The sequence below is a fragment of the Aquirufa sp. OSTEICH-129A genome (assembly GCF_054558355.1).
In genome coordinates this window covers 235,542-350,884 of sequence record NZ_JBPXKC010000001.1, presented here as the reverse complement: position 1 = coordinate 350,884, position 115,343 = coordinate 235,542, and the positions used below count along the sequence as shown (strand labels likewise).

At 36.5% G+C, this 115,343-nt stretch carries 101 protein-coding genes, 1 tRNA gene and 1 other RNA gene (2 of these 103 cut by a window edge); 45 read left to right on the top strand and 58 right to left on the bottom strand.

Annotated features, from left to right (window positions below):
• The 7 genes from SKC36_RS01560 to SKC36_RS01530 all read right to left on the bottom strand — a co-directional run.
• Positions 1-298, bottom strand: partial view of a 30S ribosomal protein S16 gene (locus SKC36_RS01560; RefSeq protein ID WP_459464183.1) — the 5' portion only. The gene continues 359 nt to the left of window position 1, outside the view; 298 of the gene's 657 nt are visible here — the first part of the coding sequence; it begins with the start codon at positions 296-298; its stop codon lies beyond the left edge, outside the window.
• Between the two features lie 93 nt (positions 299-391).
• Positions 392-748: RNase P RNA component class A (gene rnpB, locus SKC36_RS01555), an RNA gene on the bottom strand.
• Positions 749-768: 20 nt separating this feature from the next.
• Positions 769-2,049 (bottom strand): DUF4403 family protein, encoded by a 1,281-nt coding sequence (locus SKC36_RS01550; RefSeq protein ID WP_459464181.1) that lies wholly within the window; start codon positions 2,047-2,049, stop codon positions 769-771.
• A complete protein-coding gene (locus tag SKC36_RS01545; RefSeq protein WP_459464179.1) occupies positions 2,046-3,857 on the bottom strand; it encodes a hypothetical protein in 1,812 nt (603 codons plus the stop codon). Before SKC36_RS01545 ends, SKC36_RS01550 begins: the two co-directional genes overlap by 4 nt.
• On the bottom strand, positions 3,857-4,603 hold the full coding sequence (gene fabG, locus SKC36_RS01540; protein ID WP_459452780.1) for a 3-oxoacyl-[acyl-carrier-protein] reductase: 747 nt from the start codon (positions 4,601-4,603) through the stop codon (positions 3,857-3,859). The genes SKC36_RS01545 and fabG overlap by 1 nt, the downstream gene beginning before the upstream one ends.
• A 13-nt stretch (positions 4,604-4,616) precedes the next feature.
• The gene (locus SKC36_RS01535; protein ID WP_459464177.1) at positions 4,617-7,166 is read right to left on the bottom strand and encodes an ATP-dependent Clp protease ATP-binding subunit; all 2,550 of its coding nucleotides are present in this window, start codon (positions 7,164-7,166) and stop codon (positions 4,617-4,619) included.
• A gap of 44 nt (positions 7,167-7,210) precedes the next feature.
• Complete coding sequence (locus tag SKC36_RS01530) at positions 7,211-7,822, bottom strand: WbqC family protein (protein ID WP_459464174.1); 612 nt, start codon at positions 7,820-7,822, stop codon at positions 7,211-7,213.
• 63 nt (positions 7,823-7,885) lie between these two features.
• Between SKC36_RS01530 and SKC36_RS01525 the strand changes: the two genes are divergently transcribed.
• A complete protein-coding gene (locus tag SKC36_RS01525; RefSeq protein ID WP_459464172.1) occupies positions 7,886-8,758 on the top strand; it encodes a lysophospholipid acyltransferase family protein in 873 nt (290 codons plus the stop codon).
• Here SKC36_RS01525 and SKC36_RS01520 read toward each other — a convergent pair.
• Genes SKC36_RS01520 through SKC36_RS01500 form a run of 5 tightly spaced genes read right to left on the bottom strand, consistent with a single transcriptional unit; the run spans position 8,755 to position 12,835 of the window.
• Positions 8,755-9,381 carry an L-threonylcarbamoyladenylate synthase gene (locus SKC36_RS01520; RefSeq protein WP_459464169.1) on the bottom strand — a complete coding sequence of 209 codons (627 nt, stop codon included), beginning with the start codon at positions 9,379-9,381 and terminating at the stop codon, positions 8,755-8,757. The two genes, SKC36_RS01525 and SKC36_RS01520, sit on opposite strands and share 4 nt — an antisense overlap.
• On the bottom strand, positions 9,362-10,312 hold the full coding sequence (locus tag SKC36_RS01515) for a YihY/virulence factor BrkB family protein (protein ID WP_459464167.1): 951 nt from the start codon (positions 10,310-10,312) through the stop codon (positions 9,362-9,364). Before SKC36_RS01515 ends, SKC36_RS01520 begins: the two co-directional genes overlap by 20 nt.
• Position 10,313: 1 nt before the next feature.
• On the bottom strand, positions 10,314-10,718 hold the full coding sequence (locus SKC36_RS01510; RefSeq protein ID WP_459452774.1) for an acyl-CoA thioesterase: 405 nt from the start codon (positions 10,716-10,718) through the stop codon (positions 10,314-10,316).
• 1 nt (position 10,719) lies between these two features.
• Entirely contained in the window at positions 10,720-11,754 is a 1,035-nt protein-coding gene (gene mltG / locus SKC36_RS01505) for an endolytic transglycosylase MltG (RefSeq protein WP_459464165.1), read from the bottom strand.
• Between the two features lies 1 nt (position 11,755).
• Positions 11,756-12,835 (bottom strand): Ldh family oxidoreductase, encoded by a 1,080-nt coding sequence (locus SKC36_RS01500; protein ID WP_459464163.1) that lies wholly within the window; start codon positions 12,833-12,835, stop codon positions 11,756-11,758.
• Positions 12,836-12,943: 108 nt separating this feature from the next.
• On the opposite strand from SKC36_RS01500, the gene SKC36_RS01495 reads away from it, so the two are divergent.
• The 3 genes from SKC36_RS01495 to SKC36_RS01485 are packed head-to-tail and all read left to right on the top strand — an operon-like array spanning position 12,944 to position 17,677.
• On the top strand, positions 12,944-14,533 hold the full coding sequence (locus SKC36_RS01495; protein WP_459464161.1) for an FMN-binding glutamate synthase family protein: 1,590 nt from the start codon (positions 12,944-12,946) through the stop codon (positions 14,531-14,533).
• Positions 14,534-14,556: 23 nt separating this feature from the next.
• Positions 14,557-16,437, top strand: a complete 1,881-nt coding sequence (locus tag SKC36_RS01490) for an ABC-F family ATP-binding cassette domain-containing protein (RefSeq protein ID WP_459464159.1) — start codon at positions 14,557-14,559, stop codon at positions 16,435-16,437.
• Positions 16,438-16,441: 4 nt separating this feature from the next.
• Positions 16,442-17,677 carry a type IX secretion system plug protein gene (locus SKC36_RS01485; protein WP_459464157.1) on the top strand — a complete coding sequence of 412 codons (1,236 nt, stop codon included), beginning with the start codon at positions 16,442-16,444 and terminating at the stop codon, positions 17,675-17,677.
• A gap of 1 nt (position 17,678) precedes the next feature.
• Here SKC36_RS01485 and ychF read toward each other — a convergent pair whose 3' ends face one another.
• Positions 17,679-18,782 (bottom strand): redox-regulated ATPase YchF, encoded by a 1,104-nt coding sequence (gene ychF, locus SKC36_RS01480; RefSeq protein WP_459452768.1) that lies wholly within the window; start codon positions 18,780-18,782, stop codon positions 17,679-17,681.
• 91 nt (positions 18,783-18,873) lie between these two features.
• Positions 18,874-19,191 (bottom strand): DUF3276 family protein, encoded by a 318-nt coding sequence (locus tag SKC36_RS01475; protein WP_166227941.1) that lies wholly within the window; start codon positions 19,189-19,191, stop codon positions 18,874-18,876.
• A 176-nt stretch (positions 19,192-19,367) separates the two neighbouring features.
• Here SKC36_RS01475 and SKC36_RS01470 point away from each other — a divergent pair, with 176 nt between their 5' ends.
• Together SKC36_RS01470 and SKC36_RS01465 are read left to right on the top strand one after the other, a co-directional pair.
• Positions 19,368-19,967, top strand: coding sequence for a septal ring lytic transglycosylase RlpA family protein (locus tag SKC36_RS01470; protein ID WP_459464155.1), 600 nt, complete (start codon positions 19,368-19,370; stop codon positions 19,965-19,967).
• Positions 19,933-20,817, top strand: coding sequence for a DUF58 domain-containing protein (locus SKC36_RS01465; protein WP_459464153.1), 885 nt, complete (start codon positions 19,933-19,935; stop codon positions 20,815-20,817). The genes SKC36_RS01470 and SKC36_RS01465 overlap by 35 nt, the downstream gene beginning before the upstream one ends.
• Here the strand turns inward: SKC36_RS01465 and SKC36_RS01460 are convergent.
• Positions 20,810-22,261, bottom strand: coding sequence for a DUF4369 domain-containing protein (locus SKC36_RS01460; RefSeq protein ID WP_459464151.1), 1,452 nt, complete (start codon positions 22,259-22,261; stop codon positions 20,810-20,812). The two genes, SKC36_RS01465 and SKC36_RS01460, sit on opposite strands and share 8 nt — an antisense overlap.
• Positions 22,262-22,302: 41 nt before the next feature.
• Between SKC36_RS01460 and SKC36_RS01455 the strand changes: the two genes are divergently transcribed.
• Positions 22,303-23,079: a YdcF family protein gene (locus SKC36_RS01455; RefSeq protein ID WP_459464149.1), complete on the top strand. Its 777-nt coding sequence runs from the start codon at positions 22,303-22,305 to the stop codon at positions 23,077-23,079.
• On the opposite strand, the gene pfkA is transcribed toward SKC36_RS01455, so the two are convergent.
• A complete protein-coding gene (gene pfkA, locus SKC36_RS01450; RefSeq protein ID WP_166374160.1) occupies positions 23,076-24,050 on the bottom strand; it encodes a 6-phosphofructokinase in 975 nt (324 codons plus the stop codon). The two genes, SKC36_RS01455 and pfkA, sit on opposite strands and share 4 nt — an antisense overlap.
• 177 nt (positions 24,051-24,227) lie before the next feature.
• Here pfkA and SKC36_RS01445 point away from each other — a divergent pair, with 177 nt between their 5' ends.
• Positions 24,228-25,298: a M42 family metallopeptidase gene (locus SKC36_RS01445; protein ID WP_459464147.1), complete on the top strand. Its 1,071-nt coding sequence runs from the start codon at positions 24,228-24,230 to the stop codon at positions 25,296-25,298.
• Between the two features lie 123 nt (positions 25,299-25,421).
• Here SKC36_RS01445 and SKC36_RS01440 read toward each other — a convergent pair whose 3' ends face one another.
• The 8 genes from SKC36_RS01440 to rhaT form a co-directional block, all read right to left on the bottom strand.
• Positions 25,422-27,569: a S9 family peptidase gene (locus SKC36_RS01440; protein ID WP_459464146.1), complete on the bottom strand. Its 2,148-nt coding sequence runs from the start codon at positions 27,567-27,569 to the stop codon at positions 25,422-25,424.
• A gap of 12 nt (positions 27,570-27,581) precedes the next feature.
• A complete protein-coding gene (locus SKC36_RS01435; protein WP_459464144.1) occupies positions 27,582-28,079 on the bottom strand; it encodes a YdcF family protein in 498 nt (165 codons plus the stop codon).
• A 49-nt stretch (positions 28,080-28,128) separates the two neighbouring features.
• Entirely contained in the window at positions 28,129-29,202 is a 1,074-nt protein-coding gene (gene leuB / locus SKC36_RS01430) for a 3-isopropylmalate dehydrogenase (RefSeq protein ID WP_459452761.1), read from the bottom strand.
• An 18-nt stretch (positions 29,203-29,220) separates the two neighbouring features.
• Positions 29,221-30,714: an alpha-isopropylmalate synthase regulatory domain-containing protein gene (locus SKC36_RS01425; protein WP_459464732.1), complete on the bottom strand. Its 1,494-nt coding sequence runs from the start codon at positions 30,712-30,714 to the stop codon at positions 29,221-29,223.
• 25 nt (positions 30,715-30,739) lie between these two features.
• Positions 30,740-31,330: a 3-isopropylmalate dehydratase small subunit gene (gene leuD / locus SKC36_RS01420; protein ID WP_459452760.1), complete on the bottom strand. Its 591-nt coding sequence runs from the start codon at positions 31,328-31,330 to the stop codon at positions 30,740-30,742.
• A 19-nt stretch (positions 31,331-31,349) separates the two neighbouring features.
• Positions 31,350-32,753, bottom strand: a complete 1,404-nt coding sequence (gene leuC / locus SKC36_RS01415) for a 3-isopropylmalate dehydratase large subunit (protein ID WP_459452759.1) — start codon at positions 32,751-32,753, stop codon at positions 31,350-31,352.
• Positions 32,754-32,873: 120 nt separating this feature from the next.
• A complete protein-coding gene (locus tag SKC36_RS01410) occupies positions 32,874-33,905 on the bottom strand; it encodes a GntR family transcriptional regulator (protein ID WP_459452758.1) in 1,032 nt (343 codons plus the stop codon).
• Entirely contained in the window at positions 33,906-34,955 is a 1,050-nt protein-coding gene (gene rhaT, locus SKC36_RS01405; RefSeq protein WP_459464142.1) for an L-rhamnose/proton symporter RhaT, read from the bottom strand. It lies immediately after the preceding gene.
• A gap of 213 nt (positions 34,956-35,168) precedes the next feature.
• On the opposite strand from rhaT, the gene SKC36_RS01400 reads away from it, so the two are divergent.
• Positions 35,169-37,274 (top strand): outer membrane protein assembly factor BamB family protein, encoded by a 2,106-nt coding sequence (locus tag SKC36_RS01400; RefSeq protein ID WP_459464140.1) that lies wholly within the window; start codon positions 35,169-35,171, stop codon positions 37,272-37,274.
• 10 nt (positions 37,275-37,284) lie between these two features.
• On the opposite strand, the gene SKC36_RS01395 is transcribed toward SKC36_RS01400, so the two are convergent.
• Together SKC36_RS01395 and SKC36_RS01390 are read right to left on the bottom strand one after the other, a co-directional pair.
• Complete coding sequence (locus SKC36_RS01395; protein ID WP_459464137.1) at positions 37,285-38,604, bottom strand: FAD-binding protein; 1,320 nt, start codon at positions 38,602-38,604, stop codon at positions 37,285-37,287.
• A gap of 119 nt (positions 38,605-38,723) precedes the next feature.
• A tRNA-Ile gene (locus SKC36_RS01390) sits at positions 38,724-38,797 on the bottom strand.
• A gap of 116 nt (positions 38,798-38,913) precedes the next feature.
• On the opposite strand from SKC36_RS01390, the gene SKC36_RS01385 reads away from it, so the two are divergent.
• Genes SKC36_RS01385 through SKC36_RS01360 form a run of 6 tightly spaced genes read left to right on the top strand, consistent with a single transcriptional unit; the run spans position 38,914 to position 44,764 of the window.
• The gene (locus tag SKC36_RS01385) at positions 38,914-39,627 is read left to right on the top strand and encodes a DUF1003 domain-containing protein (RefSeq protein WP_459464135.1); all 714 of its coding nucleotides are present in this window, start codon (positions 38,914-38,916) and stop codon (positions 39,625-39,627) included.
• Positions 39,628-39,630: 3 nt separating this feature from the next.
• The gene (locus tag SKC36_RS01380; protein WP_459464133.1) at positions 39,631-40,875 is read left to right on the top strand and encodes an HD domain-containing protein; all 1,245 of its coding nucleotides are present in this window, start codon (positions 39,631-39,633) and stop codon (positions 40,873-40,875) included.
• A 46-nt stretch (positions 40,876-40,921) separates the two neighbouring features.
• Positions 40,922-41,944, top strand: coding sequence for a UDP-3-O-(3-hydroxymyristoyl)glucosamine N-acyltransferase (gene lpxD / locus SKC36_RS01375; protein ID WP_459452752.1), 1,023 nt, complete (start codon positions 40,922-40,924; stop codon positions 41,942-41,944).
• Positions 41,945-41,961: 17 nt separating this feature from the next.
• Positions 41,962-43,356, top strand: a complete 1,395-nt coding sequence (locus tag SKC36_RS01370) for a bifunctional UDP-3-O-[3-hydroxymyristoyl] N-acetylglucosamine deacetylase/3-hydroxyacyl-ACP dehydratase (RefSeq protein WP_459452751.1) — start codon at positions 41,962-41,964, stop codon at positions 43,354-43,356.
• An 8-nt stretch (positions 43,357-43,364) separates the two neighbouring features.
• The gene (gene lpxA, locus SKC36_RS01365; protein WP_459452750.1) at positions 43,365-44,135 is read left to right on the top strand and encodes an acyl-ACP--UDP-N-acetylglucosamine O-acyltransferase; all 771 of its coding nucleotides are present in this window, start codon (positions 43,365-43,367) and stop codon (positions 44,133-44,135) included.
• 11 nt (positions 44,136-44,146) lie between these two features.
• Positions 44,147-44,764, top strand: a complete 618-nt coding sequence (locus SKC36_RS01360; RefSeq protein WP_459452749.1) for an ABC transporter ATP-binding protein — start codon at positions 44,147-44,149, stop codon at positions 44,762-44,764.
• Here SKC36_RS01360 and SKC36_RS01355 read toward each other — a convergent pair.
• The 11 genes from SKC36_RS01355 to SKC36_RS01305 form a co-directional block, all read right to left on the bottom strand.
• A complete protein-coding gene (locus SKC36_RS01355; RefSeq protein WP_459452748.1) occupies positions 44,750-45,475 on the bottom strand; it encodes an ABC transporter permease subunit in 726 nt (241 codons plus the stop codon). The two genes, SKC36_RS01360 and SKC36_RS01355, sit on opposite strands and share 15 nt — an antisense overlap.
• Before the next feature lie 5 nt (positions 45,476-45,480).
• Positions 45,481-46,026 carry a DUF4199 domain-containing protein gene (locus tag SKC36_RS01350; RefSeq protein WP_459464132.1) on the bottom strand — a complete coding sequence of 182 codons (546 nt, stop codon included), beginning with the start codon at positions 46,024-46,026 and terminating at the stop codon, positions 45,481-45,483.
• A 4-nt stretch (positions 46,027-46,030) separates the two neighbouring features.
• A complete protein-coding gene (locus SKC36_RS01345) occupies positions 46,031-46,531 on the bottom strand; it encodes a hypothetical protein (RefSeq protein WP_459464130.1) in 501 nt (166 codons plus the stop codon).
• Positions 46,532-46,553: 22 nt separating this feature from the next.
• Positions 46,554-47,837, bottom strand: a complete 1,284-nt coding sequence (locus SKC36_RS01340; protein ID WP_459464128.1) for a dihydroorotase — start codon at positions 47,835-47,837, stop codon at positions 46,554-46,556.
• Positions 47,838-47,881: 44 nt separating this feature from the next.
• The gene (gcvH, locus tag SKC36_RS01335; protein WP_459452744.1) at positions 47,882-48,262 is read right to left on the bottom strand and encodes a glycine cleavage system protein GcvH; all 381 of its coding nucleotides are present in this window, start codon (positions 48,260-48,262) and stop codon (positions 47,882-47,884) included.
• Positions 48,263-48,337: 75 nt separating this feature from the next.
• Entirely contained in the window at positions 48,338-55,411 is a 7,074-nt protein-coding gene (gene sov / locus SKC36_RS01330; protein WP_459464126.1) for a T9SS outer membrane translocon Sov/SprA, read from the bottom strand.
• A gap of 77 nt (positions 55,412-55,488) precedes the next feature.
• Entirely contained in the window at positions 55,489-56,076 is a 588-nt protein-coding gene (gene ruvA / locus SKC36_RS01325; RefSeq protein WP_459452742.1) for a Holliday junction branch migration protein RuvA, read from the bottom strand.
• 2 nt (positions 56,077-56,078) lie between these two features.
• Complete coding sequence (locus SKC36_RS01320) at positions 56,079-57,509, bottom strand: lytic transglycosylase domain-containing protein (RefSeq protein ID WP_459464123.1); 1,431 nt, start codon at positions 57,507-57,509, stop codon at positions 56,079-56,081.
• 4 nt (positions 57,510-57,513) lie between these two features.
• On the bottom strand, positions 57,514-58,929 hold the full coding sequence (gene gatA, locus SKC36_RS01315; protein WP_459464121.1) for an Asp-tRNA(Asn)/Glu-tRNA(Gln) amidotransferase subunit GatA: 1,416 nt from the start codon (positions 58,927-58,929) through the stop codon (positions 57,514-57,516).
• Positions 58,930-59,007: 78 nt separating this feature from the next.
• Complete coding sequence (gene tatA / locus SKC36_RS01310; protein WP_109322843.1) at positions 59,008-59,214, bottom strand: twin-arginine translocase TatA/TatE family subunit; 207 nt, start codon at positions 59,212-59,214, stop codon at positions 59,008-59,010.
• A gap of 71 nt (positions 59,215-59,285) precedes the next feature.
• Entirely contained in the window at positions 59,286-59,723 is a 438-nt protein-coding gene (locus SKC36_RS01305) for a YkvA family protein (RefSeq protein WP_459464119.1), read from the bottom strand.
• Positions 59,724-59,861: 138 nt separating this feature from the next.
• Here SKC36_RS01305 and mdh point away from each other — a divergent pair, with 138 nt between their 5' ends.
• The gene (gene mdh / locus SKC36_RS01300; protein WP_459464117.1) at positions 59,862-60,797 is read left to right on the top strand and encodes a malate dehydrogenase; all 936 of its coding nucleotides are present in this window, start codon (positions 59,862-59,864) and stop codon (positions 60,795-60,797) included.
• Between the two features lie 49 nt (positions 60,798-60,846).
• Here the strand turns inward: mdh and SKC36_RS01295 are convergent, their stop codons facing one another.
• Entirely contained in the window at positions 60,847-62,091 is a 1,245-nt protein-coding gene (locus SKC36_RS01295) for an ABC transporter permease (RefSeq protein WP_459452737.1), read from the bottom strand.
• Between the two features lie 146 nt (positions 62,092-62,237).
• Between SKC36_RS01295 and SKC36_RS01290 the strand changes: the two genes are divergently transcribed.
• Both SKC36_RS01290 and SKC36_RS01285 read left to right on the top strand, forming a co-directional pair.
• Positions 62,238-65,198: an FAD-binding and (Fe-S)-binding domain-containing protein gene (locus tag SKC36_RS01290; RefSeq protein WP_459464115.1), complete on the top strand. Its 2,961-nt coding sequence runs from the start codon at positions 62,238-62,240 to the stop codon at positions 65,196-65,198.
• Positions 65,195-65,491, top strand: a complete 297-nt coding sequence (locus SKC36_RS01285; RefSeq protein WP_459464113.1) for a DUF4286 family protein — start codon at positions 65,195-65,197, stop codon at positions 65,489-65,491. The genes SKC36_RS01290 and SKC36_RS01285 overlap by 4 nt, the downstream gene beginning before the upstream one ends.
• Here SKC36_RS01285 and SKC36_RS01280 read toward each other — a convergent pair.
• Positions 65,486-66,190 carry a uracil-DNA glycosylase gene (locus SKC36_RS01280; protein WP_459464111.1) on the bottom strand — a complete coding sequence of 235 codons (705 nt, stop codon included), beginning with the start codon at positions 66,188-66,190 and terminating at the stop codon, positions 65,486-65,488. The two genes, SKC36_RS01285 and SKC36_RS01280, sit on opposite strands and share 6 nt — an antisense overlap.
• A gap of 4 nt (positions 66,191-66,194) precedes the next feature.
• Between SKC36_RS01280 and apaG the strand changes: the two genes are divergently transcribed.
• Together apaG and SKC36_RS01270 are read left to right on the top strand one after the other, a co-directional pair.
• Positions 66,195-66,581, top strand: a complete 387-nt coding sequence (apaG, locus tag SKC36_RS01275) for a Co2+/Mg2+ efflux protein ApaG (protein ID WP_459452733.1) — start codon at positions 66,195-66,197, stop codon at positions 66,579-66,581.
• A complete protein-coding gene (locus tag SKC36_RS01270) occupies positions 66,581-67,027 on the top strand; it encodes a hypothetical protein (protein WP_459452732.1) in 447 nt (148 codons plus the stop codon). The genes apaG and SKC36_RS01270 overlap by 1 nt, the downstream gene beginning before the upstream one ends.
• A 51-nt stretch (positions 67,028-67,078) precedes the next feature.
• On the opposite strand, the gene SKC36_RS01265 is transcribed toward SKC36_RS01270, so the two are convergent.
• Together SKC36_RS01265 and SKC36_RS01260 are read right to left on the bottom strand one after the other, a co-directional pair.
• Positions 67,079-68,875, bottom strand: a complete 1,797-nt coding sequence (locus tag SKC36_RS01265; protein WP_459452731.1) for a DEAD/DEAH box helicase — start codon at positions 68,873-68,875, stop codon at positions 67,079-67,081.
• 171 nt (positions 68,876-69,046) lie between these two features.
• A complete protein-coding gene (locus tag SKC36_RS01260) occupies positions 69,047-70,297 on the bottom strand; it encodes a hypothetical protein (protein ID WP_459464109.1) in 1,251 nt (416 codons plus the stop codon).
• A gap of 120 nt (positions 70,298-70,417) precedes the next feature.
• On the opposite strand from SKC36_RS01260, the gene hisB reads away from it, so the two are divergent.
• Complete coding sequence (gene hisB, locus SKC36_RS01255) at positions 70,418-71,530, top strand: bifunctional histidinol-phosphatase/imidazoleglycerol-phosphate dehydratase HisB (protein ID WP_459464107.1); 1,113 nt, start codon at positions 70,418-70,420, stop codon at positions 71,528-71,530.
• Positions 71,531-71,677: 147 nt separating this feature from the next.
• Here the strand turns inward: hisB and radC are convergent, their stop codons facing one another.
• Positions 71,678-72,379 (bottom strand): RadC family protein, encoded by a 702-nt coding sequence (radC, locus tag SKC36_RS01250; protein WP_459464105.1) that lies wholly within the window; start codon positions 72,377-72,379, stop codon positions 71,678-71,680.
• Positions 72,380-72,463: 84 nt separating this feature from the next.
• Positions 72,464-72,721 carry a 30S ribosomal protein S20 gene (rpsT, locus tag SKC36_RS01245; protein ID WP_109322831.1) on the bottom strand — a complete coding sequence of 86 codons (258 nt, stop codon included), beginning with the start codon at positions 72,719-72,721 and terminating at the stop codon, positions 72,464-72,466.
• Between the two features lie 54 nt (positions 72,722-72,775).
• On the opposite strand from rpsT, the gene SKC36_RS01240 reads away from it, so the two are divergent.
• On the top strand, positions 72,776-73,672 hold the full coding sequence (locus SKC36_RS01240) for a zinc dependent phospholipase C family protein (RefSeq protein ID WP_459464103.1): 897 nt from the start codon (positions 72,776-72,778) through the stop codon (positions 73,670-73,672).
• A 19-nt stretch (positions 73,673-73,691) separates the two neighbouring features.
• A complete protein-coding gene (locus tag SKC36_RS01235; protein ID WP_459464102.1) occupies positions 73,692-74,873 on the top strand; it encodes a class I SAM-dependent rRNA methyltransferase in 1,182 nt (393 codons plus the stop codon).
• A gap of 55 nt (positions 74,874-74,928) precedes the next feature.
• Here SKC36_RS01235 and lepB read toward each other — a convergent pair whose 3' ends face one another.
• From lepB to SKC36_RS01205, 6 genes are read right to left on the bottom strand one after another with little or no spacing between them, the layout of a single operon-like run.
• A complete protein-coding gene (lepB, locus tag SKC36_RS01230) occupies positions 74,929-76,074 on the bottom strand; it encodes a signal peptidase I (protein ID WP_459464100.1) in 1,146 nt (381 codons plus the stop codon).
• A 1-nt stretch (position 76,075) separates the two neighbouring features.
• Positions 76,076-76,858: a phytanoyl-CoA dioxygenase family protein gene (locus tag SKC36_RS01225; RefSeq protein ID WP_459464098.1), complete on the bottom strand. Its 783-nt coding sequence runs from the start codon at positions 76,856-76,858 to the stop codon at positions 76,076-76,078.
• A gap of 1 nt (position 76,859) precedes the next feature.
• Positions 76,860-77,579 (bottom strand): 4-hydroxy-tetrahydrodipicolinate reductase, encoded by a 720-nt coding sequence (gene dapB / locus SKC36_RS01220; RefSeq protein ID WP_459464096.1) that lies wholly within the window; start codon positions 77,577-77,579, stop codon positions 76,860-76,862.
• A gap of 4 nt (positions 77,580-77,583) precedes the next feature.
• Positions 77,584-78,243, bottom strand: a complete 660-nt coding sequence (locus tag SKC36_RS01215) for a DUF5683 domain-containing protein (RefSeq protein WP_459464094.1) — start codon at positions 78,241-78,243, stop codon at positions 77,584-77,586.
• A 7-nt stretch (positions 78,244-78,250) separates the two neighbouring features.
• Complete coding sequence (locus SKC36_RS01210) at positions 78,251-79,171, bottom strand: ParB/RepB/Spo0J family partition protein (RefSeq protein WP_459464092.1); 921 nt, start codon at positions 79,169-79,171, stop codon at positions 78,251-78,253.
• Positions 79,172-79,184: 13 nt separating this feature from the next.
• Complete coding sequence (locus SKC36_RS01205) at positions 79,185-79,964, bottom strand: ParA family protein (RefSeq protein WP_459464090.1); 780 nt, start codon at positions 79,962-79,964, stop codon at positions 79,185-79,187.
• 164 nt (positions 79,965-80,128) lie between these two features.
• Here SKC36_RS01205 and SKC36_RS01200 point away from each other — a divergent pair, with 164 nt between their 5' ends.
• Both SKC36_RS01200 and SKC36_RS01195 read left to right on the top strand, forming a co-directional pair.
• Positions 80,129-81,718: a peptide MFS transporter gene (locus SKC36_RS01200; RefSeq protein WP_459452719.1), complete on the top strand. Its 1,590-nt coding sequence runs from the start codon at positions 80,129-80,131 to the stop codon at positions 81,716-81,718.
• Between the two features lie 4 nt (positions 81,719-81,722).
• Positions 81,723-82,421, top strand: coding sequence for a VIT1/CCC1 transporter family protein (locus SKC36_RS01195; RefSeq protein WP_459452718.1), 699 nt, complete (start codon positions 81,723-81,725; stop codon positions 82,419-82,421).
• Here the strand turns inward: SKC36_RS01195 and ggt are convergent.
• Positions 82,418-84,109 carry a gamma-glutamyltransferase gene (ggt, locus tag SKC36_RS01190; RefSeq protein ID WP_459452717.1) on the bottom strand — a complete coding sequence of 564 codons (1,692 nt, stop codon included), beginning with the start codon at positions 84,107-84,109 and terminating at the stop codon, positions 82,418-82,420. The two genes, SKC36_RS01195 and ggt, sit on opposite strands and share 4 nt — an antisense overlap.
• 122 nt (positions 84,110-84,231) lie before the next feature.
• Here ggt and SKC36_RS01185 point away from each other — a divergent pair, with 122 nt between their 5' ends.
• Together SKC36_RS01185 and SKC36_RS01180 are read left to right on the top strand one after the other, a co-directional pair.
• Entirely contained in the window at positions 84,232-85,485 is a 1,254-nt protein-coding gene (locus SKC36_RS01185; RefSeq protein ID WP_459452716.1) for an aminotransferase class I/II-fold pyridoxal phosphate-dependent enzyme, read from the top strand.
• Positions 85,486-85,641: 156 nt separating this feature from the next.
• A complete protein-coding gene (locus SKC36_RS01180) occupies positions 85,642-85,821 on the top strand; it encodes a histone H1 (RefSeq protein WP_459452715.1) in 180 nt (59 codons plus the stop codon).
• A gap of 55 nt (positions 85,822-85,876) precedes the next feature.
• On the opposite strand, the gene SKC36_RS01175 is transcribed toward SKC36_RS01180, so the two are convergent.
• Positions 85,877-86,281 (bottom strand): MaoC family dehydratase, encoded by a 405-nt coding sequence (locus SKC36_RS01175; protein ID WP_459452714.1) that lies wholly within the window; start codon positions 86,279-86,281, stop codon positions 85,877-85,879.
• A 63-nt stretch (positions 86,282-86,344) separates the two neighbouring features.
• On the opposite strand from SKC36_RS01175, the gene SKC36_RS01170 reads away from it, so the two are divergent.
• Together SKC36_RS01170 and dnaA are read left to right on the top strand one after the other, a co-directional pair.
• Positions 86,345-87,196, top strand: coding sequence for a diacylglycerol/lipid kinase family protein (locus SKC36_RS01170; RefSeq protein WP_459452713.1), 852 nt, complete (start codon positions 86,345-86,347; stop codon positions 87,194-87,196).
• 430 nt (positions 87,197-87,626) lie between these two features.
• Complete coding sequence (dnaA, locus tag SKC36_RS01165; protein ID WP_459452712.1) at positions 87,627-89,045, top strand: chromosomal replication initiator protein DnaA; 1,419 nt, start codon at positions 87,627-87,629, stop codon at positions 89,043-89,045.
• 50 nt (positions 89,046-89,095) lie between these two features.
• On the opposite strand, the gene recA is transcribed toward dnaA, so the two are convergent.
• Positions 89,096-90,157: a recombinase RecA gene (gene recA / locus SKC36_RS01160; RefSeq protein WP_459452711.1), complete on the bottom strand. Its 1,062-nt coding sequence runs from the start codon at positions 90,155-90,157 to the stop codon at positions 89,096-89,098.
• Between the two features lie 141 nt (positions 90,158-90,298).
• Between recA and SKC36_RS01155 the strand changes: the two genes are divergently transcribed.
• On the top strand, positions 90,299-91,114 hold the full coding sequence (locus SKC36_RS01155) for a DUF3108 domain-containing protein (protein ID WP_459464088.1): 816 nt from the start codon (positions 90,299-90,301) through the stop codon (positions 91,112-91,114).
• Here the strand turns inward: SKC36_RS01155 and SKC36_RS01150 are convergent.
• Positions 91,106-92,401, bottom strand: a complete 1,296-nt coding sequence (locus SKC36_RS01150) for a cryptochrome/photolyase family protein (protein ID WP_459464086.1) — start codon at positions 92,399-92,401, stop codon at positions 91,106-91,108. The two genes, SKC36_RS01155 and SKC36_RS01150, sit on opposite strands and share 9 nt — an antisense overlap.
• Before the next feature lie 182 nt (positions 92,402-92,583).
• On the opposite strand from SKC36_RS01150, the gene queA reads away from it, so the two are divergent.
• The 6 genes from queA to SKC36_RS01120 all read left to right on the top strand — a co-directional run bounded on the left by queA (position 92,584) and on the right by SKC36_RS01120 (position 101,324).
• On the top strand, positions 92,584-93,636 hold the full coding sequence (gene queA / locus SKC36_RS01145) for a tRNA preQ1(34) S-adenosylmethionine ribosyltransferase-isomerase QueA (protein WP_459452708.1): 1,053 nt from the start codon (positions 92,584-92,586) through the stop codon (positions 93,634-93,636).
• A gap of 18 nt (positions 93,637-93,654) precedes the next feature.
• On the top strand, positions 93,655-94,350 hold the full coding sequence (locus SKC36_RS01140; protein ID WP_459464083.1) for a 2-C-methyl-D-erythritol 4-phosphate cytidylyltransferase: 696 nt from the start codon (positions 93,655-93,657) through the stop codon (positions 94,348-94,350).
• Entirely contained in the window at positions 94,347-96,719 is a 2,373-nt protein-coding gene (locus SKC36_RS01135) for an efflux RND transporter permease subunit (protein WP_459464081.1), read from the top strand. Before SKC36_RS01140 ends, SKC36_RS01135 begins: the two co-directional genes overlap by 4 nt.
• Before the next feature lies 1 nt (position 96,720).
• Complete coding sequence (locus SKC36_RS01130) at positions 96,721-97,905, top strand: MFS transporter (protein ID WP_459452705.1); 1,185 nt, start codon at positions 96,721-96,723, stop codon at positions 97,903-97,905.
• 298 nt (positions 97,906-98,203) lie between these two features.
• A complete protein-coding gene (locus SKC36_RS01125; protein WP_459452703.1) occupies positions 98,204-99,826 on the top strand; it encodes an NADP-dependent glyceraldehyde-3-phosphate dehydrogenase in 1,623 nt (540 codons plus the stop codon).
• A 106-nt stretch (positions 99,827-99,932) separates the two neighbouring features.
• Positions 99,933-101,324 carry a Gfo/Idh/MocA family protein gene (locus SKC36_RS01120; protein ID WP_459464079.1) on the top strand — a complete coding sequence of 464 codons (1,392 nt, stop codon included), beginning with the start codon at positions 99,933-99,935 and terminating at the stop codon, positions 101,322-101,324.
• A gap of 282 nt (positions 101,325-101,606) precedes the next feature.
• Here SKC36_RS01120 and SKC36_RS01115 read toward each other — a convergent pair whose 3' ends face one another.
• Positions 101,607-103,220, bottom strand: coding sequence for an ABC-F family ATP-binding cassette domain-containing protein (locus SKC36_RS01115; protein ID WP_459452701.1), 1,614 nt, complete (start codon positions 103,218-103,220; stop codon positions 101,607-101,609).
• A 145-nt stretch (positions 103,221-103,365) separates the two neighbouring features.
• Between SKC36_RS01115 and SKC36_RS01110 the strand changes: the two genes are divergently transcribed.
• Positions 103,366-104,049, top strand: coding sequence for a DUF3822 family protein (locus tag SKC36_RS01110; RefSeq protein WP_459464078.1), 684 nt, complete (start codon positions 103,366-103,368; stop codon positions 104,047-104,049).
• Positions 104,039-104,509, top strand: coding sequence for a pantetheine-phosphate adenylyltransferase (gene coaD, locus SKC36_RS01105; protein ID WP_406751925.1), 471 nt, complete (start codon positions 104,039-104,041; stop codon positions 104,507-104,509). Before SKC36_RS01110 ends, coaD begins: the two co-directional genes overlap by 11 nt.
• Here coaD and SKC36_RS01100 read toward each other — a convergent pair.
• A complete protein-coding gene (locus SKC36_RS01100) occupies positions 104,479-105,174 on the bottom strand; it encodes an NUDIX hydrolase (RefSeq protein WP_459452697.1) in 696 nt (231 codons plus the stop codon). The two genes, coaD and SKC36_RS01100, sit on opposite strands and share 31 nt — an antisense overlap.
• Before the next feature lie 100 nt (positions 105,175-105,274).
• Between SKC36_RS01100 and pyrE the strand changes: the two genes are divergently transcribed.
• Positions 105,275-105,913 carry an orotate phosphoribosyltransferase gene (pyrE, locus tag SKC36_RS01095; RefSeq protein ID WP_459452695.1) on the top strand — a complete coding sequence of 213 codons (639 nt, stop codon included), beginning with the start codon at positions 105,275-105,277 and terminating at the stop codon, positions 105,911-105,913.
• Between the two features lies 1 nt (position 105,914).
• On the opposite strand, the gene dprA is transcribed toward pyrE, so the two are convergent.
• Together dprA and SKC36_RS01085 are read right to left on the bottom strand one after the other, a co-directional pair.
• Positions 105,915-107,015, bottom strand: a complete 1,101-nt coding sequence (gene dprA / locus SKC36_RS01090; RefSeq protein ID WP_459452693.1) for a DNA-processing protein DprA — start codon at positions 107,013-107,015, stop codon at positions 105,915-105,917.
• Between the two features lie 37 nt (positions 107,016-107,052).
• Positions 107,053-107,382: a MerR family transcriptional regulator gene (locus tag SKC36_RS01085; RefSeq protein ID WP_459452691.1), complete on the bottom strand. Its 330-nt coding sequence runs from the start codon at positions 107,380-107,382 to the stop codon at positions 107,053-107,055.
• A gap of 126 nt (positions 107,383-107,508) precedes the next feature.
• On the opposite strand from SKC36_RS01085, the gene alaS reads away from it, so the two are divergent.
• Genes alaS through SKC36_RS01065 form a run of 4 tightly spaced genes read left to right on the top strand, consistent with a single transcriptional unit; the run spans position 107,509 to position 113,184 of the window.
• On the top strand, positions 107,509-110,145 hold the full coding sequence (gene alaS, locus SKC36_RS01080) for an alanine--tRNA ligase (protein ID WP_459464076.1): 2,637 nt from the start codon (positions 107,509-107,511) through the stop codon (positions 110,143-110,145).
• An 8-nt stretch (positions 110,146-110,153) separates the two neighbouring features.
• On the top strand, positions 110,154-111,128 hold the full coding sequence (locus SKC36_RS01075) for an aminodeoxychorismate synthase component I (RefSeq protein ID WP_459464074.1): 975 nt from the start codon (positions 110,154-110,156) through the stop codon (positions 111,126-111,128).
• Positions 111,129-111,131: 3 nt separating this feature from the next.
• Positions 111,132-111,731 carry an aminotransferase class IV gene (locus tag SKC36_RS01070; RefSeq protein WP_459464072.1) on the top strand — a complete coding sequence of 200 codons (600 nt, stop codon included), beginning with the start codon at positions 111,132-111,134 and terminating at the stop codon, positions 111,729-111,731.
• Positions 111,732-111,750: 19 nt separating this feature from the next.
• Positions 111,751-113,184 carry an ATP-dependent DNA helicase gene (locus tag SKC36_RS01065; protein WP_459452682.1) on the top strand — a complete coding sequence of 478 codons (1,434 nt, stop codon included), beginning with the start codon at positions 111,751-111,753 and terminating at the stop codon, positions 113,182-113,184.
• A 1-nt stretch (position 113,185) separates the two neighbouring features.
• On the opposite strand, the gene SKC36_RS01060 is transcribed toward SKC36_RS01065, so the two are convergent.
• Complete coding sequence (locus SKC36_RS01060; protein WP_459452680.1) at positions 113,186-113,650, bottom strand: MarR family winged helix-turn-helix transcriptional regulator; 465 nt, start codon at positions 113,648-113,650, stop codon at positions 113,186-113,188.
• Positions 113,651-113,792: 142 nt separating this feature from the next.
• Between SKC36_RS01060 and SKC36_RS01055 the strand changes: the two genes are divergently transcribed.
• Complete coding sequence (locus SKC36_RS01055; protein ID WP_459452678.1) at positions 113,793-114,830, top strand: HlyD family secretion protein; 1,038 nt, start codon at positions 113,793-113,795, stop codon at positions 114,828-114,830.
• A gap of 4 nt (positions 114,831-114,834) precedes the next feature.
• Positions 114,835-115,343, top strand: the start of a protein-coding gene (locus SKC36_RS01050) for a DHA2 family efflux MFS transporter permease subunit (protein WP_459452676.1). 1,075 nt of this gene lie beyond the right edge of the window; only the first 509 of its 1,584 coding nucleotides appear in the window; the start codon lies at positions 114,835-114,837; its stop codon lies off the right edge, out of view.

Sequence of the window (115,343 nt, the reverse complement as noted above, 5' to 3'; positions counted from 1 at the left end):
CTGCTTGCTCTTGAGTGATAGCACCTTTGATCACTCCTACTTGTAAGTGTTTTTTGTATAAAATACCACGGTAAGACAAAATCGCTTTCGCTGTATCCGTTGGTTGAGCTCCATTCATCACCCATTTAAGTGCTTGTGCATCGTTCAAGACGATAGTAGCAGGATTTGAATTTGGGTTATACGTACCAATTTTTTCAATAAAACGACCGTCGCGAGGTGCACGTGCATCTGCTACAACTAAGTCAAAAATTGCCAATTTCTTGCGTCCACGACGCGCTAGTCTGATTTTAACAGCCATTATGTGTTGGGTTATGAGGGATCTCGTCCCTCGAGTTTATAAAAATGTTTGCGAAATTAATGATTTTGGAGAGAAATTCCAAGCAAAAGAAAAAGAGAAAATAAATCTATAAGCCGAATTCTGTAAGCTGTAAAGCCTTCTTATCATTTATCTTGGATGAATATCACTATTCACCTCTAGCAATCTACCCGCTGACATCGGACGAGCAACCCTTTTGTCTTTCGACAGCCAGCCTATTTGATCTTGCAACTCGTGAGGTTTACCTATGCCTATTTTGTCACCAAAATAGCGGTGAGCTCTTACCTCGCCTTTTCACCCTTACCTCGAAAGGCGGTTATTTTCTGTGGCACTATCTGTAAGACTATTAAAATCTTCCTTCCTGTTAGGAAGCACGATGCTCTTTGTTGTTCGGACTTTCCTCTTTAAAAAAGCGATAAGACGATTTATTTTCTCTGTGACAAAGGTAGTACTTATTTCCTAATCAACCATTTACCTTGGATTTCCCCCATCACATTCAATACCGCTTGATTCCATTGTAAACTATCCAAACGAATTTGCATGGTAGCATTCTCCATTCCATTTTTCATCCATTGAGAACGATCAATAAATAACATTGGATCAATATTAAATTGATTTAAATTTCTTTCTAAACGCTTAAGAACTTGTTTTTTGAACATATTAGAAGGGAAACTCAAACCTTGTAAATCTTTGGAAACCAATCGAATACTCAATTTATTTCCTTCCACTAAAACAGGTATAAAATCGAAACTAAATGAACTAGCTTTACCTTTATAGCCTAAAATAGTACAATGAATCCATCGTGTATCGTTCGTTTGCAGGGTCAAGGTAAAATCTGTTTGCTTCATGCCTTTTCTCCATTGACTTTCAACCAATGCCCGTAAATATTCCCAGCTTAATTGTACAGAAAAAGGGGCCGCAGATTCTGGTACGCTTGGTACCTGAGAAATCAATTTAATTGAATTCTTTTGAAGTACCCGACTGTCAAATACATTCGTAAAAACCAAAGAAGAATTCACCCATGCTGACCCACGAATACTTTGATTACCCAATACCCATTTATCCAAAGCTATTTGACTAACAGAAGGATGCAAAACAAAATCAGCTACAGGCATACTATGAATGGCTGTATTTAACATTTTCTCTAAATTAGCCGTTTGTAGTGATTGGTTAATTTGTTTAGTTATTTGGTTAGTCAGTTGTTCTTGTTTACTAGCTAATAAACGATCAATGACGGATGCTACATTAACACCAAAACCTGCCACACGTAAACTGGGTTTTTCCTTCCATTGATAGGAATATTGAATTTGCTGGAGAGCAAGTGAAGACAAGGGTTTAGTAACTACATCAGCTTGTACTGACAAATCCATTTGACCATTTACTTTACCAGCTGAAAAACCTGCCAAACTTGGCTCAGCGATAAAGCCTATCGGCAACTTAAGGAAAAGGGTTCTATCATTATTTCCTTGAATTTTAGGAGTTCCTAATAAATTAATCTGTAGAGGAAATCCCACCAATGTCGCATCAGTGCTTGATTGGAGTAAAGTTTTACCTGCTTGCCATTTCATCCATTTTTGCAATGTATCATAAGAAAATTCAAAATCAACCTGAGTAAATGCAGGTTTAATTGGATCAAATTTATCTTTATAAACAGCAGGCTTGGAGGGTAAAAGCACTTCTCTACGACATGAAAAGCCTAAAAACAATAATCCTACAATTAAAAAATACCTCATATTTGATTTAATCTTTTCCGAATAATCCATTCGACACTAATAAGTACCACCATCAATAAACCAAAATAGGGCCATTCCCATAAATTAATTTCTTTTAAGCTAACTTCCCCAGCCAAAACTTTATTACCCAATGTTAACTTTTTTATTTCAGATGATTCTATCAATTTAATTCCTTCCCTGTGAGATAACATTTGAAAATTGGCATTATTCCGACCAATTACAGACTCTCCATCTACCTTAATCACATTAAATTCACCAGAAAAATCTATTTCTTTACCCTGATACGTTATTTTGACCTGATATTGATACTTTCCTGGCTTATCGGGTGAATATGGAAACACTTGATGAATTTGAGATAAAGTTCGTTGAAACTGAACACTAGATTTCCCATTGGATAGCTTAAATTGAACAGGGTATTTTAAACCTTCATTTTGCTCAGGATTTAATTGGCGTATTTCAAATCCTAATTCTTCGCCTAAGGTAATTTGAGATTTGTCGAGGTCCAAGGAAACTAAATCATCTGCCTTACGCAAAAAACTCATTTTAAATAATTCCAATAAAGTAGAATCTAGTACAGCATAAGAACCCAAATTTTTAACCTCTGCCATCTGCTCTTTCCATAAATCCACAATAGCACTTGAAAAACTCGTTCTTATAGCTGAATGCTTTTGCCAAGAACTTGGAAAATATAAACCCATTTTGGTATAATCTTCCATAGGTGGCAAATTCTTGTTCAGCTCCTTAGGAATATTTAAGTACCAAACTGACTTATCTTGAGGAATTTCTTTGGGTAAAATACCATAAAATACATAATTGTCAGCCTTAGGTAAATTGGATATAGTTGAATTAAAATTCCAATGTAAATTAATTTTAGCCTCATGAGCTATTCGATTTATGACGCCCAAATTTGGATTCGGAGCTAGGGCAAAAGCTTCCACTTTAGCACGATAATCTTGTACAATCCAAGTAAAACTTTGGTCCAGAGAATCATCATTTTCTACTTTTATTCGAATCGTATGTTTACCAATTGTTGAATTAGATAAGACTAAATCAACTTCTTGAAATTCCTCCCAGCTCCCTCCGGTAGCTTTGATATTTTGATACAATTTTGAATCTACAAATACCTGAATGGCTGGTGATCTATCCCCCATTTTTAAATTAGACCAAACGGAGATAGGCACATGAATCTTCTCTCCCACCACGGAATAAAGCGTTTTATTAGGTACACTGAAACCTATTTTTTGTTGGGTAATGATTTGACCAAATGGAATTAGGTACATGGAAACCCCACGATGCAGAGAAGTTTCTAAATCCCTCAATTGACCATCCGTGATAAAAAAAACATCTTTTACTTGGTATCCTTTAGAATCTTTTCTAATCAAATCCTGCACCTTAGCCCAAGAGGAGTTTTGACCATTAGGCTTAATTTGACTAGCACTAGATGACTGACTCAAGTTAATCAATTTCAATTCACTATCCTTTGGATTAATTAATTCAATATCCTCTTCAACTTGCTTGATAAAACTAGTAAAATTGGCTTGATCCATGGATTTGGAATCGTCTACAAGCAAAAGTGTTTTATTGGGAAGCAATGTAGATTCTTCTATGGTAAGCTTCCAAGGAATAAAACATAACATGGTTCCAACCAAAAAAAGACCTCGTAAAATGGATTGAAAAACGATTAAACCAGTTTTTTCATTTTTTCTATTTTGAAACCAATAATACCATATACCCAATAAAAAAGCTAAGCTCAATCCCACCCAAAGGGGAACTGAGCTTAGCCATAAATTCAAGAGAATTGGATGCATTAGGTTAAAAGGCCCCCATCAACTTGCAATACTTGACCCGTCACATAGGAAGATAGCTCCGAACCTAAGAATAAACATACATTGGCAACTTCCTCTGCTTGACCACCTCGTTTTAATGGGATAAATTTAGTCCATTCTTCTACCGTTGCTTCATTTAATTCACCTGTCATTTCAGTTTCTATAAAACCAGGTGCGATGGCATTACAACGAATATTTCTAGAACCTAATTCCAAAGCTACTGACTTGGTAAAACCAATAATACCAGCTTTAGAGGCTGAATAATTTGCTTGACCGGCATTACCTTTTATACCAACAATAGATGTTAAATTAATAATAGATCCTGACTTAGCCTTCATCATGGGTTTAATGACGGCTTTTGTCAAATTGAAAACAGATTTAAGATTTACCCGAATTACCTCATCCCACTGTTCTTCACTCATGCGCATCAACAAACCATCACGCGTAATACCTGCATTGTTTATTAATACATCAATGGAACCAAAATCTTCTAATACAGAATTTACTAATTCCTCAGATTCAGCATACTGCGAAGCATCAGAACGATACCCTTTGGCACGAATTCCAAATGCGGCTAATTCTTTTTCAAGCGCCTCTCCTTTTTCTACTGAGGATAAATAAGTAAAGGCTACATTAGCACCAGATTTAGCAAATGAGGTAGCAATGGCACGACCAATACCTCTTGATGCTCCAGTAACTAGTACAACCTTGTTTTCAACTAATTTCATATAATAATTTATTCTAAATATTGGTTTTTCTTGTTAATACAATTTCCGTTGCACCCTCTTCAAAATCAGCCTCTATGATCTCATTTTCTGCCAATGGGCCTTTTAAAATCTCTTCGGCAAGCGGATCCTCCAAGTATTTTTGAATTGCCCGGTTCAAAGGTCTAGCCCCGTATTGAGGATCATATCCTTTATCAGCAATGAAATCTTTGGCTTTGTCGGTCAAAGTTACCGTATATCCCAAATTGCTCAAACGAGTTTTCAATTTAATTAACATCAAATCAATAATTTGATGCAAATCGGCTCTTTCAAGAGAATTGAATACGATAATATCGTCTAGACGATTGATAAACTCAGGTGCAAAAGCTTTCTTTAGGGCATTTTGAATCGTTGATTTCGCATGTTCCTCAATGTTATCCATTCTAGATTTAGTTGAAAAACCAATTCCTGAGCCAAAATCTTTCAAATCGCGAGCACCAATATTGGATGTCATGATGATGATGGTATTTCTGAAATCAACTCTTCTACCCAAACCATCTGTTAAAATACCGTCGTCTAATACCTGCAATAACAAGTTGAAAACATCTGGATGTGCTTTTTCAATTTCATCCAATAGCACAACTGAATAAGGCTTTCTACGTATTTTTTCAGTCAATTGACCACCCTCTTCATATCCCACATAGCCCGGAGGCGCTCCCACTAAACGAGAAACACTAAATTTCTCCATGTATTCACTCATGTCAATACGCACTAAGGCATCTTCTTTGTCAAATAAATAAGAAGCCAAAACCTTCGCCATTTCCGTTTTTCCTACTCCCGTAGGCCCCAAGAAAATGAAGGATCCAATTGGTTTTTTAGGATCTTTTAAACCCACACGCGTACGTTGAATGGCTTTCACCAATTTCTTAATGGCATCACCTTGTCCAATTACATGTTTAGACATTTCTTGCTCCATCAACAACAGCTTCTCACCCTCTTTAGCCGCCACACGATTCACAGGAATACCTGTCATCTGAGCAATAACCTCAGCTACATGTTCTTCAGTTACTGTGAACTTTTGTTTCTTAGATTCTTCCTCCCAAATGTTTTTGGCTTGCTCCAATTGATCGATTAATTTCTTCTCGCGATCACGCAATTGAGCTGCTTCTTCATACTTTTGAGACTTAACCACCTGATTTTTCTCCTTCTTGACAATCTCAATTTGGGATTCTAAGGCTACAATATCGGCTGGTACATTAATGTTAGAAATATGTACTCGCGCACCTACCTCATCCATCACGTCAATTGCCTTATCTGGCAAGAAACGATCTGATACATATCGATCAGATAATTTAACAGCAGAAACAATGGATTCTGGCGTATAAATCACATGGTGATGTTCTTCATACTTATCCTTAATGTTATGTAAAATTTCAATGGTTTCATCTACTGTAGTTGCATCTACCATCACTGTTTGGAAACGACGAGCAAGTGCACCATCCTTTTCAATGTATTGACGGTATTCATCTAAGGTTGTGGCCCCAATAACTTGAATATCACCCCGAGCCAAAGCTGGCTTAAACATATTGGATGCATCCAATGACCCTGAGGCACCACCTGCACCCACAATCGTATGCAACTCGTCAATGAATAAAATGACATCTGTAGACTTCTCCAACTCATTCATGACAGCTTTCATACGCTCTTCAAACTGCCCACGGTATTTAGTTCCTGCCACTAAAGAGGCTAAATCAAGCGTTACTACACGCTTACCAAATAATACCCGAGAAACTTTTTTCTGAATAATTCGCAAAGCTAATCCTTCCGCAATGGCAGTTTTACCTACCCCTGGTTCACCAATTAAGATGGGATTATTTTTCTTTCTACGAGATAAAATTTGGGCCACACGCTCAATTTCTTTTTCACGTCCGACAATAGGATCTAACTTTCCATTCTCAGCAATTTTGGTTAAATCCCGACCAAAATTATCTAAAACTGGTGTTTTGCTTTTTTCAGTACTTTTTGTACTTGATGATGCTGAACCAGAACCAGAGGAACCACTTGAACCAGAAGAATACAAACGACTATCATCATCATTGTCATCCGTATCGGAACTTGCTTTAGGTGAATTTTCTTGACCAGCTCCATTTTGAAACTCTACCATTTCTTTGATTAAATCATAGTAAACCTGGTACTTCTCCAAAATTTGTGTGGCTACATTATCTTCGTCGCGCAAAATTGCCATCAACAAATGATCCGTTCCTACTAAATTGGTTTTGAAATACTTCGCTTCTAAATACGTAAGACGTAATACCTTTTCCGCTTGCTTGGTTAAAGGGATATTCAACATATTTTGTTTATCGAAGGAAGAACGACTGGTCGAAGCCGTGGAATGTTCAATACTCTGCCTTAACTGATCTAAGGACACTCCTGACTTCAACAGTAAATCAATCCCTGGACCTTCCCCATCACGAATCATTCCTAGCATTAGGTGCTCTGTCCCAATGTAATCATGTCCTAAACGTAAGGCCTCTTCTCTTGCTAGAGAAATCACTTCTTTCACTTTATTTGAAAACTTAGCCTCCATATAATTTATTTTTATGCCGAGAACAAGAACACCGTTCTATTTGTTCATTTTTTGTTCAATTGATTTAAAATCAAATTAGCATCTCTGCCTTGGTTCATTAACAAATCCAACACGGATAAGTTTGGTTGAAATGTATTTCCGAAACACTGTGGATATACTATTTCGTTGTAAAGCTTTCTTTCTCGCCAATCTTGTTTGGCTTTTATACAATTCCAAAATACATCTTTATCTTCTATTTCAAACGATTTTGTTAAAGAAAAATTCATTTTTTTACCCAGAATCTTAGCAAACAATTCGATGTATTCGATATTTAAATCTACTAAAAAATTTAATTTCTTTTCAAAAATAGAACGGATATAGGGCTCAAAATATTCAAAATAAGGGGCTTTCCCATAAGCTGCTTGAATTGCACCTTGATGAATTCTAACCCAATTTTGTCCATAATCAATCTTAACCTCCTTCATTAACAACTTACCAGCATGAAGGTGTTGTACGGGAACCGTTAATGTCTCAATTCCATTAGCACCTAAAATCAAGGCTCTATTGCGATACGTTTGTTTTTGAAAATGTTCGTGGACTTCGAATTGGACTTGCTCTTGGGAAAGAAGTAATGATAAGTATTCTATGCTGGGTAAATAGTGGATCTCAATACGCATTCCCAAAAATTAATCGGATATTTGCAAAATTAATAGAATATAGCCAATAAGTTCTGAAATCAAATGATGTTTTTCTTTAGGTTACTAGGGCAATTACCCTTATTTATACTTTACGGTTTAGCCGATGCATTAAAATGGGTCTTTTATGCGCTAATTTCTTATCGAAAAAAGGTCATTATCGGAAATTTGAGTAAATCTTTTCCTGAAAAATCAGAAAAGGAAATTAAGAAAATTGCCTTCCAATTTTATGGCTATTTAAGCGATAACCTATTGGAATTTTTCAAAGGCGTTTCGCTATCCAAAAAGCAAGTTTTAGAACGTGTTGAATTAAATAATCATGATTTAGTTCAGAGCTATATCGATAAAGGAATACCCGTCATATTAGTCGCAGGGCATCAAGGAAATTGGGAATGGGCCATTCACCGTTTGGCATTAACCAATGTGGTAAATGATGTTGTATACCAAAAGCTAAATAATCCAACTTTTAATGAATTTAGTAAGGAAGTTCGTCAAAGGTTTGGCAATATTGTTTTGATGGAGAAACGGGAGTCCGTAATTCTAACAAGAGATAGAAAAATGATTCCTCGTACTATTTGTTTAGCTGCTGACCAAGCACCCCAAAAGCCCGAATCAGCATACTGGACTACTTTTTTAAATCAAGACACAGCCTTTTTTACAGGGATGGAGCGTTTTGCAAGGGAATATCAATATCCCGTGATTTTTGCTGAATTGATCCGTGAAAAAAGAGGTTATTATTCAATGACCTATGAATTATTGGCAGAGCCTGGTTTTAATAATTTGCCCTATGGTGAAATTTTAGAAAGATTTGCTAGAAGATTGGAGAAATCCATTGTAAAATACCCAGACCAATATCTTTGGTCACACCGCCGATGGAAACATCAAAAACCTGAGCATATATCCATCAAATGGAATTAATGGAAATCTGAGCAATCCCCTGCCCCTTCTCGAATCACTTCTATTTCATCTTCGTGGAGGTCTATCACACTTGAGGCAATTAATCCTCCAAAATCTCCATCTAAAACCAAATCGACCTTATTTTTATACGCATCAAAAATCAGACTTGGATCTGTATAATCTTCAATATCCAATCCTTCTTGTGGTAGTGTGGTGGTCAATATGGGATGTCCTAAAGCCTTTACAATCTCCAAGATGGGTAAGTAATTAGGAATACGAATACCAACCGTTTTTTTACCCTGAACCAACACAGCAGGTACTTTAGCACTCGCTGGTAAAACAAAGGTGTAAGGTCCAGGTAAATACCTTTTCAATATTTTAAAGGCAAAATCACTTACTTTGGCAAAATTGGCTATGGAACTTAGATCAGCACAAATAAAGGAAAAACGATTTTTGTTGGGTTTAATTTGCTTGATTTCACAAATCCGAGCTATAGCTTGAGCTGATTGAATCGAACAACCTAAAGCATACATGGTATCGGTTGGGTAAATGATTACGCCATTTTTATTCAACACTTGCACGACTTGTTCAATCAATGCTTGCGAATTATTCTTCTCGTAAATTTTAACTAATTGAGCTTCCATTTTTTAGTCGAGAAGGTGGATAAAAGAAATCATTCGGCTCCTGCTCATTATCTTCAATTTTCACTTGATCAATACTGGCATTTATTTCAAATCCCACTAATAAAATCAAAGCGAAAAAATATAGCCATACCATCAAAGCAATCAAAGAACCAATAGACCCATAAACCTTATTATAACTGGCAAAATTGACTAAATAATAAGAAAAAATATTGGTAATACTGATGGTTAAAATCGAAGCGGTAATAGACCCGGCATTGAAAAATTTCCATCTTTTATGAATGGCTGGAGCATAAAAATAAATGATGGAAATGGTGAGAAAAAAGACTGAAAATATGACAAAATAGGTCAGGATTTTAATGAAATAAAAAGTAAAGTCATAGTTGATTAAACCTTTATTTGCCAGACTATGGACAATTAAGTTACCCACAATAAACACTAAGAAGGCTGTTATTAATACAAAAGTTAACAGGAAGTTTAGTGCCACGGCAATGACTCTTTCTTTAATATAACCTCGATTTTCATTGGTTTTATAGGTTAAATTAAAGGATCGAATTAATGCCATAATTCCGCTTGTAGAGGCATATATTGCTAAAATAAAACCAAAAGACAGGACTCCTCCCCTTTTATTGCTGACTAATTCAACGATTAATTCAGACAAATCCTTTAACATACTTTTGGGTATTGATCCTTTTAAAAAACCTATCATCTTGACATCTAAATGCTCAATAGGTAAATAGGCCAATAATGAAAAAAGAAAAATGATGGTTGGAAAAAAAGCCAATGTAAAATTATAAGCTACTGCCGCAGCACGCACATCGATATCAAATTGAAATATTTTCTGATATAGAATACTTAGAATTCTGGCCAAGACATAATGCTCCTCCAATTCTTTCCAAATAATTTTAAGTTCACGGAGTATGCTCTTTTTCATATTAAAAATATGGCTTCAGCACATCTAATAAATAATCAGGTGCTTTTACCATTTTTTGTCGTACCATATCCATGAAAACCAGCGTTGTTTTGCCCTCATGAATTAATTCCTGTTTGGAATTTAAAATGCGATAAGAAAATTGAATCCTAACTTGGGGTAATGATATTAATGTGCATTCAATGGTCAATAACTCATCATAGTATGCTGGAGCTAAAAATTTAGAATAATTTTCATACACTGGTAAGCCAATTTGTTGGTCTTCTAAATCTTTATAACTCACACCTAAACTACGCAATGTCTCTACACGCGCTATTTCAAACAATCGAGCGTAGTTACCATAGTAAACATATCCCATTTGATCTGTATCGGCATAACAAACTCGATAAGTTACGGCGTGGCTATACATATTATTTTATTTTCAAGGCATCTAAGGCATTTTGATACCTTTTCGCATTTTGCATATGCTCTTCGTAAGTTGCTGCAAATGAATGATATCCAGAGAAATCTTCTTTGGCACAAAAATACAAATAGGAATGTTTTTCCAAGCTTAATACCTTATCAATCACTTGAGGTGAGGGAATAGAGATTGGGCCAGGAGGCAATCCTGTCAGGCGGTAAGTGTTATACGGAGAACTTATTGCCGTATACTTTCCCGTAACACGTTTGATGGAAAAATCTTTCCAAGCAAATACAATGGTTGGATCTGCTTGCAAAGGCATACCCGTTTTCAATCGATTCCAATAAACCCCTGCTATTCTGGACTGCTCATCTGATTTTTTGCTTTCACCTTCTACAATGGAAGCTAAAATTCCAGCCTCAATTGGGCTTAAAGCTAATTTTTGAGCTTTTGAAATTCGATCTGCTGTCCAAAACTTTTTATATTCTTTATTCATTTTATTCATAAACGACTCAAATGAAGATGTCCAAAGAATTTCATAAGTATTGGGAATAAACATACAAGGGATGGTTTCTTTATTGAAACCAAACTGACTCACATATTCATTAGAATCCAATTGCTTAAAAATGAAGGTAGAATCAAATGGTAATTGTTTAGCCAATTTACCAGCTAAATCTTCTTTTAGACGAAAAGTATTGATAACCAAACGAATGGCATCTTGTCGACCGTTTCGTAATTTCCTAATTATCTCAAAATTACCCGACTCAGAATAAATCAAATAACGACCTGGCTTTACTCTCTCAGGATATGATAAAACTTTAGCTAAAAAACGAAAGCTTAATTGATCGCGCACTAACTGATGTTTATTTAAAGTATCCAAAACCGTTTGATAATTGGCACCTTGGGGAATTAATAATACAAAAGGTTTTCCAGCTTTAACATCAAAATTGGGTGTTTTAAACACTTGCCAAACGTAATAGGAAAACATGGCCGCTAACAGAGAAAACACCAAAATAAAAATCTTAAATTTCTTGTTATCTATCATCTTAGGCAATATTAAAAGCTACGTTAAATCGATTGGCAAGGGCTTGTAAATCAGCCACTACTGGTTCCAATAATGGTATACCATTGGCTTTTCTTTCAATTTCTAATTCTCTTTCAGGATCTCCTGGAATAATCACATTTTTCCCTTCTACAGCTTGAGCAGAACGAAAACGTTGAATCCATTTATCCATATCCAGCATAAACTCATTGGCAGGACGGAAGGCATCAATACGCATAGCTCCCAAAAAATGGCCAGTGCCTATTCCTACTGATTCCCCAGCAGACATAAAACCTGCCGTAGCAAAAGGTGGAACCCAAGGGCCAAAATTTGCTCCAGACAAAACACCAGATAAAATATCCACCATGGCACCTAAAGCATAACCTTTATGAGAGCCATGCTCCCTATCTCCACCTAAGGGAAGTAATGCCCCACCATTTTTAATGGCAAATGCGTCATTACTTGGATTGCCATCAGCGTCTTGCACCCAACCATCAGGAGTTTGTAATCCTTTTCTTTGTAATATTTCTAATTTTCCATAAGCCACCGCTGTAGAAGCAAAATCAGCCACAAAAGCTGGTTCAGTTAAGGCTGGAATAGCCATAGCTACAGGATTGGTACCTAATAATTTTTCTCTAGAGAATGTTGGCGTCACCAAAGGAGCAGCATGGGTCATGGCCCAACCAATCATTTGATAATTTAATGCCTTCATAGCATGGTAACCAGCAATTCCAAAGTGATTTGAATTACGCACAGCTATCCAACCTGTTCCTGCTTTTTCTGCTTTTTCACAAGCGATTTCCATGGCATGCGGTGCTACTACCAAACCAAGACCTTTATCTCCATCAATCACCGCGGTGGAAGGAGATTCATGCACAATTTTAATTTTTGGATTGGGGTTTAAGCGTCCATGATCAAATAAACGCACATATCCTGCCAACCTAGCAACACCATGAGAATCAATTCCCCTAGCATCCGCAGCAACTAAAACCTCCGCAGCTAATTGGGCCTGAATTTCAGGGGTTCCGATGGATTCAAAAACCGAAGCCACAAAATTTTGTAAACGGTTAAAATCTGCTTGCATAGTCTAAAAACAAAACACAAAGATAAAAATATTATGTGGGAATAAAACTTTTGAGGGCAAGCCAACGTTCTTTGCTATATTCGTTTCACCGAATTATAATCATCAAATATGCAAACTAATTATCTCCTCGAATTGATTTCTTCATTTTGGTTTTGGCTCGTGATAATATTGGTGGCAGTAGTCATACGAGATGTATTTATTCAAAAAAGCCATACCATTACCCACAACTTCCCAGTCATTGGTCACATACGTTATTGGATTGAACAAATTGGACCTGAAATTAGGCAATACATAGTGGCTAACAACCGAGAAGAGCTTCCATTTAATCGTCAGGAACGTTCTTGGATCTATGCCTCTTCTAAGAATGAAAATAATCTACAAGGCTTTGGAAGCGATCAAGACTTCAATTCCCCTGGATATATTTTTATTAAAAATGCCATGATGGGTTTCAACCCTCCCAAAGATCATCCATTTAGAGCAAATCCAGGCGTATTACCTGCAGCCAAAATCATTGGGGCTTACCATGAAAGAAAAAGACCATTTAGACCATATTCGGTGGTTAATATTTCAGGAATGAGCTATGGATCTTTATCTGCCAAAGCAGTGGAATCTCTTAATAAAGGTGCCTATTTAGCTGGATGTTTTCATAATACAGGGGAAGGTTCATTGTCCCCTTACCATCAAATGGGGGCAGATATTGTCTTAAACATTGGTACAGCCTATTTTGGAGTGCGGGATTTAGATGGCAAATTTTCCATGGAGAAATTAATAGAAAAAGTCCAATCAAATCCACGATTAAGGGCAATTGAATTGAAACTTTCTCAAGGAGCAAAACCTGGAAAAGGTGGTATGCTACCTGCTGCCAAAGTAAATAAAGAGATTGCTGAAATCCGACACATACCTATTGGGAAGGATGCCTTCTCTCCTGCCTTTCATTCAGAATTCACGAATGTCCCTGAAATGGTGGATTTTATAGAAAGAATGGCAGAGGCTACCGGCTTACCCGTTGGCATAAAATCTGCCATTGGAAAATTGGAACAATGGGAGGAATTAGCCTTATACATGAAAAAAACGGGCAAAGGACCTGATTTCATCACCATAGATGGTGGTGAAGGAGGAACAGGAGCGGCACCCCACGCCTTTGCCGATCACGTGTCTATGCCCTTTACATTCGCATTTGCAAAGGTTTACCAAATTTTTCAACGACAAGGATTAACTGAACATATCTTTTTCATTGCTTCAGGAAAGCTGGGCTTCCCTGAAAAAGCGCTAATGGCTTTTGCTATGGGTGCAGATTCCATTAACATTGCCCGTGAAGCAATGATGTCCATTGGGTGCATTCAAGCCCAAAAATGCCATACTAATCATTGTCCTACGGGCATTGCCACATCAAACAAATGGCTGCAAGCAGGAATAGACGTAAGCCTAAAAAGTGAGCGCTATTATTTATATCATTATACATTAATCAAAGAAATAGCTGAAATTACCCATGCCTGTGGTTACGAACATCCTTGCCAAATCACCATGGATGACATCGAATTTTCTATGGGTGATAATAACCGTACCATCGCCCTTTCTAAGTCATTAGGGTATCATAAAGACCCCGTTAATTATGGAAGTTTACAAGATTTATTGGCTTGTTCACATTTAGGAGGTGAAGGTGCAAGAAAACGATTGACATTTGCCGCTCAGGTTTAGAAAGGTTTGGTTATCTTTGCACTATGTTATCCATATCCAATTTAAGTTTCTATTTCGGTAGTCGGGCATTATATGAGAATGCCAATTTACATATCAAACCTAAGACCAAGATTGGCCTCATCGGGGCTAATGGTACAGGTAAATCCACCCTTCTTCGCCTTATTTCCGGCGAATATTCACCTGACGGAGGTAATATTTCCAAATCGGGAGAATGTACAATCGGTTTTTTAAACCAAGATTTATTATCCTACCAAACGGATGATAGCATCTTGGAAGTAGCCATGCAGGCTTTTGAAAAGCAATTAGAACTTCAACATAAAATAGATGCTGTCTTGCACAAGATGGAAACTAATTATGAAGATAAGGATGTTGATGTTTTGGCCCATTTGCAAGAAGAATTTGAGCGTTTAGATGGGTACACCATTCAGGCAAAAACAGAGGAGATTCTAGAGGGTCTAGGATTTAGTACAGAGGATTTATCTAGACCTTTGCGATTATTTTCTGGAGGCTGGAGGATGCGTGTGATGTTGGCCAAATTACTTTTACAAAAACCTGCTCTATTATTACTCGATGAGCCAACTAACCACTTGGACTTACCTTCTATTGAATGGGTAGAAAAATACATTCATGATTATGAAGGTTCTATTGTAGTCGTTTCTCACGATCGCTATTTTTTAGACCGAACCATTGATCATATAGCTGAGGTTTCAAATGCCAAAATCACACTTTATCCTGGAAATTATTCTTTCTATATGGAAGAAAAAGCCTTAAGGAATGAAGTACAGAAAGGTGCTTATGAAAACCAGCAAGCCCAAATTAGACAAACAGAGAGATTTATTGAGCGCTTCAAAGCCAAGGCTTCTAAAGCTAGACAGGTACAGTCGCGAGTAAAAGCATTAGATAAAATTGACATCATTGACGATGTTATTGATGAAAAAGCCAAGGTAAATTTCAAATTTAATTTTGGTACTCAACCTGGTCGATTCATTCTCTTCTTGGAGCAAATCTCCAAAGCATATGGGGAGAAAATCATTTTGAAAAATACCTCTGCAACTATTAATAGAGGAGATAAAATTGCCTTGATTGGGGCCAATGGAAAGGGAAAATCCACCTTATTGAGGATAATCTCAGGAACCGAGAAAATTGAAGGTGAAAGAAGATTAGGTCATAATGTCATTGAATCTTTCTTTGCCCAACATCAACTGGAAAGCTTACAAGTTGAGAATACACTTTTAGAGGAATTAAAGTCAACTGGTACAGCCAAAACTGAAATGGAATTAAGAAGTATTTTAGGATGCTTTTTGTTCTCGGGTGAAGAAGTATTTAAGAAAATCAAGGTCTTGTCTGGAGGAGAGAAATCGCGTGTAGCCTTGGCCAAAGTACTAATTTCGCAGGCTAATTTCTTGTTGTTGGATGAGCCTACCAACCACTTAGACATGCAGTCTGTGAATATTTTAATTCAAGCCTTGCAGCAATATGAAGGAAGCTATGTGGTAGTTTCACACGACCGTTTCTTTGTATCACAAATAGCTAATAAAATCTGGTATTTAGAGGATTACGAAATCAAAGAATACCCAGGGACTTTTGAAGAATACGAAACTTGGCAAGAAACAAGAAAATCAGAATTACCAAGTGGTAATAAAAAAGTAATTGAAAAACCGAAACCAGAAATTGAAAAAACCAGTATCCCCCTTGCTCCAGTAGTAAACAATGCCAAACAAATTGAAAAACTGGAGGCGAAAATCATGGATTTGGAAAACAAAAAGGGTGAAATAGAAACTAAGATGTCTGATTTAGCCCAAAGTAACCAATTCCAAGAAATGAAGACCTGGGAAGAAAAATTAAAATTAGTTTCAGAAGAATTAAGTCAGGTCATGAACGAATGGGAAACCCTAATCGCTTAATTCTATGAAACATTTCGGTTTGACCTTGTTTTTTTTTCTTATAAACTGGACCATATTAGGACAGATTAAGAATAAGAAATTCAAAAGCGAAATTCAAACCATTATTTTAAGTAGATCAGAGGAAAAAACCATCATTACGGATAATCCCGTGATGGACATTTCCAATCAAGGTAATTTTCAATTATCCTTTGATGATCTGGCTATGAAAAACTTAACTTATCATCTTCGTATAATCCATTGCCAAGCTGATTGGAAGCCTTCTTCCCTATCGGAAATTGAATATTTACAGGACTTCAATGATGTACCTATTCGATCACCAAGAAACTCCTTCGGAACGAAAATACCATATTTGCATTATCAGATACAATTACCCCAAGTAAAAATTAGTGGTAATTTCATCGCTATGGTATATGCGCAAAGAAATAAACGTGATACCGTTTTTACGAAAAGATTTTCGGTTTATGAAAATAATATGACCGTGGCGGCCAAAATATCCTTTGCTAGACCCAATAACTTACGAAATACACACCAATCCATCGATTTAACATTGATTTACCCTAATCAATTAATGCTGAATTCTGATGAGGGATTAGGGATAATCCTTAGGAAAAATTACCAGTCAGAAAATTGGTTAAATAAAATACCGAGAGCCCAAATCAATGGGCAAGAAAGAAAAATCACATTTCCATTCTACGATAATGAAAATGTAATTCCAGGAGGTAATGAATTCCGATTAATCAATTTGTCTAGTACCCAACAAAAAATGACTTTTGTGGAGAGTATTCGTCAATCTGATGCCTTTACCGAAATTAGCACCATGGTGGAAGTACCACAAGGAAATTATTCTTATGTTCAGCGGCCAGATTTTGATGGATCTTACGTAATAGACCATTATGAAAATGGCAATGCCAGTGTGGCTTCGGATTATATCTGGTGTCAATTCCAATTAAAGATGGAAGAATTGCCTAATGAGAAAATATATGTAGTAGGCGCTTTCAACCAATTTGAAAAAAACTCAGAAAATCTAATGGAATACGATGCAGCTAAGCAAATGTATACCAAAAAAATCCGACTGAAACAGGGCATTTATAATTATCAGTTTGTAAGTAATCTACCAAATAATACGTTGGAAGGAAATTACTCACAAACTGAAAATACCTATGAGGTATTAGTATATTTTAGAAAACCTGGCGACCGCCATGATTCGTTATTGGGGTATAATAAATTGATATACCCTTAAATTATACATTAAATCTAAAGTGCATGATATCACCATCTTGCACGATGTATTCTTTTCCTTCAACACTCATCTTACCCGCCTCTTTACAAGCCAATTCAGTCTTTAAAGCCTGATAATCAGCCAATTTAATAACTTCCGCGCGAATAAACCCTTTTTCAAAGTCCGTATGTATAACACCGGCCGCTTGAGGGGCTTTCCAGCCTTTTTGAATGGTCCAAGCTCTTACTTCTTGAACACCCGCTGTGAAATAGGTAATCAAGTTTAATAAATAATAAGAGCTACGAATTAATTTACTTAAACCAGATTCTGTCAAACCATATTCACTCAAAAACATAGCTCTTTCTTCCATATCTTCAATTTCAGCAATTTGAGCTTCTAATGCCGCACAAACTACTATTACCTCTGCATTTTCAGCTTGAACATTAGCTCTTAATTGATCCACATATTCATTTCCTCCTTGGGCTAAAGCAGACTCATCAACATTGGCAACATAAATTACAGGCTTATCGGTTAATAGATAAAGATCCCCAATGGCTGCAGCTCGTAATTCAGGATCCATTTCCACCGTTCTTGCTGACTTTCCAGCTTCCAAAGTAGCTTTAAACTGCTGCAAAGCAGCTAATTCTTGCCTTGCCTTTGCATCACCGGCCTTAGCGGCCCGTTCTGTTTTTGATATTTTTTTATCGACAGATTCTAAATCTTTCAATTGCAACTCCATATCAATGATTTCTTTATCGCTGACTGGATTAACACGACCTTCTACGTGAACAATGTTTTCATCCATAAAACAACGAACTACGTGAATAATGGCATCTACCTCACGTATGTTGGCTAAAAATTTATTTCCAAGTCCAGCACCCTGAGAAGCCCCTTTCACCAAACCTGCGATATCCGTGAATTCAATAACCGTAGGAAGCACACGCTGTGGATTTACTAAAGATTCCAAAATAGAGAGACGCTCATCCGGTACAGTAACAATTCCCACATTTGGCTCAATAGTACAAAAAGGGTAATTGGCTGCTTCTGCTTTGTTAGAAGAAATAGCACTAAATAAAGTTGACTTACCTACATTAGGCAATCCTACAATTCCACACGTTAATCCCATAGTTTATTTAAAATAAAGCGCAAAAATACGCTTAAAAATTAAAAAAGCCCCTGTTTTCACAGAGGCTTTTTACAAAATATATCGTATTTATTTATTCCCACTTCAAATCAGTTCCACCAAACTCATCCTCATCGCGATTGAACTGAGTAAAATCAACATCAGGCATTAATTCAGTTTTTACATGGTCTACTGCCTCCTTTAATCCATCCATGAATTTATCAAAATCCTCTTTGTAAAGGAACATTTTGTGCTTTTCATACACAAATCCATCTTCTTTTTGGTGACGGCGACTTTCGGTAATTGTTATGTAATAATCTTGTGAACGAGTTGATTTAACATCAAAAAAATAAGTTCTTTTACCTGCACGAATTCTTTTGGAAAACAATTCTTCTCTATCTCTTTCTTCCACTTTAAATAAGTATTTAAGTTTTACAATGCGTAAATCTACTATTTATTCTCAATCACTCAAAAAATATGATAGAAATTTACTATCAAAAAATGCGCAATTATTGCACAAAAAGTAGAAAATCTTAAATTATAAGTATAAAAATTACGCAATAAGCAGGTAATTTGATAAGTTGCGTCATGACTTCGTTAAGGATCATACTATTTACCCTAATCTATCACTTCATTTTCCAAGTCCAGGCACAGAACCTGGGAGATGAGAGTTATGGGATTGCCTCCTATTATTCCAAGAGTTTTTACAACAAAAAAACAGCAAATCAAGAACTTTTAAATAAGAATGAATTTACTGCTGCACATCGCATTTACCCTTTTAATACCTTAGTTGAAGTAACCAATTTACAGAATAAAAAATCGGTTATTGTAAGGATTAATGATAGAGGTCCTTATAAATCTGGACGAATAATTGATTTAACGGAGATTAGTGCTAAGCAACTTAATATTCGAAAAATAGGACTTACAAAAGTTCGTTTGAAGATTATAGGATTTGAAAATGAACAAATGCTCATCCCCTACCAGCATTTAGAAATGGAAACTAGTCCTAAGTTTAGCAGTAAATATTATCAAAAAACTAGGTTAAAATATAAAAAGAAATACCGCCTAAAAAGACATATTCGTCATCGTTCATATTTAGCAAAAGGTAAGAAGAAGGGTACGGTGAATAAAAAACGAAAAAAGAAAATAAACCATGCTAAGAAAAGTAGCAGAAGAACAAGCAAGTAATACATTAGCTATCCTTGCGGAGGAGATTAGCCATGAATTATACCATGGGAAACATAGAAGTGCATTTCATGGCTATTCCTCTGAATTCAAAGAGTATAAGGCCTACCAAACAGGTGATAATTTAAAACAGGTTGACTGGAAATTATATGGAAGAACGGATAAACTTTTTACCAAACACTTTCATGATGAATCCAACATCAGCGCTTATTTTTTTGTTGACCTATCTTCCTCTATGTTTTTCCCCAGGGAAAGTTTGGAGAAAATAAATAAATCCATCCAAATCATAGCTATTCTTGCTAAAATATTACAAAAGCAAAGAGACAAATTTGGCATTTTGGGAATATCCAATGAATTACTCTGGGAAAGCCCTCTAGGTAATTCTAAGGCACATTTATTTGAAATTTATCAACAGTTAGAAGAATTACTTAGCAGAGAATCAAGTGAAGAGATAAGTCAACTTCCTTCCATACTATCCGCTAAAGTACCAGCCATTGGCCAAAGAAAATTGGTTTTCATTTTGACGGATCTTTTATTTAATGACCCAGATTATAGCCTATTTTTAAAGAGTCTTTCAGAAATTAAGGCCAACAAAAACACCATCAAAATTCTGCACATTTGGGATCAAAGTGAGAAAAAACAGGAAAGTAAATCAGGTAGTATTTTACAATATAAAGACATAGAAACTAGTCAAGTTTTGTCTTTACCCATAGAAGAATGGAATCAATTGCAAGTGAAGCAAGAAAGTTATTTCATAGATCAACGCATTAATCCATTACTTAGTAAAGGATACCAATATCATTCACTTTGTGTTAATGATAGCCTATTTGAGCTAATTCGTCAAATTATTTAAGGCCTAACTCCTTCTGTCTATTTTCATAAAAAGAGATAAAATCTTGAATTTTATCTGTTGGAATTTTCTTACCAATAATCTTTTTATTTCTATCCAAAATATAAATGATAGGCGTAGAATATATATCAAAAGTGCGTAAAAAATCTGTGTAATACTCTTCTTTACCTGTTTTTGGGTTTACATGTATATCTATACCATTGAAAACAGATTCCATTTTATACTCTTTGATAAAACTCGTCCATTGTGGCTTGTTTCTAGCAATGGAAGTAGCCAAAACTGCTATTTTCTTTGATTTAAAATAAGTGGATTGAGCCATTAATTTGGGGGTTTCCTCTTTGCAATGGCTACAGTCTGGATCATAAAAATATACGAGCGTATACTCTCCGGGTATAGCAGAAGTCATTAATCGCTTACCTGATGGATCACTTAATATTAACTCAGGTAACTTTTTCCCAATTAAAAGAGGCTTCAACACGGTAATGCGCTCTTTCATTTGTCGAACGGTTACAGTATCCCATAATGCAGGTTCACCTACATAGTACTTCTCCCCCATGTGAGCAAAAGCAGCATCTGTTCCCACAATATTACTATTTTCATAGGTATTTGAAATCTTATAAATTACATAACGTCTGACATCTCTATTTTTAATTTTAGCTAGCAAGCGATCTGCGTCTTTAATTATGGAATCAGGTTGTTGGACTACTAAATCCTCAAAATACTTTTCCAATTTTCTTTGTAAAAATGGAGTACGAATAAATCGTTCATCATTTAAATCAAGGTTATCAAAAAAGTGTTTTTTATAATAACCGAATTGGTATTGGTATAATTCCGTACTGTCTTTGGATGAAATTACTTTCTTTTTAAATGGAGGTATTTCAGGATCAAAAGTTGCTCTAATTAATTTTGACACAAATAGTGACTTATTTTTTTCAAACCAAGATTGTTGGTACTGCATGATTTCTTTACGAATATTGGCTATCTGTGCAGGATCTTTCTTTTCCATTTCCATTTTTCTTAATCCTACATAACGACTCCCCATTTCTTTTTGAAAACTAAAAAAAGCTTCATTTTCAGTAGAATTTTGAAATTTAATGTGGTTGATTGGATCTAATGTATCCGTCTCAAAGGAAAAATTAGTGTTCCCAATAATCACATCCAGGTATTTATTCTTCAAAAAGCTAATCAAATACAAACCTTTAGGTAAATTTTCTTTGCCCTGAAAAACAAAATTACCTTGTCCATCTGCTTGAGCTGTATCCTTTATTACTTGTTGAGTTGAGCCAAAATAATGTGCCAAATAGACCTCCGTTTGACCAATTCCTTTAATCTTACCTTTAATTAAAAATCCGGAATCTGATGAGGAAGATTTAAGTGTTTTATCTACTTGGGCGATTGATCCTAATCCGCATAGCATGAGGCTAAATGCAAGAAGAAATACTTTCATATATTTAATTAAATTTACAGACTAACGAATTTAAAATTACAATGTTTTTCATACTATCTAAAATATTAGACATCTTACTTTCTCCAACTGTTTGGATAATTACACCCCTAATTTTGGCATTAAGGTTAAAAAAAGTAAAACAGATTAAAATTGCCGCATTTACTTCTTTGATTTTACTTTATATTTTAACGAATGGAGTCATTTGCAACTTTTTTCTACGTACTTGGGAAATCGACCCGCAAGATATCCCGGCTAACAAATCATATACTTGGGGAGTAGTTTTAACTGGAGGAATGATTACTCATAGCGATGCTCATCCAGATCGAATATCAGCGGGAGATGTGTCTGATAGAATGATTCAAACTTTTCAATTATACCAACAAAAGGCCATTAAAAAAATACTTATTACCGGCGGAGAAACCACCATAAGTAATTTGATAGTTGATAAATCCAACGAATCTGTCAATGTCAAAAGATTACTAATTAAAATGGGAGTTCCTTCACGCGATATTTTTATAGAAAACCAGGCCAAAAACACCTATCAAAATGCCTTATATTCAGCTCAAAAACTGAGAAACTATATACAAAAAGATACGGTAGTTTTGATAACCTCAGCTATGCATCTAAGACGCTCTATCCTTTGTTTCGAAAAACAAGGTTTTAAAGTAAGACCCTATGCCGCTGATATACTAAAAAAGGATACTCAATTAAGTATCCTTCCTTACCTTAAGCCCAGTGAAAAAAGCTTACAAATCTATTTTCAATTAACCCGAGAAGTTGTAGGTATAATCATGTACAAACTTCAAGGCTATATCTAGGTAGATAAAATTTCTACCATACGAATCAAATCTTCTGAAACTGGTTTCTTCTTCGTGATCGTATCATGAAATGGCGTATATACCAATTGGTTATTTACAACACCAGCCATCACGTTCTTTTCTCCTCGCAACAAACCTTCTAGGGCTCCCAATCCTAATCGACTAGCCAAAATACGATCAGCAGCAGTAGGAACACCACCACGTTGAATATGACCTAAGGTGGTCACACGAATATCCAATTCGATTTTCATTTGATCCTTAATCTTTTGGGCCACTTTTTGAGCATTTCCTTCCTCATCACCCTCAGCAACGATAACGATAGAAGAAGATTTAGCTTTAGAGAATCCTTTTTGCAAGGTTTCCATGACCTCACTCACAGGAGTAAGATTTTCTGGAATCATTACTGCTTCCGCACCACCAGCAATGGCACATTGAATAGCAATATATCCTGAATCCCGGCCCATTACTTCAATAAAAAATACACGATCATGGGAATCTGCTGTATCACGAATTTTGTCAATGGCATCCAAGGCTGTATTAACAGCGGTATCATAGCCAATGGTGTAATCTGTACCGTACAAATCGTTATCTATAGTTCCTGGTGCGCCTACACAAGGAATTTTAAATTCATTATAAAAAATTTCAGCACCTGTAAATGTTCCATTTCCTCCAATGGCCACTAAACCTTCAATTCCTTTAGCCTGTAACTGATCATAGGCTTTTTTACGGCCTTCCGTGGTTAAAAATTCTTTAGAACGTGCTGATTTTAAGATGGTTCCACCCCTTTGAATGATATTACTAACCGATTGAGAATTTAAAGGAATAATATCCCCATTAATCATCCCATTATAACCTCTTACAATTCCATAAACCTCTACTCCATGATAAGCGGCACCTCGTACGATGGCACGAATACAAGAATTCATTCCTGGGGCGTCTCCTCCTGATGTATAAACTGCTATTTTCTTCATCAAATGTTGTTTTACTAATAAAATGATAAAAACAATCCTTAGCCGGACAAATTTTCACTATTAGCTACAAATTTAAGCTTTAAAATGGCTCTCCAAAACTCTTAAATTTATTTTTTCGATAAAATTCAAATATAAATTAGCCTTAGTAAATTGCAGACTCAAAAAAACATGTCCATTATGTCTCAAAAATCAAACGACTTTCTTTACGAATATTTAAATAATGCTTCCCCAACTGGTTTCGAAATGTCTGGGCAGAAAATTTGGTTAGATTATTTAAAACCTTATTTGGATGAAAAAATTATTGACATTTACGGAACGGCCGTAGCTGTAATTAATCCGGGAAAGCCATATTCAGTTGTGATTGAAGCCCATGCAGATGAAATATCATGGTTTGTCAATTACATCGATGACAATGGTTATTTGTTTTTACGAAGAAATGGTGGTTCTGATGCATTAATTGCTCCCTCCATGAGAGCCAATATTCATACCAAAGAAAAGGTCATTAAAGGGATCTTCGGTTGGCCAGCCATTCACGTTCGCGACACCACAAAAGATAAAGCGCCAACAGTCAGTGATATTTTCATTGATTGCGGGGCTTCCAATAAAAAGGAAGTAGAAGAAATGGGCATTCACGTGGGTACCGTGGTCACTTTTGAAGATGGTCTCATGGAATTAAATGAAAAATACTTGGTTGGTCGTGCCTTAGATAATCGTATTGGAGGGTACATGATTGCCCAGGTAGCAAGACGTCTAAAAGAAAACAAGGTAGAATTACCTTATACTTTATACATCGTTAATGCGGTCCAAGAAGAAATTGGATTACGTGGAGCTGAAATGATTGTTAAGAGGTTAAAACCTGATTTAGCCATCATTACAGATGTGACACATGATACGCAATCTCCTATGTACAACAAAAAGACTCAAGGAGATATGGCCTGCGGCAAAGGACCAGTCATTTGTTACGGACCAGCCGTTCAGAATAATGTAAGAGATTTCATTATCGATATTGCTCAAGAAAACAAAATCGAATTCCAAAGACAAGCCGTTTCTAGGTCAACTGGAACCGATACCGATTCATTTGCCTATGCAACGGAGGGAGTTGCGTCAGCCCTGATTTCATTACCATTAAAGTACATGCATACCACCGTAGAAATGATTGCTAAATCCGACATGGAAGCCGTTATTGACTTAATTTATGCTTGCTTGTTGAAGGTAAAAGGAAATGAGGATTTCCGGTATTTTTCTTAATAAGGAGGAATGTAGAATGTAGAATGTAGAATGTAGAATGTAGAATGAAAAATTAATTACATATTTTATATAATGCCAAATTTTACATTCTACATTCTACATTCTACATTCTTCATTCTTAACTTATCTCATATATCGCTCAAAAAACTCATAGGTTCTCAGCATTTGATCTAATCGTTGGCGGTTATTACCCGTACGAGTAATTTCATGTGTCGCACCAGGATGACGTACATATTCCACCTCTCTACCCATTACTTTTAGACTTTTATACAGCATCTCAGATTGAATTACCCCAGTTCTTAAATCATTTTCCCCATGAAAAATAATGAGCGGCGTTTTGATATTCTGAACATAGGTCAATGGTGATTCTCTATCCAAAATAGCTCTTGTTTGTTTTTCCCATGGATACCCACCAAAATAGTTAGGTACTAACCTCCATGCGTTTCCTTCTCCAAAAAAAGTAGACAATTCATAAACTCCCCTTTGAGAACAAGCTACTTTGAAACGATTGGTATGTCCCAACATATAAGAAATTAAATACCCTGCATAGGAACCACCTGTAACAGCTAATTTAGTCGTATCGACCCAACCTTCAGAAATACCTAAATCCAATGCTTGCATCACATCCGACATGGGGCCTTGCCCCCAATCTTTTACATTCGCGGCCATAAATTCGGTGCCATAACCACCACTTCCTCTTGGATTTGAATATACTAGCCCATAACCCTTGGCTGCAAAATATTGAAACTCATGCCACATACTTGCTTCTCCAGTTCCCCACATGGCAGTTGGACCTCCGTGTATTTCCAATAACAAGGGATATTTTTTTCCTGTTTGAAAATTAATTGGTTTCATGACCCAATAATCCACAACTAAGCCTTTTTTATTTTTAAATGTTTTCTTCGTTGGGAAGCTAAGTATTTTGTCTTTTAACCAAACCGAATTCAATTGGGTTAAAGCAAGCTCATTCGAAGTGTTGCTGTAGAAAAAATACAATTCTGAAGGATTTGAAACCTTTGTTTTGGCAAAAATAAATTGTCCATCTTGCTGATCAAAACCCAATACGCCTTCCTCAGTACTACTTAAGGTCTTTAATTTATTACTAGCAATATCGTATTCAAACAAAGGCACAGCACCATGATCTTGGGCACTGATATATAATTTACTTTCATTTTTGGACCAAGTCCATTGGGTAATAATTCGATCTAAAGGAATAACTTTTTGATAATATGCACCTGGGCTTAAGCCTATGATTTTAGCTACTGGACTAGGAATTCCCCCTACTTTAAGCTCAAAGAAAGCAAGGTATTTCCCATTGGGTGAAACAGAAATATTGGAATAGCGATATCCAGGTTTTTCAACTATTGTTTGAAAGCTACGCGATTCCAAATCATAAATAGCTAACATATTATCTAATACCTTATCAGGATGCTTTAGTGTATCTGAAGGAATGGTAACTATAAATGATTTCCCAGCATTTAACTCTTTCATTTCCTCTATTCTACGATAAGGATTAGCCAATAAAATGGGTTTTGCGTTTCCAGTAATGGCTACTTGAAAGAAAGCAGGAACATCTAACTCACTGCTTGTGGTGCTTTCCTCTTGAAAATCCAATTGATTTATAACCTTGGCCTTTTTATCCTTTTCGTTCTGTATTAAATAAGCCCGAATTTCATCAATATTCCCATCAGGATTCGCTTTAATGGCTTTCTTTTGAAAATTAGTCCAATCATAACCTGGTTTTTCATGAGTCCAGGAAGGAGTCCATTTTGATTTATTATATAGCGTATCAGATAAAAATTCTTTGACTGATAACGATGTATTAAAAAACACACTAGAACCATCTTTAGACCATTCTGGTGCCGTTGCGCCATAAGGAATAGAGGTGATAGGATATGCTTCACCACCTTTAAGAGGCAGTAAAAACACCTGAGGTTTATCACCAAATGTTCTGACAAAACTTATAAATTGACCATCAGGGCTCCATGAGGCAGATGAAACGGATAATTTTCCAGATGTTAAGGCCCTTGATTCTTTAGTAGCCAAATCACCTAGGTATAAATGCGTTTGATATACAAATTCTCCTTTTTTATCAGGATCATCCAAAATGGATTTAACTAAGTAAATGTATTTCTTCCCATCAGGAGAAAACTGTGGTTGTAAAACAGTTTTGATTTTTAGTAAATCGGTTAATTCAATTTTCTGCATGCTTTGCGCCGAGGCGTTAAGACATACCCAAATAATCATTAATAGTGTAAAGAGTTTTTTCATTGTTTGTTGATATTAATAATATAAGCCATTCTTTTTAATTTCATGAATGGCACGAACCTCATGAGCTTTTAATTGTTCTAATTCAGCAATAAATGATAAATGCTCTACCCCATCAAATTGTTTTGAATAGCTACTTAAAATTTCATCAAAAATTAACCGAACCCTTTCTACATGGTACTGAGAGGTAATAATCCGTAGTGAATGGATAGAAAATTCTTCCAATACTTTTTTGGATTGCACGGCATCATCCACTGTATTGGATGATAAAGCAAGAGGCAAAAAAGAATCTTCGGGTACTCCTAACTTCATTAATTCCTGCTGTAATAAAAAAGCATGGGGCCAAGGACTTGTATTAAAATGCGACCCAAATCCGCCTGTGCAAAGAATAGGACGCTTCTCTTGCTGAAATAATTCATTGACATACTTAACACGATCCAAAGCAATGGGTCCTAGTTTCCCATCAGGTGAATTAGGTGATCCCAACAAAATAAGTACTTCCTGCAAGTTCATAAAAAAGGCCTCCAAAATGGAGGCCTAAATTTATTAAATATTGAGACAATTAAAGCAATTTCAATATTTCTTCACCAATTGCATCAGTGCCTAAAATCATGGATGGATCAGTTATTTTATCCGCAATATCCCTAGTTCGGAAACCTTTCTTTAATACTTGATCAATGGCCGAAATAATAGCTTCTGACTCTTCTTTCAAACCAAAAGAAATATCCAATAATAAAGCAGCAGATAAAACAGAAGCCATGGGATTAGCTAAGCCTTTTCCAGTAATATCATGGGCAGAACCGTGGATTGGCTCATATACCCCTGTACCGTCTCCAATGGACGCAGAAGCCAACATACCCATAGAACCGGCTATCTGCGAAGCTTCATCAGTTAAAATATCACCAAATAAATTCGCCGTAACCACTACGTCAAATCGAGTAGGTTCCTTAATTAAAATCATAGCCGTTGCATCCACAAACTGATATTCCACTTCGATATCAGGATATTCTAAGGCAAGTTTTTGAATTTCTTCTCTCCAAAGACGAGATGACTCCAATACATTGGCCTTGTCAACTGAAACTAATTTTTTACGTCGAGTTCTTGCTGCTTCAAAAGCTTTACGACCAATTCTTTGTACCTCATAACGGCTATACTCTGCCACGTCATAAGCCGTATCTCCATTATTTTTACGTCCTTTTTCACCGAAATAAATATCTCCAGTTAATTCACGGAAAAATAAAATATCAGCCCCTTTTAATATTTCAGGTTTAATGCTTGAAGCACCCAAAAGCTCATCAAACAATTTAATCGGACGTAAGTTGGCATATAAGCCTAATTCCTTACGCATTTTTAATAAACCTTGTTCCGGACGAACCTTAGCCGAAGGATCATTATCGTATTTAGGATGTCCAACAGCACCAAATAATACAGCATCTGAGTTTTTCATTTTTTCCAATGATTCAGCTGGAAGTGGATCTCCAGTAGCTTCAATAGCTACGTGACCAATTAAAGCTTCATCATAAGTAAACTCATGATTAAAACGGGCTGCGATTTTGTCTAAAACCTTTTTACCTACTGCGGTTACTTCTTGTCCAATTCCATCACCTGGAACAATTAAAATATGCTTCTTAGCCATTTGTCTTATTGTATATTACTAAATCAAATTCAACATTTTTTGAGTTGCCTTAATGGCAGAAACCGTCTGATCACAATCCAATCCTCGGGTTATTAATTCTTTTCCTTGATGAGACCAGGTAATAATGGTTTCACAAAGCGCATCAGAATCCCCTCCAGGAGGAATTCTTACTGCATAATCCTTCAATTGGGCTAGTTTTTTCCCATTCTTTTGGAATATAATTTCTAATGCATTAACAAACGCATCGTATTGACCATCTCCTTGTGCATGCTCCTCGTATATTTTACCATTGATGGAAATTTTTAAGGTAACAGATGGACGTAATTCTTTACTATGTGTCAATACATAATTTAATACCTGCACTCGCTCTTCTATCGTTGAGCTATCCAATACATCAGAAATGATATATGGTAAATCATTGGGGGTAACTACTTCCTTTCGATCACCTAATTCAATAATACGCTGGGTTACTTTCTTCAAATCTTCATCTGAAAGTTGAATCCCCATTTGTAATAAATTATTTTCAATATTCGCCTTGCCACTCGTTTTACCTAAGGCATATTTACGTTCACGACCAAAACGCTCAGGCATTAAATCATTGTGGTATAAGTTGTTTTTTTTGTCTCCATCGGCATGTATACCTGCTGTCTGAGTAAACACATTTTCCCCGACTACCGGCTTATTGGCTGGAATTCTAAATCCTGAGAATGTTTCTACTAATTTACTGACAGAGTATAAAGACTTTTCTTCAACCGAAACTTCCACATCTTTTTGATAATCATTGATCACCGCAATTACACTAGCTAAAGGAGCATTTCCTGCCCTTTCACCCATGCCATTTACAGTTAAATGTAAACCATGCACCCCATTACGTACTGCCTCCAATGCATTAGCAGTGCCTAAATCGTAATCATTGTGTGCATGAAAATCAAAATGGGTATTCGGATAGCGATTGACTAATTCCGAAATATAAGTGGCTACCTCCGAAGGTATTAAAATACCCAAAGTGTCAGGCAACAAAATACGGTCAACCGGCAATTGACTTAAAAAATCCAAATAAGACAACACATATTCTTTCGAATTACGCATGCCATTACTCCAATCTTCTAGGTAAACATTCACCTTCAACCCTTTGGAAATGGCTAAGCGAATAGTTGCCTCAACTTCACTAAAATGCTGTTCTGGCGTCTTTTTTAATTGAAAGGTCAAATGATTCAAAGAGCCTTTGGTCAATAAATTCATCACCTTCGCACCTGCATCCAGCATCCAATTCACGGAAGTTCCACCGTCAACAAAAGTCAAAACCTCTACCTGATCTAAATAACCATTTTTATCTGCCCATTCTGTAATTTTTTTCACAGCTTGAAACTCACCTTCAGACACACGTGCAGAGGCAATCTCAATGCGATCAACTTTCAATTCAGTTAACAGCAATTGAGCTATGGTCAATTTTTCACTCGCAGAAAAGGATACCCCGCTGGTTTGTTCACCATCGCGCAGGGTGGTATCCATGATTTCAATATGGCGTTTCAAGGAATTATCGATTGGAAGCAAAAGATACGATTTCGTCTTTCATAGCTTGTAAATAGTCTATGTCGTCGAAACCATTCAATAAATTATGTTTTTTGTACCCGTTAATATCAAAACTTTCAGAAGCCCCTGTTGCAACAATGCTTATACGTTGCTCAGGTAAATTAACCTCTAATTCAGTCTTAGGATCCTTTTCAATGGCTTCAAAAATTTGATGCAAAAATTCTGGACTAACCTGTACGGGTAAAATACCTACGTTGATGGCATTTCCACGGAAAATATCAGCAAAGAAGGAAGATACAACACATCTAAAACCATAATCATAAATAGCCCATGCAGCATGCTCGCGGCTACTACCTGAACCGAAATTTTTCCCTCCTACCAAAATCTTTCCTTGGTATGTAGGATTATTCAATACGAAATCAGCCTTGGGTTGATCATTTTTATCGTATCTCCAATCTCTGAATAAATTATCACCAAAACCTTTACGCTCTGTTGCTTTTAAGAATCGAGCTGGGATGATTTGATCTGTGTCTACGTTCTCAATGGGTAAAGGAACAGCAGAACTTTTAAGTATACTAAAACTATCGTAAGCCATAATGGTCTAATTTAACAACTTATAAAAACTCTCTTGGATCGGTAACAACACCCGTTACAGCGGCGGCGGCAGCCACTAATGGGCTAGCTAACAAGGTACGAGAACCAGGACCTTGACGACCTTCAAAATTGCGGTTGGAAGTACTAACAGCATATTTCCCTGCCGGAATTTTATCATCATTCATCGCTAAACAAGCCGAACAACCTGGTTGACGTAATTCAAATCCAGCTTCAGTTAAGATATCATAAATACCTTCATCCTTGATTTGTTTTTCTACGATATGAGAACCTGGTACTACCCATGCTGTCACATGATCTGCTTTTTTACGTCCTTTAACTATGGAAGCAAATGCTCTAAAATCTTCGATACGGCCGTTGGTACAAGAACCAATGAATACGTAATCTACTTTTTTACCAATCATAGCCTCATCCTCAGCAAAACCCATGTAATCCAAAGATTTTTCATAGGTAGCTACACCGCCCTCTACATCCTTGGCTTTAGGAATATGCTTGGAAATACCCATACCCATTCCAGGATTAGTACCATAGGTAATCATGGGCTCAATATCTGAAGCATTAAAATTGATTACTTGATCAAATGAAGCACCCTCGTCAGTTTTCAATGTCTTCCAATATGCCAATTGCTTATCCCAATCAGCACCCTTAGGAGCTAAATCACGACCTTCGATGTAATTAAAAGTGGTTTGGTCTGGAGCAATCATACCACCACGAGCACCCATTTCAATGGAAAGATTACAAACTGTCATTCTACCCTCCATTGACATATTTCTAAATACATCTCCCGCATACTCCACAAAATATCCTGTGGCACCTGAGGTACTTAATTTTGAAATGATGTACAATGCCACATCTTTTGGAGTAACTCCTTTTCCTAAGGTTCCATTGACATTAATAATCATTTTTTTAGGTTTTGGCTGCATGATGCACTGAGATGATAGCACCATCTCAACTTCAGAAGTTCCAATTCCAAAAGCGATAGCTCCAAATGCACCGTGAGTAGATGTATGTGAATCTCCACAAACAATGGTCATTCCTGGTAGGGTAATACCATTTTCTGGACCTACCACGTGAACAATACCATTCTTTGGATTACCTAAGCCCCAGTGAGAAATACCATATTTGCTCGTATTTTTCTCTAATTGCAATAATTGATTGGCTGATAGAGGATCCTCAACAGGTAAATGTTGGTTAATGGTTGGGGTATTATGATCCGCCGTAGCAAAAGTTCTCTCTGGAAATAATACACCGATACCACGTGTCTCTAAGCCTAAAAATGCAACAGGACTAGTTACTTCGTGAATGAAGTGACGATCTATAAAAAATACGTCTGGACCATCTTCGATTTTACGAACGACATGGGAGTCCCAAACTTTATCAAAAAGGGTACTGGGAGTATTGCTCATTATAATAGAATTAAATAATTACCTAAATCAAGCTACAAAAATGCTACTTTTTTCAGGAAATTCAAAGGTTTAATTGCTCAAAAACAGAGTTTAGCCATATAAAATTTGGCTAATTGGGTTTTATAAGGAAGCTCTCGAAATGAGACAGAATGGATTTTCAATATGAACTTTGGAATTTGTTTTAATCAATTCGGCAGCAGTCCTACCTAATTGAGCAAAATCCGTAGAGATGGTGCTGATACCTTTAAACAAGAGTCTTTTTAAAGGTGTTTCGTTGTATGAAATTAAACCTACATCCTCCCCTAATACCAATTCTTTTTCTAAAATCTTCTCTAATAAAAGGATCAAATCATCTTCCATAACATTGATATAGGCTTCACCTACAGCCGGAGTAATCGATCCAGCTGAGGATACGATTTCCATATCAAAGGCAAAATCCCGACAAAAATTAGTAAACCCCGTCACAATCTCTTGTGGATAATAAGAAGTATTCGGGAAAATCATCTTCAATACATGGTATTTACTTAAATCATCTTTTGCTTGAATCAATGCCGAGTATATGTCCTTTTCGAAATTTTCATACACCGCTCCAAAATTCCCTTGAATACCCGGCAAAAGTTTATCCAATAAAATTAATTTCTCTTTGGGCAATTGATTAATCAATTCCCTGGCACTTTGCTCTCCTTCCATGAAATGAGGAATAATCACAATATGTGAATAATCCCGATCTCTGGACTGAATAATCTTTTTAAATAGATTGAAGTCGTTATTATAAATGTAGAAGTCGATGGTAGCGTTTTCGCCCATAGCCTCTACAAAAGAATCATACACCAGCTTTTTATGACCACTTAATTTGTTGAATAACAAGAATATACGAAAATCAACTGGTAGCTTATCGATCTTGATGAAAAAACCTTTTCCTCGAACAGAATCTATTACTCCCTTGGATTTCAGGTAATTATATCCTTTCTCAACAGTAATTCGGGAAATATAATACTCAAAACTTACTTCATTAATGGATGGTAAACTTTCCCCTTTTTTAATACGTTTATTGCGAATACCCTCAATAATGGAGTTAGCCAATTGCTGGTACTTAGGTGTCGATGAAAATTCATCGATATGGATAACATCAAGAATATTAGAATGACTCATTTATAAAGAATTACCTATGCCTACTATAATAACAGATACCAAAATTACAACAATTCCAGCCATTACTGTCCTTAAGGTTTGTTGGGATACTCCTTTCCATTCTTTGAAATACAATCCCCAAAAATTAGAAGTTAAAATAATGGTAGCCATATGTAAAATCCATGAACTAGCCCCATTACCTAATTTACTTTCTCCCATTCCGTAAAAAAAGAATTGCAAAAACCAAGTAGTACCCGCCACTGCAGCAAAAGTGTAATTTCTACGAAGCGGTGATTCCGCATTCGTGTAATCACCAAAAGATTTATTCGCAAAATTTAAATACATACACCAAATAAAATTGGTGGTAAATCCACCCCAAAGGACCACGATAAAAATGACATTATTTTGAAATAATGGGTCACAACCCTTAACAATAGCCTCATTGGCCATCAATTTTCCTGCCTCAATACCAAAATTAAAACAAGCACTTAGCAAACCAGAAATGGTAGCTACGATCAACCCTTTCACTAGATTAAATTCTTTTATACTTTCCTTTTTCTGGGCATCGGAAAGCTCATTCTCCTTCATCATACCTGCTTTTCCGCAGAGATATATACCTACTATACATACCACGATGCCTAATAATACCAATCTCCCCCCGGTACTACCTGCAATTTGAGAAAAAGTAATACCCTCCATACCAGAAAACTCACGGTAAATAGGTGGTACCAAAGCACCGAAAATACTACATAAACTTAAGGCGATGGACATACCCAAAGACATGCCCAAATAACGCATGGCTAAACCAAAGGTCAATCCACCAATTCCCCATAAAACTCCAAAAGCATAAGTCCAAAATAAGGTACTTGAATTGGCTTCTTGGATAATCTGCATAAAGTCAGGTATGGTCAAATATGCTGCCACAAAAGGCACCAAAATCCAAGAAAAAACACCCCCAACTATCCAAGCGCTTTCCCAAGACCAAACCTCAATTTTTCGATATGGAATATAAAAACTACCCGAAGCAAATCCACCTAAACTATGAAACAACAATCCTAATAATGAACCCATTTGATCTTTATATTTATTTTTTTAAGTATTCCTACCAAAGTAAAAAATGAACTATTTCTAATCTTTTGAAAAAAAATGCGCTTAGTTAACAACCATTTAATCAATCTTTATTGGATTAATTCCTTTAAAATAGCTCGCTAATGTAACAGAAGAATTGATAAAAACAATTCAAGTCAGGCTAATGAAAGTACTATTTATTATTAAATTAAGCCTATGAAAAGTAAAATCCCCTTTCTTTCTGGCCTTTCCCTCGTTATCATACTACTTGGTTCTTCCTTTTATTATCCTCAGTCTCAAGAAGACTGGCCATCCTACCTTGGCGGAAACGATAGAAATCATTATTCCACATTGACTCAAATAAATCTTGAAAATGTTAAGCACCTAAAAATTGCTTGGACCTACGCAAGCGGAGATTCTGGACAAATACAAGCTAATCCCATCATCATCAAAGGAATACTGTACAGTGTAAATGCATCTGTACAAGCATTTGCGCTAGATGCTGCAACAGGAAAGGAACTTTGGCGATTTGGAGATCCTTTAAAAAACTGGGCCAGTACGAGTCGGGGTGTCTCCTATTGGACCAATGGAAAAGAATCTAGAATTCTATATACCGCAGGACCCAATTTATGGGCTTTAGATGCCAAAACAGGTAAGCCCATTTCATCATTCGGTCAACAAGGTAAAATTGATTTACATACGGGCTTGCCTGAAATAGCCAAAGATAAATTTTTAGTTTCCAATACACCTGGCACTATTTTTCAGGATTTAATCATCATGCCTCTTCGACTTTCAGAGGGTGAAGATGCTGCACCAGGCGATATTCGCGCATTTGATGTTAAATCGGGAAAATTAGTATGGACCTTTCATACCATACCTTATCCAGGCGAATATGGTTATTCAACTTTCCCAAAAGATGCTTATAAAAATACCTACGTAGGAGCAGCAAATAATTGGGCTGGAATGGCAGTTGATGAGGAAAAAGGAATACTTTTTGTACCTACGGGATCAGCTGGATATGATTTCTGGGGTGGAAATAGACCAGGTAAAAATTTATTTTCAAACTGTTTGATTGCACTAGATGCAAAAACCGGAAAAAGAATTTGGCATTTTCAAACCACACACCATGATTTATGGGATCGCGATTTACCGGCACCAGCGAACTTAATTCGAGTAAAGCATCAAGGTAAATATATCGATGCAGTAGCCCAAATCTCAAAACAAGGTTTTGTTTTTCTATTTAACAGAAAAACAGGTGAACCGTTATTTCCTATCCTAGAGAAGAAAGTCGCTACCAAAGGTCTTCCGGGCGAAAAACCATGGCCCACTCAACCTATACCCAGTAAACCTGCACCCTATGCTCGACAATCAAATGAAATCACCGAGTTAAACGTAAGTCCCTATGCCGAAAATAAAGATGAACTTATCCAACTTTTAAAACAATACAACAAAGGTTGGTATGCCCCTCCCAGTGAGGTTGGAACACTGATTTTTCCTGGATTTGATGGCGGAGGTGAATGGGGAGGAGCAGCAGCTGATCCCAAAAATGGAATTCTTTATGTCAATAGTAATGAAATGGCCTGGGTTCAAAAAATGGAAAATCAAGCGGATAAAGCAAAACAAAAAATCAGTTTGGCCAAAAAACTCTACCAAAACTATTGCCAAAATTGTCATGGGGCAGACCTAAAAGGAAATAGTTTAAGTGGATATCCATCGTTAATGGATATTTTTAATCGAAGAGATAAGGTATTTGTAAAGCAAATTATCCAACAAGGGAAAGGCATGATGCCCGGATTTACCCAACTGAAAAATACAGAAATCGAAGCCATTTTATCCTTTCTGAGCAATGAAGATAAACAAGAAGTGGGAAATCAATCTTCTAGTTTAAAGCCAAATATTCCATTTCGAATGGCAGGATACAATAAATTCTTGGATTCAAAAGGAAGACCGGGAATAAGCCCACCCTGGGGAACATTGAATGCCATAGATTTAAATACAGGGAAATACCTTTGGAAAATTCCTTTGGGAGAAGATATCGAATTAGCGAAAAAAGGAATAAAAAATACGGGAATAGAAAATTATGGTGGCCCCTTAATTACAGCCAATGGCTTATTATTTATTGCAGCCACCAAAGATGGAAAATTTAGAGCCTTTGAATCTAAAACAGGTAAACTTGTCTGGGAAACAACCTTACCGGCCGCTGGATTTGCTACCCCATCTACCTACATGGTTGGTGGGAAACAATATGTTGTGATTGCCTGTGGTGGAACTAAACTTGGCACACCGAAAAACAATCAATATGTGGCATTTTCATTGCCCTAAAACATGGGTATTATCCCCACAAATTCCTTCTCAAAAACTCATTAGCCCAATGTCCATTGGGATCCAAGCGTTTAGCTAAAGCTTGAAAATCCTTGAATTTTGAATAGCGGGAATGCAATTTTTGTGGACTCATCGTAAACAATTTTCCCCAATGAGGTTTAACTTCAAAAGGTTCTAAAGCCGCTTCAATTTTAGGCAAAACAGCCATCACATTAGGAGTATCCGGTTTCCAAGTAAAGTGAATGGCGATACTATCTTGCTGATAGGCTGGACTTAACCAAAGTTCATCGGCGGCTATGCTTCTAATTTCTGTGACAAATAAATAAGGAGAAAAAACTGAATGAATTGCTTCCACGGCCATGATAGCCTGATAAGCATACTTTCTAGGTACAAAATATTCCGCCTGAAGTTCTTCCCCATTACTAGGTGTAAAGCCCATTTTAAAATGAGGAAGTCGCTCATACCAAGGACCTGCTATTCCCATTTGATCGGTACAATTGACGGGAGAATTAATTTTAATTGGATGTAAATGATTCGTAGCTGCTGTAGCACCAAAATAACTTTTTACTGGATGAATATTTTTGGCATCGGTACGTTTTTTAATCCACAATTGGTTTATGGTTTTGTTTTCCCAATGTGTAAACATACTAACTGAATAACCCTCTTGATATATTTCATCAAAATGGTCTTTCAGTTGATTCATAGATAAGTTTTCAAAGACAAACTGACTAACTTCAAATTTGGGTTGAATGGCCAAAGCTATTTTTGTCACGATTCCTAAAGCACCCAAATTAACCACTACCCCATTAAAATCAGGTTGACCATACTCCCATCGTTGTAAAGTGCCGTCTGCTTTCATGATCTCTATTCCGCGAACAGCAGAAGATAAATTTCCATTACCATCACCCGAACCATGGGTAGCTGTGGCACAGGCTCCTCCAACAGATATATGAGGTAATGAAGCTAAATTATGTAAGGCATATCCAGCCTTATCCAGTAATAATCCCAATGTGCCATATTTAATCCCTGCTTCTACCCATCCCCACATCTTTTGGGAATCAATAGAAATCACCTGATTCATTTTAGAAGTAGAAATCAATGTTTCCGTCGTATTGGCAATGGTATTAAAAGAATGCTTGGAACCTAAAGCCTTTGCCTGTTTAGCAGCCAATACTTCATTCCTTAGTTCTTCTACATTGGAAGGATAAACTATTTTCTTAGCTGCATAGGTCAAATTTCCTGCCCAATTTGTCTCAGAAGTTGATGGAACATAAATTTGACTAGCCATAAATAGTAAACTTGATTTTCTTAAAAAGTCTAAACGGTTCATTGAGGATAATTTTTGTTCAATTATTTCCCATAATTATTACAAATATCCCAATAAACCATTGAAACTAAGAACAAAAAAAAACAATACCCTGCTACCAAGGTATTGTTTTTTATTTGGGGTGGACCAGCATGGGCTCGAACCATGGACCCCCTGATTATGAGTCAGATGCTCTAACCAACTGAGCTACAAGTCCGCATTGAATTGCTTCAACGAGCTGCAAAATTAAATAATCAAGAGCTTTTTAACTAATTTCCTTTATAAATTTATAATTTAAGGTTTAATACAGCTGGGGTTTATCCATCTATTCCCATGAAAACGAAAACATTCATTAGTGACCTTTCCAAGAAAATTTATCCCATTTCCGAAATGGTGAATGCGGATAATATTCAGGAAGGAATATTACAATTGATTCAAAAAGATTATCCAAATTTTCAATCTGGGAGTAATTTATCCATCACTGAATTAAATATTTTTAGGCAAATCTATTTATCTGATTTCCTCAAAAAAGAAACTGGTGATTTAACAGCTTTGGAACAAATAGTCCTAAAAAACGAAGCGGATCACCGACTCATTACTCAAGCGGTAGACATGGAGGATTTCGGTGATTTATCTTTAGGCCAACGAGTAGCAGATAAAGTGGCTTCTTTTGGAGGTAGTTGGCGTTTTATCATTTCCTTCTTTGTATTTTTAGCCATTTGGATACTGGTTAACGTCTACATGTTTTTAAATAAAGGTTTTGATCCTTATCCGTTCATTCTTTTGAATCTTATTTTATCTTGCATAGCCTCATTACAAGCCCCTGTCATTATGATGAGTCAAAATAGGCAAGAGGAAAGAGATCGTGAAAGATCCAAAAAAGATTACCTAATCAATTTAAAATCTGAATTAGAAATCAGATTACTAAATGAAAAAATTGATCATTTAATGACCCATCAGCAACAAGAATTATTGGAAATACAGAATATCCAAGTTGAAATGCTGAACGAAATAACCAATTTGGTAAAAGATAAGAAAGTCCGCTAAGCTATGTACCCAACTAAAATTATCAATGACCCGATTTATGGATTCATTAAAATCAATAATCCATTCATTTTAAAGCTCATTGACCATCCTTATTTTCAGCGATTAAAACGAATTAAACAGTTGGGTTTAGCCGAATTTGTCTATCCAGGTGCACATCATACCCGTTTTCATCACGCTTTAGGTGCCATGCATTTAATGGATCAGGCACTCAACAATTTACAAGCAAAAGGATATACCATATCCGAAGAAGAAAGAGAAGCCGCTGAAATTGCCATATTGTTACATGACATTGGGCATGGTCCATTTTCACATGTTTTGGAGTATACTTTATTGGAAAATGTTCATCATGAAGATATATCTCAATTGTTGATGGCCACATTAAATAAACATTTTGAAGGTAGATTAGATTTAGCAATCCAAATGTTCGCTGATAAATACCATCGACCCTTTTTTCATCAATTAATTTCAAGTCAACTAGATGTAGATCGCCTGGATTATTTAAGTCGGGATTCGTTTTATACCGGCGTGAGAGAAGGTTTCATAGGGTCAGAAAGGCTTTTATCCATGCTGGATTTAGTCAATGAAAAATTAGTCTTGGAAGAAAAAGGGATTTATTCCATTGAGAATTTCTTGATGGCCCGAAGGTTGATGTATTGGCAGGTATATTTACACAAAACAGCGATTGCTGCAGAAAGTATGCTCATTCAGATTCTAAGAAGAGCTAAATATTTGATTAATTCTGGCATACAATTAGAATGCTCTACTCCCCTATTTACCTTTTTAAGTAAAGTATATACCTGGGATGAATTTTCGAGTAGGGAATCGCTTTTGATTGCATTTACTGACTTAGACGACCATGACGTTTGGGCGGCCATAAAAAGCTGGAAATCAGCAGAAGATATTATATTGAAAAATTTATGTCAACAGTTTCTAACCCGAAAATTATTCACTTGTAAATTGGGTAGCCAACCTATACCAAGGACTAAAAAGCTAGAAATTGAACAAATGATTCAAAAAAGTTTAGGTATTACGGCAGAAGAGGTAGGCTATTTTGTAGTGGATGGCTCTACGAGCAATGCTGCCTACATACAAGGAGACAATACCATCAAAATGGTCGATAAACAAGGTCAGGTTGTCGAGTTACTTGAAGCATCTGACTTACCGACCATCCAAGCATTAAGTAAGATTGTAAAAAAATACTATTTTTGTTGCCCAAAGAGCGTATATTTGCAAGGCGAATTACGTTGATTGCATACCTAGTTCCATTATTACCTGAAAATCAATTCATCCCTGCATGAAATTTACTGTTGATCAAATTGCCGGACTAATTAATGGAACAGTAGATGGGAACGGAGCTGATATTATTTCAGATTTCAGTAAGATAGAAGAAGGTAAAGAAGGGACAATTTCCTTTTTAGCCAATCCCAAATACGAGGCTTTTTTGTATGAATCAAAAGCTACAGCCATCATTATTTCCCAGGATCAAGCATTAAAAAAGAAACCATTAGCCACCTTAATTCGAGTGGCAGACCCCTATTTGGCATTCACTGTATTGTTGCAAAAATATCAGGAAATGATGGCTTCCAATGAAACGGGGATTCAACAACCCTCTTTCATAGATCCAAGTGCCACTTTAGGAGAGAATATCTTCGTAGGAACATTCACAAGTATTAACCGAAATGCAAAGATAGGATCTGGCACTCGAGTAATGAATAATGTTAGCATTGGAGTAAATGTTCAAATCGGAGAAAATTGCATTATTTATCCAGGTGTCATTGTTTATGCAGACAGTAAAATAGGCAATCATTGTACCCTACATGCCAATGCAGTCATTGGATCCGATGGATTTGGCTTTGCTCCTCAACCCGATGGTACCTTTACAACTATTCCACAATTGGGTAATGTTGTAATTGAAGACAACGTGAGTATTGGAGCCAATACAACAATTGATCGAGCCACAATGGGTTCTACCAAAATTGGAAAAGGTTCTAAAATAGATAATTTAGTACAAATAGCTCACAATGTAGAAGTGGGTAAAAACACAGCAATAGCCGCACAAGTAGGCGTTTCTGGTTCCACCAAAATTGGAGATAATTGCTTAATTGGTGGACAAGTGGGTGTTGCAGGTCATATTAGCATTGCACCTAACACCATTGTTACAGCTCAATCAGGTGTAACTAAAACAGTTAAAATACCAGGACAAACACTAGGAGGAACACCAGCCTCCCCTAACGTAGATTATTTAAAAAGAAATGCACTTATTCGTCAATTACCTGACTTGTTTGAGAGAATTAATCAAACCATGAAAGTTGAGTAATTTGACATTAGATTCGTATGAACAATAAGCAACACACCATTAGTAAATCTGTCACTCTGAGTGGCGTGGGCCTCCATACTGGCGTTACAGCCAACATGACATTTTTACCGGCGCCAGCTAATCATGGTATCAAGTTTCAACGTACTGATTTACCAGATCAACCTATTGCAGACGCAGATGTAGATTACGTAGTAGATACCTCTAGAGGTACCACCATCGAGCATAATGGAGCGCGAGTAAACACTGTTGAGCACGTGCTTGCAGCCATGGTAGGTATGGAAATTGACAATATCCTGATACAATTAGATGGACCCGAACCTCCTATCATGGATGGTAGCTCCATCAAATTTGTGGAAGCCTTGGAGGAAGCTATTCCATTAGAACAAGAAGCTCATCGTAAATTCTTTGAATTACCTGAAGAAATACGTTTTAAAGATTTAGATAAAGGCATTGAATTAGCGGCACTTCCTTTAAATGATTACAGGATTGCTGTAATGGTGGATTATAATTCCAAATTTCTATCGAGTCAACATGCTAATTTAACCCACGTTTCTCAGTTCAAGGAACAATTTGCCATGTGTAGAACATTCTGTTTTGTACATGAATTAGAGGTTCTCTATAAAGCTGGATTAATACAAGGTGGCGATTTAAGTAATGCCATTGTTATTGCAGACCGTGATTATTCTGAAAAAGAACTATCTCATTTGTCTGAAGTTTTGGGTAAACCCAAAGTAAGCATCTCCAAAGAAATAGGTATCTTAAACAATACCAATTTACATTATAATAATGAAATGGCTCGCCATAAATTATTGGATGTCATGGGAGATTTAGCCTTAGTGGGAAGACCCATCAAAGCCCAAATTCTAGCTTCTAGACCAGGACATGCATCCAATGTGGAACTGGCTAAAAAGATCAAGAAATTGATGCTCGAAACGGAGAAAAATAAAGTACCTGTTTACGACCCGAAGCAACCACCTATCTGTTCTCACGAACGAATTTATGAATTATTGCCTCACCGTTATCCATTTCAGATGATTGACAAAATCACCTATTTGGATGAAAATAGTGTGGTGGGAATTAAAAATGTAACCATGAATGAAAGCTATTTCATGGGACACTTCCCTAATAACCCAGTGATGCCAGGCGTCATGCAAGTGGAGGCCATGGCTCAAACAGGCGGTATTTTAGTATTAAGTTCAGTACCAGATCCTGAAAACTATTGGCCGTATTTAGTAGGAATAGAAAATTGTCGATTCAGAAAAAGTGTAATTCCTGGAGATACTGTTATCTTCCGTTGTGAATTAATTTCCCCAATAAGAAGAGGAATTGCAAAAATGACAGGTAAAGCTTATGTAGCTGGACAAGTTGTTTGTGAAGCCGAAATGACCGCTAGTTTAGTAAGAAAATCATAATCAAACCCATGACATATCCGCTTACACATATAGATCCATCCGCTAAAATTGGCCAAAATGTGACTATTGATCCATTTACCATGATACACGGAGATGTAGAAATAGGTGATGGAACGTGGATAGGATCTAATGTCACTATTTTTCCTGGGGCTCGTATTGGCAAAAATGTACGTATTTTTCCTGGCGCAGTCATATCCGCTATTCCTCAAGATTTAAAATTTGGAGGAGAAAAAACAACAGCTGAGATTGGAGATAACACCACCATCAGGGAATGTGTCACTATAAATAGAGGTACCGTTGATAAAGACAGAACCGTAGTAGGTAAAAATTGCTTAATTATGGCCTATGTTCACATAGCACACGATTGCCAAATAGCTGATAATTGTATTTTAGCCAATTCTGTTCAAATGGCAGGGCATGTGAATGTGGGTGAATATGCCATTATTGGCGGATCTACTGCCATCCATCAATTTGCCAGCATAGGTAAGCATGTGATGATTTCAGGTGGTTCTTTGGTTCGTAAGGACGTTCCTCCCTATACAAAATCAGGAAGAGAGCCATTAACCTATGCAGGTATAAATTCAGTGGGTTTAAGAAGACGCAACTTTAGTGATGCACAAATAGCTGATATTCAAGAAGTTTACCGATATATCTATCAAAAGGGTTTGAATATTCAAACTGCATTATCTGAAATTGAAGAGCAAATTAGCCCTTCTTTAGAAAGAGATGAAATACTTTCTTTTATCCGTAGTTCTGAACGCGGAATCATGAAAGGATAATCCTTTAATTCATGAAAATTCTTGCCGAACATGTTGAAAAAAAATTCCGTCAAGAATGGGTGGTGCGCTCCTTTACTTATCAATTTGAATCCGGAAAATCCTATGCCCTAACTGGTCCCAATGGATCTGGGAAATCTACCCTATTGCGTATTTTAGCTCAATATTCGCTTCCCACCAAAGGTCAAGTATCTTTTTTACAGGATAATGATTCTATCGTAGAATCAGATCAAATACATAGCCTAGTTTCTTATGCTGCTCCTTACGTTGAATTAATCGAAGAGTTCACCTTATCCGAACTATTAAATTTTCTGATTCAATTAAAAGCAATACCCCAACACATCACCTTAACGAGTTTCCAAGAATACATTGATTTGCGACCAGATGAATCAAAATTTATAAAAAATTATTCATCAGGAATGCGCCAAAAAATCAAATTAGGAATATCTCTTTTGGCTGAGAGACCATTTTTATTTTTAGATGAACCCACTACTAATTTAGACGAGAAGGCTAAAAATTGGTTCTATGAAAAAATGAAGGATCAAAAAAACAGAATAGTAATAATTGCTTCTAATGAAGTGGCTGAAATAGCATTATGTGAACAAAGAATATCTATTCTAGACTTTAAATAAATTACGTTTCAAGCGTAATAATAGCAAGCCTAAGACGACCAGATCAAATCCAATAAAGAAAGCTAAATCCGACATTCCCAATACCCCTTTGGAAATATTTCTATAGTGAAAATTTAAACTGTATAAATCAATATCCACCTGGGCAAAAAGGGGTATTAAAGCTAATTCTTGAGGTCCTTGCCAAAACAAAAAATTAAAAGCAACACCTAAGACAAAAGCTAGTGCCTGTTTATTGGTCAAAGAAGAGGCCAAAGCACTTAAACATATAAAAGCTAATCCCAATAAAATAATTGAAATATAGCCTCCTACAATTAAAGTAGAATCATAATTACCCTCTGGACTTCCTAAGCTAGATAAAGCATATACAAAAAAAAGGGTGGGTAGTAAGGATGTCAATACTACAGCAAAGGTTCCTAGGATTTTGCCCAATAAAATGTCCCAATCTGAAACAGGAAGTGACCTCAGTAAATCAAAGGTTTTAAGAGCATATTCCTCGGAAAAAAGACGCATGCTTAATGCCGGAATAAAGAACAAGAAAAACCAGGGAGCTAATTCAAAAAATACGCTCAACTCAGCAAATCCAAAGTCAAGTACATTACCTTCAAATACCCAGGTATATAGGCCTGTTAACAAGTAAAATGCCAACATTAGCCCTAAACCTATAAACGAACTGAAAAATGATTGATATTCTTTTTGAACAATAGCCCACATACCTCCTATTCAAAAAATGGTTTTTCTTTCTTTAAAATAGCTGATACTATTAGACCTAATAAAAATAAGAAAAGTGTTGACATCAACACGATCAACACAAATTGAACACCTGGCCCCATCATCATGGATGAAACTTTCATAGCTTCTGAAATTTGACTTTCACTTAGACCTTGTTCCTCCATTTTTTCACGAGCAATATCCAATTGCTTTTGTAGGACAGTGGTATCAATGAAATTCAAATAAATATAATTATAGGCACCTGAAGCTAGTCCCCAAATAGCACCCAATAAAGCAGAAACACCCAAACCTTGAGAATAACCCAAGTATCCTGCATTTTGCTCCCTAAATTCTTTTAAAGTCAAAAATAAAATAGACGTATCAATCAGCAATGTAGCCAAAAATGTAATCCAACCTAAAGACTCTGAAAACTGATCTTCTAAGCCTGTGTATTTGGTTAATAAGGTAAATAAGAAGCTAATTGTCCCTCCAATTAAACCCCATTTTAGGGCAATTAAAGAAGATGAAGGAGTAGAATCGGATTGATTTTCCATAAGATTAAGAACGTTTATAGTATAAAGAAATAAGTAGATTCGGTAAAAAAGATAAGGCTAATTTTTGAAAAAAATCATCTTTGGCAATGCTATACGCATTAATCTGAGATATATTATTTTTCAATTCCATAAAATAATTCTGACCCTCCTGCTGGACTATAACTTTCTGATATTGAGCTAATTCAATTAAACTAATTCGAATATATTCATTTAAAATCTGTAAACCTTCACTCGATTGGTAAAACCAATAAAAAAAACAAAAAGTTAATATACCGACAAGAATTACAAATACATATTGGTACACAAATAAATGTAAAAAATGCACCACTTGATTTCCCCTATTCTTAATTCCTAATTGAACTAAATACCATTGAAAAAACAATACAATGACATAACTAGGAGCCTTTTTACCACCGATAGGAATCGTTCCGTTTTGATATAACAGGAAACAATAAACCAAGATTAAACCCAACACCAATAAAGCGGTTACTAGCAAAGCTGGCAAGCGTTTGAGGTTCAAAAACATATTAGAATTGGATATATTGAGAAGCGTTAATAACTCCTACAATTTGATGATCAAAAGTATGATGTAAAAAGGCAGAATTCTTGGAGTTACTTTGAATCAAGGACTCTTGGTATTCCAGCTTTTTATTTTCTACTAATATTCCTTTAGCAAACTCCCCTACTTTAATTTGAGAAGACGCTAAACCCAAAAGTTTAGCTGGGCCATGATGAATCCAAGCGTCAACGGATGTAATATTTCTTTGTTGGGCTGCTTGCAATAAAGCTGGCAACATAGTTTCTAAACCAATCACGCCAAAACTCGCCTGATCAAATTCAATTTCCTTCAATTCAACTTCGACAGGGTGATGATCAGAAACAATGGCATCAATGCTTCCATTTAATAGACCTTCCCATAAGGCCTCTTGATCATCTTGAGTTCTAAATGGCGGATTTACCTTTTTATTTGTGTCAAAATCCGCTAAATCATCTTCTGTAAAAATTAATTGATGTATAGCCACATCAGATGAAACAGGTAAGCCTTCTTTTTTAGCTTGTCTAATTAATTGTACTGATTCACGGCTCGACAGACAGGAAAAATGAAGTTTAAAACCTGCACTTCCATGACCAAAATGATAGCCTTGAACATAACGTAAAAGATCTAAATCTCGCTTGATGGAAAGAGTTTCAGCTAAAAATGGAATACCTTTTAGCCCCATTAAGGTACTTTGAAGTCCTTCATGAATCTGACCATAAAGAGATAAACCATCTGTATTAGGTCGGCTTATCAAAGTCACAGGAAGAGTTTGCAGATACTGCAAACATTTAACCATTAAATCTGCATTTTGTAAAGAAGCCGCTCCATGACTAAACCACTGAGCTCCAGCTTGATGTAAATCATACAAATCCGTAAAGTTCTCTCCCTTATTATCTAAGGTAAGTGGAGCTATAGGGTAGAAATTCACTTCAGCAGATTGCTGGAAAATATATTGAATCGCTTCAGCTTGTTGAGGTACCGGATTTCCAGTTGGCAAGAGAGCCATATCCAGAACCCCTCCTCGCAAAGCGGCTTTTTTCAAAGAATTCCAATCTTCTTTAAACTCACCACCAGGCAGGGTATGATGCACACGCAAGTCAATAACAGAGGGATACCAACTTAGTTGATCACAATCTACGACACGATCGGCAGAGCTTGAGATAGCCTGTGCTATTTCTTTCCAAATTCCATTTTCTACCAATACATCAACTTTTTGCTGAAAATACGGCGAAGTACTATCTAAAATTAAAACGGATTTAAATAAAATGCGCATGGCGATGGGTATAAAAAAAAACCCTGAAAATCAGGGTTTAACTATCAATGTGCAACAAAGGATTTATATGTGGCTACATCCATTAATTCAGATAAATCGCCTACATTGTTTGCTTTTATTTTCACAATCCAGCCTTCACCATAAGGATCCGTGTTGATTAATTCTGGACTATTATTTAGTGCCGTGTTAAATTCAACTACCTCACCTGCAACAGGTAAAAACAAATCAGAAACGGTCTTTACGGCTTCCACTGTTCCGAAAACGGCATCTTTAGCAATGCTCTTTCCTACAGTTTCCACTTCGACAAAAACAATATCCCCTAATTCACTTTGTGCAAAATCAGTAATTCCTACTACGGCTACATCTCCTTCTAAACGAATCCACTCGTGCTCTTGGGTATATTTTAATTGTTCTGGAAAATTCATGTTGATTTGTTTAATTTGTTACGCAAAGGTCATTAAAGTTCTCATTTTTTGCAAATCGAATTTTAAACCTTTTCTTTATTCTGATAAACTATATCGTACCTGGAATCCACCAGCTACTGTGGATCGATAGAATGAATTAGATACCAATGGGTTATTCATCATTTTATCAAAATAAGCTGTTACTGATAACTTATTATTGATGGAATAGGTTATTTGAGGTCTAAATTGAAAATTGATAAATCCTTGAGTTACAATGGTCTCAGCATCTAATTTCCGTTGAAGTGTCCTAGTATCTCGGATGGTTAAATTCATGTTAAAACGTAAGTCGTTGGGTAATCGAACAAATGCCCCATTGATTTTAAATGGAATCAACATATTAGCACGAGTAAATCCGACCGATACCGTAAAATCTTTATTCGATAATTCTGCCACTTGAGAATTAGATAAATTTAAACCCACGTTTCTATCTTGATTATATTCCAATCGCAAGGAAACCCTACTTTTAGTAATGGCATTGAAACCTACTAAAGGTGAAAATCTTTCCGAGAATGAAATAGTACTCATCACATATACGGGAATCAAGGTATTAGTCTTAGCATCAAAACGAGATGAGAGCGGATATAAAAGACTATTCAAGGTTAAATTGACATAATCATTTTCAAATTGTCCATATTCCAAAGAAGAAATGAAATTACCCACATTATAGGTACTCGAATACATGTGCGTAATCGTAAACGAACTAAATTTCTTTTTCATCCAAGGCATTAAATTAATACCATTATAATCTACTTTCCAGTTAGGAAGTGGAATATCATAAAATGGCGAATATTTAACGCTTTGTGCAGAAACTCCAGAGTATGCGGCAAAAAAGGATGGAATTAATACATCTTGTGAGTTAATATTATAACTTCCATCAGCTGCTTTAGCTCTATTTAAGCGAGCTAAGAGAACCTCTCTATTTGACCTAAACTCATCAAAGACCAGTTGAGGATCTTTAAATGCTGTCAAAAAGGATAAAAAGGACATGGAGTAATTTCCTGATCGTAAAGGATTCTGACTGACGAATTTACCACCAACACTGGTAGGTCTGAAAAACTCTTGGTAGTTATCTCCCCTATTGTAATTTCCTTCCAACTGAATACGCAAATCTTTATTAGGCTCCAATTGGGTGATATAACTGAATTTGGTATTTCGCAATTGGGTAAATGGAACATTTTGAACCGTACTTTTAGTCAACCATCCTTCCTGAGCAGCTTTAAATCGAATACCATCATCTTGTCCACCTGTTACAAAATCTAAGCCTGGTGCAGATGTATTACCATTTAAACCGAATAAGCCAGGCTTTTGTAAGAATCCTGGTAAGGTTGTTGATTCATTAACTGAATAATTGACTTGAATACCCCGAAGTGTTAACAATAGGCGGGTAAAACTCTTTAATATTGATTTGCTTGGAATGGCAATTTCCTCTTCATCTCCTGGATTTCTTGCCACATTTTTACCAGTAGCTGCCGGAGTATTAGCCCAACGAAGCGCTCGAATACGATTATACAAAGAAACAAAATCCACTTTTCCACTTATGGCTCGTTCTCTCGTATTTTTAATAATATTTCCAAATGGCAAATTCAGGGAATCTCGAATGTTAAACGAATTTGCATAATAATTATAACCAATACGATGTGTATAATCTGCATTCATCCAATCAGTTAAGGGAAGCTTTTGCAAAGGTAAACGCCAAACAATTCCAGCTTGTTGATCAAAGTTCCTAGCCCTTCCAAAAGACTTGATATTATTCATCACAGAATCCTTCTTAGCTTGGGTGTCTATATCCCCAACAGGTTCGTCAATGATGGCATTAACCATCGTATTATAATTGAAAATAACGCTCTTGGTCAAATTCCAATTCAAAGCATACTGCCGATTAAAAAACCAGTATTTCTCAAATTGTGGAGCTACACCTATGATGTTTAAATCTTGGTTGCGTAACTGAGTCTTGATAAAGCTACGATCCATTTCTGCCCTAACAGTAAATGAACTAGGTTTCCAATTGAAATTAAAATCTTTGATTATATCCAACCAAGGTGAACTGGTATTCCATTTAGTAAACGGTTCCCAGAACGCAGAATTTGTCGTAAATGAATAAAGAATACTTCCTCTTTGACTGTATTGTTGGTATGCGTGAATCATCGTGCTTGAACGAAGCATTTCTGAATAGGCATAAGAAAAGGTAAAGTTGGAAAAATCCCACAGGTAGGCCCTCTTGGACAAATTACTCTTAATCTTTCGAACATTGGTAAAATTAAACCCTCGACGTTCCGTATTATCCTCAACCAATTTAGCATAGCCCGCCCCTTTGGATTCCAATGAATTCGATAAGAAGATATCAGGATCTAGCGGATCAAATTGTGGTGAAATATTTCTTTTATCGTAGGTAATAAAAAATGGGATACGGAAACCCCAATTAGCAGGTAAAAACTTTTCTAAATTAAGATTGGCTGTAATGCCATATTCCACATAATTTTCCCGTGATCTGTCTGAGATTTTAGATTGGACACCCCCAAAACCATAATTCTTGAAACTACCATTCATCATCACCGTACCTAAATCAGCCAATTTTAAGCCCAATTTACCCACGGCCGCCTCTCCCGAAGTTTGATCAAAGTCAGATGCACGCAACTCATTTACCCAAATACAAAAACTCTTAGGTCCATCCGTACTAATATTTCGCATACCAATCATCATGGTCATACTGGCACTTTGATCTGGACGACCCATAATAGTTACCACATACTGTTTGCCAGATGAACTTGTCATTAGAATAGAGAATCGTTCATTCAAAGATTTACCTTGTTTATCTCTTTCTAATTTAGCCCGCTTAAGTAAGTCAAATTCAATGTCAAACTCATTTTCCATGGGCCAAATTTCCATGTCTAAACTTTGCCCTTTTTGAGTTTGTGTTAATCCTGCTGATTGCACCTCATAATAGTTGTCCGTTAAATCAGTACCTATTCGAATGAATGCAGCTACTTTTCCATTGATTTGATCTTGACTTTGCATGGAAACAAACATGCGAAGGCGTTTGTAGTTGATGAAATCAAAATTGGTATTTCTAAACACAGCTCGAGCATCGCCAGGACGCAGATTATCAACACATAAACTCATGGATTGCTCATTCAAACGAGCATTGTTGATTGTCGTGATATCTTGGTCTCGCACAAAGCCCGGAGGAACAACATAAGGTATGGTGTTATTTCCTTTGGCTGCGGGACCATTTTCTTCAATATTCACCGAAGAAACTTTGAACTTGGCATCATAGGGCTCCGGAATATCAACCCCATTTTTCTTGTCTAAATCACCTAAAAACTTACGGTAAGAATATCCCGATAATTGCAATTGAGCAAAACGTAATACCACAGGCTCTTGGAATTGGGTCAACAACATCCGGAAAAAGCGAATCGACTTAAAACTATTCATTCCACCTACGGAGCTAGGCTTATCTTTGATAGGAATTCGGAATAAATACCAGTCTACGCCATTTTCAGTCACCTTATCTACGACATATCCTTTACCTACCTCCAGCTGACCAGGTTTTAAGTCTACTTCATATTTAAAATACGATTCAACTTCATTGACTGTATTATCGGTATTTAAATCTTCTCGGTCAGGAACCATGCTATTGGCCTCTGTGAAATTTGTATTACTCGGATTAGCCGTAGTTGGAGAATTATTCTCTAGACCCATGAAATTCTTGTAGCGCTCAATTAAACTTTCGGTTCCATTAAACTTTTCATTCAAATAGTAATCAAAATCATCTGCAGCAGGGTCTTTAATGATTTGGGTAAGGGCAGTTTGATCACTAACCTTAGTCCTAATTTGATTTAAATACTCTTTAAAATAGGTCTCTTCTGATACACTAGTCCCTTCTGAAATTTGGTTAGGTAATCCATCCAATCCAACATCTTGTGTGGACCTACCAGCTTGATTATCGAAAGCATTAATCACAAATTGCCTTTTTGGAGCTATACCCCAAGGAGTAACTTCCACATTTTGTGATGAACCAGAGGTGATTTTTTCTCCAGCAGGAATACCATTTTCAAAGTTGGAGAAGCCGTCAGGAATAAAGTCCTCCGATATATCTCCTAAATGAAAAACTAGTTTACCCCCCGTTTCATTATTTTTATTAAAAATACCATCCCTTATCTTACCTTGTTCACCAGCAACAAAAGGATTCATCAACCAAAATTCAATTTGCTCCACATTCGCATTATCAAAATCAGTATCCGAATTGATTGATCTGGTAATAGCACCAAAATTGTTCTTAGGGTCTCCAGCCAATAATCCTTTAGAGGTCAGATTAGTATTAAAATTGTACATACCTCTTTCCTGAGGAAAATAAGCTACATCCAACACGCCTAAGGGTAAATTGGTGATATTATTAGCAAAGTCCTTATTGGGAAATAATCCTTTTGGAGTAACCACTCGCTCATAAGCATAAGCATTAACCTTATTAGGGTCAATTCCCGGAACATCTAATCCAAAACCACCCTGGCCATAAATACTGGCATCTACATTGTATGCTGATATTTTAGCGCGCTTATAGTTTGAAGAAAGGTCTCTTGGATTACCAACAATGAATTCTTTCGGAGTAGAAGCAGGCTTCCAAAGGGTTGGTTGTGAAGAAAAATTATAGACGACCCTAGCCGCTTCAAAATCATCAATAAAGGCATTCCCTTGAACTCGATCGTTCACATTGGGTATTAATTTAGCTACTTCGCCTTGGAAGTCAATAACAGAAGCTTCCTTCGTAGATACAATGGGTAATGCATCTAAGGCTCTGGTTAAGGCATTGGATTTACGAAATAAACTCGCGTCAAATCCAATCAAGGTATTATTAACTGGCTCATTACCTATGGCTACACGGCGGAAGAAAGCGGGTGGACTTTCACTCATATTTTGGAAAGTTGCTCCTAAATGAAAATCTGATCCTAAATTATAGTCTAATCGGGTACCCAATAAGGTTCTCACTTGATTGGAAAATAAATCAGGTTTTTCATAGCAAATTTTCAATTCTCTACCTGAGGAAAATATACTTTCATTGATGATTTTAACCCTTCCAGACATCCCCTCTACAATAAAATCCGTTCCAGAAGTAAGTAGTTGTCCACCTGCGGAAACGGTGACAGATTTAGCTTCTACCCCAAATGGCAGCATGATATCACTTCCCATTCCGGATTGAAATGAACCTTTCAGGAAAAATTTATTCTTTCCAGCTAACTGCAATGCGTCAGTTTGAGTTCTACGGTATAATTCATCAAAGACATATTTATTGACTAGATTGGACTCTGAAAGATTAAATTGAGCTTTTAAATTTCGACCAAAAGGTTCTAATACGGGAAAGATGATACGACCATTTTTGGCATCAATGGTTAAGTCATCTACAAAGTCAAAATTACCATCCGGTTGAGGATCTCCAGCAAAGTTTAATTTATCAAGCCCCAATACTTTCACCAAAGGAATATCCTTTAATTTCTCTCCCTCAATCAAATTCGAATTATCAATTCCCGTTGCATCATCCTTATAAACTATCCTTAATTGAAAATTTTGCTTCGCTAAACCATTGGTATTCAATGAATAAATATTCTTCATCATTAAATCCCACATAGGATGATTCAAATTATTTCTGATGGTAGATGATTTAAGCATTTTTAAAACCAAAACCTCATCATCTCTCCTAGCTTGATAATCTTCTGTCAACTCCCCAACTTTGTACTTTCTACCATTCAGGGTATATTCATACGCAACCGCAATTACTTCATCATTTCTTACTGGGGAGACTAAAGATAAGTAACCAAGGGTTGGATGAAATTTAAATTCTCTTTCATTCAATCGTTTAGCCCCTTTTAACATATCAAAGTCGGTTCCTCTTTGTAAATTATAGGTCGATTCTAAACGATAAGAAGCCTGATCTGATTTTCTGATTTCACCATCATTAACCAATTTATCAAACAGACCATTATTTTTATTATCAACAGGCTGGTTGGGAATAATAGGGCTTAACACGGGATTATTGACACTATAAGGTGCTGATTCTCCCAAATCGGCTAAAGAAATAAGGTTACGAAGTGTTTCCGTACTCTGAGTTCTATTCGTCACATACACCTCTACCCTAGTAATGGTAATTCCACTAGAAAGCATAGGAACATTTTTCAGCGCTTGTTCATATTGATTTCTAAAATAGCTTGACAAGAAAAAATGGCGGTTTTCATCATATTGGTCCGCCCTAATTTCAAATGATTTACCCTGTGCTCCTCCTTTTAAAGTTATGCAATCTTGCTTAGAACGCTGTTGGGCTGCTACCACAGTCACATCTAAATTTCCAAACCTCATCAAGGTCTTTAAACCAAATAAATTCTGAACACCAGGAATAAGTTGAGAATTTAATGTCCAGGAGGTGTTTCCCAATTCAATGTTCTGTAAGATGTCCTCCTCTTGTGTTTTCCAGTTTAGCTTAAGCTGATTTTGGAAATTAAAACTTGCTTTTGTATCAAAATTGGTATTCAAATTCAATTTTTCACCAATCTTACCTTGGAAGTTAATTTGAGCTTGCTCGTTAAAAAACAAATTTCCTACGTAACGCAACTGAACTGGAATAGCAGGATTATCAACAAATTGACCCATATAGCCGATATCGAGCAATAAACTACCATTGGGTTTAAAATAAACTTCATTACCACCAAATATTCGATCAATTGCAGGAGGCAATTCGATTTTTGGAAAAAGCCCCCTTGATTGCAGAGAACTACTCCCATCTAAACTTTTAGAATAGGCATTCCAAAAACTACGATTCACCTGTCGATCCTGTTCACGGGCATATTCCTGAAAAGAAAAGGGTCTAGCAGGTTGTACGGCTATATTCCCTAATTGTTGAGATTGGACTAATTGGTTCTGATCTTGAAAAGTTAAAGCACTTTTAGCCCCTCTAATGGAATAAATAGAAAATGGAGACTTGGAACTTGGCTGCAGTATGCTGAATGGTGAGGGATATTTAAGCGAATATCTAGGCCTTTTTCCACTTTTTTCTAAAGTCGTATCTTGCTTCAAGAACGTATTCTTATAAGTAGGCGCTCCATCCACTACCTCAATCAGTAGCAAAAAAGCCAGGCTTGTAATCAGAACACGGGATGCAAAATTTATATGCACAATGATACGGGAATCATATTTAAACCATTTTAACGAAGAGCCAACTTAATTAATTGCTCAATCGAAGCGTCTGGATTGCTTTTAATCAAGCTATCCAAAGTTTTTTCAGCTACACCTCTAGCAATTCCTAAGGTAACAAGCGCAGCTAATGCTTCTTGTTTCACACCATAGGATTGATCATGAGAAGCCAGACCTGCCTCAACAAACAAGGCATCTTTCTTACATTTATCCTTTAATTCTAAAATAACACGTTGGGCTGTTTTTGAACCAATACCTTTAATGGACTGAATTAATCCAATATTTTCATTCATGATGGCCGCTCTAATTTCTCCTGAGGAAAAAGATGAAAGCATGACCAAGGCAGTACTTAAGCCTATACCAGAAACACTGATTAAATCTAAAAACAGTAATTTCTCATCCATACTATGAAAACCCACTAAAGTATGTGAATCTTCTTTAATTTGAAGATGAGTAAACAGCTTAATGGATTCATGCCCATTTGCCAAACTATCATAAGTTTGTAATGAAATCTTAACTTCATAACCGACACCATTCACATCAATTATGACGTGGGTGCGATCTTTATGAGCTAATTTACCTTGCAAATATGCGATCATCTTTAAGAAATTCTTAACCGCATTCCTGGTCGTAATACCAAAGAACGCAAGCGATTTAATTTTTTAATTTTGGCAACAGTTAATCCGTCATGCTTTTCAGCTATATCAGACAAAGTATCTCCTGAACGAACTAAATAATATTTAACCTTTTTCTTCTTAGAAACTAGCTGTTTGGAGGTCAATTTTACTACTGAAGAATCGGAAACTTTGGCAATCGATTTGGTTGAAAACCATTGCTTTTCCAAAACAAACAAATTTTGGCCTTTTTTCAAGCGATTTCTACGTAAACGGTTGATTCTCTTGAGTTCAAATACAGAAATTTCAAATTTTCGAGCTACCTCATAAATAGTTTCTCCTTTTTTTACCTTGTAGCGGACTTTAACCAGACGCATTTGCATGGTAGCCGTGGTATCTGTTACCAAAATCGGCTGAGAAGAAATAGATGCTAATCCAGCAGAATCTAAGATTACCTTACGATTAAGTTGAAAATATTCCGTTCTATTTTTGGGAATCTTTAACACAAACGATTTAGAATCTTTCGGCAAATAATGTGTTAAAACATGAGGATTCAACTTTTTCAAAGTATCCATTGAAATCTTTGCTAGAGAAGCAAAGACGCTAAGATTCAAATAGCCATTGATTTGTAAGGTATCAGAAGGCACATGGCTTGCCCAGGTTTCTGGATGAATAGCATGATCCCAATGATAATTCATCATATAGGCCATAGCTATAAACTGCGGTACATAGGCCCTAGTTTGTTTAGGTAAGCAGGGATAAATTCCCCAAAAATCATCAGAACCTTTACAATTTCTGATAGCTCTTTTAACATTGCCTGGTCCCGTATTGTAGGCAGCTAAGGCTAAATGCCAGTCTCCAAAAATACGGTACAGTTGCCTTAAATATTTACTGGCTGCCTCGGTTGCCCGCTCTGGATCAAATCGCTCATCTATATATGAATCTACTCGTAAACCAAAATCACCACGAGCAGTATAAGGCATAAATTGCCATAATCCGCCTGCTCCTTTGTTGGATAATGCCTTCGGATCTAAACCAGATTCAATAAGTGATAAATACTTTAATTCGTCAGGAAGATTGTATTGCTTGAGGTATTTCTCGTAAATAGGAAAATACAAATCACGCTTCTCCAACATTCTTTGAGTAAAGTCTGATTTTCGAAAAGCAAAATATTCAACAAACTGATGAACATAAAAATTATAAGGCAAAGGAATTTGATTATTCATTTGCTTCAATCTTCCCTCAATCAAGGCTGGATCAATCATCCAGGCCGTCGGGGAACCTTGCTCATATTGAGCTAAAGAATCTATGACACGCTCATCTAAAATAGGTTTGAAGGAATTCCATACCTGAGCCTTTCCTACTGAAGCAGTAATAAAGAATAAAACAAAAACAATATGTAAGCTCTTCTTTTTCAATGCATTAAACTAATTCCAATGCTAAATCAAGCATGGACTCTTCTTGAAAGACATCTGCCATAATTTGAAAACCCATAGGTAAGGACTGCCCATCCTCTCCCATCGGAATAGAAATCGCTGGTAAACCAGTTACATTCGCCTGAACAGTAAATAAATCCCCTAAATACATCTGTAAAGGATCTAAGGTCTTCTCCCCCAAACGGTAAGCTGTGGAAGATGTTGTAGGAGAAACTATAAAATCATATTCTTGAAATAAACCTTGGGTATACTCTTTGATCAGACGACGAACTTTCTGAGCTTTTGTATAATATGCATCATAATAATCCGCACTTAATACAAAAGTTCCTAACATAATTCTTCGTTTCACTTCTTCTCCAAAAGCCTCATCTCGGGTCTTTTTATACATATCCAAAAGATCCTTGGTGGCTAATTGGGTTCTATGACCAAACTTAACTCCATCAAAACGGGAGAGATTTGAACTTGCTTCCGCCGTCGTTAAAATATAATAGGTAGGTAATAAAGCTTCCACATAAGGGAAATCTACCCCTACTACTTCAAAACCTTTGGATTTCAAAAGCTCTAAACGATTAAAAAATGCTTGCTTGATATCAGATTGCAAACTGGGATGATCGGCCATCTCCTTCATGTATGCAATTTTTTTTCCACTACTAAGCTTCTTTTCCCCGAATTCATTCACTGAAACCACCGTACTATCTTGTCCATCAGGACCAGATATATAGGGTAATACTACTGCTAAATCTTCAACATAGCGCGCCATTGGGCCTATTGAATCAAAGGAAGAGGCATAGGCAATTAAACCCCAACGAGAAACTCGACCGTAGGTTGGTTTTAAACCAGAAACCCCACAAAAGGCTGCTGGCATCCTAATGGAACCACCCGTATCCGTTCCTAAAGAAATATGACACATATTAGCCTGAACAGCTACTGCTGAACCTCCAGAACTTCCACCCGCCACATGCTGTGTATTTTTAAAATTCAACACGGGGCCATATGCAGAATTTTCATTGGTAGATCCCATGCCAAATTCATCGCAATTTTGACGACCAATAACAATGGCGTCTTGATCCAATAACCTTTGAACGGCAGTGGCTGAAAATGTAGATTTAAATGAATTGAGGATTTTACTTCCTGCATAGGAATGATGATCTTCAAAACAGAGAAGATCCTTTATGCCAATGACCAATCCAGCTAATTCTCCTGCTTGACCTACTTGTATTTTTTTATCTATCTCAATAGCTTTTTCTATTGCTTCATCCGCATAAATTTCCAAAAAAGCATTTAATCTGTCATTATGAGCCTCAATTTGAGCCAAATAATACTTCACTATGTCCACACAGGTCAATTGACCTTGGTCCAACAAATTTCTTAAATCACGGTATTTTAACTGGGATATATTCATCCAAATGGGGTATTCAATAAAACACAAAAGCATAGTTGGACAAGTCCAACTATGCAGATAAATAAGTCTAACAAAGAATTACTTCTTAGTCTCGTCTAGTTCTTTATTGATTTGATCTTTCACTTCATTTTTTGCATCCTGAAATTCACGGATACCTTTACCTAGTCCACGCATCAACTCAGGCAACTTCTTTCCACCAAAGAACAATAGTATGGCTAAACCGATTAATAAAAGTTCTCCACCACCTAAACCGTTCAAAAACAACAATATACTTGCTATGCTCATCATTTTCTGTATTTAAAAATTTTGTAAATATATTCAATACTAATTAAAATTCCTTCATTAAAGGCCAAAGATTACATTTGTTTTTCAAATTCATCTAGTTCTTGTTTGATTGATTTACCTACCCATAATACCAAAGCCAAATCATCTGTAAAACCAACGATTGGCAATAAATCGGGTATAAAATCAAATGGTGAAATAAAGTAAATCAAAACTGCTGCAATTTTTGCTAGAGTTATCGCTGGTAGCTTGCGATAAGTTCCTTGTACATACGCCTTAATCAATTGGCTAAATAATACAATGTAATGATTTAATAAACGCACCACAGATAAGTTACTCTGTGCCGCTGTTTCATTTACCTTCTGTAAAGCCCTTTTGACTAAATTCAATAAACCATATTTATTGTTGGCCATTAAGTCCTCCCCTTTATCCAAAGCTTCTTTGAAAAATTGAGAACTTAATATCCGATCAATAAAGGTGATTTTTCTAGTCATAAACATGGATTTATCCATAAATATACAAATTGAATACCAAAATCTAGCAGGTATTGTCCTTATTTATATAATCCCACTAGTTTTACAAATATTTAATGGTTTTGTCGTAATTTAGGGGAGTTTTTTGCTCATAAGAATCATTAAAATCACACAACAATGAAAATTACCGTAGTTGGAGCTGGTGCTGTAGGTGCTACATGTGCTGACAACATCGCTAGAAAAGAATTAGCAGATGAATTAGTTTTATTGGACATCAAAGAAGGTATTGCGGAAGGCAAAACTTTGGATATGTTCCAAACCGCCTCTCTTTTGGGTTTTGATACCAAATTAGTAGGTTCTACCAATGATTATTCAAAAACAGCTAATTCAGATGTAGTTGTCATTACTTCTGGTTTACCAAGAAAACCGGGTATGACTCGTGAAGAATTAATCGGAGTGAATGCAGGTATTGTGAAAAGTGTTGTAGAAAACATTTTAAAATTCTCTAAAAACCCGATCATTGTTATCATTTCTAACCCAATGGATACCATGACTTATTTAGCTAAGTCGGTGGCAGGTTTAGATAAGCACCGTATCATCGGTATGGGTGGTACTTTAGATTCAGCACGTTTCAAGTGCTATTTAGCAAAAGCCATGGATGTTTCAATCAATGATATCCACGGAACTGTAATAGGTGGTCATGGAGATACAACCATGATTCCATTAAAGCGTTTAGCTACTTACAATGGCGTTCCTGTAAGTCAATTCTTATCATCAGAATCCTTAGATAAAGTGGCAGCAGATACCATGGTAGGTGGCGCTACATTAACCGGTTTATTAGGAACGTCTGCTTGGTATGCTCCTGGTGCTGCTGGTGCCGCATTAGTTGAAGCCATTGTTCGCGATGAGAAAAAAATCATGGCTTGCTGTGTTTCTCTGGATGGAGAATATGGCCAGTCTGATATCTGTTTAGGTGTACCTGTTGTATTGGGTAAAAACGGATGGGAGAAAATCGTAGACTATCAATTAACAGAAGATGAGCAGGCTGCTTTCAATAAATCAGCTGATGCCGTTCGTAATATGAACTCGGTTTTAAGTACATTGAGTTTATAATTCTTCGGATTAATGTCATATAGAAAGGCCATCAAATGATGGCCTTTTTCTATTTAGAGCGGATAGCAATAACGGGATCCATCTTGGCTGCAACCCAGGCTGGAATAATACCGGATAGAATTCCAATAAAACTTGAAATCATTAATCCGCTAAGTACATTTTTAAAACTCAGACTTAAGGGTAAGGCATCTTGTGGAATCAAGGTAATTAAAACGACTAATCCTATCCCAACTATACCTCCAATTAAACTTAAAAATACTGCCTCAAACAAAAATTGAAACATGATAAAATAATTTTTAGCTCCTAATGATTTTTGAATTCCAATAATATTGGTTCTTTCTTTCACCGATACGAACATAATATTTGCAATACCAAAGCCCCCAACTAATAAAGAAAAGCCTGCAATTAAAGCACCCGCAATATTCAGCACTGAAAATATACCATCAAAAAATTGATTCAAGCCATCCATACGATTGATGGAAAAAGAATCTTCTTGTTTGGGTTTAATGGAACGTAAACTCCGCATCATTCCAGAAATATCACCTTCCAACGTTTGTTGGTTCACATCGTCCTCAAATGCCTTCACCGAAATATCTGGCTGAGGTCTATCTTTTTGAAAAATAGAAGCATAGGTAATGTAAGGGATAATTACTTTTTCATCGGGTGTGCCACCAAAGCCTAGCATATCATTTCCTTTCTTTTCAATTACCCCGATAACGGCAAACTTGATTCCATTTACTTTAATCACCTTTCCGATTATCGATTCGCCATTAGAAAGATTTTCCGCTACTTTAGAGCCTATAATGGCTACATTTAAACCATTGTCTGATTCAATGGGTAAAAAATACCTTCCTTCGTTAATAGGACAACTAGTCACTTGGTTATAATCATAACTAGCCCCAGTAATATTTACATCCATACTGCTGCTACCCCGATTGACAGAAGCTGTTCTACCGCCATCAATGATGGCTACTGCTTGAGCAGAAGTTAAATTTTCTTTTAAATATTTAAACTCCGAATATTTCATATCCGGACGATTCAAGTATTTCCACCATGGGTAATTATTTTGCATCAACCAAGGCCATTTCCCTACATACAAAACCCCTGAACCGGCAAAAGAATCAATCTCCGAACGAATCTTACCATTCAATGAATCCACTGCAGTAAATACAGCTACAATGGCAAAAATACCTACACTAACCCCTAGCAAGGACAAGGTAGTACGCATTAAATTTGATCGAAGTGCCTGATAGGCGAAAACTAAACTTTCAAATACTTGTCTTAGAAATTTCATAGCTATGAATTTGCGCAATAAGCCTAAAGTTACTAAGCTATTTCTATTTCTAAACTCCTAATTATATGAATAGATGGTATAAACTTTGAATGGCAATATGTAGGTAAGACTGGATTTTTGTAATTTTAGCTTCTTAATATATACCCATGGCTTGGAGTCAAAGAGAATATCACCAATTATCTGCTCATTTTGAGGGAAAACTTTTTTTTGATGCATCTCAATCGTCTCAAATAGCTAGGAAAATATACGCCACAGATGCATCGGTTTATCAAGTTCAACCACAAGCCGTAGCCATTCCTGCATCTCAAAAAGATATTAAGCGCTTAATTCAATTCGCTAAAAACAATAAACTCGGAATTATTCCTCGTGGTGCTGGAACTTCATTGGCTGGCCAAGTAGTTGGCGATGGAATTGTTATGGAAGTATCCTCTGCCATGAGTAAAATCATCTCTTTAAATAAAAAAGAAAAGATGGTTTGGGTGGAACCGGGAATTGTGCGTGATGATTTAAATACATCCATAAAAAAAACAGGGCTATTTTTTGGACCTGAAACCTCTACTGCTAACAGAGCTCTCATTGGTGGCATGGTTGGTAATAACTCCTGTGGACTACATTCAATCGTTTGGGGCAATGTTCGTGATCATTTATTGGAAACGAAATCTATATTAGCTGATGGAACTGATATTTATACACACCCCTTGACCAATGAAGAGTTTTACAAAAAAACTAGCCTTCAGAATTTAGAGGGTAAAATATACCGAGAATTACATCGAATTTTGAATAATCCTGCTATCCAGGAGTTAATTCGAAATAAATTTCCTAAACCAAGTATCAAACGAAGAAATACGGGTTATGCCCTGGATGCATTAGTGGAAATGCAACCATTTAATCCTCAAGGTAAACCTTTTAATCTTTCTGCTCTATTTGCAGGTTCTGAAGGTACCCTAGCGGTGGTTCATGCTCTCAGATTGCAGTTATTGGACATCCCCTCCGCCGATGTCTGTTTAGTTTGTGTCCACTGCGATTCCATTCAAGAATCTTTACAAGCCAATTTAGTAGCCTTAGCCAATCAGCCTACTGCATCTGAATTGGTCGATGATTTTATCCTTTCCTTTACCGAGGGGCATCCTCAGTTTCAAAAAGATCGGGATTTTATACAAGACAAACCTGCAGCCATTTTAATGGTTGAATTTAGAGGAGATGAAGCTTCCAATAGTGAAAATAAGGCCAATCGTTTCATTGAACAATTAAATGCCCAAAGTATAGGGTATGCAGCTCCCATTTTAATTGGTGAGGAAATTGCCAAAGGATGGGATATCAGAAAAGCTGGGCTAGGTTTAATTCGGAATATTATTGGTAAAAAACAAGCTGTTAATCTGATTGAAGATTGTGCCGTTGATCCAGAAGATTTACCCAATTATGTGGCTGACATTCAGGCTTTACTACAAAAACATGAAGTACAAGCTGCTTTTTATGCACATGCAGGCGCAGGGGAATTGCACATTGAACCATTTCTAGATTTAAAATCAGAGGAAGGAAAAAAACTGTTTCGCCAATTATTGGCTGAGACGGTTCAAATTCTCAAGAAATACCAAGGTTCCTTAAGTGGTGAGCATGGTGATGGAAGACTAAGAGGAGAATTTATTCCAGAACTTATGGGCGCGGAGATTTATGATTTATTCAAAGAGATAAAACATATTTTTGATCCTCATAATACTTTAAACCCTGGGAAAATTGTACATACGCCTCCCATGGATGAAGCATTTAGAATTCAAGAAAAAAGCCCTCAAAAACAAGCATATTTCTTTAATTACGGTGAATTAAATGACCCATTGACTTTAGCTGAAAAATGCTCTGGTTCAGGAGATTGTAAAAAAACAGCCTTAACAGGTGGAACCATGTGCCCCAGCTACATGGCTACACAACAGGAAAAAGATAGTACTCGGGCTAGGGCTAATATGTTACGTCAAATTTTAACATCCGATATTGAAAAGCCCTTCTCCGAACCACAATTAAAGGAAATATTAGATCTATGTCTATCCTGTAAAGGATGTCAAACGGAGTGTCCGTCAGGGGTAGATATCAGTAAATTAAAAGCTGAGACACTCCAACAAAGTTATCTGGATCAAGGTACGCCTTGGAGAATCCAATTGGTTGGCCATTTTCCAATCATTCAAAATTGGGTTAGAAAAATTGCACCCCTATATAATTTCGCCATTGAATTTCCTCTGACAAGCGTCATCATCAAAAGTATGATGGGCTTTTCGTGGGAAAGAAGCCTACCCAAAGTATCATTTACCAGCTTAGAAGAGTGGTTCAATCAATATAAAAAACGAGTAAAGCAAAGTGATTTACCTTTGGGAATGATTTATTTCTTTGCCGATGAATTTACCAATTATAATGATGTTGCTATCGGACAAAAAGCCATACTCTTGTTGAATGAACTTGGCTATGGAGTTGAAATCCCCAAATCAATCGTTAGCGGTAGAAGTTATTTATCGAAAGGAATGCTCATTGAAGCTAAAAAATTAGCCAATCAAAATGTCATTTATCTAAGGGAAAAAATCAGCCATGAGACACCATTTGTTGGCCTTGAACCCAGTGCCATACTTAGCTTTCGTGATGAAATACCTGATTTAGTAGATCCTGAACTTAGGAAAGATGCCCATTTATTAAAGGAAAATTGTATTTTAATTGATGAATTTTTAGCCAGAGAAATCAAGGCTAATCGAATTAAAAAATCATCTTTTATATCAAAAAACAAAAAAATTGCATTGCATGGTCATTGCCATCAAAAATCCATTGCCGGCCTAAGTTCTACTCGTCAAGTATTATCTTTCCCTGAAGGTCATGAGGTTGAATTAATTCCATCTGGATGTTGTGGAATGGCTGGTTCATTTGGTTATGAGAAAAAGCATTTTAAGCTTTCTAAGCAAATTGCCAATTTGGTCTTATTTCCTAGCATTTTATCTAAATCACATGCAACAATTATAGCTAGTAATGGTACTTCATGCCGCCATCAAATTAAAGATGGTATTGAGAAAAAGGCCTATCACACCGTAGAAATTCTATACCAATCCCTTGCTAATCCTCAGATAAAACTATGATTCAATATAACTTATCCGTTTTTGTCGAAAATTCGATAGAAGAAAAAGCCATCATCGCTCTGAAAAAAATCATTGTTCCTGAGATTGAAAAGCAAACTTTTATTTCTCAGGTGTATTTATTTGAAATTAGCTCACACCAAGAACCCGATTCAAAAGGATATAGCCTTCAATGTTGGATTGAACCAGAATTTGAAAAACAAACCGCGATTATTGAAGGAATAGTTTCAGGTTTTTTATTGGAGGAATTTCCAAATCAACACGTGTATTTCCCAAGTCAACTTAAGAAATTATAACCACTGAATAGGCTCTACATGATGTGCCACTAGGTAATCATTCGTCTTAGAAAATGGCCTTTTTCCAAACCATCCTCCCCGATTAGCCGATAATGGCGAAGGATGAGATGACCGCAAAAGCAAATGCTTTTTCTCATCCACATGTTTAGCTAATTGCTGAGCATAATTTCCCCAAAGCAAAAAGACAACATGTTCTTTTTCTTGACTGATTTTTTCGATTGCCAAAGACGTTAAACGCTGCCAACCTAAATCAATATGTGAACCCGGTTGAGATTCAGAGACAGATAGAACGGAATTTAGCATGAGTACACCTTGTTTAGCCCAAGAACTTAAATCACCATCCTCATGGCTAAAAACAACATCTAAGTCGAGATTTAACTCTTTTTTTATATTCCGTAAGGAAGGCGGAAGCGGAATACCATGGGGAACAGAAAAGCATAAACCATGCGCTTGACCTTTACCATGATAAGGATCTTGACCGATTATGACAACCTTGGTATCTGCTAATGAACAGAGGTTAAAGGCATTGAAAATCAAATCTATGGGCGGATAAACCACCTCGGTTAGCATTTTTTCATTAAGCTTTGTTTGTATGGACTCAAAGTATGATTCCCCTAATTCGGATATGAAAATATTTTTCCAATCATTCACTAGTAAATCAGGCAAATTTCGAACTATTTTACTCTCCAATTGTTCCATACTTATGACAGAATCTATCACCAATGGTTTTTACATTTCGGTTGAAACCCAACACATGTCTGAATATGAAATCCAAAAACCATACCAGCATTTTTTCTCTTACCAAATTACAATCAAAAATCTCAGTAAGCAACCTGCTCAATTGGTCAGTCGATTTTGGAAAATCCAAGATGGTTCAGGTAAAACGGAACATGTTAATGGATTAGGTGTAGTAGGGCAGCAACCTATTATTGAACCTAATCAATCCTTTACTTATACCTCTGGATGCCCCATTATTGGAAATTTAGGTAAAATGAGCGGACATTATACTTTCTTAAACTTAGAAACTCAATCTACCTTTACCGTTAAAATACCACCATTTGAATTGGCTCCAGCTTATATTTTAAATTAATGCGCTTATTTTCTAAATTTTTTTTCCAATTACAAGCACAAACTAGTCACGGTTTACACTCCCCTTCTGTCTATAAATTATATACAGAGGTAATAGATCCTATTTTACATCGTAAAATACCAAGCAATTTAAAAAGAGAGGAACTAATTCAAGGAATTAGTCAATTTTATGCCCAGCAAATAGATTTAACTGAGGTAATTACATTGGTCATTCCTCATTTAAGTCCTGAAATTTATGAGCAAATAGATCAAGAATTATTCCCCAAAGCCCAGGAAAATTCCATTTTATTTATTTTAAATCCTTATGAATCAACGCTCAGCCAGGATATTTGGGATACAATAATTGAAGACCCTCGAGTCATTCATAGTATTGATTTATTTGATTTAGGAATATTACGATTTAACAAACTTGCTAGTAAACAGCATTTCATGTTAAAAAAATCATAGCATAAAAAAAGGCGACAAATAGTCGCCTTTTTCAATTCATCTCAAGGAAAATTAAACCGGTTTAGCTATTTCTACTAACACACGCTTTCCTTTTATTTGAGCACCAGCCATTTTTTCTAAAACAACATTGGCATATTCTTTAGGCACATCTACGTAAGTATGCTTATTTTCAATCTGAATTTGACCTAAAACATTACCAGGAATACCGGATTCACCAGCAAAAGCACCTACAATGTTTGAAGGAGAAATTTTCTCATTGAAACCAATGTTAACAAACATGCGCACCATATTTTCATCTGAACGATAAGGTCTGCCTTCTTTGTCATTTCTTGGTCCACGAGGTCCACGATCTCTATCGCCACCACGGTCATCACGACCACCATAACGAGATTCTCTTTCAAAGCGACCAGCGCCACGACGACCATCACGATCTCCGCCACGATCACCACGGTAACCACCGCGGTCTCCACGATCACCACCACGATCATCGCGTCCATATTTACGAGATTGACGCTCAAATTCTCCTTCGAGATTCTCGTCCCCAAACTCATTCTTTTGAACACCCATACTGATTTTTACTAAAGCAGCAACAATTTGCTCTGTCGTAAATCCTGCATGATGAAGATTCGTTAAAGCATCATTGAAAACATCTAAATCGCCTTCTTGAATAGTAGCAGCCACACGTTCAATGAACATACCTTTCTTCACGCCAACTACATCAGTAAAGGTTGGAATAACTCCTTTTTCGATTTTCACTTTCGTGTAATTCATGATTTCACGTAAGCGATTTCTTTCAGAACCAACCACTAAAGTAAAGGCTTTACCGAATTTTCCAGCTCTACCGGTACGACCAATACGGTGTACATAATACTCTTCATCTAAAGGAATGTCATAATTGATAACAGCATCCACATTCTCTACGTCCAAACCACGTGCTGCCACGTCAGTAGCTACCAAGAAACCTACATTTCCATTACGGAAACGATTCATCACTTGAGTACGTTGAGATTGACGTAAATCACCATGAAGACCTTCTGCAGCATAACCACGCATCACCAATTCTTCTACTACCTCATCCACACGTTTCTTCTGATTACAGAAAATAAGTACCAATTTGAGGTTATAAAAATCAATTAAACGAGTCGTTACCTCCATTTTAGCACGTCCTTTGACATCAAAGTACAATTGCTCAATGTTGACATTGGTAATTTCGTTTTTAACCACCTTCACTAATTTAGGATTGGTCAAATAACGATTCGTTAAAGCCATAATAGGCTTTGACATGGTTGCAGAGAATAGAACGACTTGACGTTCTTCTGGAATTTCTTGTAAGATACTTTCGATATCTTCTCTGAAACCCATATCTAGCATTTCATCAGCTTCATCCAAAACAATCATGGATGCCTGACCTAATTTTAAAGCACGACGTTCAATTAAGTCAATAACACGACCTGGAGTTCCGACAACAATGTTGGCTCCAGCCTTTAAAGATTTAATTTGACGTTCGATAGAATCTCCACCGTAAACCGTGGTTACCCAAACACCCTTGGTGAACTTGGATAATTTCTTCAATTCTTCCGTTACCTGAAGTGCTAATTCACGCGTAGGACATAATACGATGGCCTGCACATATTTCTCGAATGGAGCGACATGCTCAATCATTGGAATACCAAACGCAGCAGTTTTACCTGTACCCGTTTGTGCTTGGCCGATTACATCACGACCTTCTAAAATAAATGGAATAGCTTCTGATTGAATGGGAGAAGCGAATTCAAAGCCCATTTCATTAACAGCAGCCAGGATTCCTTCCGAAAACGGAAGCGAATCAAAGCGAATTTGATTACTCATTTGTTGTTTTTTAATTACGTTGCCCGAACACATCCGTAATTAACTCTTGCCGATAGCCCTTTACCAGGGAAAAGAATTTTACAATTAATGTAAAAAAGAGTTGTGAGGATGTATTTGTATTTCTAAAGCACAAAAGTACTTTAATAAAAAACGAGAAGCAAATAAATTGTATTATTTTAATACAGACTTCTTAGAAAGTATCAGTAAAATTTGTGAATTGATTGGAACAGATGCCTCTGGATTTACCGTATTTCCAGCAGCTTTCACATCAATACGAGTAGGAGAAATTCCTTCTCCGACTAAACGATTTTTGACAACAAATCCTCGTTTTAAGCCTGATTTAGCATCATTTTCAGAAAAAGCATAAATACGAATATGCACGTCTTTGTACTTATTCAAACCTTCCACCATTTTCTTAAAAAAAGCATCAAAGGGTGAAACTAGTTGATTGGTTTCTTCGTCAAAAGAAATTTCACTAACACGTAATTCACTCGATTCCGTATTGGTTGTATCCGTCAAATATTCAAACATCGGTACCAAGGCTGAGTTCTTAGGAACATTAAAAGCCTTGCCATCTGGCCAACTTAGGTGAGTTAATGAATCAGAAGCAATGCGAGCAGAATCAGCACTTAGTTTACTGAGGCTATCACGTAATTTCGCTAAACTATCGATGGGAATTATTTCTTCAGTTTCAGCATTCACCACCTCTTCTTCCTTCGTCATATTGACATAAACAAACCAAGCAATAACCGAGGCAATCATGATTGAACCAAGAATTAGTCCTATGATCTTCCAATTAGTTGAAGAAGCTCCATCATCAACAGCGCTCAGTTCAAACTCATCTGAATTACTTTGAAATGTGCTAGATTCGTTCCTGAAAAAATCATTGAGTAATAAAATTTCAGAAATCTGCCCTTGCAATTTAGCTGGGCATAAAGCGGCAAATTCATGCTTTTGAGTAAATAAATACTCCCCAAAAGCACTCCAATCTTTCAAATTGGCCGAATCAACATACTTTAGCCGATTTCCGTACAAGGCAAAACAAATACTTAGGCCTTTAACGACTAAGGAACTTTTACACTTTAATTCACGAGAGACCAAAAGAGCAATAGCACTTTTTTTGTCTGGCATTAATACCCCAAATAAACCTTCACCATATTGAATGATTTTCTCCCAATTCACCGAAGAAGTTGGAGATGTAAAAATGAATTCAATTTCTTTAGTGGGTACTGTTTTCTGTTGAATAAAATTATCTAAGGCATTGTAACGTATTCTGTTTCGAATAAGAATGAGCGAAGAGCCCAAAATGATAGATTCCCAAACAGGTAATAATTCCTGTATTTTTTCAACACTCTCGTTGGTATAATGTGCTACACGTTGAATAAAAATCTCTCTCTCGCCAGCTTCCAAAATTGTAAACATCTGCCTCTTTGGGTATAATTATCCCCTAAATTACATTAGTCCTATCACTTTTAACACATAATGAATCGTATTTTTTTCATATTTATTACTTCCATGAAAATGTATCATTAACTTTGCAAGATGAAGAAAGTATTATTCATTGACCGGGATGGAACCATCATCATTGAACCGATCACCGACCAGCAGGTAGACAGCTATGAAAAATTAGCCTTTTTGCCCAATGTCATTTCCAATCTAAAAAAAATCACCGAGATCACTGATTTTGAATTGGTGATGGTAACGAACCAAGATGGTTTAGGAACCGCTTCTTTTCCAGAGGAGACTTTTTGGCCAGCTCAAAATAAAATGATTGAAATATTGGCCTCAGAAGGGATAAGATTTTCTAACATTCATATTGATAAAAGTTTTCCTCATGAAAATTTGCCAACTAGAAAACCTGGAATAGGCCTATTGGAGGAATATTTTTTACCCGCATATGATTTAGCTAATTCCTATGTTATCGGAGATCGTTTAACAGATATTCAATTAGCTAAAAATTTAGGCTGTCAAGGTATTTTGATCGGGGCATTGGAAGTTCCTGAAGAATTACAGGCTTCTTTATCGCTTCAATGTGAGCATTGGAATGAAATTTTTCAATTTTTCCAACTACCCGCAAGAAAGGTTTCACATGACCGAAATACCCACGAAACTAAAATCCATATAGATTTAAATTTGGATGGAAGTGGTAAAGCTAATAATCAAACTGGTTTAGGATTTTTTGATCACATGTTAGATCAAATTGCCAAACATGCTAACATGGATTTAGCGGTTAGTGTTCAAGGAGATTTACACATCGATGAACACCATACCATTGAAGATACAGGAATTGCCCTTGGTGAGGCTTTTGCTTTGGCCTTAGGTAATAAGCGGGGTATCAATCGGTACGGTTTCTTATTGCCCATGGATGATTGTTTAGCGCAAGTGGCTATCGACTTTTCCGGTAGAAATTGGCTAGTTTGGGAGGCAGATTTTAAGAGAGAAAAAATTGGAGAAATGCCAACAGAAATGTTTTCTCATTTCTTTAAATCTTTTTCAGATGCGTCCAAATCAAACCTAAATATCAAGGCGGAAGGAGAAAATGAGCACCACAAAATAGAAGCCATTTTTAAAGCATTTGCTAAATCAATTCGATTAGCCGTTCAAAGAGATGTAAATAATTTAAATTCTTTGCCAAGTACTAAAGGCCTGCTTTAATTTTTTTAGTATTTTTGCACGTCATTAAACATACAACTATGGGTTATTCAGGAGCAGCTTTTTTTATTATTTTGTTCGCCATTTCAATTGTGATTGGTTCAAAACTTCAAAAGATTTATAAAGAAAGAGGAAAATAGTCCTCTTTCTTTATAAATAGCCTTCATCGGCAAAACTGAAATAGCCTTGGGCAGTAATAATTAAATGATCCAAAACTTGGATATCTAACATTTTACCTGCCTCTACAATTCGCTGCGTTAATTCCCGATCTGCTTTACTTGGTTTCAATTGTCCAGATGGATGATTATGCGCTATGATCAGCGAACTTGATATAGCATCTAATGCTGATTTAAACAGAAGCTTTAAATCAACTGAAGTACCAGCCACCCCTCCCATGCTTAATCGTTGCATTTTAATTAAACTAGATGCTCGGTTCAAATGCATGATCCAAAACTCTTCATGGTTCAAATCAAATAAATGAGGATGGAGTAATTGGTGGGCATCTTTGGAACTTTGAATTACTTGTATAGCCTGCGATGCTTCATAGGACATCCTTCTGCGGCCTAATTCCATTGCAGCCACTAAAAGGGTAGCCTTGGCTTTCCCTAGGCCTTTAAACTTCATGAAATCATGTAAGGAAAAACGGCCTAGTGTACTTAAATTACCTCCAATGGAATTCAATAATTCATTCGCCATCTGTAAGGCAGATTTATTGGGAATTCCCGAATGGATTAAAATGGCTAATAACTCATCCACGCCCAACAAATCCTTGCCGATTAAATTCAACTTTTCCCTTGGTCTATCTTCTACCTTCAGGTCTTTAATAGTAAGATGAGAGCTTTCGTACTTCATTTGATTTTTTAAACGAATGTACTGGTCTGAAACGAAAAAACCCCGCCATAGGCAGGGTTTATCAAGTATATGATAATCGTGCTATTAAGCAGCGACTTTGTTAACCAACTTAGCTAATTTAGACTTCTGGTTGGCTGCTTTATTCTTGTGGATGATGTTCTTCTTCGCCAATTTATCTAAAGCTGAAGAAACTTGTTTGAACAAATCTACCACTACAGATGAGTCCGTAGTCAATCTCAATTTCTTGATCAATGTACGAGTAGATTTATGCTGATAACGATTGCGCAAACGCTTTGCTTCATTTGCCCGAATACGCTTTAGTGCTGATTTATGATTTGCCATTTTTAACTAAAAAATTTCTATTCTTTTGAAAATTGAAATGCAAAAGTAAACAATATGATTTATACTCACAAGGTTTTACTCAAAAAAAGCCAGATAATTTACTTGATTTTCAGCCTATTTTTATTCCAAAGTCCCAGTTTAAGTCTAAACCCATGGGGATTTTATGCTCATAAAAAAATCAACAAGCTGGCAGTCTTCACTTTACCTCCTACTTTAAGCAAATTTTACAAAAGGCATCTTTCCAAATTAGAAGAATGGGCTGTATTACCCGATCAAAGAAGGTATATACTTGATTTGGAAGCAGCCCGACATTACATTGACCTAGACCAATATCCACCTAACATTCAAAATAGCACTTGGAAAGCAGCGCTTCAACTGATTGCTGAGGACAGCCTACAAAAACATGGCATTGTACCATGGCATATACCACAAGTTCACCAACGCTTAATTCATGCTTTTAATCAACATGACACCCTGCAAATCATTAAACTATCGGCTGAATTAGGTCATTATGTGGCTGATGCCCACGTTCCTTTACATACTACATCCAATTATGATGGTCAAAAAACGGGCCAACAAGGCCTCCATAGTTTCTGGGAATCAAGAATCCCTGAGTTGTTGGGAGAAAGCCTAGATGATTGGATTGGCCCTGCCGAATATGTAGATAATCCGCAGCAATCTGCCTGGAATTGGGTACTAAAGGCTCATCAATTAGTGCCCAGTTTATTGAAAAAGGAACAAGAATTAAATCAAATCACTCCAGAAAGTAAAAAATATAGTATAGAAAAAAAAGGAAAATCATTGATCAAGACATATAGTAAAACCTATAGTTTGGCTTACCACAAATCATTAAATCAACAGATTGAAAATCAATATAAATCCGCCATTCAGCACCTTGGGGATTTACTATTAACTGCCTGGATATTGGGAGGACAAAGTGATTTCAAATAAAATTGTGCAATTTTGCAGTATGATAACAGCACAAAGCGTACATTTAAAACGAGGCAAAGATGCCCCAGTGAGAAGATTTCACCCATGGATATTTTCAGGAGCTATTTACCAACAAAGCCCAAATTTACAAGATGGGGATTGGGTGAATGTATTAAGTGATAAAGATGAATTCCTAGGTCTAGGTCATTATCATGCGGGTAGCATTGCAGTTAAAATTGTATCCTTTACACCTGTAGCGGATTTAGCAGAATTATGGGTACATAAAATAGCTCGAGCTTGGGAATTAAGGCAACAGTTAAATATGTCGGAAACCAATGCCTATCGCTTAATTCATGGAGAAGGTGATGGCTGCCCAGGCCTAATCATTGATGTCTATCATGATGTATTTGTTTTTCAGGCGCATACCATTGGTATGTACCGCAACAAAGAGGCGATTGTTAACGCCTTAAAAGTTGTTTTTGGTGATTTAGTTAAGGCTGTTTATGATAAAAGCAAGGAAACCTTACCGCCCAATTTTGCCGCCCAATGCCAAAACGAGTACGTCCTAGGTTCAGCTGAGGTTCCGTATGAAATACAAGAAAACGGAGTCAAATTCTCGGTGAATTGGGTAACTGGACAAAAAACGGGTTTCTTTCTAGATCAACGCGATAACCGTGCCTTGTTGGCCCATTATGCCAAGGATAAGCACATTTTAAATACATTTTGTTATTCAGGTGGTTTCTCTCTATATGCATTAAAAGCGGGAGCTGCTTCCGTTATTTCATTAGATGCTTCAGCTAAAGCGATTGATTTAGTTAATGCCAATATAGGCTTGAATAAGTTTGGTAAAAAGAAACACGAGGCCATTGTGGGTGAAACCCTACCCTTCCTTAAAAATAACCAAGATGAATTTGATATCATTATTTTGGATCCTCCAGCTTTTGCTAAATCCATAAGTACAAAACATAAAGCTCTTCAAGGATATCAAAAAATCAACCAATTAGCGATTCAACAAATCAAGAAAAATGGCTTAATATTTACCTATTCTTGTTCACAGGTCATCACAAGGGAACTATTTTTAAACATGTTGGTAGCGGCAGGAATTGCTGCAGGAAGAGAAATACAGGTTATACATCAAATGACCCAAGCTCCTGACCATCCCATTAATTTATTCCATCCGGAAAGTAATTACCTAAAGGGATTTGTTCTACGAGTTATATAAAAAAAAGCCATTTCAGAATATGAAATGGCTTTTTTAAAAACTAAGATTCTGTAAATTAATTCACAAATCTGAATATTCTATTCCAACGAATTTTTCCGGAGAATAAGCCTTTACCTGGGTCCAAGGACATCCAAACAAAAACAGCCTTGCCTACGATATGGTCTGCTGGTACAAATCCCCAAAAACGCGAGTCGGCTGAATTATGGCGATTATCTCCCATCATAAAATAGTAATCCTGTTGAAAAGTATAGGAAGTCAATGCCTTACCGTCTTTCATCAATTTTCCCCCTTCTAGCGTAATATCTTTATTACCCTCATAACTTCTTATGGCTTCTTGATACAAAGGAATAGTCTTAGCATCCAACTGGACAGTCCAACCTTTTTTAGGAATCTGTAAAGGTCCAAAAAAGTCTCTATTCCATTTAAACTGAGTCGTATCATGAGGGAAAATGTCAAGGTAAGTTACCCCCTTAGGATCTTTAAATGAATTATAATCAATTTCCTTTTTGAAAGGTAATTTCATGATTTCATCCAAATGTTTTTTACTGGTATTTAACTTATAACCAACTAATTGATTTGTAGAATCTGCTAAAGGCAACCAATCTGAAGACTCAAAACTGGCATCTACCGAATTTCTGATACCATATTGATCGAAAAAGCTCTCATCTAAATCTTCTTTGGTCTTTAAGAAAACAGGATGTTGCATTCTTTCAGGATTATCCAAAGGTTTACCATTAATGAAAACTTGTTGGTCTCTGATCTCCAATACATCACCTGGCGTAGCTACACAACGCTTCACATAAAAAGTACGTAAATCAAGTGGAGCATCACCATCTTCTTCCCAATTGGGAGCATTAAATACAACAGCATCACCTTTTTTAACTTCGGTAAATCCGGGAAGTCTAAAAACAGGTAAATCCAACCAACGTAAATAAGATGGCAAATTGGTAAACCAAATCTTTTGGTGTGTCAATGGAAGTTGCAAAGGAGTCTTAGGCGTCCTTACACCATAGTGCATTTTGCTGACAAAAAGAAAATCACCTACCATCAGGGAACTTTCCATGGATGGAGTGGGAATGGTATAGGCCTCAAATAAAAAGAACCTGATTAGGGTAGCTGCAACTACAGCAAAAGCTACAGAATCAAGCCATTCTCTAAAAGCTGATTTTTGTTTAGGATGTTTATTTTCCTCTTGTTTCATTTTATTTCTTTTTCAAAAATTTATCAATCAACTCTTGTGATGGCTTGTGTATGTAAGGATGTGGAAATCCTCTTTCAATGAAATCTGGATCGAGCATATTGGTATAACGGAAATGACAGGACCATCGTATTTCATTATTGGTAATTACGCCTGATTCATGAACCAAAAGAGTAGAAAAAACCGCAATATCCCCTGCTTTAAGCTCAGGCTGAAGCCTTGGAAAGGAGTTTCTATCAAAAGGTACTTCCGCAAAACCATTATCAATTTTATCTGTCAGGGGACCCAATTTATGGGATCCTGGGTAAAACACAACAGGCCCATGTTCCACTTGTACGTCCATCAAAGGTATCCAAACAACCACAGAATCAGCAGAGGATAACATAGAGACCCAATCCTGATGTAATGGTGTTTTATAAAAATGCTCTGATTTTGCTAAAGAAGGATGATTGAAAAACAAAACTGGACGAGTACACATATTAGGTACTTTCATTCCAATGTCATGCATCAATTGCACCAAATCTGGATGAACTGCAATTTGGTATAACTCTACCAAACCGGTTTGAATCAATTTTCCGCAATTGATGAACTCATCAATATGGTTTTCAAATAATTGAACCATTTGGCTCAAGTAATCTCCTTGAATACCAAAGTGGTCAAACTGAATTTGAAAAATTTGCTTAGCGGCAGCCTGCAATTTGTGAATTAAAGCTGGGTCAAAAAAACCAGGTATCACAACAACCCCTTGTTCATCTAACTCCTTCTTTATGAATTCAATATTGTGCATATTAATCTAATTTTAACATATCATCCATCCCCAATACACCTTTTTTATCTTTTACCCATTCCGCTGCAATAACGGCACCTAAAGCAAATCCTTCTCGGCTAAATGCTTCATGTGTCATCTCAATTTGATCTACTTTGGATATGTATTTAACGGTATGTGTACCTGGTTTTGTCGATTCTCTTTGAGACCAAATAGCCACTTGGTTACTTTGTGGTATTTCATTGTTTACCCAAGAATCTTTGTTGGGAAATGCTTCTATTATACCTTCAGCAATGGTGATGGCCGTACCACTTGGAGAATCTTTTTTCTCCGTATGGTGAATTTCATTGGTATAAATTTCATACTGACTATGTGGAGCCATCAACTTAGCTAAGTGCTTATTTAAAGCAAAAAACAAATTCACACCAATGGAATAATTGGAAGCATAAAAGAAGGTTGAATCGTATTTTTTAGTCAGCTCCTCTACTTCAGCTTTTTTCTCTAACCAGCCAGTAGTACCACAAACTATAGGTATTTGCTTTTCTAAGCAAATTAAAATATTGGCATAAGCCGACTGTGGATTAGAAAATTCAATAGCCACATCCACATCTTGTTTACTCAAGCCTAGTAAATCGTTCGGATTATCAATATCTATTTTAGCTATAATTTGATGGCCTCTATTCAGCGCAATACGCTCAATTTCCTTACCCATCTTACCATAACCAATCAGCACTATTCTCATTCTTTTACTTTTTAAAATTAAATGACAAAGATACACCAGAAACTAAACCATTTGAAAAGGACTGGTATTCAAAAGTGGGTTTTATTTTCAGGGTTATATCATCCGATACATCAAAAGTCTTTAAATGCGCACTTACGTTAGCATCCACCACATTGAGCGCCCAGGCCAAAACCATCCCAATATAGGTATAATCTCGATTTCTACGAAAACCATCGTTTAATCGTTTTAATTGATTCACATCCAAATCCCGAACCAAACCATCTTCATAGGGTACCGCAACAGTAGCAGGGGGAACATAAGTTGGGTCGTCGGGATGCGGAGAGGCTATGTAATAATAAGCCCTATATTTCTCATAACGCACATTGTTGTAATTGGCAATAATACCCAAGGTAATGAATGCACCAGCTACAAGAGGCAATTTCCAGTATTGACGGTTATATAATTGCCCCCACCCTGGTATCATCAATGATTTTATAGTGGCTTGACGGGGAATAATTTTATAAGGAAGTACTTTGGAAGTTTTGACACTATCAAGCTTCAAATCCTTTACTTTGGCTAAGGTATCCAAAGGCGCATTCAAGGCCAAAGATGCCCATGAGCAAAGTAAAATAAATGATAAACAAAAAACGGCCCGACATGTAACGGGGCTAGTGGCATACCTCATGGCTCGACTATTGTACTGCTTTCAATAGTTTTAATAGCTCCTCTTTTGACTTAAAACTTACCTTCAATTCGCCTTTTCCCTCCACATTCATTTTAAAGGAAACGGGAGATTGGAAAAAACTAGCAAAGGTTTGTTGGATTTTTTGCAATTCGGCGACTGGTAGTGTTTTGGAGTCATCTGACTTACCTAAGTTCGGATGTGCCGACTGCCTAACAGCATCTTCTAATTTACGAACAGACCATTCTTCTGAAATAGTCTTCTGAAAAAGAACATGTTGTAATTCTGAATTTTCAACAGAAACTAAACAACGAGCATGGCCCATGGAAATTTTGGCATCACGAATTGCAGCTTGAATGGCAATGGGTAATTTCAACAATCGCATGTAGTTCGTCACATTAGAACGACTCTTGCCTACCCGATTTCCTAAATCTTCTTGCTTCAGTTGACATTCATCCATCAAACGTTTGTAGGATAAAGCAATTTCAATGGCATTTAAATTTTCACGCTGAATGTTTTCAATCAAGGCCATTTCAATCATCTGCTGATCATCGGCAGTCCTGACATAGGCAGGAATACTCTTTAATCCAGCCAATTTAGAGGCTTGAAGTCGGCGTTCACCTGAAATCAATTGAAACTTTTTGGGAGCTAGCTTCCGGACAGTAATGGGCTGAATGATTCCTTGAATACGAATGGATTCAGCTAAATCTGCTAAGGCTTCTTGTTCAAAATGCTCGCGAGGTTGATAAGGATTCGTTTCAATGTACTCCAATGGTATTTCATCCATCAAATTCACACCTTCTAAACTACCAGCAAATTCGGAGGAATGTTTCGCATTATGAGATACACTTTCAGAATCTTCCAGCAAAGCGCCTAGACCTCTTCCCAAACCTATTCTTTTTTTTGAATTTGATTCTTGCTTTGCACTCATATGATTTAATCTGCTAAACAGCCTGTAACAAACCGTTTTTGGTGATAATTTCTTTTGCCAAATTTAAGTAGCTGATAGCACCTTTACTTTCTGCATCATGCAAAATAGCTGGTATACCAAAACTTGGGGACTCTGATAAACGAATATTTCTAGGAATTATAGTCTCAAATACCATATTCTTAAAATGACTATTAACTTCATTCACCACTTGATTTGATAAACGAAGACGTAGGTCATACATGGTCAATAAAATACCCTCGATCATCAATCCAGGATTCAAACGAGATTGAATAATTTTTATCGTATTCAATAACTTGCCTAAACCTTCCAAGGCATAGTATTCACACTGAACAGGAATAATGACTGAATCGGCAGCGGTAAGGCAATTAATGGTGATTAAACCCAATGAAGGAGAACAATCCATGATGATGAAATCATATAAATCTTTGATTTCAGCTAAAGCATCTCGCATTCTAGCTTCACGATTATTTAAATTAATCATCTCAATCTCAGCTCCAACTAAATCAATATGAGAGGGAATGATATCTAGGAAATCTAATTCAGTCGATACAATACTCTCTTTAACTTTAGCCAAACCAACCATACACTCATAAATACTTTGAGTGATTTCTTTGGGATTTAACCCCAAACCTGAAGTGGAATTTGCTTGTGGATCTGCGTCTATAATCAAAGTCTTAAATTCCAAAGCTGCTAAGGAGGCTGCTAAATTAATAGCCGTGGTCGTTTTACCAACTCCACCTTTTTGATTAGCGATAGCAATGATTTTACCCATGGTTAAAAATCTGAAGAATTATAAGGACAAATGAAGGACAATATTACAAAATATGTTTCACATCTGAATTCATTTTTTTCGAATCAGCGACAAGATTAAATCAAGAACTTTGTATCAAATTTTGTAACATTCTTGTAACTTGGTATTTGTATTCATCAACCTTTATGTCCGAAAACACAAGCAGTCACCCAAAAGGCCTTTATGTTTTGTATTCCACCGAAATGTGGGAACGATTCAATTTTTATGGCATGAGAGCCCTGCTCTCTTTATTTTTAGTAAATGCCCTAGCTTTTAAACAAACTGATGCTTCCATCTTATACGGTGGATTTTTGGGTTTAAGTTACCTAACAACCATGGCAGGCGGATATATATCAGACCGTTACCTTGGAAATAGAAATTGTATTTTAATTGGGGGATTTGTCATGGCTATTGGCCAAATATTCATGTTCTCCTCAGCCAGCACCTTTAGCATGGATTTGGGATTGGCACAAAATCTCATGTGGGGTGGTTTGTTTTTTTTAATTATCGGAAACGGATTCTTCAAGCCAAATATTTCCTCCATGGTAGGGCAACTGTATCGAAAAGGAGACAATCGATTAGATGCGGCTTTCACTATTTTCTATATGGGCATCAACACAGGAGCCTTATTAGGGATGTTAATTTGCCCCTTTTTAGGTGATGTAAAAGTAGATGGCGTCCGAGTGCTGGAAGCCTTTAAATGGGGATTTTTTGCTGCAGGAACCGCGATGTTGATTGGAACCGTTTCTTTCTATTTTCTCAAAAATAAGTTTATAGTAGACCCAGATGGTTTAGCCGTTGGAGAAAAGCCATTTTCCAATAACGTTTCTAATTCCGTTGAAGGAGAAACTGAAAAAGCTGAATTTACAAGCAAATCCATAGCTAGTGCCGTCGTATTGTTTTTTATATTGGTATTCACATTTCATTATTTCTTCATCACAGAAGAACCCAATATTATCAAGGATTGGATTTACCCAGTTATTTATTCCTCTGGTATTAGTTTAGCATTTTTAATCATCACCGACAAAACCATTACGAGTATTGAGCGAAATAGAATATTGGTGATGTACATAATTTCATTCTTTGTTATATTCTTTTGGGCATCCTTTGAGCAAGCTGGTTCTTCCTTAACTTTCATTGCTGACCAACAGACTGATCTTCATCTTCTTGGAATTGAACTCCCTCCTAGCTCGGTCCAAAATGCTAATTCCTTTTTCATCATTTTGTTGGCATTTCCTTTTTCTTGGCTTTGGATTTGGCTGAATAAAAGAGGTCTAGAACCCAATTCTCCCGCTAAACAAGCCATAGGTTTATTGTTACTATCGATTGGTTATTTAATCATTGCCTCTCAAATCAAAGATTTAGGAAATAATAAATTAGGCGTTATCTGGCTGATTGTCATGTACTTATTTCATACCATGGGTGAATTATGCCTTTCACCAATTGGTTTATCATTGGTCTCTAAATTAGCACCTAAACGATTTTCTTCTCTGTTAATGGGTGTTTGGTTTTTAGCAAATGCAGCTGGTTATGCCTTAGCTGGAACTTTAGGTGCTTTATTACCACCAGCTGAGGCGGTGGTTGGACAGGTCAACTTCCCTAGTTTCTTAGGATTTGAAATTCACAACTTATATGAATTTTTTATGCTTTTTGTTACGTTAACAGGAATAGCTGCCATAATTCTATATATTTTAGCCATTGGACCTCTAAAAAGAATGATGCACGGCATCCGATAATATTATGCATGGACCAGATCACCACCTTCACGAAAAACATTTAAAAAGTTCGGATTTCCTAACCGATGTCGTAATTGGCATGTCGGATGGATTAACCGTTCCTTTTGCCCTTGCAGCAGGACTTTCAGGAGCTGTGTCTAGTAATGATATTGTTACCACGGCTGGAGTGGCTGAAATAGTAGCGGGTTCCATTGCCATGGGTTTAGGTGGCTATTTGGCTGGAATGACGGAAAAAGAACATTATGAAGCTGAATTGGCTCGTGAGTATGATGAAGTTGAACGAGTTCCTGATCGAGAAAAAGAAGAAATCCGAGAAGTTTTTGAAGATTATGGTTTAAGTCCTGAAGCCCAAGAAATGGTAGTCAACTGCATCGCTAGTGACAAAGATAAATGGGTAGATTTTATGATGCGATTTGAATTAGGCTTAGAAAAACCCAACCCAAATCGCGCTAGAAATTCTGCGCTAACAATAGGTATTTCATACGCTATCGGTGGTTTAATTCCCCTAGTACCCTATTTTTATTTAGATAAACCAGAAGATGGCTTGATTTACTCAGCCATCATAACGCTACTAGCTTTATTTATATTTGGCTATTTCAAGAGTAAAATGACTGGACAGCAGCCCATTATTGGAGCCCTTAAAGTCATGTCCATTGGAGCTGCTGCGGCTGGAGCTGCCTTCATGGTTGCTAAACTCTTTTAATAGGCAGAAACAGTATCATCTCCTCTTGAATCTGCTCCACCTTGGAGTTTTCCATTAGGCAATACAAAAATTCCTTCCACCAAACCTATTCCATTGCTAGGAACCATTTTATAATTTTTTCCATTTAATCGGTTTAATTGCTCGGAACTAAAACGATTTTTTTCAAATAAAACTTGATCTGGCATCCATTGGTGATGAAAGCGAGGATACTCAACAGCCTGTTGCATATTCATTCCCATTTCAAGGGTATTTAATATTACTTGAAACACGGAGGTAATAATAGTAGAACCACCTGGTGTTCCCACGACCATTTTCAATTTACCCTGCTCCTCCACTATGGTAGGAGTCATACTTGATAGCATTCTTTTACCCGGTTGAATCTCATTGGCCTTAGAACCAATCAAACCATACAAATTAGGAGAACCCGCTTTGGCACTGAAATCATCCATTTCATCATTCAATAGAAATCCTGCTCCTCCCACAAATACCTTACTTCCATAACTATTATTCAAAGTAGTTGTAATAGATACAGCATTTCCTTCTTCATCCACAATCGAATAATGAGTTGTTTCAGGACTTTCATAAGCAGGGAATTGTCCGGCAGCAACTGAAGAGCTTAAAGTAGCTTGTTCAAAACTAAAGTCTTTCATTCTTTCCTGGATATAAATTGGATTGGTCAATTCTGATTGTGGTACTTTAACAAAATCCGGATCCCCTAACCATTTAGCACGGTCGGCGTAAACCCTTCTTTCTGCTTCTACCATAACTTGAACCGTAGAATCTGACTGAGCACCCCAGCTGGAAAGTGGGTAAGGTTCAACCATTTTCATTAATTGATTTAAAGCAATACCTCCGCTAGAAGGCGGTGGCATACTAATAATTTTCTTACCCTTATATTCAAAACTCACCGTATTTCTCCAAGCAGCTTGATAAGCTTTTAAATCCTTTTTGGTCATGATTCCTCCCTGACGATTCATCTCACGAACCAAAAGTCGAGCCGTTTTACCACGATAAAAACCCTTTGATTTTCTTTTAGCAATACGTTCTAAGGATTGTGCTAAGTCCTCTTGGACCAACAAATCCCCTTTTTGCCATTTTTCATCATTGGATTTAATCAGGTAATTCTTTCCAAAATTAAATTTTTGGAAATCAGATTTCTGACCATTCAAGCCTCTAGCTTCTTTTTCCGTTAAAACAACCCCATTTCTCGCTAAATCAATGGCAGGCTGAACGAGCTCCTTCCAAGCTAGTCTACCAAACTTTTGATGCATGGCTTCCATCCCAGCCACAGCGCCTGGAACCCCAACTGAAAAAATGCCTGCTTGACTTTTACCGGGAATTATAGCCCCAGTTTCGTCTAAATACATGTCCCTAAAAGCTTTCGAAGGAGCTTTTTCTCTAAAATCTAAAGCAAAAGTTTGAGCTTGTTTATCCCGATAAACCAAAAAACCTCCTCCTCCAATATTTCCAGCGGCAGGATGGCAAACGGCTAATGCAAAATTGACAGCAACCGCAGCATCAATGGCATTTCCGCCTTTTTTTAGGATAGCAAGTCCAATATCACTAGATGCTGGATGCGTAGAAACAACCATTCCTTTACTTGATTCCACGACAGGTTTGAGCGTTTGTGAAAAAGAAGGAGTACCAATCAAGAAGGCTAACAGGAAGAAAAGCTTAGTTTGTTGCATGGTGAAGAATTAAAATTGAAAACATTCCAATATTGAAAGCTCAATTAGAGCATTGCCATAACAAAAATATAATTTAACTTTGTGAATATTTTAAGTTTTTTTAATTAAAACAGATACTTACAGTGGATATTTTCGAGAAAGTTGTCAAAAACATGGGGCCTATCGGTGCTCATGCGCATTACTCCCACCATTATTTTTCATTTCCAAAGTTAACAGGAGAACTTGGCCCAAGAATGACCTTTATGGGAAAGGAGATGCTCAACTGGTCTTTAAATAACTATTTAGGCCTGGCAAATCATCCAGAAGTAAGAAAAGCTGATGCTGATGCGGCAGCTAAATATGGTTTAGCATACCCAATGGGTGCACGTATGATGTCTGGAAATACCGATGAGCATGAAGAATTTGAAAGACAATTAGCTGAATTTGTAGGTAAAGAAGACAGTTTCTTATTAAACTATGGGTATCAAGGTGTCATGTCAATCATCGAATGTATGGTTGATCACCGTGATATCATCGTATATGATGCTGAATCTCATGCTTGTTTAATTGACGGTATCCGTTTACATAAAGCTAAAATGGGAGATTATTATAAATTCAATCACAATGACATGGATTCATTGCGTAAGAATTTAGAAAGAGCTACCAAAAAGACCCAAGAAACGGGAGGTGGAATTCTAGTCATTACCGAAGGTGTGTTTGGTATGTCTGGAAAAGTTGGATCCTTAGATAAGATTGTGGAGATGAAGAAGGACTTCAACTTCCGTTTATTGGTAGATGATGCACATGGATTTGGAACCATGGGTGCAAATGGAAGAGGTGTGGGTGAATATTTGAATTGTACTGAAGGGATTGATTTGTATTTCTCTACGTTTGCCAAATCCATGGCAGCCATTGGAGCCTTTGTAGCTGCACCAAAGGACATCATCATGTATTTAAAATACAATATGCGTTCTCAAACCTATGCCAAAGCATTACCTATGCCTTTTGTCATTGGTGGAATGAAGCGTTTAGAGTTAATTAAAAAACATCCCGAATTAAGAGAACGTTTATGGGAAAACGTACGCTCCTTACAAAAGGGTCTTAAAGAAAAAGGATTTGATATTGGAGAAACACAATCACCGGTAACACCTGTATTCTTGCATGGCGAATATGATATTGCTGCCGTTACCTCCTTAGTTAGAGATTTACGCGAAAACATGGGTATATTTTGTAGTATTGTTGTATATCCGGTAGTTCCTAAAGGACAGATTATGTTGAGAATTATCCCAACATCCTCTCATACTCAAGCGGATATTGAATATACCACCGAATGTTTCGCAGAGGTTCAAAAAAGATTAAAAGACGGTTATTATAAGGTTTTAAATGCCACTAAGTAATTTTTTTAAGCATTTTTTAACTTTTTTAACTTTTTTTTGGGTTTTTTCGTAGAAATAGTTTGTATGGATTAAGTTTTTTGTTAAATTTCGCCTTATAAGCGCTTCAAACAGCGAAATAAGACAATCTATTTTTACAACCTACAAAATCAAATTATTATGAGCAGATTTGCACAAGTTAAAGACCTAGTTATGTCATTAGAATCAGATTTCGAAAAATTCTACGATAAGGGTAATCAAGCAGCAGGAACACGCGTAAGAGGTGGCTTACAGCAATTAAAAACTTTAGCTCAAGAAATTCGTACTGAAGTTCAAAATCAGAAGAACGCAGGAAAATAATTAGTTTATTTCTTGATTAAAAAAAGCCCGTTACATCGTATCGGGCTTTTTTATATTAAAATTTCTCTGTGTTTAGGGCTTTACCTATTCCATCTACCATCAGTTTACCCCTCTCCTTATCAAAAACCTGAGTTTGAATTTCCGCTGTATGTTTGACAGGATCGATGGCAATGACCTTAAATTTAGCTTGATAAACAAGGTCAACGTACAAAGGTCTTTTAAATTCAGACAATTGGCTTAGATAGACACTTCCTTGTCCAGGAAATTCCATCCCCATAACACGCGAAAAAATACTGGCGATCAGCGCTCCATGAATTATGGGTTTCTTGAAAACCGTTTGAGCTGCGAATTCCTCATCCCAATGTAAAGGGTTAAAATCACCTGATATTTTACAAAAGTCGTTTACCTGCTCCTGTGTAAAGCTAAATTCAATTTCGTAACTATCTCCGACTGAATACATATTGAAAGTATATTAATTAATATTGAAAAATAGAGTCTAACTTTGTGATTGAAATTAAATAGCATGATTCACTTCATTTACAATCCCAATTCCGGAAGCAAAAGTAATGCAAGTAAAAAGCAAATGCTTCAAAAATTAGAAAAGATTGAAAATAGCCAATTACATTTAACGGAATATGCAGGCCATGCGCAAGAATTAGCCCTTTATGCCTTGAGAAATGGAGCGCAGAGAGTCGTTGCCATTGGAGGTGACGGAACAATACACGAAGTTGCTAGCGCATTAATAGGGTCAAATACAGCATTAGGAATCATTCCCATTGGTTCAGGGAATGGATTAGCTAGGCATTTGGGGATAGATTTAAATTTTTCAAAGGCCTTACAGCAAGCCATCCATGGATCAGAAATAAGTATAGACGTAGCTTACTGGAACCAAGATGCCTTCTTTTGTACGGCGGGAATAGGATTTGATGCCTTAGTTGCTAACCAGTTTGCCCAAGGTAAAAAGAGAGGATTAATAAATTACATTAAATGCACTTTACGGTCTATCATCCATTACCGACCTATTCAGATTCAAGAACTAAATCAGAAAGAAGAAGAAATATTTTCCATGACTTTTGCTAATGCAAATCAATTTGGAAATAATGCCTACATTTCTCCCTACTCGGATCTTCAAGATGGAAACTTTGAAGTTGTTAAGGTAAAACCGCTAACTATTTGGGAATCAGCCCAACTTGGAATTAGCCTATTTTCTAAAAGTTTACCTAAACATAAAAAAGTCAGTATACAATCGAGTCAAAGATTTGATTTCAGCGTCCCAATTGGCACTTTTTACCATATGGATGGTGAAAATTTAAGTACAAAAGTCCAAGAGCATAGCATTCAAATTCAAGCAAAAAATTTGCAGGTAATTGTATAGTGCCATAATTAAGCGAAAAGGCTGTTTTTTATTCAAAATAATTATAACTAATTGTATTTCAACAGATTAACAATTGTTCAAATTTTTTAAATGTAGACGTTGTTTAAATAACTACGTTTTTGATTCAAAATATTTTTATTTTTTTTTCTTATATTTTTTCAAGCCAAAATACACCAGAAGTACATAAAAATTGAACAATTTTTAGTTCCAAATTTTAAGGCACTTTTTTTAGTAAAAATAAGTTGAAAATATTTTTTTTTAGATTTGGAACGACCTTGAATTTTACTATTTTTGTCTCCCCGCTTAAGTAAAGCTTTGTCGCTTCACTAGGTACCCAAACCATTATTTGAAATTTTAAACATTTGAAGTATGTCTTTTATGGCTACTACTTCAACGAGGATTTTTTGACCCTAAACAAAAGGATTTTTTTATGCAAATGGAAGTAACTGAATTGTGGAATAAATGCTTGAATATCATCCGTGATGATATTTCTGAGCAAAGTTTCACGACTTGGTTTAGCCCAATTGTTCCTTTAAAATTTCAAAATAACACGTTAACGATTCAAGTACCTTCTCAATTCTTTTATGAATGGTTGGAAGAAAACTTTGTTTCATCTTTGAGAAAAGCAATCGATCATACGATTGGTCGTCAAGGTATGCTGGAATATTCCATCATTGTAGACAAGGGAGATCGCAAGAACCCACCTTTGTCTTTTAATTTACCAACGACGAATCAACAAAACACGCATAAAGATTTCACCAATAATCAGGCTGCAAAAAATCCATTTCAATTTAAAAACTTGGATTCATTGGAGCTGGATTCTTACCTGATACCAAAATACACTTTTGATAAATTCATTGAAGGTGATTGCAATCGATTAGGCAGAGCTGCTGGAATGGCCGTTGCCAACAAGCCAGGATTGACTTCTTTTAACCCTTTAATGATTTATGGAGGCGTGGGTTTGGGGAAAACACACTTAATTCAAGCCATCGGGAACGAAATAAAATTACAATTCCCTGAGAAGTTTGTATTGTACGTTTCTACCGAAAAATTCACAAATCAATTTGTCAATGCTATTCGAAATAATTCGATTGAAGCATTTACTAATTTTTATTTACAGGTGGATGTACTCATCATTGATGATGTACAATTCCTATCAGGAAAAGAAAAAACGCAAGAAACCTTCTTTAACATTTTCAACCACCTACATCAATCGGGTAAGCAAATCATTTTATCTTCTGACCGTGCTCCGCGTGATTTAGCTGGTATGGAGGATCGTTTGTTGAGTCGTTTTAAATGGGGCCTAACAGCAGATTTACAACAACCTGATTTTGAAACTCGAATTGCCATTATTCAGAAAAAATTACAAGATGATGGTATTCAGATCGATTTTGAGGTTTTAGAATACTTAGCTCATTCGATTCAAACCAACGTACGGGAATTAGAAGGTGTTATTATTTCTTTGATGGCTCAAGCTTCATTAACAAGAAAAGAGATCGATTTAGATTTGGCAAAGGCTACCTTGAAGAGCATTGTTAATGAGCAAGAAAAAGAATTAAGTGTAGAAAATATTCTAGAGGCCGTTACAAATCACTTTTCTGTTGAATTGAGTACCCTACAAGGTAAATGCCGAAAAAAAGAAAATGTTTTCCCTAGGCAAGTGGCCATGTATATGTTAAAGGAATTAACTAATCTACCTTTAAAGTCGATTGGTTACCATTTCGGAGGAAGAGACCACAGTACGGTCATCCATGCAGTACAGTCTATTTCTGAAGCTATGGAAACAGATAAATCAGTCGAAAAAACAGTCAAAAAACTATTTAATCGATTTAACCTGAATGCTAACTAAAAAAGTCTCCCGATTTCGAGAGACTTTTTTAATTTAAAAGGCATCTGATATTACTCTTCTACAAGCCCATCTTTATCTAGTAAGACAGAATCATCACCTTTTACCTTTTCTTTAATCTTGGCTTCTAATTCATCCATCAATTCTGGATTGTCTTTAATTAAATCTTTTACCGCATCACGACCTTGTCCTAAACGATTTCCATTATAAGAAAACCATGAACCAGATTTATCAATAACGCCTAGATCAACGCCTAAATCCAATATTTCTCCGGCTTTAGAAATTCCTTCGCCGTACATGATATCAAATTCAACCACTTTAAAAGGAGGCGCCAATTTATTTTTAACCACCTTAACACGGGTACGGTTACCTGTGATGGAATCTGCACTTTCTTTAATTTGACCAGCACGACGAATATCTAAACGAACAGATGCATAAAATTTCAATGCATTTCCACCAGTGGTGGTTTCTGGACTTCCAAACATGACTCCAATCTTATCTCTCAATTGATTAATAAAAATACAGCAACATCCTGTCTTATTAATTGTACCTGTTAGTTTACGTAAAGCCTGCGACATCAAACGCGCTTGTAAACCCATTTTAGAATCCCCCATCTCTCCTTCAATCTCAGCTTTAGGAACTAAAGCAGCTACTGAATCTATGACAATGATATCAATGGCTCCCGAGCTAATCAAGTGTTCTGCAATCTCCAAGGCTTGTTCTCCATTATCAGGTTGAGAAATCAATAGATTTTGAGTATCAATACCTAGTTTTTCGGCATAAGAACGATCAAAAGCATGTTCCGCATCAACAAAAGCAGCTATTCCACCAGCTTTTTGAGCTTCTGCTATGCAATGTAATGTCAAGGTAGTTTTACCAGAAGACTCAGGACCATAAATTTCCACCACTCTACCTCTTGGTACTCCACCAATTCCCAAGGCCAAATCTAAACCTAAAGATCCTGTTGAAATCACAGGTACATCCATAACTTTACTATCGGAAAGCCGCATAACGGTACCCTTTCCATAAGCTTTATCTAATTTTTCTAAAGTGGTTTGTAAGGCTTTTAATTTCTCGGATGATAAGCCTTGAGCATCGCTCGCTTGTTTTGCCATGGTGGTATGTTGATTGATAAAATTGTCTAGGTAACTTTTACTTTGCTAGTTTTGCATTTAGCTAAACAAAAATAGGAAATAGCCACTAATTATTAATCAAAATACTTGATATTCTACACTCTTATTTCATTAATACTTATCTTGCCGAAAATTGAGCCTTATACCCTTTTGAAAACAAAATATTTTTCTTTTTTACTCCTGTTTGTTTGCCTATCCTTCCATGTAAAAGCGCAAGAAAAAGATGTTCTTTTAGGTGGAGAGCAATTAAAATATCGTATTCACCTGGGATTCATCAATGCGGCAGAAGCCCACATAAAAAGCAGTCCTAATCTGGGTTCCATTCGCCAAATTCCCACCAGAAAAATTGAAATCGAAGGCAAGACTGTAGGAATATTTAATGTATTCAGTCCCCTATTGGATGTATGGGTATCTTATATGGACCCATCAACTCTTTTGCCCGTCAAAGCCGAAATGAATAAAAGGGAGGGTCGATACAAAAAACAAGAAGTGATAGATTTTTATCATGATAAAGGCTATGCCCAAATTTCTTCCCCACAAAATACTCCCAAAGAAAAGAATCTCTCCATTTCTAACTCCATGTTAGATTTGATTTCTGGCTATTATTTTCTTCGTAAAAAAAACCTTCAAGACTTAGAGATTGGTCAAAAAATGAGTGCTAAGATATTAGTGGATGGTCAGATTTATGAAATATGGTGTATCGTTAAAGGATTCGAAAAGGTAGAAAGTAAATTTGGAACCAAAAATTGCATTCGAACATCGCTGGTTTTACCAAAAAATAATTTATTTCAAGATAAGGATGCTATTCGCCTTTGGATAAGTCAAGATAACTACCAAATTCCTTTCAAAATGGAAGTCAATTTAAAGATTGGCTTTTTGAGCATTGATTTGGAAGATTATAAAATCGCAGGAAAAACCATTTATACTGCCTTACCCTAAAGCTTCCTTGTAGGCCGCGAGGACCCGCTTTCTTGCAAATTCATGATCAACAATTGGTTTAGGGTAATGAAACTCCTGAAATTCAGGAACCCATTTTCTAATGTAAGTCAAGTCCTTATCAAACTTTTGTGTTTGTAAATAGGGATTAAACACTCGGAAATAGGGCGCTGCATCACATCCCGAACCTGCTGCCCATTGCCATCCTCCATTGTTAGCAGAAAAATCAAAGTCTAATAAACGCTCGGCAAAATAGGCTTCGCCCCAGCGCCAATCAATTAGAAGGTGTTTGACTAAAAAACTAGCCACAATCATACGGACGCGATTATGCATAAAACCCGTTTGATTTAATTCACGCATTCCGGCATCTACAATGGGATAACCCGTTTGTCCATTTTTCCAAGCCTCAAACTCCTGTTCATTATTTCGCCAATTCATTCGATCATATTCTTTTCTAAAGGCCAAACCTTGTCCAATATGTGGAAAATGAAAGGTGATATTAAAATAAAAATCCCGCCAAATTAGCTCATTTAACCAGGTTTCTGATTTACCAAGCGCCCGCTTAACTAATTCCCTGATTGAAACTGTTCCAAATCGCAAATGAACAGACATACGGGAGGTTGCATCTAATCCAGGAAAATCACGGTTTATTTGGTACTGACGAATAATATCATCAGAAAAGTTTATGGCTGGAAAATGTAATCCAGATGGTTGAAATCCTATGTGCTCTAAGCTAGGAAACTCAAAATTAGCATTTAAATAATTAGTCAGGTTCTCCGAATCAAATGTACTCAATTCACTTGCTGCTAATTTTTCCTTCCATTTCCTTGAATAAGGCGTAAAAACAGTATAAGGTGTATTTTGACCCGTCATTACCTCGTTTTTCTCAAAAATTACTTGATCTTTTTTGCTTTGGAATATTATGCCCTGCGCTTCTGCCCATGATTTGACTTCAGCATCTCTTTGAATGGCATAATTTTCATAATCATGGTTGGTGAAGATCTTTTTTATGGAATATTGCTGGGACAAAGATTTGAAGGCTTCCAAAGGTTTGTCATGGCATATCAATAAATCTCCACCCCTATTTTGAATTTGAGCTTTTACATTTTTCAATGCTTGATGTATAAATTCTACTCGAGCATCTTTTTTATTTGATAATTTATCTAAAATGGAAGGATCAAAAATAAAAATTGGTAAAACGGGGTAATCATGACTAAGCGCTTCAAAAAGTGCGACATTATCCTTTAAACGCAAATCACGTCGAAACCAAAAAACTGAAATATCTTTCATTTGAATCAAATTACAAAGAGTTAACTGAGCTATCAAATGATTGTTTCAAAAAATTACCTTGACAAGCCCCCCTTGAAAAGTGTATATTTGCAAATTGTTTTTTATTTCCAAAAATAAATGACTGTTTGAACTAATCATTGATTGTATTAATTCATCAGTTTTCATTTTCAAACCCCATACGAATGAAATTATCTGAATTCAGATTCGATTTACCTCAAAGTTTAATTGCCTTACATCCAACAGATAACCGCGAAGACGCTCGCATGATGGTTGTAAATAGAAAAAACAAAACCATTGAACATAAAAAATTCACTGATATCGTTGATTACTTTGGAGAGGGAGATGTTTTAGTAACGAACAATACCAAGGTTTTTCCTGCTAGATTGTATGGAAACAAGGAAAAAACAGGTGCACAAATAGAAGTATTTTTATTAAGAGAATTGAATCGTGAACATCGCTTGTGGGATGTATTAGTGGACCCTGCTCGTAAAATACGTGTAGGTAATAAATTATATTTTGGTGATTCTGATTTGGTGGCAGAGGTGATAGACAATACCACTTCCCGTGGAAGAACCATTCGCTTTTTATACGATGGTGATCATGATGCATTAATGGCGGCTATTCACGAATTGGGTGAGACCCCACTTCCTGAAGAAATTCGTTCCAAAAGAGAAGCTACTCCAGAGGATGCTGAGCGTTTTCAAACCATTTATGCGGAGCATGTAGGTGCAGTAGCTGCTCCTACCGCAGGTTTACACTTTTCAAAGATCATCATGAAAAGAATGGAACTTAATGGTGCCCAGTTCACTCCTATTACCTTGCACGTAGGTTTAGGTACTTTTCGTCAAGTTGACGTAGAAGACTTAACCAAGCATAAAACAGACTCAGAGCATTTTATCATCAATCAAGATACTTGTGATTATGTGAATCAAGCGATTGATAATAAAAAACATGTATTATCGGTAGGAACCACAGTGATGAAAGCATTGGAATCTTCTGTATCAGCTAGCGGTCATTTAAAGCCTATCAATAGCTGGACGGACAAATTCATTTTTCCTCCATACGAATTCAAAATTCCTACAGCGCTATTGACTAATTTCCATTTACCTGAGTCTATTCTCTTGATGATGACTTCTGCATTTGGTGGATATGAGTTAATTCATGAAGCATATCAACAAGCCATCAAAGAGAAATATCGTTTCTTCAGTTATGGTGACGTTATGTTAATCATCTAAATAAAAATCGGGTTTGTTTTGAAGAAATATGCCATTATTGTAGCCGGAGGTACTGGACAGCGAATGAAAAGTGCCGTTCCTAAACAATTTTTGCTTCTTCAAGGCAAACCTATTTTATATCATACCCTTTTACAATTCAAAAAAGCATTTTCTGAAATAGAATTGATTTTGGTTTTACCTGAAAATCAGTTCAATTCTTGGCATAATTTATGCCAAGAACACCCTGAAATTCTTCAGAATTGTCCTCACCAATTAGTTCAAGGTGGTGAAACTCGATTTCATTCAAGCCAAAGAGGCATACAGGCCATTAGGGAAAACCAAAATACGCTTGTTGCCATACATGATGGGGTTCGTCCCTTGGTATCAATAGCAAGTATTCAGAACGCATTTAAACATGCACAAGAGCATGGAAATGCCGTCTTGGCGGTTTCTAGCAAGGATTCTATTCGACAATGGGATGCAAATGAACAAATCTACCTTCCTATTGATCGTAATCATATCCGCATTATACAAACACCACAGGTATTTGAAATCTCTATTTTAAAGAGAGCATTTCAACAAGATTATCAAGATTTCTTTACGGATGATGCTAGTGTGGTAGAGTTATTAGGGATTGATATTCAATTAGTGGAAGGAAATTATTCCAACATCAAAATTACAACGCCGGAGGATATGCTCATTGCTGAGGCATTAACTCAAAAAGTAAACATATGAAAAATGCCTGGGATTGGATTGGTGCCAATATTCTAAAACATAAAATTGTTATACTGATTGTATTAGCACTACTAACCGCAGGACTAATTTACAAATCGGCTCAAATACAATTAAGTTACGAGTTAGCCAAAATATTACCCAAAACAGATGAACGTTTTCAACTGTATGAATCATTCAAGAAGAAATATGGTGAGGATGGAAATGTCATGGTTATTGGATTGGAAAACCCACAACTTTTCACGCCAAATGAATTTGATGCTTGGAAAAAGTTAAGTCTGGATATTAAAAATTTACCAGGAATTAAGAATATCCTATCCTTACCAAACCTACCAGAAGTATATATTGACAGTGTCGATAAAAAATTCAAAACTAGAACGATTTGGGATAATAAGGTAGCCACTACACAAGAACGGTTAGACAGTCTCAAAAGCAAGATTAGTCGACTACCTATATTCACCAACTTCCTATATACGGAGGATTACAAGGTTCATTTATTATTGATCACATTAGATCAAAAAACGATAAATGATAAAGGTAGAATTACTTTAGTCAAGAAAATCAAGCAATTAGGCGAGGAGTATCGAGTAAAAACCAAACGAGAGATACATTATTCGGGGATGCCATTTATCCGTACCGAATATACTTCCCAAGTCACAAAGGAATTAATCATATTTCTTGGTTTGGCTATATTAGTTACATCCCTGATTCTATTATTCTTTTTCAGATCCTTTAAAGTGGTCTTTTTTGCTTTGATTGTGATTATCATTGGAATACTAGCTTCGCTGGCTACTATAGTATTCCTTGGATTTAAAATCACCTTGTTATCTGGACTCATTCCTCCGCTCATCGTAGTCATCGGTATTCCCAATGTGATATTCTTACTGAACAAATATCACGAAACCTATATTGAGACAAATGATAAGTTATTTTCTCTTCAAGAAAGTGCCTCGAAAGTGGGTAGAACTTTATTTTTAGCGAATTTAACTACATCCATTGGCTTTGGAGTATTCAGTTTTACAGGATCAGGATTGCTCGTTGAATTCGGCATTGTGGCTTCGGTCAATGTGATGTTCACCTTTTTATTGTCATTATTATTGATCCCTATATTCTTTAGTTTCTTGGCTCCTCCACGACCTAAGGATTTAGCTCATTTTGAATCTAAACGAGTTAATTTATTCTTATTCAAGATTGAGAATTGGGTTTTAAATCATCGAAAATCCATTTACGGAACTGTAATTTTATTGCTAATGATATCCGTTTATGGATTATTACAAATAAAAGCGATTGGATTTATTGTGGATGATTTACCCCGTGAAAATGCTATATATACGGATTTGAAATTTATAGAAAAGCATTTTCATGGCATTATCCCTTTTGAAATTTCTGTGGACGCCAAATCGCCAGGAAAGGCTTTAAGTCCTGAGATTTTGTCTAAAATGAAAAGGACAGAAAAACTAATGGCTAAATATCCTGAATTCACTTCAGGGCTATCCATATTAACGGCTACTAAATATTTATATCAAGTTTATCGAGGAGGAGACCCGAAATACTTTACTTTACCGGGCATTGATGAACTAAATAAATTAAAAGAATTTCAATCCAGTCTATCAGGAAAAAGTAATTTGTTTTCAGGCTTTATTGATCCAGAGAAACAGCATACCCGAATATCCTATCAAATGGCAGATGCAGGGACTGTTAGGACAAAAGAGTTATATCAAATTTTACAACCTAAAATCGATAGTATTTTTCGGACAGATCCTGAAACAGGAGAAATATTAGCCAAGGACAACCCTAAGGCTTATCTAGCTAATGTGACTGGAAATTCGGTCATTAATTCCTTCAATACGGAATATTTACAAAAAAATCTGATTGAAAGCACCATCACAGCGATTGTCCTAATTTGCCTGTTGATGGCTTTCTTGTTTCGTTCATGGAAGATGGTTATCATTTCCACCTTGCCTAGTTTAATTCCTTTGATCATTACAGCAGGTTTGATGGGCTATTTTGACATAGCTTTAAAACCTAGTACCATTTTAATCTTTTCAATTGCCTTTGGTATATCCAGCGATGGAACAATCTATTTTTTAACTAGATATAAAGAAGAATGGTTGAAAAATCAGATGAATGTAAAAAGGGCTGTTCAAATTACGATTCAAAAGACGGGAGTGTCCATGTTCTATACCGCCATGATATTATTCTTTGGATTTTTCATCTTTACGGCCTCAACCTTTAAGGGTACTCAAGCATTAGGAATTTTGGTCTCCATAACTTTATTAATGGCCATGATTTGTAACCTTATTCTTTTGCCTGCCTTTTTGATGGGTTTAAATAAAAAAGAAATTGATACCATCATAGAGGAAGAAATTTAGGATGGAAATACAGGAAGAAAAAATCTATACCATTCCTTTTTGGTTACTCTGTACAAGTAATTTTTTATTTGCTGCTAGTTTTTCCATGATTATTCCGGAGCTCCCTGATTATTTGGCAGCCATGGGAGGTAGTGAATACATCGGTTACATCATTGCTCTTTTTACCTTAACAGCTGGCCTCAGCCGACCCTTTTCAGGAAAACTAACCGACCACATTGGTCGTGTTCCAGTGATGGCATTTGGTTCCATCGTTTGCTTTATTTGTGGTGGAATTTACCCAATGGTTCATACGGTGCAAGCCTTTTTGTTTTTACGATTCATTCATGGTATGTCGACCGGGACAAAACCTACTGCCACAGCTGCGTATGTAGCAGATATTATACCGGAGAGCCGTCGGGGGGAAGCACAAGGAACCTTAGGAATATTTACTGCGACGGGTATGTCCATTGGACCAAGTATCGGGTCGGGATTGGCCAATACTATTGGGCTTCAAGCCATGTTTTATGTGTCGTCCCTTTTTGCTTTAGCATCCATTCTAATTTTATTTAGGTTGGAAGAGACATTACCAAAAAGTATGAAAAGTAAGTTTTCTTGGAGCTTATTTAAAATTAATTGGGATGATGTTTTTGAACCCAAAATTGCACCAGTCTTTTTGATCATGCTACTGATGGCATTTTCATCGGGAGTGGTAGTGACCTTGCTTCCAGATACCACGAAATTAGTGGGCTGGCACAATAAGGGTTTATACTTTACCATTTATACCATAGCCTCCATTTTTGTTCGTTTCTTTTTTTCAAAAAGCTCAGATAAACACGGTAGAATACCTATTCTAATCATTTCATGTGGTTTTTTAATCGTGGCTATGTTTTTATTATCCTTTCCACCTACTGCCCTAAGCTTAATCGCTTCGGCCATTTTATTTGGGATATCTTGGGGATTTTCAACACCCACCTTAGCGGCATGGACAACGGATTTAGCACATAAAAATCATATGGGAAGAGCCATGGCCACCATGTATATAGCCCTAGAAATGGGAATTGGAATTGGTGCTTTTTTATCAGGTTTTCTCTATAAAGGCTTAAGTCAAATGATACCTCTCCCCTTTTTCATTTCCGGATTATTAGCTACTATTGCTTTAGTAGTTTTATTAACCTTCAGGAAAAACTGGACAAGAAATGGAATTTGACACCTATTTAATCAGTAAAAAAATAGATTCATTGGCTTTTAAAACCAATGACTTCGAACTCTTTTCTACATGGCTTTGTGAATTTAATCAATTACATGAGGCTAGCTTTACAGATCAAAAGCGATTTCAGATTAATCGAATCAGGAGAAAATACCCCTTAATGACAGAAATTAACCCATAGCTATTTTAGAATTTTTATAATATTTTCATAAAATAGTATTACTATTCAAATAATACATGCCATGAATTCTTTGAATAGTTCAAATAGCTGAAATTTGCGACCATAAAAATAAAACCTATGCAATCGAGTGAATTAGAAAAACTGTTTCCCAAAGAAGGAGAGATTCCAAAAGAATACGATTTGGTAAAACCAATCGAACAAAGAGAATATTTAGTGAATGGAGAGATGCGCCAATGGAAAGGCAAAACTCAAGATGTTTGGTCTCCTATTTATATTAAATCCGATAAAGGTTTTGAACCTAAAAGAATTGGTTCCTATCCCATCACCGATGCCACGGATGCCATGGAGGTTCTCTATGCAGGTGTAAAAGCCTATTCCAATGGTCGTGGTGAGTGGCCTTCCATGTCGGTTGACAAGCGCATTGAATGTGTGGAAAAATTCACTCAAAAGATGATTTTAAAACGAGACGAGGTCGTTAAATTATTGATGTGGGAAATTGGTAAATCCTTAACTGATTCACAAAAAGAGTTTGATAGAACGGTTCAATATATTTATGATACGATTGGGGCCTTAAAGGACATTGACAGAAATTCTTCGACATTTTTAATTGAAGAAGGCATTATCGGTCAAGTGCGTCGTTCCCCGCTAGGAGTAGTATTGTGTATGGGTCCATTTAATTATCCCTTAAATGAAACCTTTACGACGCTTATCCCAGCCTTGATTATGGGTAATACCGTTTTATTTAAACCTCCGAAACACGGAACTTTATTACACTACCCATTATTAGAAGCTTTTAGAGAATCTTTCCCAGCAGGTGTAATTAATACCCTATATGGCCGTGGAAATTCGATTATACCCCAGTTGATGGAATCAGGTAAAATTGATGTATTAACTTTAATTGGTTCATCTAAAGTTGCGGACAAATTAAAGAAAATGCACCCTAAAGTGAATCGTTTAAGAGCCATTTTAGGATTGGATGCCAAAAATGCAGCCATTGTTACCGAAAGTGCTCAATTGGATAATGCCATCAATGAATGTTTACTTGGTTCATTGTCATTCAATGGCCAACGTTGTACGGCTATCAAAATCATTTTTGTTCATAGTAGCCTAGCGGATGCATTTAACAAAGGATTAGCTGAAAAAATTGAAGCTATTAAAGTAGGTATGGTTTGGGATCCAGGGGTTCAAATTACGCCACTTCCAGAACCCAACAAACCAGCTTATTTGAAAGAATTAATTGAAGATGCCAAATTACATGGGGCTAAAGTATTAAATAAACATGGTGGTGAAAATGCCAAATCTTTATTCTTCCCAGCTTTATTGTATCCAGTGAATAAGAAAATGAAAGTTTGGTCAGAAGAGCAATTTGGACCTGTTGTTCCTGTCGTGCCTTTTGATGACATCAATGTTCCCATTGATTATATACATGAATCATCACATGGTCAGCAAGTAGCTATATTTGGAACTGATCCAAACCAAATTTCAGCATTGATCGATGAAACGGTAAATCAAGTTTCTCGTGTAAATATTAATGCCCAGTGTCAGCGTGGACCAGACTCCTTCCCTTTTACAGGTCGTAAGGATTCTGCCGAAGGAACACTTTCTGTAACTGCTGCTCTACGTTCATTTTCAATCCGTACAGTAGTAGCCACAAAAGCTACCCAAGCAAACAAGGACATTGTGAATCAAATTGTTGAAAATCAACAATCGAATTTCTTATCGACTCGATTTATTTTATAAGAAGTTACAAGATTAATAAAAACCCTAATTTTTCCTTTGCAGGTTAGATTAGGGTTTTTTATTTCCAGATAATTTGTAATTTGGACAACACTAAAGCTACAAACCAATGGAAAAAAGTAGACGACAATTTATTCAATCACTTAGTGCGGGCACATCCATCTTATTAGGAGGAATTCCTTTATTGGGTGCTGATGAAAGATCTTTGCCGCAGATTTTAGATAAAATTAAAGTAAGTCCCAACGATACGATTCGTATTGGATTAATTGGATCAGGGATTATTGGTCATTATGATACAACCACTGCATTAAAAGTTCCAGGAGTGGAATTAGTGGCAGTGGCTGATTTATATCAAGGACGACTAGATCGAGCAAAAGAGAAATGGGGTAAAGATATTTTTGTTACTCGAAATTATAAGGAGATTTTAGCTCGAAAAGATATAGATGCTGTCTTAGTGTGTACCAGCGACCACTGGCATGACCATATTACCATAGATGCGCTTAAAGCAGGTAAACACGTGTATTGTGAAAAACCAATGGTACATCATGTGGAGGAAGGTTTAGCTGTAGTAGCGGCACAAAAAGCAAGCGGAAAGGTATTACAAGTAGGTTCTCAAAGAGCAAGTTCTGTGGTATTTCAAGAAGCCCGTAAATATTACCAACAAGGAACAATTGGTGAAATCACCTACGTGGAAGCCTATACAGATAGAAATTCAGCCAATGGTGCTTGGCAATATTCCATTCCAACGGATGCAAGTTTACAAACTGTATCTTGGGATATGTTCCTAGGAGATGCCCCTAAAGTTGCTTTTGACCCAGTACGTTTTTTCAGATGGAGAAATTATAAAGCATATGGTACCGGGGTGGCAGGTGATTTATTTGTACATAATGTAACTGGCTTACATACGGTGACTAATTCATTGGGACCAGAAAGAATTTATGCTCAGGGTGCATTAAATTATTGGAAGGATGGACGAGATGCATATGACTTATTAACGGGTTTTATGACTTATGGAAAAACAGATAATCATAATGCTTTTCAATTCATGACGCGCGTAAATTTAGCCGATGGTGCAGGTGGTGGTGAAGGAACTCGGTTAATTGGTACGGAGGGAGTCATAGAAGTAAAAAACAGAGGAATTAAAATTAAGCATTTCAAAAGAGCAAAAGTGGCTTCTATGGGTGGTTATGATTCATTAGAAAGTTTTCCAAAAGCCATGCAAGATGCGATGCTAGCAGAATATAATGCTAAATACAGCCCAGAAGATCGAAGAATGAAGGTGTTGGATGAGATTGAATTCAATGCTCCGCAGGGATACGATGATCGTTTAGATCATTTTATTAACTTTTTTGATTCCATCAGAACTGGCAAACCGGTTTTTGAAGACGCTTCTTTCGGATTAAGAGCTGCAGGTCCATCGGTTCTTTGTAATACTTCGGTAGAAATTGGGAAGCCAATTGAATGGGATGCCTTGAATATGAAAGTGAAAAAATCCAAGTAATAGATACTGATTATCAACAGCTTACATCCATTTAATTGATGATCTTGTTAATTTATCCCTAAATTTGAAATCAGAAAGGAATTGGGGTTTAGTTAATTACAAGGGTACTTATATGTTAAGATGTTTCAACTTAGATTTGTCAACTTAGATTTGTCAACTTTTCAAAAGTTGACAAATCTTAAGGCCTTAAGGTAGAGCAATCTTAAGTTAGGGCAATCTTAAGCTAGAGCAATCTTAATGTATTGTCATCTTAATATTAGATAACCTCAACATAAGTCATACTTACAAATTTACCCTTTGAGATTTCACCGTGCTGTCGGTAATAAACTCATCGTAGGTCATTAATTTATCCAAACAAGATTTTGAACCTAATTCAATCACTCGGTTAGCTACTGTATTCGTTAATTGATGATCATGGCAAGTAAATAATATCGTACCAGGAAACTCGATCATCCCATTGTTTAAAGCTGTGATGGATTCGAGGTCCAAGTGGTTGGTAGGCTCATCAAATAAGAGCACGTTGGCTCCGGACAACATCATTCTAGAAAACATACAACGCTGCTTTTCACCTCCAGAAATTACCGTACATTTTTTCAAAGCCTCATCACCTGAAAACAACATTCTACCTAAAAATCCACGAATAAAACTTTCATCTTTCTCGGTAGAATATTGACGTAACCAATCTACCAAGTTCAATGAATCATCTTTGAAATAAGCGGCATTGTCATTGGGCAAATAGGTTTGAGTGGTTGTTACACCCCACTTAAATTCTCCCCCACTGGCCTTTCTTTCTCCCATGAGAATATCAAATAATGCTGTAATAGCCAAAGAATCTTTAGCAAGAAAGGCTACTTTATCTCCTTTATTGATAGTAAAAGATAAATTAGAGAATAGGGTAATGCCTTCTTCTGTTTGGTAAGACAAATTATCTACACTTAATAATTGATCTCCTGCTTCGCGCTCAGGTTTAAAATTGATGAATGGATATTTACGAGAAGAAGGCTTAATATCCTCCACTTGTAATTTATCTAACATTTTCTGACGGGCAGTAGCTTGTTTCGATTTGGCGACATTGGCAGAGAATCTACGAATGAACTCTTCCAATTCCTTACGCTTCTCATCCGTTTTCTTATTTTGATCTGTTCTTTGTCTCGCAGCTAATTGAGATGATTCATACCAAAAAGTATAGGTACCTCCATACAATTGAATCTTTCCAAAATCAAGGTCAGCAATGTGGGTACAAACATTATCTAAAAAGTGTCGGTCGTGAGAAACTACGATTACCGTATTTTTAAAATTCTGTAAATAACCTTCTAACCACATGATGGAATCAATATCCAAGTTGTTGGTCGGTTCATCCAATAATAAAATATCAGGATTTCCAAACAAGGCCTGTGCCAAAAGTACTTTTACCTTTTCTGATCCATTGATATCCTTCAACAATGAATAATGAATATCCTCCTTAATACCTAAACCACTCAATAAAGTAGCTGCCTCAGATTCCGCTTCCCAACCATTCAATTCTGCAAATTCAGCTTCTAAATCAGCGGCTTTATTTCCATCTTCCTCAGTGAAGTCTTCCTTCATATAGATGGCATCCTTTTCTAACATGATGTCATACAGGCGTTTATTTCCCATAATGACCGTTTGCAAGACAGGGAACTCCTCATATTCGAAGTGATTTTGCTTTAAAATCGACATACGCTCGCCAGGATTCATGCTAACACTTCCTGTTTGAGAATCAATTTCACCCGAAAGAATCTTTAAAAAAGTAGATTTACCAGCACCGTTGGCACCAATTAAACCATAACAGTTTCCTTCTGTAAATTTGATATTTACTTCTTCGAATAATACTCTTTTCCCAAATCGAAGGGAAACATTGGACACCTGCAACATAGCGTATTTAATTAAATAAGGCGCAAAATTACTCATTTTGAACCTAGAAAAAAATGAATATTTTTATTCCTATCCCATATTTTTTTTGCAATTTCAAACTCGATACCTAATAATGACCTTGGAAAAATTAAATTCCTCCTCCGTTATGGACTCTTTACATTCGCTTCATCTATCACTACATGAGGGAGGATTAGAATACCAAGATGCCTCAGGATTGGTATTTGGACATATCGATTGGTCCAAGTCTGGGAAAATTCAAAAAGAATATTGGGAGAAAAAAGGCATAAACCCTACAAAAATTGAACAAGTGTATGTTCAAATATGTCATGCACATTTTCTACTAATTCCACAAAAATACGATAGCCCCATCTATAGAATAGGATTCTTGGAAAAAGCATTAGGAGAAGACACCTTAATTGGACAAGAAATCCATGTTCAGCCTATCCCATCCGAACTTGCCAATTTACTCTTTCTTATACCTAGTGACTGGAAAGACTTAATCAGTTATTGGTTTCCTTTGTCAGAAATTACATACTCACATTACTTAGAAAAGCTTTTACCTCAATCACCAGAAAATGGTCTAAGCATATCAATTCAAAACCAAAAAGCCTGCATGGTGTTAAGGAAATCCGGAAAATTAGTGCTAGCCAATATTTATCCATATACCAAGGCAACTGAATTAGCCTTCTACATTCATTCTATTCGAGATAGCTACTTTATAAAGTGGAATTCAAATAGTATTCATTGGATAGGAGAAATAGATTCCCATTTAGCTGAAGAATTAAGTCAATTTAAGATTTATACCCCAACCATTTCTCATGAAGCATAGAACTGCTTTTTTCCCAGGTTCTTTTGACCCTTTTACAAAAGGCCATGAAGATATTGTATTAAGAGCCTTAGCACTATTTGATGAAATTGTGATTGGAATTGGTCATAATTCTAGTAAAGCACGCTATTTTTCACTCGAAAAAATGAAAGAAGCTATTGAGAAAACATTCGAAGGAAAACCCATTCGCGTGGTTACTTATCAAAATTTAACGGCTACGGTTGCTAAAGAAGTAGGGGCTCGATTTATTATTAGAGGTCTTAGAAATACGACAGACTTTGAATATGAAAACTCAATTTCTCAGGTAAATAGGCATATCAATGAAGAATTGGAAACGGTTTTTTTGATCACTTCCCCTCACCTCGCTCCTATCAGTTCTACCATTATCAGGGATTTGCATCGATATGGGAGCTCAATCAATCAATATTTACCTTATAATTTAGAAGAAGAACAAAGCAACTGATAACGATGAATGACATAACGTATCGAGCTATATGTATTAGTCATAGCTTTGTTCATCGCTGCTGTTCCTAGCCAATCAACTTTTTCAATATTTTCTTCTTTTTGTGGGACTAATTTAGGATCACCTAAGGCATTCATTAAATACCACTTCGTTTTCTTTAAAATTCGTTGATTTTTATGCGTATAGGTATGATAGGTCGTACAAAGCTTTTTATCTAACAAAGCTTTAACATTACATTCCTCTTCCACTTCTCGAACAGCAGCTTTTTTAAACTTCTCTCCCTTCTCCAACTTACCTTTAGGCAAATCCCATTTACCCAATCTCAGCATCCACAGTACTTTATCCTCAACATTTAAAACCACTCCACCTGCTGCCTCCAATAATTGGTACATGGCAAAAATACGCTGTTTAAAAGGTTTAATATCCTTGACTAATATGTAAAGCGAATCAAACTTAGCACCAGATTTTTGATGTAAACTGTGGATTAATTTTTCTATTTGGTCTAATGTTAAATTTAGGATACAGGTATGTCCCTTAAAATCTGACAACCTAATTGGTTGAAGACGCGCATCAATAACCACCTCAAATTCATCCCCCATAGGTATGGCATGTTTCTTGGATTCCTTGTAAATGCGAATCGGACGGTCGTCTATAAACAATATCATGTGTAGAATTCAGAATTTAAGTAGGCAAAAATAGAATTAATTAATGAAAGATAACTTGAATAAACTATTTTTGCACATATAATCTTTGAAACAAATTCCTATGCCTGATTTTACTATTTCACAAGAAGTTGCCCAACACTTATTAAGCGTAAAAGCCATCCAATTAAGACCTGACCAACCATTTAAATGGGCATCTGGATGGAACTCCCCGATTTATTGTGATAATCGTATTTCTCTATCCTACCCGGAAGTTAGAACGTACATCAAAAATTGCTTATCTGCTGCTGTAAAGGCGTATTTCGCAGATGTTGAGATTATAGCAGGTGTGGCCACTGCTGGCATTGCCCAAGGGGCTTTAGTAGCTGATTATTTAGACCTTCCATTTTGTTATGTTAGACCTGAGCCAAAAAAACACGGCATGGGAAACCAAATAGAAGGGCATATTGAAAAAGGTCAAAAGGTAGTTTTAATAGAAGATTTAATTTCAACTGGAGGCAGTTCCTTAAAAGCTGCTACCGCCCTACAAGAAGCAGGAGCAGAAGTATTAGGGATGGTAGCCATTTTTACCTATGGCTTTCAAATTGCCGAAGATAATTTCAAAAATCATGGTATTCCTTGCGTCACCTTAAGTAACTATGATGTCTTAATAGATGAGGCCGTTAAATTAAATCACGTAACAGAAACTCAATTAATGACTTTACAAGACTGGAGAATTAATCCGAGTGAATGGAAAAAATAAGTTATTTTAAGCTATAACGATGACCTGGCAATGTTTTAATGAATCCCTGAAATTCCAAATTCAATAAAAGCATTGCCAGTTGATTTATTCCTTTTTGCAATTTCCAAGCTATTTCATCCAGGGCTAAATTTTTTTCTTGGTAAAGTAATGCCAAAATCTGGCTCTCGTCATCTGATAATTGACTCCATAACAAACTTTTATTTCTTTGAATTTTATTGGAACTAGATTGCCAATTCAAAAGCTCTTTACAAGCTGCCCAATCGGTGTAAATGGTAGCTTGATTTTTCTGAATCAACCGATTACAACCTTCTGAGAACACTTTTTGTAAATTTCCAGGAACAGCTAATACCTCTCGGTGATAATTATTCGCATATTCGGCCGTTATCAAGGCACCCCCTTTCTCAGCTGCCTCAACCACAATCGTGGCATCTGCCATCCCAGCGATGATACGATTTCGTAGTGGGAAAAATCTCGGGTCGGGTTTTTGATGAAATGGATGTTCTGAAATGATTCCTCCCAATTCCATCATTTGATAGGCGTATTTACTATGTAAGGAAGGATATATTCGTTGAAATCCCCCAGCCAAAACCGCGATAGTTGGAATTTTTAATTCAATACAAGCTTGATGAAGGGCAATATCAATCCCATAAGCTAATCCACTAATAAAAAGGACATCGTCCTCCAAAGAATCCCTGACAATTTGATAAGTGATTTCTTTGCCATATTCGGTAGCTTTTCTTGTTCCTACCAATGCCATCACTTTTTCATACTGAAAATTCACATTTCCCTTAAAATACAATAATAGTGGGGCATCATATAACTGTTTTAATCGATGTGGATAATCCTCATCCAAGTAAAAAAATAATTGAATTCCCTCCTTAAGACAATCTGAATAAATTCGCTCTGCCTCATGTAAAACTTGATTCAATTTTAATTCCTGGGCAATCATCGGACCGATGTGCGGTACTTTTTTTAATTGTGAAGTACTGGATTGAAATATCTGTTTGGCAGAACCCAAATAGGAAATCAGTCGACGGGCATTAACATACCCAATTTGAGGTACTAAACTTAGGGCTATTTGATATACTTTTTCTTCCTCCATCGGGATATGATTCCATTTTTTCCCGAAAGAAAAAAAATCATTCTCCCAAATCCTCGCGAAGCCCTTGTAAAAATTGACGAATTTCAGTTAACTGATTAATGAGAGGTGTATTCACATTTTTTGCTTCCCCACGATGATTGATGGCTTGCTTGGCTCCTTCAATGGTTAAGCCTTTCTCCTCGATCAATTGGATCAAAACTTTAATTTTTTCTATATCCTCCGGCGTATATTTCCTAATTCCGCTAGACCTACGCTTGGGCATTAGATGAGGAAACTGGGTTTCCCAATACCTCAACTTAGAAGTTTTCACTTTGAAAATCTCCGCAACTTCAGAAATCGAATAATATTGTTTACTGTACTGTTCCATCTAATAAATTAAAACCTTGTTGGCCTGCAAAATCAAGAATTCGAATAAAAACACGTAATTTTGCACTTCCTTTGATTAGAAAAATCAGGAAGAAATAAAATTACCCATAATTTCGATATTAAACCAATGACTTCAACGGAGATCCGCCAGCATTTTTTAGCTTTTTTTCAATCGAAAGGACATTTAATTGTACCATCTGCGCCATTGGTCGCTAAAAATGACCCTACCCTTTTATTTAATAATTCAGGTATGGCTCAATTCAAGGATTTTTTCTTGGGAAATGGTACTCCTCCGTCGAAAAGAATTGCTGATACTCAAAAATGCCTTCGTGTTTCTGGTAAGCATAATGATTTAGAGGATGTAGGATTTGATACTTATCACCATACCATGTTTGAAATGTTAGGCAACTGGTCTTTTGGTGATTATTTCAAGAAAGAAGCCTTAGCTTGGTCATGGGAACTATTAACTGAGCTATATAAACTTCCTAAGGAGCGTATATATGTTTCCGTCTTTGAGGGAGATGCCAAAGATGGTGTACCTTTTGACCAGGAAGCTTTTGATATTTGGAAGGCTATTGTGGGGGAAGAAAGAATCATTTTGGGAAATAAAAAAGATAATTTTTGGGAAATGGGTGAAACGGGACCATGTGGCCCTTGTTCAGAGATTCATATTGACCTAAGAAACCAAGATGAAGTAGATCGAATCCCAGGAAAATCACTAGTTAATGCCGATCATCCGCAAGTGGTGGAAATTTGGAACAATGTGTTTATGCAATTTGAACGCATGGCAGATGGATCATTGGTAGCACTTCCCTCCAAACACGTAGATACGGGTATGGGCTTTGAACGTTTATGCATGGCCATCCAAGGGAAGCAATCGAATTATGACACCGATGTATTCCAAGGCAGTATTCAGCACTTAGCCAAGAAAAGTGGAATATCCTATGGCCAAGATAAATGGACTGATATTGCTATGCGTGTCATTGCTGACCATATTCGTGCCATTGCATTCTCTATTTCAGATGGACAATTACCTTCCAATGCGAAAGCTGGCTATGTAATTCGACGAATCCTACGTCGTGCCGTGCGTTATGGATATACCTATTTAGGCTTTAAAGAGCCTTTTATGTATGAATTAATTCCATTATTAGCTCAACAATTTAAAGGCGTATTTGATGAACTAATTTCACAAGAAGCATTTGTAGCCAAAGTAATTTATGAAGAAGAAGTTTCTTTCTTAAGAACCTTGTCAACAGGATTAGTTCGTTTAGATAAATTAATGGAAGAAACCCAAGCCAAAGGAAACAAGGTCCTTACGGGTGAAGATGTTTTTGAATTAAATGACACCTATGGTTTTCCAGTCGATTTAACGGCTTTGATAGCCCGTGAAAAAGGAATGGAAATTGATGAGCCTGGATTCCAACAGGCATTAAATGCCCAAAAGAATCGCTCCAGAAAGGATGCAGGAGCCAGTGCAGAAGACTGGGTTAACCTGTTTGATAGTGATGAAGTGTCCTTTGTTGGATATGATCATTCGACCTGGACTACACGTGTGGTGAAATACCAAAAAGTTCAAAATAAAGCAGGAATTCAATATAAAATTGTGTTGGAAAGTACTCCTTTCTATGCTGAATCAGGTGGACAAGTGGGTGATTCTGGCTTTTTGTTATTCAAAAAATCGGGCACGAAAATCGCCATCATCGATACCAAAAAAGAAAATGATTTAATTGTTCATTGGACAACGGATGCTCGAATTGAAGAAGTGGCACAGGAAGAGGAAGTCGTAGCTCAAATTGACGAAGAAAGAAGACAGGCCATCACTAGTCATCATAGTTCTACCCACTTAATGCAAGCGGCGCTTCAACAAATTCTAGGTAAGCATGTGGCTCAAAAAGGAAGTTTGGTGAATGAGCAGTTATTACGTTTCGATTTCTCGCATTTTCAAAAAGTGACAGATGAGGAATTGAAGCAAATTGAAGATATGGTGAACGCCAAAATCATGGCTAATATTCCCTTGTTAGAAGAAAGAAATGTTCCTATTGCGCAAGCTAAAGATAAAGGGGCTATGGCATTATTTGGTGAAAAATATGGTGATTTTGTCCGTGTTATCACCTTTGATCCGACCTATTCTGTGGAACTTTGTGGAGGAACTCACGTCAATTCAACAGGTGAAATTGCTTTATTCAAGATATTATCAGAAAGTTCAGTAGCCACTGGTGTACGACGCATTGAGGCAGTTTGCTCACAGAAGGCATTTGAACTATTAATTCAGCAAGCAAGCCAGCTGGAGCAAATCAATGAATTATTAAAAGCTCCTAAAGACATCGTTAAAGCAGTGGCTAGTCTTATCGAACAAAATACTGGCCTTCAAAAAACCATTGCCCAATATCAGGCAAACGAGATTAAACAGGTAAAGTCAGCTTTAAATAAGCAAATTTCAGGAAAAGGAGATTTACTTTATTTAATCCAACAAGTTCATGTACCTCATGCAGATGCTTTGAAAAATCTAGCCTTTGATTTGAGCAATGAACACCAGCAATTATTCTGCTTATTAGCCGCTGAAATCGATGGAAAAGCAAGCCTAGCTTTAGCTATATCAAAAGAACTAGTGGCAGCAAAATCTTTGGATGCAGGTAAAATCATTCGAGAATTAGCTAAGGAAGTACAAGGTGGCGGAGGTGGCCAAGCCTTTTTAGCTACTGCAGGTGGACAAAAGCCGGAGGGTATCCCACAGGTAATTCAAGCAGCGCAACAATACATTTAATAAAGATTATGAAGGATATTCCTTTTACCTCACTTGATCAAGCTGTCTCGGGCATGGATCAATGGAGCATGGAAGGGCGTCCTTTTGTCTTTATATGTGATTATATAGGAGAAAAAGTATGGTGGGGAACTGAAGAAGAAGCTCTTCAATTGGGCATAAGATTGGAAATCAACCAAATCCCCTCAAGTACTTTCACAGGTGATGTATGTTTTGAGAAATTTCCAATCAGTTATAAAGACTATTTAGCCAAATTTTATCAGGTTCAAGCGGGTTTAAAACGAGGGGATTCTTTTTTGGTCAATTTAACTTGTCCTACACCCATTCAAACCAACCTGAGTTTAAAGGATATTTATTCATACGCACATGCTAAGTATAAATTACTGATCAGGGATCAATTAGTGGTCTTCTCTCCAGAACCATTTATTCAAATTCATCAGCATAAAATTCAATGTTTCCCCATGAAGGGAACTTTGGCAGTGAATGAAAATAACCAAGCCGAAGACCTGCGGATAGATGCCAAGGAAAAAGCTGAACATGCCACCATTGTGGATTTAATTCGCAATGATATTAGCCGAGTAGCCCACCCAATTCAAGTGGAAAAATTTCAGTACATAGAACAAGTAAAGACACATAGTGAAGATTTATGGCAAATGTCCTCCTTGATTTCTGGTGAATTGATGCCCGCATTTCAGCATAAAATTGGTAGTATTTTAAAAGCCATGTTACCCGCTGGCTCCATTACAGGCGCTCCCAAAATGGCCACCATGGAAATTATTGAAAAATCCGAAGGATACCCTCGAGGATTTTATACGGGAATTATGGGGAAATTTGATGGAAGTTCCTTAGATTCAGGAGTTTTAATCAGATTTATTGAACAAATTGACGAGAAGCTAATTTTTAAAAGTGGAGGAGGAATTACTGTCTTCTCCGACCCTGAAAAGGAATATTTGGAATTAATCCAAAAAGTTTACCTACCCATTTAAACAATGCCCACATTTTTAGAAACTGTTCATGTATTGAACGGAGAAGCCCTACATCTAAATTATCATCAAAAAAGGATCAATGATGTCTTTCAGCATTACTATCCTAACTCACCCGTATTAAACATAGCAGAATATTTTACTCATTTAGAAATTCCCCAACTTGGTAGTTATAGAACTAGAATCGTTTATCGAACGGAATGGGAATTTCACGAATTCCTAAAATATCAGCCAAAGCATATCAAAAAATTGGCTATCGTGAATACAGGAGATTACGAATACGATTTTAAATATGCCGATAGATCTCATATTCTAAAAAAAGTAGCTGAGCATCCTGAAGCTGATGACATCATTTTTTCTAAAAATGGGAAATTGCAAGACAGCAGCATCGCTAATTTAGCTTTTAAACAAGGTGATCAATGGTATACCCCGAAGGAACCTTTACACTGGGGAACCACCAGAAGGAGATTGATAGAAGAAAATATTCTAATAGAAAGAGATATTTGGGAAACCGACTTAAAGGATTACAGTCTAATATGCCTCATCAATGTTTTTAGGCCTCTTTCAGAAGAAGATGCGCTTTTGCTTCCCGATTCAATTGTGTAAATTGTGTCTTCTTTAAGACATGAATCCTTCCAAAAGTCCTTCTTTTCTTTTACATCAAAAGTTCCCCTTTGAGCCAACGCCCTCTCAGACAGCTTTATTTCAGAAATTGAATGATTTTATAGTTAATAAAGATGAATGGGGAGCGCTTACTTTTATCATCAAAGGTTATGCTGGTACGGGTAAAACCACCGTCATATCGACCTTGATTAAGATTTTATCTAGCTTCGGATATAAAACTCAATTATTAGCTCCTACAGGCCGCGCAGCCAAGGTTATGGCCAATTATGCCAAGAAAAAAGCCTTTACGATCCATAAAAAAATTTACCGGCAAGTCAGCCATCCAAATTCTGGTGCATTGGTATTCCAACGAATGAATAACTACGCTACCAATACCGTATTCATCGTGGATGAAGCTTCCATGATTACGGATGAATCAGATTTTGGTACAAATAGTTTATTGACAGATTTAATTGAATACGTTTTTACGAATCCAGAAAATGGCCATACAGGGAATAAATTAATATTTGTAGGAGATACAGCCCAATTACCTCCCGTGGGTAAAAGTCTGTCACCTGCCCTATCGAAAGAATACATCAGCAGTGAATTTCACATGGAGGTCTTGGACCATGAGTTGACTGACGTCATGCGACAAGACATACATTCAGGAATATTATATAATGCCACCAACCTAAGAGAATTACTAAATCAGTCATCCCAAAAAATTCAATTTAATACCAAATCATTCAAAGACTTTTTCAAGATGTCGGGTGAAAAGGTGGAAGATGGAATGCAATATGCCTATCGGAAGTTTGGAAAAGAAGAAACCATTCTCCTCACCAGATCCAATAAAAGTGCTGTCCAATTCAATGAATTCGTTCGGAGAACTATACTTTATCAAGAAGATGAAATCAGTAGTGGTGATTTATTAATGATTGTTCGAAATAATTACCATTGGTTAGATGAAGATTCGCCAGCAGGATTTTTGGCCAATGGAGATTTCGTGGAAGTTATGAAAATTAAAAGGCAAGAAGATATGCATGGTTTTCGATTTCTCCAGGTTAGCCTTCGTTTGTGTGACTATGAGGATCACCCGGAAGTTGAAGCTAAAATTTTATTAGATACCCTTCACTCGGCTGAATCAGCTTTGGGAAAAGAGGCCAACAAAAAACTCTATGATTCTGTATGTGAAGATTATGCACATATCACAAAGAAAAAGGAAAGAATGGAGGCCATTCGAAAAGACCCTTTTTTAAATGCCTTACAAGTGAAGTTTGCTTATGCATTAACTTGCCATAAATCTCAAGGTGGACAATGGAAGGCCGTATTTGTGGATCAGGGATACTTGAAAGAAGAGCAAATAGACGCAGAATACATTCGCTGGCTATACACGGCTATTACTAGAGCCACCCACGAATTATTTTTAGTTAATTTTCACGATCGCTTCTTTCCATAAATTAGATTTTAGTGCCGGCTATTTTATCATTGATAGTATCCGTATTTTCCAATTCATCATAATGAGCCACAATCTCTGATAAGGCCAAATTTAATTGCTTCAACCGCTCTTCTCCAATAATAACAGCAAACTTTTGCTCAATATGAGCCCTAGATTTCATTAAATCTTCTAAAAAATGATTACCTTTCTCTGTACAAAATAAGAGAGTAGAACGTAAGTCTTGATGATTAGTTTTTGAAATGAGGTATCCTTCTTGAATCAATTCATTCACTAATTTACTCATCGCTTGCTTACTTACTTTCGCTTTTTTGGCCAAATCAGTAGTAGTAACTCCCTGTTCAGAAAGATTCATTAATACGATAATGTGCCCTATTTTGAAGTTTTCATAACCTAAACTTCGTAAGAAAGTGCCATTCATAGACTGAACTATACGGTAAGACTTAACCAAAAGTCTCGATAAAAACATGTGATTTGAATTTTCCATTGGTGTAAAATGATCTATACAGGATTTTATCTTTCGTGCAAAAATATACAAAATCAAGTATTTAGTCAACTAACTTGACTTTATTGCCAATACTACCTTTCTTTGCAACACTAATCAATGTACCATGTCTACTCAACAAAAACCTAAATCTCATCTCCCCAAAATCATATTAGCACTTGTTTTACTCATTGGGGGATTTTTTGGCTTCAAAAAATACCGCTATGCGACTACCCATGAAGATACCGACAATGCGCAGATTGAGGCATATTTTATTCCGGTATTACCTAGAATGGCGGGCTTTGTAAAAAAGGTTTATGTAAATGATTACGATCAGGTAAAAAAGGGGCAAATCATTTTGGAAATTGATTCAGATGAAGCCGCATTAGCCCTAGAAGAGATGAAAGTGGAAGTTGAGCAAGCCACATCCGACATTGAAAGTGCAAAAGCAAATTTAACTAATCTAAAGAAAAGTATTGAAGCTCAACAAAGTGTGGTCAAATCCGCTGAGTTGGCCTATAATAAATATAACCGAGATGTTGCTAGAAATACTTCACTTGAATCAGCAAAAGCTATTACGCGTCAACAATTAATTGACAGTCAAGATTTAGCAGAACAAGCTGGCGTTAAATTCCAAGGTGCGAAAGCTGAGTTAGTAAGTACACAATCTAGAATAGGAATTTTGCAAGCTACCTTGCACAAGGCTGAAATAGCCTTAAAACTGAAGAAAGTAAAGGTAGAACAACAGAAATTAAAGTTAAGTTATAATAAAGTCTATGCTCCGGCTGATGGAAAAATTGGAAAGAAATCCGTAGAGCCAGGTCAATTCATTCAAGTTTCACAACCTTTAATGACCATCATGGATGATAGCCGGTATTGGGTAGTTGCCAATTACAAAGAAACACAAGTGGAGCATTTACGTGTAGGTATGGAATCGGAAATTAAAATCGATGCATATCCCAATATTAAGTTAACGGGTAGAATTTTATCGATTTCAGAATCTACTGGTGCGAAAACAACTTTATTACCTCCCGATAATGCCTCTGGTAACTTTGTAAAGGTAACTCAACGAATTCCTGTTAAGATTGAGATACTAAATGCCGATAAATACAAAGATATTTTACGTGCTGGACTATCTCTAGGTGTATCAGTTCCCATAAACTAATACCATGCAAAGGCCCCAGGGATTCGCTAAAATAATCATTGTACTAACAACGATCACCGCAGCTGTGATGGAGTTGTTGGATACTACGATTGTGAACGTGGCTCTCAACCAAATTGCTGGAAACCTTGGAGCTACCATTGAAGATATTGCTTGGGTAATCACCAGTTATGCGATTGCCAATGTAATCATTATCCCAATGACAGGTTTTTTGGGAGAATACTTTGGTAGAAAAAATTACTACCTAGGCTCGATGATTCTCTTTGGGATAGCCTCATATTTCTGTGGAATGAGTGATAGCCTTTGGGAATTAGTCTTTTGGCGATTTTTACAAGGAATTGGTGGAGGAGCATTACTTTCTACTTCTCAAGCCATCTTATTTGATGCTTTTGAAGTAAAAGACCGACCAATTGCCTCTGGATTTTTTGGAATGGGTATCATCTTAGGTCCTTCCTTAGGACCCGTTTTAGGAGGATATTTGGTGGATAATTACGAGTGGAATGATATTTTTTATGT

Bases quoted from the DNA above. Each gene is read 5' to 3' on its own strand.
- gatA (WP_459464121.1), bottom strand. From the start codon at position 58,929: ATGAATATATCCCAGTTAAAATACCGTGATTTAAGAAATTTGTTGGAC.
- pyrE (WP_459452695.1), top strand. From the start codon at position 105,275: ATGCCTGATTTTACTATTTCACAAGAAGTTGCCCAACACTTATTAAGC.
- SKC36_RS01175 (WP_459452714.1), bottom strand. From the start codon at position 86,281: ATGTATTCAGTCGGAGATAGTTACGAAATTGAATTTAGCTTTACACAG.
- SKC36_RS01305 (WP_459464119.1), bottom strand. From the start codon at position 59,723: ATGGATAAATCCATGTTTATGACTAGAAAAATCACCTTTATTGATCGG.
- ruvA (WP_459452742.1), bottom strand. From the start codon at position 56,076: ATGATCGCATATTTGCAAGGTAAATTAGCTCATAAAGATCGCACCCAC.
- SKC36_RS01395 (WP_459464137.1), bottom strand. From the start codon at position 38,604: ATGAACCGTTTAGACTTTTTAAGAAAATCAAGTTTACTATTTATGGCT.
- SKC36_RS01085 (WP_459452691.1), bottom strand. From the start codon at position 107,382: ATGGAACAGTACAGTAAACAATATTATTCGATTTCTGAAGTTGCGGAG.
- SKC36_RS01070 (WP_459464072.1), top strand. From the start codon at position 111,132: ATGCCCACATTTTTAGAAACTGTTCATGTATTGAACGGAGAAGCCCTA.
- SKC36_RS01125 (WP_459452703.1), top strand. From the start codon at position 98,204: ATGCAATCGAGTGAATTAGAAAAACTGTTTCCCAAAGAAGGAGAGATT.
- SKC36_RS01100 (WP_459452697.1), bottom strand. From the start codon at position 105,174: ATGATATTGTTTATAGACGACCGTCCGATTCGCATTTACAAGGAATCC.
- SKC36_RS01350 (WP_459464132.1), bottom strand. From the start codon at position 46,026: ATGGAAAATCAATCCGATTCTACTCCTTCATCTTCTTTAATTGCCCTA.
- hisB (WP_459464107.1), top strand. From the start codon at position 70,418: ATGAAGAAAGTATTATTCATTGACCGGGATGGAACCATCATCATTGAA.
- SKC36_RS01515 (WP_459464167.1), bottom strand. From the start codon at position 10,312: ATGAAAAAGAGCATACTCCGTGAACTTAAAATTATTTGGAAAGAATTG.
- SKC36_RS01545 (WP_459464179.1), bottom strand. From the start codon at position 3,857: ATGCATCCAATTCTCTTGAATTTATGGCTAAGCTCAGTTCCCCTTTGG.
- SKC36_RS01360 (WP_459452749.1), top strand. From the start codon at position 44,147: ATGAAAATTCTTGCCGAACATGTTGAAAAAAAATTCCGTCAAGAATGG.
- mltG (WP_459464165.1), bottom strand. From the start codon at position 11,754: ATGATAGATAACAAGAAATTTAAGATTTTTATTTTGGTGTTTTCTCTG.
- SKC36_RS01130 (WP_459452705.1), top strand. From the start codon at position 96,721: ATGGAAATACAGGAAGAAAAAATCTATACCATTCCTTTTTGGTTACTC.
- SKC36_RS01500 (WP_459464163.1), bottom strand. From the start codon at position 12,835: ATGCAAGCAGATTTTAACCGTTTACAAAATTTTGTGGCTTCGGTTTTT.
- SKC36_RS01525 (WP_459464172.1), top strand. From the start codon at position 7,886: ATGATGTTTTTCTTTAGGTTACTAGGGCAATTACCCTTATTTATACTT.
- SKC36_RS01370 (WP_459452751.1), top strand. From the start codon at position 41,962: ATGAACAATAAGCAACACACCATTAGTAAATCTGTCACTCTGAGTGGC.
- SKC36_RS01380 (WP_459464133.1), top strand. From the start codon at position 39,631: ATGTACCCAACTAAAATTATCAATGACCCGATTTATGGATTCATTAAA.
- SKC36_RS01440 (WP_459464146.1), bottom strand. From the start codon at position 27,569: ATGAAAAAACTCTTTACACTATTAATGATTATTTGGGTATGTCTTAAC.
- SKC36_RS01435 (WP_459464144.1), bottom strand. From the start codon at position 28,079: ATGAACTTGCAGGAAGTACTTATTTTGTTGGGATCACCTAATTCACCT.
- SKC36_RS01355 (WP_459452748.1), bottom strand. From the start codon at position 45,475: ATGTGGGCTATTGTTCAAAAAGAATATCAATCATTTTTCAGTTCGTTT.
- SKC36_RS01240 (WP_459464103.1), top strand. From the start codon at position 72,776: ATGATTTATACTCACAAGGTTTTACTCAAAAAAAGCCAGATAATTTAC.
- SKC36_RS01400 (WP_459464140.1), top strand. From the start codon at position 35,169: ATGAAAAGTAAAATCCCCTTTCTTTCTGGCCTTTCCCTCGTTATCATA.
- pfkA (WP_166374160.1), bottom strand. From the start codon at position 24,050: ATGAAGAAAATAGCAGTTTATACATCAGGAGGAGACGCCCCAGGAATG.
- SKC36_RS01445 (WP_459464147.1), top strand. From the start codon at position 24,228: ATGTCTCAAAAATCAAACGACTTTCTTTACGAATATTTAAATAATGCT.
- SKC36_RS01485 (WP_459464157.1), top strand. From the start codon at position 16,442: ATGAAACATTTCGGTTTGACCTTGTTTTTTTTTCTTATAAACTGGACC.
- lepB (WP_459464100.1), bottom strand. From the start codon at position 76,074: ATGAAACAAGAGGAAAATAAACATCCTAAACAAAAATCAGCTTTTAGA.
- SKC36_RS01170 (WP_459452713.1), top strand. From the start codon at position 86,345: ATGATTCACTTCATTTACAATCCCAATTCCGGAAGCAAAAGTAATGCA.
- SKC36_RS01520 (WP_459464169.1), bottom strand. From the start codon at position 9,381: ATGGAAGCTCAATTAGTTAAAATTTACGAGAAGAATAATTCGCAAGCA.
- SKC36_RS01215 (WP_459464094.1), bottom strand. From the start codon at position 78,243: ATGAGGTATGCCACTAGCCCCGTTACATGTCGGGCCGTTTTTTGTTTA.
- lpxA (WP_459452750.1), top strand. From the start codon at position 43,365: ATGACATATCCGCTTACACATATAGATCCATCCGCTAAAATTGGCCAA.
- apaG (WP_459452733.1), top strand. From the start codon at position 66,195: ATGACAGAATCTATCACCAATGGTTTTTACATTTCGGTTGAAACCCAA.
- leuD (WP_459452760.1), bottom strand. From the start codon at position 31,330: ATGGCTTACGATAGTTTTAGTATACTTAAAAGTTCTGCTGTTCCTTTA.
- fabG (WP_459452780.1), bottom strand. From the start codon at position 4,603: ATGAAATTAGTTGAAAACAAGGTTGTACTAGTTACTGGAGCATCAAGA.
- SKC36_RS01280 (WP_459464111.1), bottom strand. From the start codon at position 66,190: ATGGAACAATTGGAGAGTAAAATAGTTCGAAATTTGCCTGATTTACTA.
- SKC36_RS01550 (WP_459464181.1), bottom strand. From the start codon at position 2,049: ATGAGGTATTTTTTAATTGTAGGATTATTGTTTTTAGGCTTTTCATGT.
- mdh (WP_459464117.1), top strand. From the start codon at position 59,862: ATGAAAATTACCGTAGTTGGAGCTGGTGCTGTAGGTGCTACATGTGCT.
- SKC36_RS01260 (WP_459464109.1), bottom strand. From the start codon at position 70,297: ATGTTTACAATTTTGGAAGCTGGCGAGAGAGAGATTTTTATTCAACGT.
- dprA (WP_459452693.1), bottom strand. From the start codon at position 107,015: ATGGAGGAAGAAAAAGTATATCAAATAGCCCTAAGTTTAGTACCTCAA.
- SKC36_RS01270 (WP_459452732.1), top strand. From the start codon at position 66,581: ATGCGCTTATTTTCTAAATTTTTTTTCCAATTACAAGCACAAACTAGT.
- rpsT (WP_109322831.1), bottom strand. From the start codon at position 72,721: ATGGCAAATCATAAATCAGCACTAAAGCGTATTCGGGCAAATGAAGCA.
- leuB (WP_459452761.1), bottom strand. From the start codon at position 29,202: ATGGCTAAGAAGCATATTTTAATTGTTCCAGGTGATGGAATTGGACAA.
- SKC36_RS01195 (WP_459452718.1), top strand. From the start codon at position 81,723: ATGCATGGACCAGATCACCACCTTCACGAAAAACATTTAAAAAGTTCG.
- SKC36_RS01120 (WP_459464079.1), top strand. From the start codon at position 99,933: ATGGAAAAAAGTAGACGACAATTTATTCAATCACTTAGTGCGGGCACA.
- SKC36_RS01225 (WP_459464098.1), bottom strand. From the start codon at position 76,858: ATGCACAATATTGAATTCATAAAGAAGGAGTTAGATGAACAAGGGGTT.
- SKC36_RS01295 (WP_459452737.1), bottom strand. From the start codon at position 62,091: ATGAAATTTCTAAGACAAGTATTTGAAAGTTTAGTTTTCGCCTATCAG.
- SKC36_RS01235 (WP_459464102.1), top strand. From the start codon at position 73,692: ATGATAACAGCACAAAGCGTACATTTAAAACGAGGCAAAGATGCCCCA.
- ggt (WP_459452717.1), bottom strand. From the start codon at position 84,109: ATGCAACAAACTAAGCTTTTCTTCCTGTTAGCCTTCTTGATTGGTACT.
- gcvH (WP_459452744.1), bottom strand. From the start codon at position 48,262: ATGAATTTTCCAGAACAATTAAAATATACCCAAGAGCACGAGTGGATT.
- SKC36_RS01075 (WP_459464074.1), top strand. From the start codon at position 110,154: ATGAAGGATATTCCTTTTACCTCACTTGATCAAGCTGTCTCGGGCATG.
- SKC36_RS01055 (WP_459452678.1), top strand. From the start codon at position 113,793: ATGTCTACTCAACAAAAACCTAAATCTCATCTCCCCAAAATCATATTA.
- SKC36_RS01470 (WP_459464155.1), top strand. From the start codon at position 19,368: ATGACTTCGTTAAGGATCATACTATTTACCCTAATCTATCACTTCATT.
- dnaA (WP_459452712.1), top strand. From the start codon at position 87,627: ATGCAAATGGAAGTAACTGAATTGTGGAATAAATGCTTGAATATCATC.
- SKC36_RS01285 (WP_459464113.1), top strand. From the start codon at position 65,195: ATGATTCAATATAACTTATCCGTTTTTGTCGAAAATTCGATAGAAGAA.
- SKC36_RS01490 (WP_459464159.1), top strand. From the start codon at position 14,557: ATGTTATCCATATCCAATTTAAGTTTCTATTTCGGTAGTCGGGCATTA.
- SKC36_RS01065 (WP_459452682.1), top strand. From the start codon at position 111,751: ATGAATCCTTCCAAAAGTCCTTCTTTTCTTTTACATCAAAAGTTCCCC.
- SKC36_RS01200 (WP_459452719.1), top strand. From the start codon at position 80,129: ATGTCCGAAAACACAAGCAGTCACCCAAAAGGCCTTTATGTTTTGTAT.
- SKC36_RS01110 (WP_459464078.1), top strand. From the start codon at position 103,366: ATGGACTCTTTACATTCGCTTCATCTATCACTACATGAGGGAGGATTA.
- SKC36_RS01060 (WP_459452680.1), bottom strand. From the start codon at position 113,650: ATGTTTTTATCGAGACTTTTGGTTAAGTCTTACCGTATAGTTCAGTCT.
- SKC36_RS01180 (WP_459452715.1), top strand. From the start codon at position 85,642: ATGAGCAGATTTGCACAAGTTAAAGACCTAGTTATGTCATTAGAATCA.
- SKC36_RS01535 (WP_459464177.1), bottom strand. From the start codon at position 7,166: ATGGAGGCTAAGTTTTCAAATAAAGTGAAAGAAGTGATTTCTCTAGCA.
- radC (WP_459464105.1), bottom strand. From the start codon at position 72,379: ATGAAGTACGAAAGCTCTCATCTTACTATTAAAGACCTGAAGGTAGAA.
- alaS (WP_459464076.1), top strand. From the start codon at position 107,509: ATGACTTCAACGGAGATCCGCCAGCATTTTTTAGCTTTTTTTCAATCG.
- SKC36_RS01340 (WP_459464128.1), bottom strand. From the start codon at position 47,837: ATGCGCATTTTATTTAAATCCGTTTTAATTTTAGATAGTACTTCGCCG.
- SKC36_RS01135 (WP_459464081.1), top strand. From the start codon at position 94,347: ATGAAAAATGCCTGGGATTGGATTGGTGCCAATATTCTAAAACATAAA.
- SKC36_RS01210 (WP_459464092.1), bottom strand. From the start codon at position 79,171: ATGAGTGCAAAGCAAGAATCAAATTCAAAAAAAAGAATAGGTTTGGGA.
- coaD (WP_406751925.1), top strand. From the start codon at position 104,039: ATGAAGCATAGAACTGCTTTTTTCCCAGGTTCTTTTGACCCTTTTACA.
- SKC36_RS01115 (WP_459452701.1), bottom strand. From the start codon at position 103,220: ATGTTGCAGGTGTCCAATGTTTCCCTTCGATTTGGGAAAAGAGTATTA.
- SKC36_RS01530 (WP_459464174.1), bottom strand. From the start codon at position 7,822: ATGCGTATTGAGATCCACTATTTACCCAGCATAGAATACTTATCATTA.
- recA (WP_459452711.1), bottom strand. From the start codon at position 90,157: ATGGCAAAACAAGCGAGCGATGCTCAAGGCTTATCATCCGAGAAATTA.
- SKC36_RS01150 (WP_459464086.1), bottom strand. From the start codon at position 92,401: ATGAAAGATATTTCAGTTTTTTGGTTTCGACGTGATTTGCGTTTAAAG.
- SKC36_RS01290 (WP_459464115.1), top strand. From the start codon at position 62,238: ATGGCTTGGAGTCAAAGAGAATATCACCAATTATCTGCTCATTTTGAG.
- SKC36_RS01460 (WP_459464151.1), bottom strand. From the start codon at position 22,261: ATGAAAGTATTTCTTCTTGCATTTAGCCTCATGCTATGCGGATTAGGA.
- SKC36_RS01495 (WP_459464161.1), top strand. From the start codon at position 12,944: ATGCAAACTAATTATCTCCTCGAATTGATTTCTTCATTTTGGTTTTGG.
- SKC36_RS01465 (WP_459464153.1), top strand. From the start codon at position 19,933: ATGCTAAGAAAAGTAGCAGAAGAACAAGCAAGTAATACATTAGCTATC.
- SKC36_RS01410 (WP_459452758.1), bottom strand. From the start codon at position 33,905: ATGAGTCATTCTAATATTCTTGATGTTATCCATATCGATGAATTTTCA.
- SKC36_RS01265 (WP_459452731.1), bottom strand. From the start codon at position 68,875: ATGAGTAATCAAATTCGCTTTGATTCGCTTCCGTTTTCGGAAGGAATC.
- ychF (WP_459452768.1), bottom strand. From the start codon at position 18,782: ATGGGATTAACGTGTGGAATTGTAGGATTGCCTAATGTAGGTAAGTCA.
- SKC36_RS01205 (WP_459464090.1), bottom strand. From the start codon at position 79,964: ATGGGTAAAATCATTGCTATCGCTAATCAAAAAGGTGGAGTTGGTAAA.
- tatA (WP_109322843.1), bottom strand. From the start codon at position 59,214: ATGAGCATAGCAAGTATATTGTTGTTTTTGAACGGTTTAGGTGGTGGA.
- SKC36_RS01385 (WP_459464135.1), top strand. From the start codon at position 38,914: ATGAAAACGAAAACATTCATTAGTGACCTTTCCAAGAAAATTTATCCC.
- SKC36_RS01510 (WP_459452774.1), bottom strand. From the start codon at position 10,718: ATGTATAGCCACGCCGTAACTTATCGAGTTTGTTATGCCGATACAGAT.
- lpxD (WP_459452752.1), top strand. From the start codon at position 40,922: ATGAAATTTACTGTTGATCAAATTGCCGGACTAATTAATGGAACAGTA.
- SKC36_RS01425 (WP_459464732.1), bottom strand. From the start codon at position 30,714: ATGGATACCACCCTGCGCGATGGTGAACAAACCAGCGGGGTATCCTTT.
- rhaT (WP_459464142.1), bottom strand. From the start codon at position 34,955: ATGGGTTCATTATTAGGATTGTTGTTTCATAGTTTAGGTGGATTTGCT.
- leuC (WP_459452759.1), bottom strand. From the start codon at position 32,753: ATGAGCAATACTCCCAGTACCCTTTTTGATAAAGTTTGGGACTCCCAT.
- queA (WP_459452708.1), top strand. From the start codon at position 92,584: ATGAAATTATCTGAATTCAGATTCGATTTACCTCAAAGTTTAATTGCC.
- SKC36_RS01455 (WP_459464149.1), top strand. From the start codon at position 22,303: ATGTTTTTCATACTATCTAAAATATTAGACATCTTACTTTCTCCAACT.
- dapB (WP_459464096.1), bottom strand. From the start codon at position 77,579: ATGAGAATAGTGCTGATTGGTTATGGTAAGATGGGTAAGGAAATTGAG.